Below are 115343 nucleotides of genomic sequence, written 5' to 3'. Positions count from 1 at the left end.
GGCCTCGACCAGGTAGAAGAAGTAGGCCGGGCCGGAGCCGGAGAGGGCGGTGCAGGCGTCCTGCTGGGACTCGGGGACGCGGAGGGTCTTGCCGACGGCGCCGAAGATCTCCTCGGCGTGGGCGAGGTGTTCGGCGGTGGCGTGGGTGCCGGCGGAGATGACGGACATGGCCTCGTCGACGAGGGCGGGGGTGTTCGTCATGACGCGGACGACCGGGGTGCCGGTGGCCAGGCGGTCTTCGAAGAAGGAGGTGGGGATGCCGGCGGCGCCGCTGATGACCAGGCGGTCGGCGGGAAGGTGCGGGGCGAGTTCGTCGAGGAGGGTGCCCATGTCCTGCGGCTTGACCGTGAGGATCAGGGTGTCCGCGGCCTTGGCCGCCTCGGGGTTGGTGACCGGGGTGACTCCGTGGCGGGCGCGGAGTTCTTCGGCGCGTTCGGGGCGGCGGGCGGTGACGAGGAGGTCGGCGGGGGCCCAGCCGGCTCGGATCATTCCGCTGAGCAGGGCTTCGCCGATCTTGCCGGTGCCGAGGACTGCGACTTTCTGGCTCATGGTGCGGGTGCCCTCCGGGGGTTTGGCGTCGTCCTCGTTCATCCTCGCACCGGGGGGTGGTGGGCGGGGGCGTTGTCCGGTGGGCGGACGTTCGCCGTCGGCCGCGGTCCCGGGGTCGCCTACCGGGTGCGGCGGCGCAGGGTGGCCGCCCCCAGGCCGAGGACCAGCAGCGCACAGCCTGCCACGATCAGTACGTCCCGGACGAAGGTCGCTGTCATGTCCGGGTGGTGGAGGACCTGGTTCATGCCGTCCACCGCGTAGGACATGGGCAGGACGTCGGAGATGGCCGCGAGGGCGGGGTGCATGGTGGAGCGCGGGGCGAACAGGCCGCAGAGGAGGAGCTGGGGGAAGATCACCGCCGGCATGAACTGGACCGCCTGGAATTCGGAGGCGGCGAAGGCCGAGACGAAGAGGCCGAGGGCGGTGCCGAGCAGGGCGTCGAGGAGGGCGACCAGGAGCAGGAGCCAGGGGGAACCCGTCACGTCCAGGCCCAGGACCCATACCGACAGGCCGGTGGCCAGGGCCGACTGGATGATCGCGACGGTGCCGAAGGCGAGGGCGTAGCCGGCGATGAGGTCGGCTTTGCCGAGGGGCATGGCGAGGAGGCGTTCGAGGGTGCCCGAGGTGCGTTCGCGCAGGGTGGCGATGGAGGTGACCAGGAACATCGTGATCAGCGGGAAGATGCCGAGGAGGGAGGCGCCGATGTCGTCGAAGGTGTGCGGGCTGCCGTCGAAGACGTAGCGCAGCAGGACCAGCATCACGCAGGGGACCAGGAGCATCAGGGCGATGGTGCGCGGGTCGTGGCGGAGCTGGCGCAGGACGCGGGCCGCGGTGGCGGTGGTGCGGGAGGCGTCGAGGGCGCCGGCCCGGGGTGCGGTGGGGGTCGTGGCGGTCATCGGGCTGTCTCCTTGGTGCGGGCCGCGGCGGTCGCCTCGTCGACCAGGTGCAGGAAGGCGGCCTCGACGGTCGGGGAGCCGGTGCGGGTGCGCAGGGCGTCTGGGGTGTCGTCGGCGAGGATCCGGCCGTCGCGCATGAGGAGGAGGCGGTGGCAGCGTTCGGCCTCGTCCATGACGTGGGAGGAGACGAGGAGAGTGGCGCCCCGGGTGGCGGCGATGTCGTGGAAGAGGTGCCACAGGTCTCGGCGCAGTACCGGGTCGAGGCCGACGGTCGGCTCGTCGAGGACCAGGAGTTCGGGGGTGCCGAGGAGGGCGACGGCGAGGGAGACGCGGTTGCGCTGACCGCCGGAGAGGTTGCCGGCGAGGCTGTCGGCGTGGCTGGTGAGGTCGACGTCGGCGATGGCCTGGGTGACGGCTGCCCGGCGGCGGTCGGCTGCGGCGCGGCCCGGGTCGAGGACGGCGGCGAAGTAGTCGAGGTTCTGGCGGACGGTCAGGTCGTCGTAGACGGAGGGGGCCTGGGTGACGTAGCCGATGCGGCTGCGGAGGGTTGCGTCGCCGGCGGGGTGTCCGAGGACGTCCAGGGTGCCGGTGACCCTGGCCTGGGTGCCGACGACGGCACGCATCAGGGTCGACTTGCCGCATCCGGAGGGGCCGAGCAGTCCGGTGATCCGGCCACGCGGGACGCTGAAGTCGAGGCCTTTGAGAACGGTGCGGGGGCCGCGTACGACGGTGAGTCCGGTGGCCTGTACGGCGGGTTCGTCGGGCGCGTCGGACATGTCGGGTGCGCCCGGCCCGGTCGGCCCCGCGGGCGCGGGCGAGGGCCCGGAAGAGTAATTCATCACATGATGAATAATGCTCCGGGGGCCTGGGCCCGTCAAGTGAGGGCGCCCATGGGACCTGCCGGTGGGTTCAGTTGTGGAGCGCGACGAGCAGCAGGACGTCGTAGGTCTCCTCCACGATGCCGTCGGGGAAGACCTTCAGCAGGTGGGCGCGTTCGGCGTCCAGGAAGGAGGTCGCCTCCGCCTCGGGGAGGACGAGGAAGGCCGAGCGGCTGCCGATGTTGGCCAGGTGGGTGTCGAGCGGGACGCGGCGGCTCCAGCGGACCGTACGGCGGGTGAAGGCGAGGCGGCCGGAGGGGTCGGCGCGGTCCGTGCGCTCCTTGGCGTCACGTCTGTCGGCGGCGGGACCGCCCCCGAGGAAGCGGCCACTGCGGTCGGCGGCCTCGGCGATCCACTCGATGTCGAGGGCGCTGGTGTTCCACCACAGGGCCAGCGCGCCGCCCGGGCGCAGCACGCGCAGCGCCTCCGGCACCGACCGCGCCGGCTCGGTCCAGTGCCAGGCCTGGGCGTAGGTGAGGAAGTCGGCGGAGGCGGTGGCGAGCGGGAGGGCGTTGCCGTCGCCCCGGACGACCGGGATGCCGGGGAGGGTGCCGCGGAACTGGGCCGCCATGCCGTCGCCGGGTTCCACCGCGAGCACGTCGGCGCCGCGGGCGTGCAGCAGGGAGGTCGCGATGCCGGTGCCCGCGCCGACGTCGACGACCCTGGCGCCGGCGAGGGGGCGGGCTGCGAGTTCCTCGACGGTGTCGAACAGGGCGGGCGGGTAGGAGGGGCGGTTGGCGGCGTACTGGGCGGCGGCGGTGTTGAAGGAGTGGGCCCGGGAGGACGGCGAGGACGGCGAGGGGGTTGTGGTCATACGGTCATGCTGGCGGGCGTGTCGCCGCGGTGGCGACTTCTTTCCCTGACCGGTTCTAACGGCGGCGCTTCTTGGAGGGGTTGCCGGTGCGGCGGGTGGTGCGGCGTTCGTGTTCGGCGCGGGCGGTGTCGTACTCCTGGCGGTGGAGCCCCTCCCCCGGGGCCTCGGTGAGGGAGCGGACGAAGTAGGCGAGGAGCGAGCCGACGAAGCCGATGGCCAGCAGGCCGCGCAGGGAGGCCTGGCGGTCGGGGTCGGGGCGCTTGCCGAAGCCGTCCCAGGTGTTGCGGAAGGCGAGCGCGCTGCAGATCGCGAACATGGCGACGACCAGGACGGTCACGAAGGAGCCGGTGTTGGCGATCCTCAGGCCCTGGTAGGCGAAGCGCAGCACCAGGCATGAGGCGACGGCGGCGGCCAGGGAGCCGGCGCTGACGGCCGCACGACGGCCGGCGTAGCCGTTGTCGTGGTCCACCCAGGAGGTGCCGAAGAAACGGAGGGGCTCGGGGCGGGGGCCGCTCGGCCGGCCGCCGGTGGAGCCCGCGGGGGTGTCCGGGGTGCCGGGTTCGTCGCTCACGGGACGATTATGGCGCCGGGGTGACCGCGGGCTCCTGACGGGGTCAGCCGCAGCGGGCGGCGATGTAGCCGTCGCTGCCGGTGTGCACGTAGGCGTCGGAGACGTACTCGCCGTTGTCGATGTTGTCCCAGATGTTCGACGTGCCGTACGGGCCCGTCACCGTGGTACCGGGTGCCTGGCAGTAGATCGGCACCTTCGCGCCCTCCACCAGGACGCGGACGATGTTGTAGCCGGTGCCCGGGCCGCTGCGGACGTTGAGGCGGACGCCCGGGGCGACCGAGTAGTAGCGAACGGCCGTGGTGTCGGCCGTGACCGTCACCGCCTCGCCCCCGTCGGTGCCCTCGGCCTCCGCTACCTGTTCGACGGACATACAGGACTCCCCCCTCGGTATGGATCGAGCCACGGAACACCTGTGCGCGACTCGCACGCGAACGCTAGCAAGCCGCCTCCGTCTCGTACGAGTCATCGACTAGGCTCCGTGCGTCGCGCGCGCGGACGAACAGCACGGGGGTCATGCATGGCGCCACAGCGCAATACCGGAGCGGGCGCGGAAGCGGAACTTCCCGAGTACGCCGGCCACTACCGCCTGGAGTCCTGTCTGGGCTCGGGCGGGATGGGCATCGTCCATCTGGCCCGCAGCACTTCGGGGCTGAAGCTCGCGGTGAAGGTCGTGCACGCGGCGTTCGCGGAGGACGCCGAGTTCCGGGGCCGTTTCCGGCAGGAGGTGGCCGCCGCCCGGCGGGTGAGCGGTGCCTTCACGGCGCCCGTCGTGGACGCGGATCCGGAGGCCGAACGGCCCTGGATGGCCACCCTGTTCATTCCCGGGCCGACCCTTTCCGAGCACGTGAAGCGGAACGGGCCGATGGCGCCGGCGCAGTTGCGGCGGCTGATGGCCGGACTCGCGGAGGCGTTGCGCGACATCCACCGGGTCGGGGTCGTGCACCGCGATCTGAAGCCGAGCAACGTGCTGCTCGCCGAGGACGGTCCGAAGGTCATCGACTTCGGCATCTCCCGGCCGAAGGACAGCGAACTGCACACCGAGACCGGGAAGTTGATAGGAACGCCGCCGTTCATGGCACCGGAGCAGTTCCGGCGGCCGCGGGAGGTGGGGCCCGCCGCCGACATCTTCGCGCTCGGGTCGGTGCTGGTGCACGCGGCGACCGGGCGGGGGCCGTTCGACTCCGACAGCCCCTACGTGGTGGCGTACCAGGTCGTGCACGACGAGCCGGACCTGACCGGCGTACCGGAGAACCTCGCGCCGCTGGTGCTGCGCTGCCTGGCCAAGGAGCCGGAGGACCGGCCCACGCCGGACGAGTTGATGCGCGAGCTGCGGTCGGTGGCGGCCTCGTACGAGACGCAGGCGTTCATACCGGCACAGCGGGCGTGGGACGACGGGACGGAACCGGGGGCGGATTCGGAGGCCGGCGGGGGGACGGGTTCTGGGGCGGGCTCCGGGAAGGGCTCCGGGACGGCTTCGGAGGCCAATCCGGAGACCGGTCGGGAGTCTGTGCCGGTCGCCGGGGAGCCGGAGCCGCGGGCCGGGAGGCGGGCGGGCCGCAAGGTGGCCGTGGGGGCGGGGGCGCTGGCCGCCGTGCTTGCCGGGGCGCTGGCCGCGGTCCAGTTGTTGGGTGTCGGCGGGGACCCCGTTCCGGCGAAGCAGGGTTCCCGTACCCAGGCCGCCGCCTTCGGCCCGTGGGAGGCGGCGACCGCGCCCGGCGGCGCCGGGATGCCCCAATGCTCGTACGCCGAAGGGAAGTTGCTCTGCGCGCGCCCGGGGGTGGTCTACGCCCTCTCCCCCGCCGACGGCACGCTGGTGTGGCGGCACGCGGTCGCCGCTCGGTCGGCCGACCTGCCGCCGGTCGCCTCGGGCGGTCTGGTGCAGCCGTACACGAACGGTGGCTCACGCCTGGCGGCGCTCAGGCCCGACTCCGGCGACGAGGTCTGGAAGCGTGGCCTGCCGACGGACACGACGGTCCGGTACGCCGGGGACGTGGCCCTGCTGACCGCTGCCGACGGCACCGTGACCGGCGTGGACGGCGCGACGGGCCGGACGAAGTGGAGCCACCGGATCGGCGGCCAGGCCAGGCCGTTCTTCGCCGCCTTCGCCGGTGACCCGCTGGCGTACGCGACGAGCACGTCCGGCGACGGGTCGAGCACGCTGGTGACGGCCGTGGACCCGGGTACGGGTGCCGTGCGGTGGGAGGCCCGGCTGGCGGGAGTGCTGAAACCCCTGGACGCCGGGGGCGGCTCGGTCTGTTTCCTGTCCGTCGACAGGGTGTACGGGTACACGAACGCGGTCGTCCGGTACACCGCCGCGTCCCGGTCGACGCTGCGGGTGGCGCTGCCGGTGGGTCTCGACGGCGCCCAGGGTGTGGTGCGGGGCGACACCGCCTACCTGTTGGCCGCCGGCGGTCTGCTCCAGGCCGTCGACCTGGGGACGCGCAAGCCGCTGTGGCGTCTGGAGACCTCGGTGAGCCGTGGTTCGGCGCCGGTCACCGATGGCCGGTACGTGTACTTCACGGCGGGCGACGGAAGGCTCCTCGCCGTGGACGCGCACGACGGCACCCTCGTCGGGCAGACGCCCGCACGGCTGGGCACGCATGCGACGGGGGTCGTGGCCGCACCGCCCGAGCCCGTGCTCGCCGAGCACCGGGTCTACGCCACCGCCCCCGACGGCACGGTGTTCGCCGTCGACGCGCGCTCCCCGGGGACGTGGTGACGCCCGCGGTGGCGTACGAACGGGGCCGCCCTCGCGCGAAGGACGGCCCCGTTCGCCTTGTCGTGCGGGTCAGGCCAGCTTGCTGACGTCCCGGACGGCGCCCTTGTCGGCGCTGGTCGCCATCGCCGCGTAGGCGCGCAGCGCCGCCGACACCTTGCGCTCGCGGCCCTGCGGGGCGTAGACGCCGTCCAGGGCCTGCTCGCGGCGGGCCAGCTCCTCGTCGGAGACCAGCAGTTCGATGGTGCGGTTCGGGATGTCGATGCGGATGCGGTCGCCGTCCTCGACGAGGGCGATCGTGCCGCCCGAGGCCGCCTCCGGGGAGGCATGGCCGATGGACAGGCCCGACGTGCCGCCGGAGAAACGGCCGTCGGTGATCAGCGCGCAGGTCTTGCCCAGGCCCCGGCCCTTGAGGAAGGACGTGGGGTAGAGCATCTCCTGCATGCCCGGGCCGCCCTTGGGACCCTCGTAGCGGATGACGACGACGTCGCCGTGGGTGATCCGCTTGTTGAGGATCTTCTCGACGGCCTCCTCCTGCGACTCGCAGACCACCGCGGGACCCTCGAACGTCCAGATCGACTCGTCCACGCCGGCCGTCTTGACCACGCAGCCGTCGACCGCGAGGTTGCCCCGGAGCACCGCCAGGCCGCCGTCCTTGGAGTACGCGTGCTCGGCGGAGCGGATGCAGCCGTCGGCCGCGTCCTCGTCCAGCGCCTCCCAGCGCTCGGACTGGGAGAAGGCCTCGGCCGAGCGGACACAGCCGGGCGCCGCGTGCCACAGCTCCACCGCCTGGGCGGAGGGCGAGCCGCCGCGCACGTCCCAGGTCTTCAGCCAGTCCGCCAGGGACGGGCTGTGGACCGCGTGCACGTCCTCGTTGAGCAGGCCCGCGCGGTGCAGCTCGCCGAGGAGGGCGGGGATGCCGCCGGCGCGGTGCACGTCCTCCATGTAGTACGTGCGGCTCTTCGCGACGTTCGGGGCGACCTTCGCCAGGCAGGGGACGCGGCGCGAGACCGCGTCGATCTCCTCCAGGCCGAACGGGACGCCCGCCTCCTGGGCGGCGGCCAGCAGGTGCAGGATCGTGTTCGTGGAGCCGCCCATCGCGATGTCCAGGGCCATCGCGTTCTCGAACGCCGCGAAGGTGGCGATGCTGCGGGGCAGGACCGTGTCGTCGTCCTGCTCGTAGTAGCGGCGGGTGACGTCCATGACCGTGCGCGCCGCGTCGACGTACAGCTGCTTGCGGGCCGTGTGGGTGGCCAGGACCGAGCCGTTGCCGGGCAGGGAGAGACCGATGGCCTCGGTCAGGCAGTTCATCGAGTTGGCGGTGAACATGCCGGAACAGGAACCGCAGGTCGGACAGGCGTTCTCCTCGATACGGAGGATGTCCTCGTCCGAGATCTTGTCGTTCACGGCGTCGGAGATCGCGTCGACCAGGTCGAGGGTGCGGACGGTGCCGTCGACGAGCGTGGCACGGCCGGCCTCCATCGGGCCGCCGGAGACGAAGACCGTCGGGATGTTCAGGCGCAGGGCGGCCATCAGCATGCCCGGGGTGATCTTGTCGCAGTTGGAGATGCAGACCAGGGCGTCGGCGCAGTGCGCCTCGACCATGTACTCCACGCTGTCCGCGATCAGGTCGCGGGAGGGCAGGGAGTAGAGCATGCCGCCGTGGCCCATCGCGATGCCGTCGTCGACGGCGATCGTGTTGAACTCGCGCGGGATGCCGCCGGCCTCCCGGACGGCCTCGCTGACGATCCGGCCGACCGGCTGCAGGTGCGTGTGACCGGGCACGAACTCGGTGAAGCTGTTCGCCACCGCGATGATCGGCTTCCGGCCGATGTCCGCACCGGGTACACCGGAGGCGCGCATAAGGGCGCGGGCGCCCGCCATGTTGCGGCCGTGGGTGACTGTGCGGGACCTCAGCTCGGGCATCGTCGCTCGCTCCTTCAGACAGTTGTGGCTGCTGTCGAGCGTACGCCGGTCATCCAGGAAGCGGGACAGGCTGTCCGGAATACGGGACTGCATGTCTCGTACTCAGGGGCCGGTCAGATGCCCCTGCACCACCGGGGCGACCCGAGCCACGATCTGCTCCAGGTCCGCCGAGGCCAGCGGCTCCAGCTTGATCACGTACCGCATCATCGCGCACCCGACCAGCTGCGCGGCCGCCAGCTCGACGCGCAGCTCGCGGTCGGGCGCGTCCAGCTGCTCGGCGACGCGGCGCAGCAGCTGGGAGGCGACCAGGCGGCGGAAGACGCCGGCGGCGGTCTCGTTGTTCACCGCGGAACGCAGGATGGCCAGCAGCGGGGCCCGGGTCACCGGGTTCTCCCAGACTCCGAGGACGAAGCGGGCGAGGCGTTCGCCCACGCCGTCCAGGGGGCCCTCGGCGACGGCTTCGGGCGCGTTGAGCGCGGGCCCGAAGGCGACCTCCACGGCCGCGGCGAAGACCTGCTCCTTGGTGCCGAAGTAGTGGTGGACCAGCGCGGAGTCGACCCCGGCGGTCTTTGCGATACCGCGCACGGAGGTCTTGTCGTACCCACGCTCGGAGAACTCCTCGCGGGCCGCGGCCAGAATCCGGTCACGCGTGTCGGCGGACTCGCCCCGCGGCGGGCGGCCTCGACGGCGGGAGGAGCTGGCGGGGGCCGGGGCCGGGGCGGGGTTCCGGGGGGAGCGGGCGGTCATCGGCGGGGGACCCTCAGCGCCGTGTCCAGGTGCAGGCGGGTGAAGGCCAGGGCCTCGGCGAGGTCGGCCTCGCGTTCGGCGCCGGACATGGCGCGCCGCGTGTTGACCTCGATGACGACGTGGCCGTCGAAGCCGGTGCGGGTGAGGCGCTCCAGCAGTTCGGCGCAGGGCTGGCTGCCCCGGCCGGGGACCAGGTGCTCGTCCTTGGCCGACCCCTTGCCGTCGGCGAGGTGGACGTGGCCGAGGCGGTCGCCCATGCGGTCGATCATCTGGAGGGCGTCCGTGCGGGCCGTCGCCGTATGGCTGAGGTCGATCGTGAAGTGCCGGTAGTCGTCCTTGGTGACGTCCCAGTCCGGGGCGTACGCCAGCATCTCCCGGTCGCGGTAGCGCCAGGGGTACATGTTCTCGACGGCGAACCGCACGTCCGTCTCGTTCGCCATCCGCCAGATCCCCGTGACGAAGTCCCGGGCGTACTGCCGCTGCCAGCGGAAGGGCGGGTGGACGACCACCGTGGAGGCGCCGAGCTTCTCGGCCGCGGCGCGGGCGCGCTGGAGCTTGACCCAGGGGTCGGTGGACCACACCCGCTGGGTGATCAGCAGACAGGGCGCGTGCACGGCCAGTATCGGGATCTGGTGGTAGTCGCTGAGTCTGCGCAGGGCGTCGATGTCCTGGCTGACGGGGTCGGTCCACACCATGACCTCGACGCCGTCGTATCCGAGGCGCGCCGCGATCTCGAAGGCCGTCGCCGTCGACTCGGGGTAGACGGAGGCCGTAGACAGCGCGACGGTCGTGTCCCTTGGTTCAGCCACGTCCGTCACCTTACGGGGTTGAGTGGTGAGGGTGTTGGGTGCCTGTTCGCCGTTGTGATGTTCGCCATTCGCCCATCGGGGTGCGTCCAGGGGCCCATCAGGACCCCATGTGGTCCAGCCGCCGCAGGATGACGCCTTCCCGCAGGGCCCAGGGGCAGACCTCCAGGTTCTCCACGCCGAACAGGTCCATCGCTCCCTCGGCCACCAGCGCGCCGGCCAGGAGCTGGGCCGCCCGGCCGTCCGAGACTCCGGGAAGTTCGGCGCGCTGGGCCGCCGTCATCCCGGCCAGGCGGGGGACCCAGGCCTCCAGGGACTCGCGCTTGAGTTCGCGCTGGGTGTAGAGGCCGTCGGCGCTGCGGGCGGCGCCGGCGATGCGGGCCAGCTGCTTGAAGGTCTTGGAGGTGGCGACCACGCGCTCGGGGGCGCCGAAGCGGCTGAATTCGCCGACCGTGCGGGCGATCTCGGTACGGACATGGCGGCGCAGGGCCCGTATGTCGTCGGGGGCGGGCGGGTCGCCGGGGAGCCAGCCGGCGGTGAGGCGGCCGGCGCCGAGCGGCAGCGAGACGGCCATGTCCGGCTCCTCGTCCATGCCGTGGGCTATCTCCAGGGAGCCGCCGCCGATGTCCAGGACCAGCAGCTTCCCGGCGGACCAGCCGAACCAGCGGCGGACGGCGAGGAAGGTGAGCCGGGCCTCCTCCGCGCCGGTGAGGACCTGCAGTTCGACACCGGTCTCGGCCTGCACGCGCGCGAGGACGTCGTCGGCGTTGCTGGCCTCGCGCACGGCCGAGGTCGCGAAGGGCAGCAGGTCCTCGACGCCCTTGTCCTCGGCGGCCTGGAGGGCGTCCTGGATGACACCGGTCAGTTTGCCGATCCCCTCGGGGCCGATCGCGCCGTCCCCGTCGAGGAGTTCGGCCAGCCGCAGTTCCGCCTTGTGCGAGTGCGCGGGCAGCGGGCGCGCGCCCGGGTGTGCGTCCACCACCAGCAGATGCACCGTGTTCGATCCCACGTCGAGGACACCGAGTCTCATGTACGGAACGCTACTGCCAGCGGGGCCGCGGACAGTCCCCGGAGCGGCTTGTGGCGTCTTACCCTGGACGAGTGCCAAAGACGAAAAAGACGAAGGACCACAAGGACGCCAAATCCTCCGGCGGTTCTTCGCAGGTGAATCCACCCGAGCCGGCGGTGATGTCCAAGAAGGCCCTGGCAGCGGACGAGAAGGGGCTCGACTTCGCGCGCGCGTGGGTGGAATTCCCTGATCCGGCGGACGACGAGCAGGTCTTCCGGTGTGATCTGACATGGCTGACCTCTCGTTGGAACTGCGTCTTCGGCAGCGGCTGCCAGGGCATCCAGGCGGGCCGCGCGGACGACGGGTGCTGCTCGCTGGGCGCGCACTTCTCCGACGAGGACGACGAGAAGCGGGTCGCCGGGCACGTGGCGAGGCTCACGCCGGACATCTGGCAGCACCATGACGTGGGCATGAAGACGGGCTGGGTGTCGGAGGACGAGGAGGGTTCCCGGCAGACCCGCCCGTACCAGGGCTCCTGCATCTTCCAGAACCGTCCCGGCTTCCCGGGCGGAGCGGGCTGTTCGCTGCACATCCTGGCCCTGAAGGAGGGCCGCGAGCCGCTGGAGACCAAGCCGGACGTGTGCTGGCAGCTGCCCGTGCGGCGGACGTTCGACTGGATCGACCGGCCCGACGACACGCGGGTGCTCCAGGTGTCGATCGGTGAGTACGACCGCCGGGGCTGGGGTCCGGGCGGGCACGACCTGCACTGGTGGTGCACGTCGGCGACCTCGGCGCACGGCGCGGGCGACCCGGTGTACGTCTCGTACCGGGCGGAGCTGATCGAGCTGATGGGCAAGGCAGGCTACGACCGCCTGGTGGAGCTGTGCGAGGAGCGCCTGGCGTCCCGGCTGCCGCTGCTGGCACCGCATCCGGCGGATCCGACGCGTCCGGCCCACTGAGGCGGCCGGGGCCGCGCTAGTGCCGTGAACGGAAAGGTTCACCGGCTCGCGACGCCCGGCACGGCACTCCCCCAGCCTTCGGCCGGGGGTACCCCCACGCCGCGTTGTCGCATCACCCGAGTACATCCGGTACGCGGGCGACGCTCCGCCTTGCCATGCTCCCCCACTGCCTGAACGGCGTGGGAGGTGCCCCCAGCACCGGACGCCGCGAGCTTCTCGGCAAACCTTTCCGGCCACAGCACTAACTGTTCGACGGGCTCGGGCTGCCGTCATCGCCGGGGGGCGGGGGCGGGCCGCCGGGGTCGGAGGGGCTCGGGGCGGTCGGGGTGGGAGTCGGCGTGGGGGTCGGGTCGGTGGGTGAGGGCGGCTCGGTGGACGGGGGGTCGCTGGGGGCGGAGGGCGTGGGCGTCGGGTCCGGGGTGCCGGTCGGGGCCGGGGCGGAGGGCGGGGCCGAGGGAGGGCTCGGGGCGGTGCCGTAGCCGTCGATGGAGACGACGGTGCCGGCCGGGGAGATCGCCACCCGTGCGCTCCAGGGGCCGGACGGCTCGCGCAGATGGTCGACGTACACCTTGATCGTGAACGTCTCGCCGGGGCGCAGGGTTCCCGAGGACCGGCTGAGGTAGAGCCAGGGCGCCGAGGTGGCAGCCGACCAGCGCACCGGTGCCGGGCCGGCGGCGGTGAGGGTGACGAGGGTGGTGTCGCCGCTGTTGTGCGCGGACACCGCGAGCTGCCCCGGGCCCCGGGTCCCGGCGCCGGTGACGCTGATGACCTCCACGGAGACGTCCGGTCTGCCGTCCGCGGAGGGGCCGCCGGTGCCGACGCCGGCGTGGACCGCGTCCTCGTAGCCGCCGGCCGGGGCGCCGCCGAGGCCGTCGGGTCCGTGCGCCTCGGGCGCGGTGGCCGCGCGGCTGTCCTCCCCGACGGCCGGCCCGCCCCGGTAGGCGGCCCACAGTGCGAGCACGGGAGCGGCGACGACGGTGGCGACGACGGTCGTGGTGAGCGCGCGCGTGCGGATCCGGTCGCGGCGGGCCGCGCGGTCCTTGGGGTCCATCGGGAAGCCGCGCCGGTCGAAACGGGGTACGGCGAGGCCCCGCGCGCGGGGCGGGTGCGTCAGGAAGGTGTGCAGGGCCGGGCGGGGAGCTTCCAGCACGGGCAGCTCGGCGGGCGTGACCATGGTGCCGGGCCAACGGCCGGGGGCCACGCGCTCGGCCGTACGGCGGCAGCGCGGGCAGTCGTCGACGTGCCGGACCAGTTCGCGGCGCAGGGCGGGGCTCAGTACCAGCCGGCTGTCCCCGGTGAGGTGGGACACGCTCGGGCAGCCGCCGGTCTCCACCACGGCGAGCGCCGCGCGCGTGCGCTCGACCTCGCAGGCGGCGGAGGCCAGCAGCTCGCGGGCGGCGGCGAGGTCCAGGCCGAGGACGGCGGCGACCTCGTGGGCGGCCAGATGGTGACGGACGGCGAGTTCCAGCGCCTCGCGCTGTTCCGGGGTGGTGCCGGCCGCCTCCGGCCAGGCGAGCAGGGCCAGTTCGTGCTGCCGCCGCTCCTCGACGTCGGGGGCGACGGGCCGAGCGGGCACCTGCCGGTCGCCGCCGGAGCGGCCCGCCGCGTGGGTGGCCTGACGTTTCTGCTTGGCCTCGGCCAGCCCGCGCAGACACGCCCAGCGGGCCAGCGCGTACAGCCAGGCCCTGCGGTCGCCGGCCGCCTGCGGGACCCGCTGGCCGCGCCGCTCGGCCAGGGCGAGGACCTCCCCGAGGGCGGCGGTGGCCGCGTCGTGGTCGCACAGGACCGACAGGCAGTAGGTGAACAGGCCGTCCAGATACGGCTCGTAGCGCGCCGGGAGCCGCTGGGCGAGCGTGTGCGCGGCGGCTCGGTCGCGCGCCTCCCGGTAGGCCCGGTGGCCGGCCGTGCTGCGGGTCGAGGTGTCCGGACTGCTGCTCATCACCCGTGCGACCGTAGGCGGCGGCGGATGCACCCATCTCTCCCGTTGAGCACTTTTAATCCATACGGGTGAAACGATCCCTCATAAGGGGACAGGAGCACCGGTTTTCCGGAACTCGGCCCCGCCGAGGCGGGGCCGGTACCGGGCCGCCGCAGGTGGTCCGCGAGGGCGCTGTCAGTGGCGGGGGCTACGGTTTCCGCATGGCTGCCCGTACCAAGACCACCAAGGACCGCCCGTCCTACCGCTGCACGGAGTGCGGCTGGCAGACGGCCAAGTGGCTCGGCCGGTGCCCCGAGTGCCAGGCGTGGGGGACCGTCGAGGAGTACGGCGCGCCCGCGGTGCGGACGACCGCGCCGGGCCGCGTCACCTCCTCCGCGGTGCCCATCGGGCAGGTCGACGGGCGGCAGGCCACCGCCCGCACGACCGGCGTGCCGGAGCTGGACCGGGTGCTCGGCGGCGGTCTGGTGCCCGGCGCGGTCGTGCTGCTCGCGGGCGAGCCCGGTGTGGGCAAGTCCACCCTGCTGCTGGACGTGGCGGCCAAGTCGGCGAGCGACGAGCACCGCACTTTGTACGTGACGGGCGAGGAGTCGGCGAGCCAGGTCCGGCTGCGCGCCGACCGCATCAAGGCCCTCGACGATCACCTGTACCTGGCGGCGGAGACCGACCTGGCCGCCGTCCTCGGCCATCTGGACGCGGTCAAGCCGTCCCTGCTGATCCTGGACTCGGTGCAGACGGTGGCCTCCCCGGAGATCGACGGGGCGCCCGGCGGCATGGCCCAGGTCCGGGAGGTCGCCGGGGCGCTGATCCGCGCCTCCAAGGAGCGCGGCATGTCCACGCTGCTGGTGGGCCATGTCACCAAGGACGGCGCGATCGCGGGCCCGCGCCTGCTGGAGCACCTGGTGGACGTCGTCCTGCACTTCGAGGGCGACCGGCACGCGCGCCTGCGCCTGGTCCGCGGCGTCAAGAACCGGTACGGCGCGACGGACGAGGTCGGCTGCTTCGAGCTGCACGACGAGGGCATCACGGGCCTTGCCGACCCGAGCGGGCTCTTCCTGACCCGGCGCGCGGAACCGGTCCCGGGCACCTGTCTGACGGTCACCCTGGAGGGCCGCCGCCCGCTGGTGGCCGAGGTGCAGGCGCTCACCGTCGACTCGCAGATCCCCTCCCCGCGCCGGACCACCTCCGGCCTGGAGACCTCCCGGGTGTCGATGATGCTCGCGGTGCTGGAGCAGCGCGGGCGGATCAGCGCCCTCGGCAAGCGGGACATCTACTCCGCGACGGTCGGCGGTGTGAAGCTGTCGGAGCCGGCCGCCGACCTCGCCGTGGCGCTCGCGCTGGCCTCGGCGGCCAGTGACACCCCCCTGCCGAAGAACCTCGTCGCGATCGGCGAGGTCGGTCTCGCGGGCGAGGTCAGACGGGTCACGGGCGTGCAGCGCAGGCTGTCGGAGGCGCACCGGCTGGGCTTCACGCACGCCCTCGTACCGGGCGATCCGGGCAAGGTCCCGCCGGGGATGAAGGTCGTGGAAGTCGCCGACATAGGGGACGCGCTCCGGGTCCTTCCGCGCTCCCGTCGCCGAGAGGCCCCACGGGACGCGGAGGAGCGCCGGTAGACTTTGCCCTGGTCTCGCCCGTCCGTACGAACCGAGTGCGGGAAACGGCAGCGCCCACAACCTGCGACCGGAGGAGTGCAGTGGCAGCCAACGACCGGGCAGGAGCTCCCGGAAAGTCCGGTGGGAGTGCCGGTGCCGATGGCCTCATGCGCGCCTCCCTGAGCGCCGTGGCTCCCGGTACGGCGATGCGTGACGGCCTGGAGCGGGTGCTGCGCGGCAACACCGGCGGGCTCATCGTGCTCGGCTCCGACAAGACGGTCGAGACCATGTGCACGGGTGGATTCGTCCTGGATGTCGAGTTCACCGCCACGCGTCTGCGGGAGCTGTGCAAGCTGGACGGCGGCATCGTGCTCTCCTCCGATTTGTCGAAGATCCTCCGCGCCGGCGTGCAGTTGGTGCCGGACCCGACGATCCCGACGGAGGAGACGGGCACCCGCCACCGCACGGCGGACCGCGTCTCCAAGCAGGTCGGCTTCCCGGTGGTCTCGGTCTCCCAGTCCATGCGGCTGATCGCCCTGTACGTGGACGGGCAGCGCCGGGTCCTGGAGGACTCGGCCGCGATCCTCTCCCGCGCCAACCAGGCGCTGGCCACCCTGGAGCGGTACAAGCTGCGGCTGGACGAGGTCGCGGGCACGCTGTCGGCGCTGGAGATCGAGGACCTGGTGACGGTGCGGGACGTCTCCGCCGTCTCCCAGCGTCTGGAGATGGTCCGCCGTATCGCCACCGAGATCGCCGAGTACGTGGTCGAACTGGGCACCGACGGGCGGCTGCTGGCGCTCCAGCTGGACGAGTTGATCGCCGGTGTCGAGCCGGAACGGGAGCTGGTCGTGCGGGACTACGTGCCCGAGCCGACCGCCAAGCGTTCCCGCACGGTGGAGGAGGCGCTGTCCGAGCTGGACGCGCTCAGCCACGCGGAACTGCTCGAACTGTCCACGGTGGCACGGGCCATGGGGTACACGGGCTCGCCCGAGACCCTCGACTCCGCGGTCTCGCCGCGGGGCTTCCGTCTGCTGGCCAAGGTCCCCCGGCTGCCCGGCGCGATCATCGACCGGCTGGTGGACCACTTCGGCGGTCTGCAGAAGCTCCTCGCCGCGAGCGTGGACGACCTGCAGACGGTGGACGGCGTGGGCGAGGCCCGGGCCCGCAGCGTCCGCGAGGGCCTGTCGAGGCTCGCGGAGTCGTCGATCCTGGAGCGGTACGTCTGACCCGCCGGCCGGCGGCCCGCCGACCGGCCTCGCGGCCCGGACGCCCCAGGGGCGGGGCCTAGTCCGCCGACAGCACGAACGAGGCCTGGGCCTGGGCGAAACCGGGTGTCCTGGCCTGCAGCAGATACGTGCCCGCCGCGGCCGAGCCCGCCGGAGGCGTCGCGCACTGGGGGGCGCTCGGCTTGCGGTCCCACTTCACGGTGTAGGTGATGGCCTGGCCGGCGGGCACCCGGTACACCAGGTTCCCGGCCCCCTTGGGGCAGTCGGCGGAGGACCAGTAGGCGTGGCTGCTGTCCGCCGTCGTGATGGTCAACACCGCGTTCTTCGGGCCGAGATCGACCTTGCAGTCGGTGGACGAGGAGTTCTTCGCGGTGAGCTGGAAGGCCGGCGTCTGGTCCGGCGAGTAGGAGTTGCGCTCGCTGCGCAGGCTCAACGTGACCGCCGAGGCCGTGCAGTCGGGCAGCGAGGAGGAGGCCGGCAGCGCGTCGCCCGAACCGACGACCGTACCGCCGGAAGCGGAACCGGAGCCGCCGCCCGCCCCCGAGGAGCCGCCGTCGCCCGACCCGCCGGAACCGTCCGAGCCGCCGGACCCGCCCGAGCCGCTCGTGTCGCCGCCCCCGGAGCCGCCGCCGGAGCCGCCCCCGCCGCTCGACTCGTCGCGTCCGCCCGGGTGTTGGCTGATCGCGGGCCCGCTGGAGGACGGCCCGGGGGTGATCGTGGACACGGGGTTCTTTCCGTTGGACCCGTCGGCGCCCTTCTTGCCGCCCCCGCCGCCCGAGGTGGCGAGCCAGGTGATCACCAGCGCCAACAGGGCGAGAACGGACAGCATGACGGCCCTCCGACGCCAGTAGATGGAGGAGGGAAGCGGCCCGACCGGATTGCGCAGAGATCCCACGGCGCAAACTGTACGAGAGAACGCACCGCTCGCTCGCCCCACCCGCCGCCCGTGCATCAACTTTTCCGGATCATCATCCCGGTAACTGCCACCGCCGTAGCCGATCTTCATCCGCCGCACACGTTCCGGCGCCGCGATCACGGGGCCTGCCCCACGCGTCGGCGCGACCGCCGCCCCGCCCACCCGTGGGAGGATCGGCAGAGCCATGACTGAGAAGCTCCACGCCCCCGTGATCGCCTGGTTCGACGCCCACGCCCGTGACCTGCCCTGGCGCCGCCCGGAGGCGGGGCCGTGGGGCGTGATGGTCAGCGAGTTCATGCTCCAGCAGACTCCGGTCAGCCGGGTACGGCCCGTCTACGAGCAGTGGCTGGCCCGCTGGCCACGCCCCGCCGACCTCGCCCAGGAGCCCCCCGGTGAGGCGGTGCGCGCCTGGGGCCGGCTCGGCTACCCGCGTCGCGCCCTGCGCCTGCACGCGGCCGCGGCCGCCATAACGGAACGGCACGGCGGCGACGTACCGACCGAGCACGCCCAGTTGCTGGCGCTGCCCGGCATCGGGGAGTACACGGCCGCCGCGGTGGCCTCCTTCGCGTACGGGCAGCGGCACCCGGTCCTGGACACCAACGTCCGCCGCGTCCTCGCCCGGGCCGTCACCGGCGTGCGGTACCCGCCGAACGCCACCACCGCCGCCGAGCGCAGGTTGGCCCGTGAGTTGCTGCCCGAGGACGAGCGGACGGCCGCCCGCTGGGCCGCCGCCTCGATGGAGCTGGGCGCGCTGGTGTGCACGGCGAAGAACGAGGGCTGTGCGCGGTGCCCGATCGCCGCGCAGTGCGCCTGGCGGCTGGCCGGCAAGCCGGAGCACGAGGGGCCGCCGCGCCGGGGCCAGACCTACGCCGGTACCGACCGCCAGGTCCGGGGCAAGCTGCTCGCCGTCCTGCGCGAGGCGCACGCCCCCGTGCCGCAGGCCGTTCTGGACGGGGTGTGGCACGAGCCGGTGCAGCGCGCCCGGGCCCTGGACGGGCTCGTCACCGACGGTCTGGTGGAGCCGCTCGCGGGCGGTCTGTACCGGCTCCCGCTGAGCTGACGCACAGACACATCACAGAGGTCGGGCCTCGGTTACGGTTCACCTACCGTGCCAAATCACCCCATACCGGGGTTATTTGCCGCGGTTGTTTACCCAGATCTCACGACCGTTACACAACCGACGGACAGCCGAGTGCTAGCCGCAGGCTGGCTCGGACAACGCCGTGACAACACCTCCGTAGCTTCATATCCGGCACGAGAGAGCCGGATGGACAAACGGGGAACGGAAGGGTTGATCATGGCGCAGGGAGAGGTGCTCGAGTTCGAGGAGTACGTCCGCACCCGGCAGGACGCGCTGCTGCGCAGCGCCCGCCGGCTGGTCCCGGACCCGGTCGACGCCCAGGACCTGCTGCAGACGGCGCTGGTTCGGACGTACGGCCGCTGGGAGGGCATCGCGGACAAGCGGCTCGCGGACGCCTACCTGCGCCGAGTCATGATCAACACGCGCACCGAGTGGTGGCGTGCCCGCAAGCTGGAGGAGGTCCCGACCGAGCAGCTGCCGGACGCGTGCGTGGACGACGCCACCGAGCAGCACGCCGACCGGGCCCTGCTGATGGACATCATGAAGGTGCTGGCACCGAAGCAGCGCAGTGTCGTGGTGCTGCGACACTGGGAGCAGATGTCCACGGAGGAGACGGCCGCCGCCCTCGGCATGTCGACGGGAACGGTCAAGAGCACGCTGCACCGGGCGCTCGCCCGGCTCCGCGAGGAGCTGGAGGCCCGCGATCTGGACGCACGCGCGCTGGAGCGTGAGGAGCGGGAGCGTTGCGCGGCCTGACCGGCACGGAGCCCACACGGGTTCAGGTCACCTTGCAGGCGGCGATCACGGCGGCGGTCGTGTTCGTCGCCCTGGGGCTTTTGGTGTCCGCCTGCGCCACCGGCGGCACCGGTGCCCGCGACGAGGGCCCCGCGCACTCCGACGCGGTGGCCGGGTCCGCCGCCACTCCGGCGGCCGCCCCCTCCGACACCTACCGGCGGGTGGACGCCGTGGCCCTGGTGAAGAACGACCCGAAGGTGTCCGCCACGGTCAAGCGCGATCTCAAGCCGTGCTCCGGCGACGACTACCCGGTGGACGTGTCCTACGGCAACCTGACCGACGGCTCCCGGGAGGACGTCGTCGTCAACGTGCTGACCTGCGGCGACGCCGTCGGGGTCGGCTCGTACGTGTACCGGAGCGCCAGCGGCTCCTACGAGGACGTGTTCAAGAACGAGGAGTCGCCGGTCTACGCGGAGATCGACCGGGGCGACCTGATGGTGACCAAGCAGGTGTACGAGAAGGGCGACCCGGTGTCGAGCCCCTCGGGTGAGAACGTGATCACCTACAACTGGAGCGCCGGACGGTTCGTCCAGGAGGACTTCCACCACACCGACTACAGCAACGCCGTCGGCGGCGCGAGTCACGCGCCGGGAAACTGACCCTACGCACCGCATTCACGAGGACTGAGAGCACCGGGATGGCAGAGCAGACCCACGTCCTGTTCGTCGAGGACGACGACGTCATCCGCGAGGCCACCCAACTCGCCCTGGAACGGGACGGCTTCGCGGTCACCGCCATGCCCGACGGGCTGTCCGGCCTGGAGGCGTTCCGGGCGAACCGCCCCGACATCGCGCTGCTGGACGTCATGGTGCCGGGTCTGGACGGGGTGAGCCTGTGCCGGCGCATCCGCGACGAGTCGACCGTGCCCGTGATCATGCTGTCGGCGCGGGCCGACTCCATCGACGTCGTGCTGGGCCTGGAGGCGGGCGCCGACGACTATGTGACCAAGCCGTTCGACGGCGCCGTGCTGGTGGCCCGGATCCGGGCGGTGCTGCGCCGCTTCGGGCACGCCGGCGGGGCCGCGCAGCCGGAGGAGTCCGACGCGGCGGTGGCCGGCGGCATGCTGACCTTCGGCGAGCTGGAGATCGACACCGAGGGCATGGAGGTACGCAGGGCCGGGCAGCCGGTGGCGCTGACCCCGACCGAGATGCGGCTGCTGCTGGAGTTCTCCTCCGCGCCGGGCACCGTGCTCTCCCGCGACAAGCTGCTGGAGCGCGTGTGGGACTACGGCTGGGGCGGGGACACCCGGGTCGTCGACGTCCATGTGCAGCGGCTGCGTACGAAGATCGGCCAGGACCGGATCGAGACGGTCCGCGGCTTCGGCTACAAGCTGAAGGCCTGAGCGGGGCCGGCATGCGGGGGATCATTCGGCGCCCGGTCAGACGGGTGGAGGCGGCGGGCCTGCGCACGGGCCTCCGGTGGAAGCTCAGCGCGGCGATCGCCATGGTCGGCGCGCTGGTGGCGATCGCGCTGAGCCTGGTGGTGCACAACGCCGCCCGGGTCTCGATGCTGGACAACGCGCGGGAACTGGCCCTCGAACGGCTCCAGATCCCGCAGCGCAACTACATCCTGACCCGTCGGGTGAACTTCTCCGGCGCCCGTATCGACGACCCGAACCTGCCGACGGCGCTGCGGGAGAAGACCGAGCACGGCCGCCGGGCGACGTTCGTCACCCAGCGGAGCGGGAAGGCGCCGGACATCTGGGCGGCCGTGCCGATGAAGGACGGGCATGTGCTGTCCCTGCACACCCACTTCACCGGCCGCAGCTCGGACGTGATGAAGGACCTCGACCAGGCCCTGGTCATCGGCTCGATCGCGGTCGTGCTCGGTGGCAGCGCGCTGGGCGTGCTCATCGGCGGCCAGCTGTCGCGGCGGCTGCGCAAGGCGGCGGTCGCGGCGAACCGGGTCGCCAGGGGCGAGACCGAGGTGCGGGTGCGGGAGGCCATCGGCGGGGTCGTACGGGACGAGACCGACGATCTCGCGCGGGCTGTGGACGCCATGGCGGACGCGCTCCAGCAGCGCCTGGAGGCCGAGCGGCGGGTCACCGCCGACATCGCGCACGAGCTGCGCACGCCGGTGACGGGCCTGCTGACGGCCGCCGAACTGCTGCCGCCCGGCCGCCCCACCGAGCTGGTCCTGGACCGGGCCAAGGCGATGCGCACGCTGGTCGAGGACGTCCTGGAGGTGGCCCGGCTGGACGGCGCCTCGGAGCGGGCGGAACTGCAGGACATCATGCTGGGCGAGTTCGTCGCCCGGCGGGTGGCCGCCAAGGATCCCGAGATCACCGTGCGGGTGGTGCACGAGTCGGAGGTGACCACCGACCCGCGCCGGCTGGAGCGGGTGCTGTTCAACCTGCTCGCCAACGCCGCCCGGCACGGTCGGCCGCCGATCGAGGTCACCGTCGAGGGCCGGGTCATCCGGGTCCGCGACCACGGCCCCGGCTTCCCCGAGAAGCTGCTGGCGGAGGGCCCGAGCCGGTTCCGCACCGGCAGCGAGGACCGGGCGGGCCAGGGCCACGGACTGGGCCTGACCATCGCGGCCGGCCAGGCCCGGGTGCTGGGCGCCCGGCTGACCTTCCGCAACGTACGGCCCGTGGGCGTGCCGGAACACGTCCCCGGGGAGGGCGCGGTGGCGGTCCTGTGGCTCCCGGAACACGCCCCGACCACGACGGGCAGCTATCCGATGCTGCCGTAGGGGAGCTTCGCCCCGTCGCGCGGGGCGGCCTTCGACCGGCTGTCAGGAGGCCCTTGGGACGGTGAAGGCCGTCGGGGACGGTGAAGGGCCCCCGGGGACGGTGAAGGCCGTCGGGGACAGTAAAGGGCCCCCGGGGACGGTGAAGGCCCCCGGGGACGGTGAAGGCCCCCGGGGACGGTGAAGGCCGTCGGGGACGGTGAAGGGCCTGGGACGGTGAGGGACCTGGGACGGTGAGGGACCTGGGACGGTGAAGGCCCCCGGGGCGGACACCCGCCGGGGGCCTTCGGTTCGGGTCGGGGCGGACTCCGCCGTCCCGGTCCGCGGTGGACCTACACCGCCTCGATCACCGGCGGCGGCGTCCCGTCACCGTCCTGCGAGGGCTTCTGCGGGCCGCCCCGGAGCGGGACCTCCTTCACGAACACCGCCGCCGCCAGCACGATCACCGCGACGACCGTGCCCAGCAGGAAGGCCGAGTGCGTACCGGAGGACACCGCGTGCTGGTACGCCTCCCGGGCCGCCTGCGGCAGCTTGGCCAGGCTGGCCGCGTCCAGCTGGGCGGACTTCTCGGTCACCTTGGAGCCCAGCGCGCCGGCCCGCTCGGACATGACGTGCTGGACCTGGTGGTTGAACAGGGCGCCCATGATGGCGACGCCGAACGAGGAGCCGAGCGTACGGAACAGGGTGGTGGACGAGGACGCGACGCCCATGTCCTTCATCTCCACGCTGTTCTGCGCGACCAGCATGGTGATCTGCATCAGGCAGCCCATGCCGAGGCCCAGCACCGCCATGTACACACCGGAAGTGAACCGGGAGGTCCCGGTGTCCATCAGCGACAGCAGGTACAGACCGACGATCATCAGCGCGCCGCCGACGATCGGGAAGGCCTTGTACCGCCCGGTGCTGGTGGTGACCCGCCCGGAGATCATCGAGGTCACCAGCATCGCGCCGAGCATCGGCAGGAGCAGCAGCCCGGAGTTGGTGGCGGAGGCGCCCTGCACGGACTGCTGGTACAGCGGCAGGAAGAGCGTGGCGCCGAACATCACGAAGCCGGTGACGAAGCCGATGACCGACATCAGCGTGAAGTTGCGGCTGCGGAAGATGTGCAGCGGCAGGACCGGCTCGGCGGCCCTGGTCTGCCAGAAGACGAACCCGACCAGCGCGGCGACGCCGATGCCGATCAGCTCCATGATCCGCGCGGACGTCCACGAGTACTGGGTGCCGCCCCAGGTGGTGACCAGCACGATCGAGGTGATGCCGACGGTCAGCAGCACGACGCCGAGGTAGTCGATACCGACCTTGGACCGCTTCTTCGGCAGGTGCAGCACCGCGCTGACCAGCGCGAGCGCGACGGCGCCCAGCGGCAGGTTGATGTAGAAGGACCAGCGCCAGCCCCAGTTGTCGGTGATGGTGCCGCCGACCAGCGGGCCGCCGATCATCGCGAGCGCCATGACGCCGGCCATCATGCCCGTGTACTTGCCGCGCTCGCGCGGCGGTATGAGGTCGCCGATGATCGCCATGACACCGACCATCAGACCGCCGGCACCGAGCCCCTGAACGGCCCGGAACCCGATCAGCTGCCCCATGTTCTGGGCCATGCCGCTCAGCGCGGAGCCGACCAGGAAGATCACGATCGAGCTGAGGAAGGCGCCCTTGCGCCCGTACATGTCACCGAGCTTGCCCCAGATCGGGGTGGCCGCGGCGGTCGCGAGCGTGTACCCGGTGACCACCCAGGACAGGTGCTCCAGGCCCCCCAGGTCGCCGACGATCGTCGGCATGGCCGTACCCACGATCATGTTGTCGAGCATCGCGAGCATCATCGCGATCATGAGCGCGAGCAGGACGACTCGTACGCTCCTCGGTTTCTTCTCCGCCTGGTCCTCTTGGGCCCGGCCCGGTACGGCCGCCGCCTTGGTGTCCGCCATTGCTCCCACTCCCCCTGGCGGCTCCTACTTACTTGCCGCCCGGCTAGTTCAGTACACTCGGGAAGGTAGCGATGTCACTAGCCGGTCGTCAAGTAAGTTTCTTCGGCGGCGCGAGGAGTACGAGGATGGGCGTCACCATGGACGGCACCAAGCAGCAGCGCCGCGGCAACACCCGCCAGCGCATCCAGGACGTCGCGCTCGAACTCTTCGCCGAGCAGGGCTACGAGAAGACGTCCCTGAGAGAGATCGCCGAGCGGCTCGACGTCACCAAGGCGGCGCTCTACTACCACTTCAAGACCAAGGAAGAGATCATCGTCAGCCTCTTCGAGGATCTGACGCAGCCGATCCAGGACCTGATCGAGTGGGGCAGGGACCAGCCGCACACCCTGGAGATCAAGCAGGAGATCGTACGGCGCTACAGCCTGGCCCTGGCCGGCGCGGAACCCCTCTTCCGGTTCATGCAGGAGAACCAGGCGACGGTACGGGAGCTGCGCATCGGCGACACCTTCAAGGACCGGATGCGCGACCTCAGGAGCATCTTCATCGACCCCGAGGCGCCCCTCGTCGACCAGGTCCGCTGTGTCAGCGCCATGTTCACGCTGCACGCGGGGATGTTCGTGATGCAGGACCTGGAAGGCGACGCCCAGAAGAAACGCGAGGCCGTTCTGGAGGTCGCCGTCGACCTGGTCACCCAGGCCCACCGCGGCACCCGCACGAGCTGAGAGGCCCCCGGAGGGCGCGGGAGACGGACGCCGGGACGCCACCGGCGCTACGCTGACCCGCGTTCGCGACTACGGGGGGTGGGCGGGGATGGACCCGTCGGTGCTCGGCACCAAGCTCGCGTCGAGCCTGGTCGGCCCGGCCGTGCGGAAGCTGTTCGTACGGGAGGGACCTGGCGCGGCGCTGGTCGACAAGCCGGTGCGGCTGTCGGCCCTGGTGTCCTTCCGGGGCGAGAAGCGGACGCTGACCGACCAGGACGTACGGCGCCTCGCGGCGCGGCTGGTCCGCCAGGCCCTGGCGTCACCGGGCGAGCGGCCCTTCCCGGCGGACGAGGAGGAACCGGTCGGACACGCCCTCGCGGACCGGCTGACCGCCCTGGGCGACCTCGACATGGACGACGTACAGGCGGTCCGGCTGGGTCACGGGGAACTGGCCCGGGCCCTGTCACGACGGGCACCTGCCCCGGGCCTGTCCGCCGATGCCGCCCTCTTCCTCGACTCGATCACCGCGTGGGCCTGCCTGCACATCGTCGACTTCTTCACCCGACGGTCCTCCTTCGTCGCCCGTACGCTCGTCGAGCAGACCCGGGGCCAGGCGGAACTGCTCGCCAAGGTGGACGAGTTGATCGCCCGCACCCCACCGCCCGACGGAACCGACACCGCCTTCGAGCGGCGCTACCTCGCCCATGTCGCCACCCGGCACGGCAGGCTCACCATCTACGGCATCGACCTGGTCAACTCCCCCGACCGCTGGCCCCTGGACGCCGCCTACCTCAGCCTTCAGGCCCTCGGGCCGGCCGAGGACGCCGAGGTGGGCGGTCCGGCCGGGCTGCCGGCCTCCGCCGCCCCCGCCCGGCCCGCCGACCAGGCCCTCGACGAGCACGACCGGGTACTGCTGCGCGGCATCGCCGGCTCCGGCAAGACCACGCTCGTACAGTGGCTCGCGGTGACCGCGGCCCGGGGCGAGCACGGCGACCGCGTCCCCTTCGTCCTGCCCCTGCGCACCCTGGTCCGCCGCCCCGACGGCCTGCCCGCCCCCGACGCCTTCCTGTCCGCCGCCCGCGTCCCCTTCCACGCCGGCCAGCCCGACGGCTGGGCCGACCGGGTCCTGGCCGCCGGACGCGGGCTGCTGCTGGTCGACGGCGTCGACGAGATACCCGAGCGCGAGCGCGAACGCACCCGCCGCTGGCTGCGCGACCTGCTGGACGCGTACCCGGGCAACGCCTGGCTGGTGACCTCCCGCCCCTCCGCCGTACGCGAGGACTGGCTCACCGCCGACGGCTTCACCGAGCTGGCCCTCACCCCCATGAGCCGCGACGACGTGGCCGCCTTCGTCACCCGCTGGCACGCCGCCGCCCGCGCGGACGCCCCGGAGCCGGAACGCGAGCGCCTCGACGGCTACCTGCAGACCCTCCTCGACGCCGTCGAGACCAAGCCCGACCTGGCCCGCCTCGCCACCAACCCGCTGATGTGCGGGCTGATCTGCGCCCTGCACCGTGACCGGCGCGGCTATCTGCCGCACGGTCGACAGGAGTTGTACGACGCCGCCCTGTCGATGCTGCTGGTGCGCCGGGACGTGGAACGGGACATGTTCGAGGGCGACGACGGCATACGCCTCGGCGAACTCCCGCAGATCCAGCTGCTCCAGCGACTCGCCTACTGGCTGATCCGCAACAACGAGTCCGAGCTGGACCGGGACCGGGCGCTGCGGATCATCGCCGACGTCCTGCCCTCCCTGCCGGCCGCCGCCGGCCAGGGGGACGCCGGAGGGATCCTGGACCATCTGCTCCTGCGCAGCGGTCTGCTGCGCGAACCGGCCGCCGGGACCGTCGAGTTCGTCCACCGCACCTTCCAGGACTACCTGGGCGCCAGGGCGGCGGTGGAGGACGGCGACTTCGGACTGCTGGTGCGGGGCGCGGCGGACGAGCAGTGGGCGGACGTGGTGCGGATGGCGGTGGCGCACGCCCGGCCGCGTGAACGGGCCGAGCTGCTGGGCGCCCTGACCGAGTCCGCGAACCGGCTGTCCGAGCCCGCGAGCGTGCGCGTACGGCTGCTCGCCCTGGCCTGTCTGGAACACGCCACGCAGCTCGACCCGGCGGTGCGGGGCACCGTCGAGGAGAACGCCGCCGCGCTCATCCCGCCCCGCACCACGGAGGAGGCCCGCGCCCTGGCCTCCGCCGGTCCGCTCGCGCTGGAACTGCTGCCGGGACCGGAGGGGCTCTCCGACGCCGAGGCGCGGGCGGTCGTCGTCACCGCGTCGCTCATCGGGACGGAGGCGTCGGTGCCGGTGCTGGCACGGTTCCGGGACCATCCGGCGATCATGGTGCGGTCCCAGCTGTCGTGGACCTGGCACCGCTTCCCGGCCCGGCGGTACGCCGAGGACGTCGTCGCCCATCTGCGGGCCGACGGGCTCTTCTTCTGCGCGCACTCCGCCGAGCAGCTGCGCCTGCTGCGGGAGCTCGGCGGACGCCCGGCCGTCCAGGTCGTCGGTGACGTCACCGGGCCGGAGCTGGGTGCCGCTCTGGTGCCGGACGCGGTCACCGCCCTCCACCTGAACGGCAACCTGGCGCTGCGGGACCTGTCCTGCCTGGCGTCCCTGCGCCGGCTCACCTCCCTGGACCTCAACGCCTGCCCGCTCGTGGACAGCCTCGCCCCGGTGGCCGGTCTGCCGCTGGGCTGGCTGTCCGTGACCTCCGTCCACGCGCTGGCCCGCGAAGGCGCCCTGGCACCACTGGACGGCCATCCGACCCTGCACGCGCTCGACCTCGCCACGGCCCTGGACGCGGACTCCCTCGACGAGGCCCTTCCACGGGACGTGTCCCTGCGCTATCTGCGGCTCGCCAAGGGCTCGGTGGCGCACACCGGGCTGCGCGGGCTGCACCGGCTGCGCTCTCTGAGGCAGCTGAGCCTGGCGATCCGCCCCGCCCTGCTGCGCCCGGAGGACTTCGAGGAGATCGTCCGGCTGCCGGAACTCGACGAGCTGCACATCAACTGGCAGAACGTCGGCTGGAGCGGGCCGCCGCTGCCGCGCGTCACCCGGCTGCGGCTCAACCGCTTCAAGGGGGACGAGGACGTCTCCCACATCCTCCGTACGTTCCCGGGCCTGCGCACCGTGGAGATCGTCACCGCGAGTCCGGCCACCAAGATCCCGCCCGAGGTCCTCGCGGCATTCCCAACAGCCCCTGCGGTCAGGCGAGTTCACAGCTCGGTGTGATGTACATCTCTGTACGCCTACCCTCCGGTAACCCTACGGTTCTCCTCGCGTCACCCTCACCACAGAACATGCACCTGACACCTGATCCACACCAGGCACCGCAGGCACCGTACGGATGCGTACGGACGTGAGAGGACCCCCACGATGACCAGACGCCCCTGGGCGCGCCGCGTATCCGTCACCGCCGTCTCGGTGGCCGCGCTCGCCGCGATGGCCGCCCCGGCCCACGCCGCGACCACGACCACGAGCACCGCGGCCGCCGCCGCCAAGGTCGACTACGCCACCTGGCAGAAGGACTGCCAGGCGGTCATGGACCAGGCGCTGCCGTACCTGAAGGACCGTATCGCCGCCGGGAAGCCGGGCGAGAAGCAGGCGATCGTGTTCGACATCGACAACACCACGCTGGAGACCGACTTCGGCTTCAGCTTCCCGCAGCCGGCCAACAAGCCGGTCCTGAACGTCGCCCAGTACGCGCAGCAGCACGGCGTCTCGCTCTTCTTCGTCACCGCCCGTCCGGGCATCATCGAAGAGCCCACCGAGTGGAACCTCCAGCAGGACGGCTACGACGTCTCCGGGCTCTACGTCCGCGGCTTCCTCGACCTGTTCAAGGACGTCGCCGCGTACAAGACCGCCCAGCGCGTCGACATCGAGAACAAGGGCTACACGATCATCGCGAACATCGGCAACACCGCCAGTGACCTGTCGGGCGGCCACGCCGAGAAGACCTTCAAGCTGCCGGACTACAACGGGCAGCTGTCCTGACGGAGCGCGACGCGAAGGGGCCGGTGCCCAAGGCACCGGCCCCTTCTCACGCGCGTCCCCGGAGGGCTACGCGTCCTTGCTCAGGTTCGGCCCGGCACCGCCGGCCGCCTGCTCGATCGGCGGGACGTCGGGGAGCGCCGACTTCTCCTCACCCCGGAAGGTGAAGGTCTTGGCGTCGCCCTCGCCCTCGGTGTCCACGACCACGATGTGGCCGGGACGCAGCTCGCCGAAGAGGATCTTCTCGGAGAGCGAGTCCTCGATCTCGCGCTGGATCGTACGACGCAGCGGCCGGGCACCCAGCACGGGGTCGTAACCCTTCTTGGACAGCAGCTCCTTGGCGCCCTGGGACAGCTCGATGCCCATGTCCCGGTCCTTGAGGCGCTCGTCCACCTTGCCGATCATCAGGTCGACGATCCGCAGGATGTCCTCCTGCGTCAGCTGCGGGAAGACGACCACGTCGTCGACACGGTTGAGGAACTCGGGCCGGAAGTGCTGCTTCAGCTCGTCCGAGACCTTGTTCTTCATGCGCTCGTAGTTGGTCTTCGTGTCACCCGAGGCCGCGAAGCCCAGGTTGAAGCCCTTGGAGATGTCCCGGGTGCCGAGGTTGGTCGTCATGATGATGACCGTGTTCTTGAAGTCCACGACCCGGCCCTGGGAGTCGGTCAGGCGACCGTCCTCCAGGATCTGCAGCAGCGAGTTGAAGATGTCCGGGTGGGCCTTCTCCACCTCGTCGAAGAGGACGACGGAGAACGGCTTGCGACGGACCTTCTCGGTCAGCTGGCCGCCCTCTTCGTAGCCCACGTATCCGGGGGGCGAACCGAAGAGCCGCGACACCGTGTGCTTCTCGCTGAACTCCGACATGTCGAGGGAGATCAGCGCGTCCTCGTCACCGAAGAGGAACTCGGCGAGCGCCTTGGACAGCTCGGTCTTACCGACACCGGACGGGCCGGCGAAGATGAACGAACCACCCGGACGCTTCGGGTCCTTCAGACCGGCACGCGTACGGCGGATCGCCTTCGACAGCGCCTTGACGGCGTCGACCTGGCCGATGACCCGCTTGTGGAGCTCGTCCTCCATGCGGAGCAGGCGGCTGGACTCCTCCTCGGTCAGCTTGAAGACCGGGATGCCGGTGGCGGTCGCGAGGACCTCGGCGATCAGCTCGCCGTCGACCTCGGCGACGACGTCCATGTCGCCGGCCTTCCATTCCTTCTCGCGCTTGGCCTTCGCGGCCAGGAGCTGCTTCTCCTTGTCGCGCAGGGAGGCGGCCTTCTCGAAGTCCTGCGAGTCGATCGCGGACTCCTTGTCCCGGCGGACGGCGGCGATCTTCTCGTCGAACTCGCGGAGGTCCGGCGGCGCGGTCATCCGGCGGATGCGCATCCGGGAACCGGCCTCGTCGATCAGGTCGATCGCCTTGTCCGGCAGGAAGCGGTCCGAGATGTACCGGTCGGCCAGGGTGGCGGCCTGGACCAGGGCCTCGTCCGTGATGGAGACGCGGTGGTGGGCCTCGTACCGGTCGCGCAGACCCTTGAGGATCTCGATCGTGTGCGGCAGGGACGGCTCGGCGACCTGGATGGGCTGGAAGCGGCGCTCCAGGGCCGCGTCCTTCTCCAGGTGCTTGCGGTACTCGTCCAGCGTGGTCGCACCGATGGTCTGCAGCTCACCGCGGGCCAGCATCGGCTTCAGGATGGAGGCCGCGTCGATGGCACCCTCGGCGGCACCCGCGCCCACCAGCGTGTGGAGCTCGTCGATGAACAGGATGATGTCGCCGCGGGTGCGGATCTCCTTGAGCACCTTCTTCAGGCGCTCCTCGAAGTCACCGCGGTAGCGGGAGCCGGCGACCAGGGCACCGAGGTCGAGGGTGTAGAGGTGCTTGTCCTTGAGGGTCTCGGGCACCTCGCCCTTGACGATGGCCTGGGCGAGGCCCTCGACGACGGCGGTCTTGCCGACGCCGGGCTCACCGATCAGCACCGGGTTGTTCTTGGTACGGCGGGACAGCACCTGCATGACCCGCTCGATCTCCTTCTCGCGCCCGATGACCGGGTCGAGCTTGGACTCACGAGCGGCCTGGGTGAGGTTCCGGCCGAACTGGTCGAGGACCAGGGACGTCGAGGGGGTGCCCTCGGCAGGGCCGCCGGCGGTGGCGGTCTCCTTGCCCTGGTAACCGGAGAGCAGCTGGATGACCTGCTGCCGCACCCGGTTGAGATCAGCGCCCAGCTTGACCAGGACCTGGGCGGCGACGCCCTCGCCCTCACGGATCAGGCCGAGCAGGATGTGCTCCGTGCCGATGTAGTTGTGGCCCAGCTGAAGGGCCTCGCGGAGCGACAGCTCCAGGACCTTCTTGGCACGGGGGGTGAAGGGGATGTGCCCGGACGGGGCCTGCTGCCCCTGCCCGATGATCTCCTCCACCTGCTGGCGGACCGCCTCGAGCGAAATCCCGAGGCTCTCAAGGGCCTTGGCGGCGACACCCTCACCCTCGTGGATCAGGCCCAGGAGGATGTGCTCGGTGCCGATGTAGTTGTGGTTGAGCATCCGGGCTTCTTCCTGAGCCAGGACGACAACCCGCCGCGCGCGGTCGGTGAACCTCTCGAACATCGTTAATCGCTCCTCAGAGCGGTCAGGCAGTGGGGGGAACTTCCCCTCCCTGTCCTTCCGCAGCTTAGTCCCGCAAGCGGGGACCGCTCATTCCAACTGCCGACACCGTCGATGGCCTCCTGACCCCGAACGCCGACATCTGCTCCAACCCGATGGTGCGAGACGATGTTCCCGCAGGCCAGACAGTTACCCCTCTCGCCAGTACGCCGATGGCGAACGTGAGACGGCCCGTCCTGCGTGTCGCCCCCTCCCACTAGGGATGTCTTACCCGCAGCCACGGACGGTCCATGCCGCGTGCACGGGTTCCCTCCGCTATGGGCGAACAACCTTGCGCCCCTCCGTGCCCCCGCACACCCCTCCGTCGGGCACTGTGTGCGATCAGTCGGGCACACAACGTAACCCGGGGGCCGTCTCGGCGGTTGCTCCTGGCATGGTCGGCACTCTTCCCACCATCTCCACCGTCCCCCTTCCTCGTCGCCCACCGGATCCGCTCCGTCCGGGCGTCCGTCCGGAGGTCCGCGCCCGGCACTGGTACGAGAACGACCTGGGGTGGGAAACCGTGCCCGGCGCGCCGCTCCGATTGGTGACGGGTGTGCGCTTCGACGTCCTGGACGTACCGGCCGAGGCCGGTGCGGCGGGGCTGAGGCGGCTGACTGCGGGCTCTCCGGTGGCGCTCCAGGGCGACCGCATGCGGCTGCTGGTGGCCGCGGGCAGCGCCGAGGAGCTGCCGGGGCTGCTGGAGTGGCTGGAATGGGGCGCGCTGGCGCCGGACCTGCTGGCCCTGGGCGAGGGCGGTCACATGGACGCTCCGGTTCCGCCCGAGCCGGTCTTCGCCGGCGGACGTCCGCCCCGCGGCCGCGCCGCCGTGCCCCTCGTGGGTCCCGTGCAGGGGGCCGCCGTGTGGCTGCGGCCCCCCGAGCCGGGGCGCGAGGTCGAGGCCTCGCTGCCGACCCTGTCGGCCTTGGGGGGCGCGCAGGACGCCCCCGATCTCGTACGACTGGTGGAGACGGTGGCGACACACTGCCACCGCGTCCGGCTGCGGCGCCCCCACGCCCAGCCGGCCGTCCGCCACCAGACTCAGCCGTTGGCCTTCTCGTAAGCCTCGCGAATGGACGCGGGAACTCGGCCGCGGTCATTGACCTCGTAACCGTTCTCCTTCGCCCAGGCGCGGATCTGCGCGGTGTCCTGGCTGCCGCCGGAAGCGGCACGGGTCTTTCCACGCCCACCCGAAGCACGGCCTCCGGTGCGACGGCCGCCCTTCACATACGGGTCGAGAAGGCCGCGCAGCTTGTCCGCATTGGTGGTCGTGAGATCGATCTCGTACGTCTTGCCGTCGAGCGCGAACGTCACGGTCTCGTCTGCCTCGCCGCCGTCGAGGTCATCGACAAGAAGGACCTGAACCTTCTGTGCCACCGGATTTCCTTTCATCGAAAACGTGAGGGCCGGGGGTCTGCGGCGTCCGCCGTTTCGCCGCCCCCTGTTATATGCAGTACTGCAGTACGTCGGAAAGCAAACCGCTTTTGCCGGAAAAACACAAACCCCTGGGGAAGACTCAGGGGGCGGCCCCAGTCCGGAAACATGCGCGTTTCGGACATAGGGCACCGGGGCAATGACGATCACAGATGCAGAAGCATCCGGCTGTTGCCCAGGGTGTTCGGTTTCACTCGTTCGAGACCGAGGAACTCCGCGACGCCCTCGTCATAGGAACGCAACAGCTCGGCGTAGACATCGGTGTCGACGGGCGTCTCGCCGATCTCCACGAAGCCGTGCTTCCCGAAGAAGTCGACTTCGAAGGTCAGACAGAAAACCCGGCGAACGCCGAGCCAGCGGGCGGTCTCCAGCAACTTCTCCAGCAACCGGTGACCGACGCCGGCGCCCTTCAGGCCCGGCTTCACCGCGAGAGTGCGGACTTCCGCGAGGTCCTCCCACATGACGTGCAGCGCGCCGCAGCCGACCACCTCGGCGTTGTCGTCCCGTTCGGCGACCCAGAACTCCTGGATGTCCTCGTAAAGGGTGACGGTGGCTTTGTCGAGCAGGATGCGACCGCGGACGTAGGCGTCGAGGAGGTGGCGCACGGCCGGGACATCGCTGGTCCGGGCCCGCCGTACGGTGATGGCTTTTGCGGTGACTGCGGGGCGCTCTGCTGACATGAGCGGACGCTATCGCCCGCCGCCGTCCCGGGCGGAGCCGGGGTTCTGGTTCTCCTCTTCCCGGGTTTCCGGTCCCTGGACGATGCGCACGGCGTCCCTGAGGGCCTGGCGCTGTTCGTCGCTCATCATCCCGAAGAACGCGACGAGAGCGGCGGCGGGGTTGTCGCTCTGCGACCAGGCGTCGTTCATCAGGGCGGCGGCGTACGCGGCGCGCGTGGAGACGGCCTCATATCGATAGGCCCGGCCTTCCGCCTCACGGCGCACCCAGCCCTTCTGATGGAGATTGTCCAAAACGGTCATCACCGTCGTGTAGGCGATGGACCGTTCCTGCTGAAGATCTTCCAGGACTTCTCGAACGGTGACGGGGCGGTTCCACTTCCACACCCGCGTCATGACCGCGTCTTCGAGTTCTCCCAATGGGCGAGGCACAGCTCAGAACAATAGTGGGAGATCCCGGCAATGGCCCGCCGGACGTGCGCATTCAGTCACAAATGGGCACAAAAAGGGGCGTACGACTCGAAAACGCGGGTGGGTGGAGTCGTACGCCGGGGAGGTGCGGAGCCGGGTGCCGGGGCCGGGCCGTTCAGGCGTCGCCGGCGGAGGAGGCCTGGCGGGCGCTCTCCGCGCGCGCGAGCGCGGCATCCACGGCGGCGTCCTCCTTGGCCTTGGCGGCCCCGCCCTGGGTCTTCACGATCACCCGGACCAGACCGATGAAGAACGCGGCCATCACGACCGGGGGCACGAGCGCGGAGACGTAGTCCATGCCTCCAAGAGTAGCCATGGCGGACCGGGCGAAAGGGGCGGGGTGGGCGAACCGCCGCACAGGAGTCAGCCGACGGCGAGCCGGCGGGACGGGTTCGCCGGGGGCGGGGTCGGCCTGCGGCGGGGGAAGACCTCGCCGGGGGTCGGGATGGGGCGCTTGGGGGCCTCCGGGTCTTCTCCGGGGCGTTCGGCGGGCCTCTCGGGGGGCCTGGGGCGGTGCGCGGGCTTCTCGGCGGGCGGCTTGCGCACGGGGCCGGGGGCGGGCTTGCCCTGGCCCTCGTCACGAGCCTCGGCCGCCGCGCCGCCGGGGAGCGCGAGCAGCCGGGTCCGTGCGGCGGGCACGCGCGTGACGCGTGCCCGCGCGTCCGGCCCGGCGAGCGCCTCACAGCGGTCCAGGAGGGCCGCGGCGAGGGGGTTGCCGCGCAGGGCCCGCAGCGCGGCCAGATCGTCCCCTGTCGGCCGGTACCCGGCGCCCAGCACCTCTTCCAGCAGCGTGAGGTATCCGGAGGCGGTACCTGGCAGCGCGGCCCGGTACCGGGCGAGGTCGGCCACCAGGAAGGCGCGCAGCCGGGCGCCCTCGCGCACCGCCTCGTCGAGCGACTCGGCGAGCCGGAAACAGTCCTGGACGTCCCCGGCGGAAGCGGGACCGGAGTGGAGGGCGAGAGCGAGGGCGCGGCGGAGCACACGCAGCTCCTCCACACCGAACGCCATGCCGCCGCGGGATCCATAGGGCGTGGGCATATGCCGACAATACGCGCTAATCAGACAAACAAGGCACAGGGTCGAGGTGTGGCGCGGGTCTTTCACCCACGGGACGGGCGGGGCGACCGCAGGCCGCAGGCCGCAGGAGCGTGGGCCACCGGGCCACCGGGCCACCGGGCCACCGGGCCACCGGGCCACCGGGCCACCGGGCCACCGGGCCACCGGGCGCAACGTCCCAACGGGGCCGCAGGGCCTCGCAGCCGCGAGGCCGCCGGACCGCAGGAGCCCAGATCCCAGGGCCCGTGGAGCAACGGTCCCGCAGGGTCACCGGGCTACCGGCCGCTGGGCCCAACGGCCGCAAGGCCGCAGCCCATTGGGACGGCAGCATCACCCGGTGACCGGGCCACCCGGCCGCAGAGCCGCCGGCCCACCGGCCCCGCAGACCCCCGCACCGGGCGCCAAGCGTCCGGGGTGCCGCGAGGGCGGGACGGAACCCGCTTCCTCACCCTCGACCCCGCCCGCTCCGGCGACTGCCAAAGAACTCACATGCGTGCGACGTTCCGCTCGTACACCAGACGTAGTCCGATCAGCGTCAGCCACGGTTCGTGTTCGTCGATCACGGAGGACTCGCCGAGCACCATCGGGGCCAGTCCGCCCGTGGCGATCACGGTCACCTCCTCCGGGTCGTCGGCCAGCTCGCGGGCCATCCGGCTCACCACGCCGTCCACCTGCCCGGCGAACCCGAAGACGATCCCCGCCTGCATGGCCTCGACCGTGTTCTTGCCGATCACACTGCGCGGCCGGGCCACCTCGATCTTCCGCAGCTGGGCGCCCTTGACCCCCAGCGCCTCCACGGAGATCTCGATGCCGGGCGCGATGACGCCGCCGACGTACTCCCCGCGCGCGGACACCGCGTCGAACGTCGTCGCCGTACCGAAGTCCACGACGATCGCGGGCCCCCCGTACAGCTCGACGGCCGCCACCGCGTTGATGATCCGGTCCGCGCCGACCTCCTTGGGGTTGTCGGTGAGGATCGGCACGCCCGTCTTCACGCCCGGCTCCACCAGCACGGCCGGCACGTCGCCGTAGTACCGCCGGGTCACCTCGCGCAGCTCGTGCAGCACGGAGGGCACGGTCGCGCAGATCGCGATCCCGTCGATGCCGTCGCCCAGCTCCTCCCCGAGCAGCGGGTGCATCCCCATCAGCCCCTGGAGCAGCACCGCCAGCTCGTCCGCCGTGCGGCGCGCGTCCGTGGAGATGCGCCAGTGCTCGACGATCTCCTCGCCGTCGAACAAGCCCAGAACGGTGTGCGTGTTACCCACGTCGATCGTGAGGAGCATGGCCGTTACTCCGCCTCGCGCAGGTCCAGGCCGATGTCGAGGATCGGCGAGGAGTGGGTCAGGGCACCGACGGCCAGGTAGTCGACTCCGGTCTCCGCGTACGCCCGCGCGTTGTCCAGGGTCAGCCGGCCGGAGGCCTCCAGCAGCGCGCGCCCGCCGACGACGGCGACGGCCTCCTCGCACTCGATCGGCGTGAAGTTGTCCAGCAGGATCAGGTCCGCGCCCGCGTCGACGACCTCGCGCAGCTGGTGCAGCGTGTCGACCTCGACCTCGATCGCCAGCTCCGGGAAGGCCTCCCGTACGGCCTTGAAGGCCTGCGCCACGCCGCCGGCGGCCACCACGTGGTTGTCCTTGACCAGCGCCGCGTCGGACAGCGACATACGGTGGTTGACGCCTCCGCCGCAGCGCACCGCGTACTTCTCCAGCGACCGCAGCCCCGGCGTGGTCTTGCGGGTGTCGCGGACCTTCGCCCCGGTGCCCTCCAGGACGTCCGCCCACGCGCGCGTGGCCGTCGCGACGCCGGAGAGGCGGCACAGGATGTTCAGCGCGCTGCGCTCGGCGGTCAGCAGGTCACGCGTACGGGTGGTGACCGACAGCAGCTTCTGCCCGGCCGCCACCCGGTCGCCGTCCTCCACGTGCCGCTCGACCTCGAACTCGTCCGTGCACACCACCGACAGCACGGCCTCGGCGACCCTGAGGCCCGCCGCCACGCCCGCCTCGCGCGCGGTGAAGTCGCCGGTGGCCACCGCGTCCTCGGGGATGGTCGCGACGGTGGTCACGTCCACGCCGCCGTCCAGGTCCTCCTGGATGGCGACGTTGGCGATGTCCTCGATCTCCACCGGATCGAGTCCGGCGTCGGCCAGGAGCTGGGCGAGCGCGGGGTCGAGCCCGCACTCCGCGTACTCTGCGTACCCCTCGTCGTCCGCGCCACAGGCACAGCCGTCGCCGCAGCCACCGGTCGGGGCGAGGGGAAGGTCGTCGGTGCTCACTTCTGTCACTGCTCCTGGGGACGCTGGTGTTGCCGGGTAGGGGGGAAGTCTGCGGTGTCCGTGGTGCGTACGGCCAGCGTCCGGTCCGGATTCAGCCGTACGACGATGTGCCGCCGCCAGTGGGCGTCGTCGCGGTCGGCGCGGTCCTCGCGCCAGTGGCAGCCGCGGGTCTCCTCGCGCAGCAGCGCGGCGGCCACCAGGACGCGGGCCACGCACAGGAGGTTGGTGGCCTCCCAGGTGTCGACGCCGGGCTCGGCGGTCTTGCCGTTCTCGTCGAGGGCGTCGCGGGCCTCGCTGTGCAGCCGCTGCAGCTGGTCGGCGGCCTTCCCGAGGGACTCCGCGGAGCGCAGCACACCGGCGCCCTCGGTCATGGTCCGCTGGATGGCGAACCGCGCCTCGGCGGCGAGCAGCGGGTGCGCGGGCCGGCCGGGCTGCGGGACCGGCTCGGGCACGCGCGCGTGGAGGCCGTCGGCCGCCCGGCTCGCGGCGATGTCGGCGGCGATCCGCTCGGCGTAGACCAGGCCCTCCAGGAGGGAGTTGGAGGCGAGCCGGTTGGCGCCGTGCACGCCGGTGCAGGCGACCTCGCCGCACGCGTACAGGCCCGGGACGGTCGTACGGCCCCGGGCGTCGGTGCGGACGCCTCCGGAGGCGTAGTGGGCGGCCGGGGCGACCGGGACGGGCTCGGTGACCGGGTCGATGCCGTTGGCCCGGCAGGCGGCCAGGATCGTCGGGAAACGGTGCTCCCACATGGCGGCGCCGAAGTGCCGGGCGTCGAGGAACATGTGTTCGGCGTCCTGCTCCTGCATGCGCCGCATGATCCCCTTGGCGACGATGTCGCGCGGCGCCAGCTCGGCCAGCTCGTGCTGTCCCACCATGAAGCGCACGCCGTCACCGTCGACCAGGTGGGCGCCCTCGCCGCGCACCGCCTCGGAGACCAGCGGCTGCTGGCCCTCCGCGTCGGCGCCGAGGAACAGCACGGTCGGGTGGAACTGCACGAACTCCAGATCGGAGACCTCCGCGCCGGCCCGCAGCGCGAGGGCCACGCCGTCGCCCGTGGAGACGGACGGGTTGGTGGTCGCGGAGAACACCTGGCCCATGCCGCCGGTGGCGAGGACCACGGCGGGTGCGTGCACGGCCCCCACGCCGTCGTGCTGGCCCTCGCCCATCACGTGCAGGGTGACGCCCGCCGTACGGCCGTCGGCGTCGGTGAGCAGGTCCAGCACCAGGGCGTTCTCGATCATGCGCACCCCGCGCGCGCGTGCGGCCTCCACGAGGGCCCGGGAGATCTCCGCGCCGGTGGCGTCCCCGCCCGCGTGGGCGATCCGGCGGCGGTGGTGGCCGCCCTCGCGGGTGAGCTGGATGTCGCCCTCGTCGTCGGTGTCGAAGTGCGCGCCGGTGGAGATCAGCCGCCGTACGGCGTCGGGTCCCTCGGTGACGAGGATCCGTACGGCCTCCTCGTCGCACAGGCCCGCGCCCGCCACCAGGGTGTCGTCCAGGTGCTGTTCGGGGGTGTCGCCCTCGCCCAGGGCGGCGGCGATGCCGCCCTGGGCCCACCGGGTGGAGCCGTCGTCGAGGCGGGCCTTGGTGACGACCACGGTCGCCAGGCCGGCGGCCTCGCAGCGCAGGGCGGCGGTCAGACCGGCCACCCCGGAACCGACGACGATCACGTCCGCGGTGATGGACCACCCGGGGGCGGGCGCGTGCAGACGTATGCCTGTGCTGGTCACGAGGCGGCTCCGAGGGATCCGAAGGTCAGGGGGAGGTTGTCGATCAACCGGGTCGTCCCGACCCGGGCGGCGACGGCGAGGACGGCCTCGCCGGTGAAGTCGTCGTCGATCTCGGTGAAGTCGGCGGGGTCGACGAGGGCGAGGTAGTCCAGTTCGAGCGGCGGGTCGAGGCGGCCGGCCTCGTCCAGTACCAGCCGGGCGGCGGCGCGGACGGCCGTCGGGGCACCGGGCGCGACCTTGGCCACGGCGTGCGCGTCGGCCGCCGCGCGGGACTCCCCTATGGCGCTGAGCGCCTCGGCACGCGCGTGCGTGGAGGGCACTTCAAGCGCCCGCGCGCGCAGCGCCTCCTGCGCGGCGTGCCGGTCGCGGCCGGCGAACAGCGCCCGGGACAGGGCGAGGGCGGTGCGCCGCTCGTCGGACGAGAGGTAGCGGTTGCGGCTGGACAGCGCCAGGCCGTCCTCCTCGCGCACGGTCGGTACGGCGAGGATCTCGACGCCGAAGTTCAGGTCCCGCGCCATGCGGCGGATCAGGGCCAGCTGCTGGGCGTCCTTCTGGCCGTACAGGGCCACGTCGGGGCGGGTGAGGTGGAGCAGCTTGGCGACGACGGTGAGCATGCCGTCGAAGTGCCCGGGCCGCGAGGCGCCTTCCAGGCGCTCGCCCATGGGGCCCGCGGAGATGCGCACCTGGGGCTGTCCGCCGGGGTAGACCTCGTCGGCCGAGGGGGCGAACACGGCGTCCGCGCCGGACTGTTCGGCGATCTTCAGGTCGGCTTCCAGGGTGCGCGGGTAGCGGTCGAGGTCCTCGCCCGCGCCGAACTGGAGGGGGTTGACGAAGACGGTGACGACGACCTCGCCGTCCGGTCCGGCGATCCCGCGCGCGGCGCGGATCAGCGTGGCGTGGCCCTCGTGCAGGGCGCCCATGGTCATCACGACCGCGCGGCGGCCGTGCCGTACGCGCGCGTGCAGTTCGTCGGCGGTGCTCAGCAGGGTGGTGGTCATCAGGCGTTCCCCTCGGTCCCGTCGGTGCCGTTCGTGCCGTGGGTTCCGTTCGTGCCGCCCGCTCCGTCGGCCAGCACGCCGAGGAGGTCTTCGGCGAGTTCCGGCTTGAGCAGTCCGTGGGCCAGCGCCCGGTCGGCGGTCGCGCGGGCCATCGCGAGGTAGCCCGCGACGGTCTGCGGGGCGTGCCGGCGCAGCTCGGTGACGTGCGCGGCGACCGTGCCGGCGTCCCCGCGCGCGACGGGCCCGGTCAGTGCCGCGTCCCCGGATCGCAGCGCGTTGTCCAGGGCGGCGCCGAGCAGCGGGCCGAGCATCCGGTCGGGGGCCGCGACGCCGGCGCCGCGCAGCAGCTCCATGGACTGGGCGACCAGGGTGACCAGATGGTTGGCGCCGAGGGCGAGGGCCGCGTGGTAGAGCGGGCGGTTCTCCTCGGAGATCCACTCGGGCTCGCCGCCCATCTCGATGACCAGGGCTTCGGCGGCCAGCCGCAGCTCCTCGGGCGCGGTGACCCCGAAGGAGCAGCCGGCCAGCCGCTGCACGTCCACCGGGGTGCCGGTGAAGGTCATCGCGGGGTGCAGGGCCAGCGGCAGCGCGCCCGCGCGCAGGGCGGGGTCCAGGACCCTCGCGCCGTACCGGCCGGAGGTGTGCACGAGCAGCTGCCCGGGGCGTACGGCGCCGGTCTCGGCGAGGCCGGCCACCAGGCCGGGCAGGGCGTCGTCGGGGACGGTGAGCAGCACCAGGTCGGCGCGCTCCAGGACCTCGGCGGGCGGGACGACGGGGACGTCGGGCAGCATCAGTTCGGCGCGCCGCCTGGAGGCGTCGGAGACCGCCGAGACGGCCACCGGGCGGTGCCCGGCGAGCTGGAGGGACGCGGCCAGGGCGGGGCCCACCCGGCCGGCGCCGACGACGCCTACGGTGAGCCGCGCGGGGCGGTCCTTGAGGTCTGGCTGGTGGACTGTACTCACGCGACGGTGGCCTTCCCGTTCCAGTCCGCTCTGGGTACCGGACGATTTCTCGTCATGTTAACGCTATCCGGTCCGGGGCCGATCCGTCGTCCACAGGCTGTGGGCGACGGAACACCCCCGCCGGACGGAACACCGGGCGGGACCGCGGGCTGAGCCCGGACGGAAATTCCGGCGACCGTCCGCCGTCCGCCACGGCATCATCCAGGGCATGAGCGACGAGGCGACGGCACACGACGACGAGCACGAGGGTCCCGCGGACGGGCCGGGGAAGCCGGACATGCGTGAGCGGCGCACGGCCGCACACCGCCGGGCCACGCGCCTCCTGGCGCGCGAGGGCCTGCACGGCACCCTCCGCGAGCGGCTCGCGTGGCTGCGGGACACGGCGTCCGAGGTGTACGACCTGGACGAGCGGGGCGACATCTACGGCAACGGGGTCGTCGCGGCCCTGGAGGAGCGGGTCGCCGCCCTGCTGGGCACGGAGGCCGCCGCGTTCTTCCCCACGGGCACGATGGCCCAGCAGGTCGCGCTGCGCTGCTGGGCGGCCCGCACCGGCGACCGTACGGTGGCACTGCACGCGCTCTCCCACCCGGTCCAGCACGAACGGGACGCGTTCAGCGAGGTCGCCGGACTGCGCCCGGTGCGCGTCACCAGCGAGCCCCGGCTGCCCACGGCCGAGGAGATACGCGACTTCCCGGAGCCCTTCGGGGCGCTGATGCTGGAACTCCCGCTGCGGGACGCCGGTTTCGTGCTGCCCTCCTGGGAAGAGCTGACGGAGGTCGTCGAGGCGGCCCGGGAGCGCGACGCGGTGGTGCACTTCGACGGTGCGCGCCTGTGGGAGTGCACCGTCCACCTCGGACGCCCGCTGCACGAGATCGCGGACCTGGCGGACAGCGTCTACGTCTCGTTCTACAAGTCCCTGGACGGCTTCGGCGGCGCCGCGCTGGCCGGTCCGAAGACGCTGGTCGAACAGGCGAAGACATGGCGGCACCGATACGGCGGCCTGGTCTTCCAGCAGTTCCCGACCGTCCTCGCGGCGCTCGGCGGCCTGGAGCGGGAGCTGCCGCGGCTGCCGGACTACGTGCGCCACGCGCGCGTGGTGGCCGCCGCGCTGCGCGAGGGGTTCGCGCGGGCCGGGGTGCCGTGGGCGCGCGTGCATCCCGAGGTCCCGCACACGCACGAGTTCCAGGTCTGGCTGCCGTACGGGTCCGACGTGCTGACGGAGGCGGCCGTACGCCAGGCCGAGGAGACCGGCACCTACCTGTTCCCAGCCTTCTGGGGTGCCAGGGGCCCGGGGCTGTCCTGCACCGAGGTGACCGTCTCCGCCGCCGGTCTGGAGTGGACGGCGGACGACGTGCGAGCGGCCGTCGCGGACTTCGTGACGCGCCTGCCGGGGGCGGGCGGGTGACGCGCCTGCCGGGGGCGGGCGGGTCAGCCGTGTGAGCCGCCCGCCCGTACCAGTCCCGTCTCGTAGGCCAGCACCACCACCTGCACCCGGTCCCTGAGGCCGAGCTTGGTCAGGATGCGGCCCACGTGGGTCTTGACCGTGGCCTCGGAGAGCACCAGCCGGGCCGCGATCTCGCCGTTGGACAGGCCCTGGGCGACCAGCACCATGACCTCCCGCTCCCGGTCGGTGAGCCGCTCCAGCTCCTTGTGCCGGGGCTCGCCGCCGGTGGCGGGCAGCATCGGCGCGAAGCGGTCCAGCAGGCGCCGGGTGGTGGACGGGGCGACCACGGCGTCGCCGCTGTGCACGGAACGGATCGCGGCCAGCAGTTCGCCGGGCGGCACGTCCTTGAGCATGAACCCGGAGGCGCCCGCCTTCAGCCCGGAGAACGCGTACTCGTCGAGGTCGAAGGTGGTCAGGATCAGCACCTTCGGCGGGTCGGGCTCCGAGCAGATGCGCCGGGTGGCCTCCACACCGTCCAGCTTCGGCATGCGCACGTCCATCAGGACGACGTCCACGGCGGTGCCGCGCAGCACCTGGAGGGCCTCGACGCCGTCGCCCGCCTCCGCGACGACCTCCATGTCCGGCTGGGCGGCGAGCACCATCCGGAATCCGGTGCGCAGCAGCACCTGGTCGTCGACGAGCATCACGCGGATCGTCATCGGGTCCTCTTCCATGGGTTGTGCCGGGGCGTGACAGGTGTCAACAGGGGGCGTGCGTCGGTGTCAGTGCGCGGGTTTGAGCGGGAGGAGCGCACTGATGCGGAATCCTCCGCCCGGACGGGGGCCCGCGTCGAGGGTGCCGCCGACCATGCCGACCCGCTCGCGCATCCCGATCAGCCCGTGGCCCTGGCCGTCGGCGCCGCCCTCCTCGTACAGCTCGTGCGGGGCGCCCTTGCCGTCGTCCTCGACGAGCAGGCCGAGGCCGTCGTCGAAGTAGACCAGCCGCACGCTCGCGCCCGCGTTCGGCCCACCGTGCTTGCGGGTGTTGGTCAGCGCCTCCTGCACGATGCGGTAGGCGGTCAGCTCGACGCCGCTGGGCAGCGGGCGCGGGGTGCCCTCGACCTTGAAGTCCACGGGCAGGCCCGAGGTGCGGCACTGCTCGACGAGGTCGTCGATCTGCTCCACGTCCGGCTGCGGCACGTACTCGCCGCTCTCCCGGTGCTCCCCGGTGCGCAGCACGCCCAGCAGGCGGCGCATCTCGGCGAGGGCCTGGCGGCCGGTGGAGGAGATCGTCTCCAGGGCCTTCTTCGCCTGGTCGGGCGCGGCGTCGAGGACGTAGGCGGCGCCGTCGGCCTGCACCACCATCACCGACACGTTGTGCGCGACCACGTCGTGCAGCTCGCGGGCGATCCGGGCGCGCTCGGCGGCGACCGCGACCTTCGACTGGGCCTCGCGCTCCTTCTCCAGGCGGGCGGCGCGCTCCTCCAGCTGCGCGAAGTAGGCGCGGCGGGTGCGCATGGAGTCGCCCAGCACCCAGGCCAGCGCGAACGGGACCGTCTGGAACACCACCACCGCGGCCTGCCCCAGCACGCTCGCATCGGTGGCCGGCCAGCGCAGCTGCGCCAGGGTCGCCGCGAACAGGCTGATGACCAGCGCGAACCGGGAGGCCCAGCGCGCGCCGACCGCGGCGACCGTGTAGGTGACCACCAGCATGGCGAAGTCGGAGACGCCGTACTCCACGTCCAGCACCAGCTGGGCCACGCCGGTCGCGGCGACCAGCAGCAGCATCGGCTCCGGGAAGCGGCGGCGCAGCGCCACGGCGACACACAGGACGGCGGAGACGGCGAGGCCGCCGGCGACCGATCCGTGGTGGTTCGGCGCCCCGCTCAGGTTGTTCACGCTCACGCCCGAGATCCCGAACAGGACGACGGCCCAGAAGGTGTCGACCCATGTCGGGTGCCGGCGGAGGAAATCGTAGAGGCGCTGCACGTAACCCAGCGTAGGGAAGCCGGATGCGTGCAGGGGTCAACCGGAGGTTCGATCCGTTCCAGGCGCGCGTACTCCGCAAGGTGGAGGACGTGATCACCTGTGCGCCTAGTCTGTCCGGGTGACGGATGGGAACACCGTGGAATGGCGGGGCTGGCGGGCGGCGGCGGGGGCGGCGCTGTACGGGCCCGGCGGCTTCTACCGGCGGCCCGAGGGCCCGGCCGGTCACTTCCGTACGTCCGTGCACGCCTCGCCGCTGTTCGCACGGGCCGTGGCCCGGCTGCTGTGCCGTCTCGACGAGACGCTGGGCCGCCCCGGCACGCTGGACTTCGTCGACCTGGGGGCCGGGCGGGGAGAGCTGGTCACGGGGGTGCTGGCCGCGCTGCCCGTCGAGGTGGCCGCCCGCGCGCGCGGGTACGCCGTCGAGCTGGCCGGCCGCCCCGAGGGCCTCGACGAGAGGATCACCTGGCTGAGCGAACCCCCGGCGGGGATCACCGGGCTGCTGTTCGCCAACGAGTGGCTGGACAACGTACCGGTGGACGTCGCGGAGGTGGACACGGCCGGCGTGGCGCGGCGGGTGCTCGTCCGCGACGACGGGCGCGAGCGGCTCGGGGAGCCGGTGTCGGGACCGGAGGCGGGGTGGCTGGCGCGGTGGTGGCCGCTGCCGGCCGAGGAGGGGCTGCGCGCGGAGATCGGCCTGCCCCGGGACGAGGCGTGGGCGGCGGCCGTATCCGGCGTGGAGCGGGGGCTCGCGGTGGCGGTGGACTACGCGCACACCCTGGACGCGCGTCCCCCGTTCGGGACACTCACCGGCTTCAGGGAGGGGCGCGAGACGGCGCCCGTGCCGGACGGGTCGTGCGACATCACGGCGCACGTGGCGCTGGACGCCTGCGCGGCGCTCGATGCCTGCGCAGCCCTTGGCACGGCGCGCACGCTCCCCGACGCACGCCTGGTGTCCCAGCGGGCCGCGCTGCGCGCCCTGGGCATCACCGGCGCGCGCCCCCCGCTCGCGCTCGCCTCGACGGACCCCCGGGCCTACGTGCGCGCCCTGGCGAGTGCCGGAGAGGCCGCCGAACTCACCGCGCCGGGCGGCCTCGGCGACTTCGGCTGGCTGCTGCAGCCGGTAGCCCTCCCGGACCCACCGGACCTGCCCGGCCTGCCCGGCCTATTTGTCGATGTCCCCGACCACGAAGAACATTGAGCCGAGGATCGCCACCATGTCCGCCACCAGCGTCCCCGGCAGCAGCTCGGTCAGCACCTGGATGTTGTTGAACGAGGCCGAGCGCAGCTTCAGCCGGTAGGGCGTCTTCTCGCCCTTGCTGACCAGGTAGTAGCCGTTGATGCCGAGCGGGTTCTCGGTCCAGGCGTAGGTGTGGCCCTCGGGTGCCTTCAGGACCTTCGGGAGCCGCTGGTTGATCGGCCCGGGCGGCAGCTCGGCGAGCCGGTCGAGGCAGGCGTCGGCCAGCTCCAGCGCGTTGTGCGTCTGCTCCAGCAGGCACTCGAACCGGGCCAGGCAGTCCCCCTCGGACCGGGTGACCACCCGCAGGGTGTCCCGCAGCTCGCCGTAGGCCAGATAGGGCTCGTCGCGGCGCAGGTCGAAGTCGACGCCCGAGGCGCGCGCGATGGGACCGCTCACGCCGTACGCGTGCACCGCCCGGGGCGTGAGCGCGCCCACGCCCCGCGTGCGCCCCCGGAAGATCTCGTTGCCGAGCACGAGGTCGTCGAAGACGTCCATCCGCGAGCGCACGGCGGCCACGGCGGCACGCGCGCGTGCCGTCCAGCCGGCCGGCACGTCCTCCTTGAGGCCGCCGACGCGGTTGAACATGTAGTGCATGCGCCCGCCGGAGACTTCCTCCATGACGTTCTGGAGCACCTCGCGCTCCCGGAACGCGTAGAAGACCGGCGTGATGCCGCCCAGCTCCAGCGGGTACGAGCCCAGGAACATCAGGTGGTTGAGGACCCGGTTCAGCTCGGCCAGCAGCGTGCGCGTCCACACCGCGCGCTCGGGGACCTCCATGCCGAGCATCCGCTCCACGGCGAGTACCACGCCCAGCTCGTTGGAGAACGCCGACAGCCAGTCGTGACGGTTGGCGAGCATGATGATCTGCCGGTAGTCGCGCGCCTCGAAGAGCTTCTCCGCGCCCCGGTGCATATAGCCGATCACCGGCTCGGCGCTCAGGATGCGCTCGCCGTCCAGCACGAGCTTGAGCCGCAGCACGCCGTGCGTGGACGGGTGCTGGGGGCCGATGTTGAGCACCATGTCGGTGCTCTCCGCGGCGCCGCCGATCCCGACCGTGGTCCGGGTCGCGGGGTGCGGAGGGGGCAGGGACGTCATGTCCCCAGTCTCCCCTACGTACGCTGGCCGCATGGAGACGGGGAGCCCGGCCGGCGCCGGGACTGAGGGGCGGGAACCGGAGTGGACAGGGCTGCCGCCCGGTCTGCTGCGGATGCGCCGCATGCTGCTGTCGGTCTGGCTGGGATCGGCCGCTCTCGCCGTGGGGCTGCCCCTCGGCCTGCTCGTGGGCCCCTGCTGGGCCGCCTTCGCGCTGCTGCCCGCGGCACTGGCCGCCTGGGGCTGGGTGCTGCTGGGCCGCAACTGGCGCTCCTGGCGGTACGCCGAACGCGCCGACGACCTGCTGATCAGCCGCGGTGTCCTGTGGCGCGAGGAGACCGTGGTGCCGTACGGGCGGATGCAGCTCGTGGAGGTGACCTCGGGGCCCGTCGAGCGGTACTTCGGGCTGGCCAGCGTGCAGCTGCACACCGCCGCCGCGGCCACCGACGCGACCATTCCCGGCCTGCACCCCGCCGAGGCGGAGCGGCTGCGCGACCGGCTCACCGAGCTGGGCGAGGCCCGATCGGCGGGGCTGTGACCACGCCGGCCGCCGCCGGGAGCGAACCGGCGCGGTCCGTCGTCGAGCGGCGGCTGCACCCGGTGACGCCGTTCCGGCGGGCGTGGGCGCCGGTCACCGTGGTCGCCGGGTGGGCGGCGCACGACCCGAACCAGGCCCAGGAACAGCTGACGAGGCTGACCACCACCATGCTCCTGGCCGGACTCGCCGTGCTCGTCCCGGCGGCCTGCCTGTACGGCTTCCTGTCCTGGTGGTTCACGCACTTCGCGGTCACCGAGACCGACCTGCGCATACGCACCGGACTGCTCTTCCGGCGCACCGCGCACATCAGGCTGGAGCGGATCCAGGCCGTCGACGTCACCCGGCCGCTCCTCGCGCGCGTGGCGGGCGTCGCCAAGCTGCGGATCGATGTCGTGGGAGCCGACAAGAAGGACGAACTGGCCTTCCTCGGCGAAGAGGAGGCGCGTGCGCTCCGCGCGGAGCTGCTCGCGCGCGCCGCGGGTTTCGCGCCCGAGACGGCGCACGAGGTCGGTGAGGCCCCGGCGCACGAGCTGCTGCACGTGCCCCCGCGCGAACTCGCGCTCTCCCTGCTGCTGACGGGCGCCAGCTGGGGCTCCCTGGCCGCCGCCGTCGTCGTACCGCCCGTGCTGTGGTTCGCCACGCACAGCGTGTGGACGGTCCTCGCCACCGGACTGCCGCTGCTCGGCGCGGCGGGCGCGCGCAGCGTGGGACGGTTCGTCACCGAGTACGACTGGTCGGTGGCCGAGTCCCCGGACGGGCTGCGCATCGACCACGGGCTGCTGGACCGGACCCATGAGACGGTGCCGCCGGGGCGGGTGCAGACCGTGCGGATCGTGGAGCCGCTGCTGTGGCGGCGGCGGGGCTGGGTGCGGGTGGAGCTGGACGTGGCCGGGTCCGCCAACTCCGTCCTGGTGCCGGTCGCCCCGCGCGCGGTCGCCGAGTCGGTCCTCGCGCGCGTGCTGCCCGGCGTGAGCGTGCCGGGAGCGCTGTCGCGCCCACCGCGCCGGGCCGGCTGGTGCGTGCCGCTGTGGTGGCGCGGCTACGGTCTCGCGGTCACCGACACCGTGTTCGCCGCCCGGCACGGACTGCTGCGCCGGCGCCTGGCCGTGGTCCCGCACGCCAAGGTCCAGAGCGTACGGCTCACCCAGGGCCCCTGGGAGCGGCTGTGGCGGCTCGCGACGGTCCACGTGGACACCGGCGCCGGGAAGACCGTCGCGGCCCGGCTGCGGGACGCCCACGAGGCCGCCGAACTGCTGCGCGCGCAGGCGGAGCGCTCCCGCACCGGCCGCCGGGACGCCCGCCCCGACCGCTGGATCACCTGAGCGGCAGCGGACGAGCGGGCGCGCCGGGGTCATCCGCGCGTTCCGCTCGTCCCGCTCGTCCGGCTCAGGAGGCGGCGCTGCGCAGCCCCTGCACGTCGATCTGCTCCGTCTCGTCGTGCGCCGTCAGGTCGATGACCTGGCCGATGCCGCGCGACTGCTCGTCCGCGGGCTTGAAGTCGGCCTCCGACTCGGCCTTGTGCAGGGCGAGCGCCTCCTGGCCGACCACGTCGGCCAGGTCCTCGTTCTGCACGGCGTCCAGCGCGGCGGGCGGCGCGCCCTTGTGCGTGCCGAAGAAGTCGAACCCGCCCTCGACGGACGGGCGCCGCACGGGCGCGGCCGGTACGACGGCGACCGCGGTCGGCACCGTGAAGTGCCCCTGTCCCACGGGCGCTGTGGCGGGCCGGCTCGATGCCGTCGTGGTGGCGGTGGAGGCGGTGGCGGTGGCGGTCGCGTGCTCGTGCTCGTCGACCGCCACGGGCTTCCCCTGCGCCTCGGCCTCCGCCTTCACGCCGTCGTCGACGCCGGCTCCCTTGGCTCCTTTGGCCCGAGCGGCTCCTTTGGCCTCAGCGGCTGCATCGGCCTCAGCGGCTGCTTCGGCCCCGGCGGCTCCGTCGGCGGCCTCGCCCTTGCCCCGGCCGGACTCCCCGTCGAACCGGGCCAGTGCCACCTTGGCCCGCAGGAACAGCTGGGAACCCGCGGGCGAGAACACCCCACCGGCCGACGGCTTCCCGGCGGCCTCCTGTGCGTCCTCGGTCCCCTCGACGGCGTCGGTCGCGTCCGTCGCCTCCGTCGCGTCCGTCACGCCGGTCGCGTCCGAGGCGTCCGGCGCGACCCTCGCGGGCGGCAGCTCGCGGGACGGCTCGGCCGCCTCGATCTCCAGCAGCCGGCGTCCCTCCAGGGCGCTCGCCCGCTCGGTCTCCGCCGTGGCGTAGCGGCGCAGCAGGGCCGCGTGCTCGTTGCGCAGGCCCGCCAGCTCGGACCGCTTGGCGCGCAGCCGCTTCTCCAGCTTGCTGCGCAGCTCCCGCGACTCCTCCAGGTCGGTCTCCAGTTCGGCGACCCGCTCCTCGTGCCGCCACTCGTCACTGGCACGCGCGCGTATGAGGTCGGCGACCTGCTTGCCCGCCTGCGTGTCCCAGTGGCGCATCACGACGGCGCCGACGACCGCCGTCGCCGCGGCGGCGGCCGCCAGGGAGCGGAGCACCATCGGTTCCGAGAACACCCAGGGACCCAGCGCGCAGACGAGGGAGACACCGGCGATCGCCGAAGGAGGCAACAGCCGGTGCAGAGGAGGGGAATGGCGGTGGCGTCCACGTGGCATGGCCAGAAACTTACCGCGCGTAGGCGAACCGTGGTGCCCTGCCCCGTAAAAACACGGCCACACCACGGCCCTCACGCGTCTCCGGGGTCGCGCGGTTCACCCCGCGGCCAGCCGTCCGCTCATCCACTGCATCAGCGCCGGGATCTCCCGTCGCCAGGTGTTGAAGTTGTGCCCGCCGCTGTTCAGGATGATCGACGAGATCCGGGTCACCTTCGTGGCCTGCACGGCGCTGATGAACTTGAGCGTGGACTTGTAGTTGTGCTCGCCGACCTTGCTGCTGGTGACCAGCAGCGAGGTGTCGGGCGCGGGATCGTGCTTGATGATCCACCAGAGGTCGGACCGATTCCGCAGCAGCTTGTCGCCGTGGAACAGATCGCCGGTCGTGGGGTCGACGGGCGCGTTGTAGTAGGGCGACAGGCCGGCCCCGGCCGCGTAGACGTCCGGGTGGCGCATGGCGAGCTTGAGCGCGCAGTAGCCGCCGGTCGAGTCGCCGACGATCCCCCAGCTGGCGGGCCGCTTACCCGCGCGGTAGTGGGCCAGCACGGCCTCGGGCAGGTCCTTGGCGAAGAACGATTCCGACTGCGGGCCGCCCGGGATGTCGACGCACTCCGTGTCGCGCGGCGGGGCCACCGTCGGCCGCAGCATCACCAGGATCATCGGCTGCATCTTCCCGCTCACGGCCAGCTGCTGCGCCGTCCGCGGGTAGTGCAGTTTGTCCACCAGCGCCTCCGCCGTTCCGGGGTAGCCGGTCAGGACGACGGCGGCCGGGAACGTACGCGTGCGGTACTGCGGCTGGAAGTACTCCGGCGGCAGGTACACGTACGCAGGGGTGGGGATGTGGGTGGTACGGCCCAGTATGTTGACCTTCTGGACCTCGCCGGTGATCTGCGGCCGGCCGCCGGTGACCCCCTGCAGTCTCTGGCTGGAGAGCACCTGGAGCGGACCGCCGGTGCCGCCGCCGGCCGCGTGGTCGATGACGACGCCCTGGTCCGTCTCCTGGCCGAACAGGTCCGACCAGCTGGCATAGAAGCCGAAGGCCTGGTTGACGGCTATGCCCAGGGAGGCGAACAGCGCCAGCTGGGTGGCGAGGAGGAGGCCGACCCGCCCGGCGACGGCCCGCCAGTTCTGCCGGGCAAGCCGTGGCCACAGCCACACCGTGCCGACGAACAGCAGTACGGCGAACATGATCGCCAGCAGCAGTACTTTGTTGCTCGTGAGACCCATGGGCTGTTACCTGCCTGCGCTTTCCGTCTGCTGCGACCTCGCTTTCAGCGAGGACTTGCCTCGGGCTTTCCTCGGCCTTTGAACCGGATTCCGGCGGGGAGTGAACCTCTCTCCCCCAGACACCGTCCTAGAGGGCGCAATGTCGCCGGATGCCCGATGGGGCCCGGATTCAAGGTCTCTCGCAGAACTACGGGATGCGATGTCTGTCAGGATAGATGGGGAAATGTCAGGCGAGGTTCCGAGCCGATCGAGCCGGGCGCGGCGCATAGTCCGCGGTCCACGTCCCGAGGTCGTTCCCACCCTGGTCTCCAGGGCCGCCGCCCTCGTGGGCGTCCTGGACATTGCCGCGGGTGTGTTCCCGCGCTTCCGTCACAGCCGTATGCACGCCATCGCGGAGGTGCTGCCCGGCGCGCTCGGCCCGTTCGCCGCGGCGCTCGCGCTCAGCACCGGTGTGCTGTTGCTGCTGCTCGCGCACGGGCTCAAGCGGCGCAAGCGCAGGGCGTGGCGCGCGGCGGTCGCGCTGCTGCCGGCGGGCGCCGTGGGGCAGTTCATCTACCGGCACTCGATCGTCGGCGTGCTGATCTCGGTCGCGCTGCTCGTGCCGCTGATGATCCACCGCGACGAGTTCAAGGCGCTGCCCGACCCGCGCAGCCGGTGGCGGGCGCTCACCAACTTCGTCCTGATGGGTGCCGGATCCCTCGCGCTCGGGCTGGTCATCGTCAGCGTCCACCCGCACCGCACCATCGGCGACCCGAGCGTGGCCGACCGCCTCACCCACGTCCTGTACGGCCTCTTCGGCTTCGAGGGTCCCGTCTACTACCAGGGCAACACCTCCTGGACGGTCGGCTTCTCGCTCGGCGCACTCGGTCTGCTCACCGCGATCACCACCGTCTACCTGGCGTTCCGCCCCGAGCACCCGGCCGCACGGCTGACCGAGGACGACGAGAGCCGGCTGCGGGCACTGCTGGACAAGCACGGCCGTCGCGACTCCCTCGGCCACTTCGCGCTCCGCCGCGACAAGGCGGTCGTCTTCTCGCCCAGCGGCAAGGCGGCGGTCACCTACCGCGTCGTCTCCGGCGTGATGCTCGCCAGCGGCGACCCCATCGGTGACGTCGAGGCCTGGCCGGGCGCCATCGAGCGCTTCATGGACGAGGCCAAGGCCCACTCCTGGACCCCCGCCGTCGTGGGCTGCTCGGAGACCGGCGGCGAGGTGTGGACCCGGGAGACGGGCCTGGACGCCCTGGAACTGGGCGACGAGGCGGTGGTGGACGTCGCGGATTTCTCACTCGCCGGACGCGCGATGCGCAACGTGCGACAGATGGTCAAGCGCATCGAGCGGGCCGGCTACGAAACCCGGGTACGGCGTGTCCGTGACCTCGGTGACACCGAGCTGGAGCGGATCCGGCGGGCCGCCGAGGACTGGCGCGGCACCGACACCGAGCGCGGTTTCTCCATGGCGCTGGGCCGCGTCGGCGACACCGCCGACGGGGACTGCCTGATCGCCACCGCCCACAAGGCGGACGACCAGCCTGGTGAGTACGGCGACCTGAAGGCGATCCTGCACTTCGTGCCCTGGGGCACCGACGGCGCCTCCCTGGACCTGATGCGGCGCGACCGCTCGGCCGACCCGGGCATGAACGAACTGCTCATCGTCGCGGCCCTGCAGGCCGCCCCGAAGTTCGGCATCACCCGCATGTCACTGAACTTCGCGATGTTCCGCTCGGCCCTCGCGCGCGGGGAGAAGATCGGCGCCGGCCCGGTGCTGCGCGCCTGGCGCGGACTGCTGGTCTTCCTCTCCCGCTGGTTCCAGATCGAGTCCCTGTACAAGTTCAACGCGAAGTTCCAGCCCCGCTGGGAGCCGCGCTTCATGGTCTACCGCGCCTCCGCCGACCTGCCGCGCATCGGCTTCGCCGTGATGCAGGCGGAGGGCTTCGTCAACTTCGCCCTGCCGCTGCCGCGCTTCCTGCGCCGCCGTGGCCCCGCCTCGCGCCCCTGCTCCCACGCGGTGGCCGAAAGGGACGTCAGAGCCGCGTGAACGTCGGCCCGGGGGGGCTTCCCCCCCCGGGCCACGAACCTGGCGCCTTCCACCGGGGCCTAGGCTGAACGTATGAAGAACCAGAGCGGGCGCGGCACGGTGGCGGGCCTTCCGGCATGGGACCGCTGCGCGGTCATGGGCGTCGTGAACGTCACCCCCGACTCCTTCTCCGACGGCGGCCGCTTCTTCGACACCACGGCCGCCGTCAAGCACGGCCTCGACCTGGTCGCGGAGGGCGCCGACCTGGTCGACGTCGGCGGTGAGTCCACCCGCCCTGGCGCCACCCGGGTCGACGAGGCCGAGGAACTCAGGCGGGTCGTCCCCGTGGTCCGCGGCCTCGCCTCCGAAGGCGCCGTCGTCTCCGTCGACACCATGCGCGCGCGCGTCGCCGAAGAGGCCCTCGCGGCCGGCGCCGCCCTGGTCAACGACGTCAGCGGCGGCCTCGCCGATCCGGCCATGATCCCCGTCGTCGCGGAGGCGGGCGCCCCCTTCGTCGTCATGCACTGGCGCGGCCTCCTGGAGGGCGCCAACGTCCAGGGCGTCTACGACGACGTCGTCCGGGAAGTCGTCGACGAACTGCACGCGCGCGTGGAAGCCGTCCTGGCCGGCGGTGTCGCCCCCGACCGCGTCGTCGTCGACCCCGGCCTCGGCTTCTCCAAGGGCGCCGAACACGACCTCACCCTCCTCGCCCACCTCGGCCGTCTGCACGCCCTGGGACACCCCCTCCTCGTCGCCGCCTCCCGCAAGCGGTTCCTCGGCCGCGTCCTGGCCGGCCCGCAGGGCGCGCCCCCGCCGGCCCGCGAGCGCGACGCCGCCACCGCCGCCGTCTCCGCGCTCGCGGCGCACGCCGGCGCGTGGGCGGTGCGCGTGCACGAGGTGCGCGCCACCGCGGACGCGGTACGGGTGGCACGGGCCGTGGAAGGAGCCCGGTGAGCGCGCCCCACACCGACGTCGAACAGGTGGAAGCGGCCAACACCGCCTTCTACGAGGCTCTGGAGACGGGCGACTTCGAGGAACTGGCCGCTCTCTGGCTCACCCCCGCCGACCTGGGCGTCGACGAGGAGTACCACGACCCGGCGGACACCGGTGTGGTCTCCTGCGTGCACCCCGGCTGGCCGGTGCTCACCGGCCGGGGCGAGGTCCTCAGGTCGTACGCGCTGATCATGGCGAACACCGACTACATCCAGTTCATCCTCACCGACGTGCATGTCTCCGTGACCGGCGACACCGCGCTGGTGACCTGCACCGAGAACATCCTCAGCGGCGGCCCGGCGCCTGAGGGCGGCGAGGAGCTGGGACCCCTCGTCGGACAGCTCGTCGTCGCCACCAACGTGTTCCGGCGCACGCCCCTCGGCTGGAAGCTCTGGTCGCACCACGCCTCACCCGTGCTGGCCGAGAGCGACGAGGACGACACGGACGAGCGGCACGCGGACGACGACACGGACGACGACACCCCCTCCTGAGTGGGCGGCCGGGGCGCACGGAGCAAGAAGTGGTTGGAATCACCTACCTCGGGGTAGGTGCGGCTACCAGCCCATGAGCCGCCGGGTTCCCCAGGGGAAACACGCGATGAACCCTCCTGGTCCCGGCCTGGGCCCACGCCTTCGTGGCCCGGCTGTGTCAGTGTCCGCAGGTAGATTCGTCACTGGCCGGTGCGCCGCCCGCACGCGGTGCGCCCCGGCCGTCACCGACGATTGCAGGAGTGATTCGCGTGGATCGTGTCGCGCTGCGCGGCCTGAAGGCCCGCGGGCACCACGGGGTGTTCCCCAAGGAACGCGAGGAGGGCCAGACCTTCGTCGTGGACCTCGTCCTCGGCCTCGACACCCGGCCCGCCGCGGCCGACGACGACCTGGCGAAGACCGTCCACTACGGCGTCGTGGCCGAGGAGGTCGTGGCCGTGGTCGAGGGCCGGCCGGTGAACCTCATCGAGACGCTCGCCGAGCGGATCGCCCAGTCCTGCCTGAAGCACGAAGGGGTCCAGGAGGTGGAGGTCCGTGTCCACAAACCGGACGCCCCCATCACGGTCCCCTTCGACGACGTGACCGTCACCATCACCCGGAGCCGAGTATGACCGCATCCTTCACGCACGGTCCCGACCCGACCGTCCAGCCGGTGCCCGCCTCCGTCGTCGAGAAGGTGGACGCCGCCGACACCACCCTGCACAACCCGCAGTGGGCGGTGATCTCCCTCGGCTCCAACCTCGGCAACCGCCTGGAGACCCTCCAGGGGGCCGTCGACGCGCTGGAGGACACCCCGGGCGTCCGCGTCAAGGGCGTCTCCCCGGTGTACGAGACGGAGCCCTGGGGCGTGGAGCCGGGCAGCCAGCCGGCGTACTACAACGCGGTCGTCGTCCTGAAGACCACCCTGCCCCCGTCCTCCCTGCTGGAGCGGGCGCACGCCGTCGAGGAGGCCTTCAACCGGGTCCGTGACGAGCGCTGGGGTCCGCGCACCCTCGACGTCGACATCGTCGCCTACGCCGACGTCGTCTCCGACGACCCGCAGCTCACCCTCCCCCACCCACGCGCCCACCAGCGGGCCTTCGTCCTCGCCCCCTGGCACGACGTGGACCCGCAGGCCCAGCTGCCCGGCGTGGGCACGGTGGCCGACCTGCTGTCCGCCGTCACCCGCGACGGTGTCGCCGCCCGGACGGACCTGGAACTCCGACTGCCCGAGTAGTCGTTAAGGTCAGGACGACCAAGAAACGGGCAGGGGTACGGGCACACCGGGTGCGCCGACGACGACCGCGGTCCGGGGGAACTGAAAGGACACCGTGAGAGAGCTGCGCATCAGGGTGCTGGCCGGCGTGTTCGTCGTCGCCGGCATCCTGTCCTGGGCGGGCGCCCGCCTCTGGAACTCGGTCGGGACCCTCCCCAGCGTCCCGCTGGCCGCCCCCGTCGTCCTCGCCCTGATCGCCGTGGTGCTCTTCGCCACGGCGATCTCGCTGCGCGCCCGCCTCCGGGCCCAGCGGGAGCGCCGCCCCGGGGCCAAGGGCGTGGACCCGCTGATGGCCGCCCGCGCGGTGGTCTTCGGCCAGGCCAGCGCCCTGGTGGCCGCCCTGGTCTCCGGCATGTACGGCGGCACGGGCGTCTTCCTGCTGGAACTCCTCGACATCCCGGCCCGTCGCGACCAGGCCCTCTACGCGGGATTCTCGGTGCTGGCCGGCATCGCCGTCATAGTGGCCGCCCTCTTCCTGGAGCGCGTGTGCAAGCTTCCGGAGGACGACGACGAGAACCGCACCGGAGCGGAACCGGTGGCGTAGCCGACGCGTTCAGAGGCCCGTTCAGCGGGCCATGATGAGGCTCATCGCCTCGTTGCGCGTGGCCGCGTCCCGCAGCTGGCCGCGCACCGCCGACGTGATGGTCTTGGCCCCGGGCTTGCGGATCCCCCGCATCGACATGCACATGTGCTCGCACTCGATGACCACGATCACGCCCCGGGGCTCCAGGATCTCCATCAGGGAGTCCGCGATCTGGGTAGTGAGACGTTCCTGCACCTGGGGCCGGCGGGCGTAGACGTCCACCAGCCGGGCCAGCTTCGACAGTCCCGTGATCTTGCCCGTGACGGACGGGATGTAGCCGACGTGGGCGACCCCCCTGAACGGCACCAGATGGTGTTCACAGGTCGAGTACACCTCGATGTCCTTCACCAGCACCATCTCGTCGTGGCCCAGGTCGAACGTGGTCGTCAGCACGTCCGCGGGCTGCTGCCACAACCCCGCGAAGATCTCCCGGTAGGCCCGGGCCACCCGCGCCGGCGTCTCCTTCAGCCCTTCGCGCTCCGGGTCCTCGCCGACCGCGATCAGGAGTTCACGTACGGCGTTCTCGGCGCGCTTCTCGTCGAAGTCACCGATGGGCCCTTCGCTGTCCAACGTCACGGGGTCGGTCATGTGAAGCCTCGTTCCTGTGCGGGTCACGCGTGTGGGCCACGCGCCTCAGCTGCGGTCATACCGAAATGCCGCGCCCCCCAGGCTAGAACCCTGGGGGGCGCGGCATCCATTCCGGGCCATGGGGCCGCCGGTCAGCTCTCGGGGCGGTCCTCCGGGGCCGTCTCGGTCGCCGGGGCGGACTCCGCCGCCGTGGACTTGACCGTACTGATCGACGGCGTCGAGCCGTTGGCCCCGTTGGTCAGTGCCAGCTCCCTGGGGGAGAGCACCGGCGGGCGGGTGGACGGCGTACGGCGCGAGGATCCGGTCCAGGCCGGCCGCGGCGGGCGCTTGACGATGGTGGCGAAGACCTCGGCGATCTCCTCCTTGCCCAGCGTCTCCTTCTCCAGCAGCTGCAGGACGAGGTTGTCGAGGACGTCGCGGTTCTCGACCAGGATTTCCCAGGCTTCGTTGTGCGCGTTCTCGATGAGCTTCTTGACTTCCTCGTCCACCAGGGCGGCGACCTCTTCCGAGTAGTCGCGCTGGTGAGCCATCTCACGTCCGAGGAACGGCTCGGTGTTGTCGCCGCCGAACTTGATGGCACCCAGGCGCTCGGTCATGCCGTACTGGGTGACCATCGCGCGGGCGGTGGCAGTGGCCTTCTCGATGTCGTTCGCGGCGCCCGTGGTCGGGTCGTGGAAGACCAGCTCCTCGGCCGCGCGGCCGCCCAGCATGTAGGCCAGCTGGTCGAGCATCTCGTTGCGCGTGGTCGAGTACTTGTCCTCGTCCGGCAGCACCATCGTGTAACCGAGGGCACGGCCGCGGGACAGGATCGTGATCTTGTGGACCGGGTCGGAGTTGGGAGAGGCCGCCGCGACCAGGGCGTGACCGCCCTCGTGGTACGCGGTGATCTTCTTCTCCTTGTCCGACATGATCCGGGTCCGCTTCTGCGGGCCCGCCACCACACGGTCGATCGCCTCGTCCAGCATGGAGTTGTCGATCAGCTTCTTGTCGCTGCGGGCCGTGAGCAGCGCCGCCTCGTTCAGCACGTTCGACAGGTCCGCGCCGGTGAAGCCCGGGGTGCGGCGGGCGACCGCCGCCAGGTCGACGTCGGGCGCGACCGGCTTGCCCTTCTGGTGGACCTTGAGGATCTCCAGACGGCCCTGCAGGTCCGGCGGGTCGACCGCGATCTGCCGGTCGAAGCGGCCGGGGCGCAGCAGCGCCGGGTCGAGGATGTCCGGGCGGTTCGTGGCGGCGATGAGGATCACACCGCCCTTCACGTCGAAGCCGTCCATCTCGACGAGCAGCTGGTTCAGCGTCTGCTCGCGCTCGTCGTGACCACCGCCGAGGCCGGCGCCGCGGTGGCGGCCGACCGCGTCGATCTCGTCGACGAAGACGATCGCCGGGGCGTTCGCCTTGGCCTGCTCGAACAGGTCACGGACCCGGGAGGCACCGACACCGACGAACATCTCGACGAAGTCGGAACCGGAGATCGAGTAGAAGGGGACGCCCGCCTCGCCGGCGACGGCACGCGCGAGCAGCGTCTTGCCGGTGCCGGGACGGCCGTAGAGGAGCACGCCCTTGGGGATCTTGGCGCCGACGGCCTGGAACTTGGCCGGCTCCTGCAGGAACTCCTTGATCTCGTGGAGTTCCTCGACGGCCTCGTCGCAACCGGCGACGTCGGAGAAGGTCGTCTTCGGGGTGTCCTTGGTGATGAGCTTCGCCTTGGACTTCCCGAAGTTCATGACCCGGGAGCCGCCGCCCTGCATCTGATTCATCAGGAACAGGAAGACGACCACGATGAGGACAAACGGCAGCAGGGAGAGCAGCACACCGAGGAACGGGTTCTGCTTCGACGGCGAGACGGTGTAGCCGTCCGGGATCTGCTTGTCCTGGTACTTGGTCTGCAGGATGCCGGCGATGGTCACGCCCTGGTCGCCGATGTAGCTCGCCTGGATCTTCGAGCTGCCGTCGACCTTCACGCCGTCCTTGAGCGTGACCTTGAGGGTCTGCTCGTCGCCGGTGGTCAGCTTGGCCGACTGGGCCCTGTTCTCATTGATCGCCGCCACGACCTGGCCGGTGTCCACCGTCTTGTAGCCGCCGGACGAGCCGACGACCTGCATCAACACGACCACGGCAAGGACGGCCAGCACGATCCACATGACCGGCCCACGGAAGTATCGCTTCACGTCCATCCATACGGAGCGGTGTCGCCCCGTCCCTCCTGCCATAGTGAGTTTGATAAGACAGTTCTTCTGACGGTACCCCAGCATTGTGGCCCGAAGCCGCACGATGCCGCTCGGACGGCTGGCAATCCCGTCTCTGCATGCTCCAACGGCTCGAAACCGGCTGGGGTTCCCGATCGTCTTACGAATTTGGGCCCTTCGGGGCTCAGCCGCCGTAGACGTGGGGCGCGAGCGTACCGACGAACGGGAGGTTGCGGTACTTCTCGGCGTAGTCGAGGCCGTAGCCCACGACGAACTCGTTGGGGATGTCGAAGCCGACCCACTCCACGTCGATGGCCACCTTGGCCGCGTCCGGCTTGCGCAGCAGCGTGCACACCTTGAGCGACTCGGGCTCGCGGGAGCCGAGGTTCGACAGCAGCCAGGACAGGGTCAGCCCGGAGTCGATGATGTCCTCGACGATCAGGACGTGCTTGCCCTTGATGTCGGTGTCGAGGTCCTTGAGGATCCGGACGACACCGGAGGACTGGGTGCCCGCGCCGTACGACGACACGGCCATCCAGTCCATGGTGACGGGGGTGGACAGCGCCCGGGCGAGGTCGGCCATGACCATCACCGCGCCCTTGAGGACGCCGACGATGAGCAGGTCCTTGCCCATGTACTCAGCGTCGATCTTCGCGGCCAGCTCGGCCAGCTTCGCGTCGATCTCTTCCTTGGTGATGAGTACCTGCTTGAGGTCGGCACCCATGTCTTTCGCGTCCACCCGCATCACTTTCGGTTGTCCCACCGGCCGCTCGCTCCCCTGGGGATCCCCGAGGGAGGTGAGATTCAGCCTTGCCGAATCACCAGTCTGCCACCCTGGCGCTGGGCGACGACTTTGCCGGGGAGGTTGATGGCTCCCTGGCCGCGCCAGCCGGTGATCAGCCGGTCGACTTCCTCGATGTGGCGGGCGAACAGCGAACCGGCCGGGGCGCCCGCCTCGATGGCGGCGCGGCGCAGGATCCGACGGCGCACGGCGGGCGGCAGGGCGTAGAGCTTGGCGCACTCCAGGAGGCCGGCGGCGTCGCGTACGGAGTCCTCGGCCTGGCGGGCCCAGGCGTCGAGGGCGTCGGCGTCGTCCCGGGAGAGCTGGGCGGTGCGCGCGAGGGCCTCCACGACGCCTTTGCCGAGCGCCTTCTCCAGGGCGGGCAGACCTTCGTGGCGGAGCCGGGAGCGGGTGTAGGCCGGGTCCGTGTTGTGCGGGTCGTCCCAGACCGGGAGCGCCTGGACCATGCAGGCCTTGCGGGCGGTCTGCCGGTCGATCTGCAGGAAGGGACGGCGGTAACGGCCGCCGGCCCCCGAGACCGCGGCCATTCCGGACAGCGAGCGGATGCCGGAGCCGCGGGCGAGGCCGAGCAGGACGGTTTCGGCCTGGTCGTCGCGGGTGTGGCCGAGCAGGATCGCCGTGGCGCCGTGCCGTGCGGCGGCCGCGTCCAGGGCGGCGTAGCGTGCGTCCCGGGCGGCTGCCTCGGGGCCGCCGTCGCGGCCGACGGTCACGGCGGTGGACTCGACGGGGTCGAGGCCGAGCTCGCGCAGCCGCAGGACGACCTCGTCGGCGCGCAGGTCGGAGCCCGACTGGAGGCCGTGGTCGACGGTGATGCCGCCGGCGCGGATCCCGAGTCTGGGGGCTTCGAAGGCGAGGGCCGAGGCGAGGGCCATGGAGTCGGCGCCGCCGGAGCATGCCACGAGGACGAGCGGGGAGGGGGGCCGCTCGCCGGGGCTCTGTTCGGGAATCGCGTCGGGGATCGCCTGGTGGAGCGTCTGGGGGATCGCCTGGGGGACGGTGTGGGAGATGGCGTGCGGGATTGCGCGGGGGGTGCGGTTGTGGTCGGTGAGGACGTCGTGGAGGACGCGGCGGACCGCCAGGCGTATCGCCGCGACCGCAGGATGGGGACCCATGTCCGGCTCCCTTCATGAAGTTTTCGGGGGGTGAACCCGATGCCGGTCACGCAGAGTGTGTAGATGGTGACAGAAACGGGCCGTACCCCGAGCATCGCACGCCTATCCAGGGCTCACGGTCCCTCGGACGGGTGATTGGAGGGGCGTTCGCCTGCCGTCGGCCGGATTCGTTTCACACCTCGGGTACGCCGTTCACGACTCGGGCTTGCGATGCACCCGCGCGACCCAGTCCGCCGGTTTGGCGATCTCCGCCTTGGTGGGCAGCGTGTTCGGGGAGGTCCACACACGGTTGAAGCCGTCCATGCCGACCTGGTTGACGACCGCGCTCACGAAGCGTTCGCCGTCCCGGTACTGCCTGAGTTTGGCATCCAGGCCCAGCAGCTTGCGCAGGGCGGCGTCCAGCCGGGAGGCGCCCTTGGCGCGACGCTGCTGGAACTTCTCACGGATCTCGGCGACGCTCGGTACGACGTCCGGACCCACCCCGTCCATGACGAAGTCGGCATGGCCCTCCAGGAGCGACATGACCGCGGTGAGGCGGCCGAGGATCTCGCGCTGCGCGGGGGTCTGCACCAGCTCCACGAAGGAGCGTCCGCCGTCGTCGTCCTCGCCCTCGGGACGGCCTCCGGCGAGGGACTGGGCGGCTTCCCGGACGCGCTCCAGGACGGTCATCGGGTCGACCTCGGTGTGCGCCAAGAACGACTGGATCTCGCCCTCCAGGTGGTCGCGGAGCCAGGGCACCGCGGTGAACTGCGTGCGGTGGGTCTCCTCGTGCAGGCACACCCACAGCCGGAAGTCGTGCGGCTCCACGTCGAGTTCGCGCTCCACGTGGACGATGTTCGGCGCGACCAGGAGCAGCCGGCCGCCGCCGTCGCGGCCCGTCGGCAGGTCGCGGGTGGCGGGGGCGAAGGTCTCGTACTGGCCGAGGACGCGGGAGGCGAGGAAGGACAGCAGCATGCCGAGTTCGACGCCGGTGACCTTGCCGCCGACGGTGCCGAGGACCGCGCCGGCCGGGTTGGAGCCACGGCGTTCCTGCATCTTGTCGAGCAGCGGCTTGAGCAGTTCCCGGAAGCCGGCGACGTTGGCCTTGACCCAGCCGGGGCGGTCGACGACCAGGACGGGGGTGTCGTGGGCGTCCTCGGTGTCCATACGAGTGAAGCCCCGGACGTGTTCCTCCGAGGCTTTGGCGTGCCGGCGCAGTTCCGCGACGATGGCCCGGGCCTCGTCGCGGCTCACCTCGGGGCCCGGTCGCACGAGCCGTGTCGCGGTCGCCACCGCGAGGTTCCAGTCGACCATCCCAGAAGAAGCAGCGCCACCGATGCTCGTCATGCGTCAACCGTACGTGAGCGTTCCCGCCTGGGGCAGGCCGTGGGGGCGGCCCGGCACGGCGGCGGGGGCTGCCGCGGGGGCTACGGGATTTGTCGCCGGGGCTCCTCCGGAGGGCCGAGGGGAGCGCTGGGCGCCTGCCCGAAGTCCGGCTGTGCGGCTGTGCGGCTGTGCGGCTGTGCGGCTAGTCGCATCCGCAGCCCGCCAGCGCCGTCGCCGTCTTGTCCAGGGCCGCCTGGGCGGCCGGCGCGTTGTCGGTGCCGGACGCCAGGAAGGCGAAGGCCAGCAGGCGGCCGTCCCGGTCGACGACCGTGCCCGCCAGGGTGTTCACGCCGGTCAGGGTGCCGGTCTTGGCGCGTACGAGGCCTGCCGCGCCGCCCGCGTAGCGGCCGGCCAGGGTTCCCGTGAAGCCGGCCACCGGGAGGCCGGTGAGGATCGGGCGGAGGCCGGGATGGGCGGGGTCGCCGGCCTTGACCAGGAGGGCGGTGAGCAGGTTCGCGGTGAGCCGGTCGTCGCGGTCGAGGCCGCTGCCGTCGTGGAAGGCGGCGCCCGCGAGGGGCAGGTTCAGCTTCCCCAGCTGGGTGGCGATCGCGCGCGCGCCGCCGTCGAAGCTCGGGCGCTGCCCGGTGACCAGGGCGGTCTGGCGGGCCAGCGCCTCGGCGATGTCGTTGTCGCTGTTGGTCAGCATGCGTTCGACCAGGGCGGACAGCGGGGGCGAGGAGACGGCGGCGAGGGTCTGCGCGCGCGTGGTGGCCTTGGAGGGGCCGGGGGACGTGGTCCTGATCCCGGATTTCCCGAGGAAGCCGGCGAACTTGCGGGCGGCGTCCGCCGCCGGGTCGCTCACCCGGGTCACCGGGCCGCTCATGGAGCCGTTGGTGCGCCCCTCGTCGGCCGTCAGGGCGCTGACCGGGGCGAGGTTCTCGTTGACGCCGATGGAGTGCAGCTCGGGACCCGCGTACAGGGTGGTGTCGTAGGAGAGCGTGATCTCGTGGATGCCGCGCTTGCCCAGGGCCGCCGCCGTGCCGTCGGCCAGCGTGCGCAGGCTCGCCCAGCCGGCGGCCTGGTCATGGGCGGTGAGCGTCGGGTCGCCGCCGCCGACCAGCACCAGTTCCCTGGTGTCCGGTTCGAGCACGGCTCGGGTGGTGAGGCGGCGGTCGGGGCCCAGGGCGGACAGCGCGGCGGCCGCGGTGGCGATCTTGGTGGTGGAGGCGGGGGCGAGGGCCCTGCCCGCGTCGGTGGCGTACAGGGACCGGCCCGAGGCCAGGTCGACGACCGCGGCGGTGTGGGTGCCGCCGAGCGCGGGGGCGCCCAGGAGCGGCCCCAGGACGTCCCCGAGGGCCTTGGGCACCGGGGCGGCCTTCTTGGTGTCCACGGCGCTGGATGCGCCGCCCAGGGCCGTCAGGACGGACGCGGCGCTGGGCGCCGGGCGGGGCGTTCCGGCCGAGGTGTCGGTCTCGGCCCCTTCGTGATCTGCGCCACCTGATCGGCCCAGGGCCGCGGCCCGGTCCCGCTCGGCCGTACGCTGACCGTTGCCGTCCCACGGACCGGCCGCGGTCGCCGCCACGGCGGCCAGTGCCAGTCCGGCGGTGGCGGCGACCGCGGTGTACTGCCAGGTCCTGACGGTCTGCGGCCCAGGGAGCTGCGCGAACCGCGCGAGCTGTGGTTTCACGGCCCGTGTGAGCCGCGCGACCTGCGGTTTCACGGTCGTCGCGGCATGCGCCAGACGCGGTCGTACGGCGTTCGCGACCCGCACCACATGCGGTCTCGCGGCACGCCAAGGCCCCAGCTCTGGCACGACCACCAGCCCCTTTCGCGATCACACACCTGCGTGAGGGACACTTAACCACCAGAACTATGTGCTGATCATGGAGGAGCCACCGGTGGAGTTCGACGTCACGATCGAGATCCCGAAGGGTTCGCGGAACAAGTACGAGGTGGACCACGAGACCGGTCGGATCCGCCTGGACCGTCGCCTCTTCACCTCGACCGCCTACCCGACCGACTACGGCTTCGTCGAGAACACCCTCGGCGAGGACGGCGACCCGCTGGACGCGCTGGTCATCCTGGACGAGCCGACCTTCCCGGGCTGCCTGATCAAGTGCCGCGCGATCGGCATGTTCCGGATGACCGACGAGGCCGGCGGCGACGACAAGCTGCTGTGCGTGCCGGCCACCGACCCGCGCGTGGAGCACCTGCGCGACATCCACCACGTGTCGGAGTTCGACCGCCTGGAGATCCAGCACTTCTTCGAGGTCTACAAGGACCTGGAGCCCGGCAAGTCGGTCGAGGGTGCCAACTGGGTGGGCCGTACGGACGCCGAGGCCGAGATCGAGCGGTCGTACAAGCGCTTCGAGGAGCACGGCGGTCACTGAGGACTCCCGCCGGACCGGGCCGTACGCGCACGCGTGCGGCCCGTCCGCGTTTCCGACGTGCATCCATGCGCATACTGAGGCATACGGAAGGTGTCGTTCAGGGAGCGTTGCGGAGTGACGGAGGCGCAGGAGCGCAAGCCTCGGTCGTACGAGGCGAGCACCTCGTACGACCGCTCGTACGATCCGGAGATCACCTCCGAGTTCGCCCTCCCGAAGGGGCTCGCGGTCCCGAGGACCGGCGGTGAGCCGGAGACCACCTCCGAGTTCGCGTTGCCGAAGGGGCTGGACGCGCCGCAGCCGCCGAGCGCGGAGCCGGAGGGGTCGGCGTTCAGCGTGCCGCGCACCTACAGCGCCCGGGACGCCCCGCCCACGTTCACGCCGGCCACCGGGATACCGGCCGTCAGCCTGGTCAAGGACGCGCCCTGGCAGGACCGGATGCGCGCGATGCTGCGCATGCCGGTGGCCGACCGGCCGGCGCCGGAGCCGGTGCAGAAGGCGGAGGAGGAGGGTCCGGCCGTCCCGCGCGTGCTCGACCTGACCCTGCGAATCGGCGAACTGCTGCTCGCGGGCGGCGAGAACGCCGAGGACGTGGAGGCCGCCATGTTCGCGGTGTGCCGGTCCTACGGGCTGGACCGCTGCGAGCCGAACGTCACCTTCACGCTGCTGTCGATCTCGCACCAGCCGTCCCTGGTGGACGACCCGGTGACGGCGTCCCGGACGGTACGGCGCCGGGGCACCGACTACACCCGTCTGGCGGCCGTCTTCCGGCTCGTGGACGACCTGAGCGATCCCGAGACCCACGTCTCCCTGGAGGAGGCCTACCGGCGCCTGGCGGAGATCCGGCGCAACCGGCACCCCTACCCCGGCTGGGCACTCACCGGGGCGGCGGGCCTGCTGGCCGGCGCGGCCTCGGTGCTCGTCGGCGGTGACGTGATCGTGTTCGTCGCGGCCATGCTGGGCGCGATGCTCGGCGACCGGCTGGCGTGGCTGTGCGCGGGGCGCGGGCTGCCGGAGTTCTACCAGTTCACGGTGGCCGCGATGCCGCCCGCGGCGATCGGGGTGGCGTTCTCACTGGCGCACCTGGACGTGAAGGCGTCCGCCGTGGTCACCGGTGGGCTCTTCGCGCTGCTGCCCGGGCGGGCGCTGGTGGCGGGCGTGCAGGACGGTCTGACGGGCTTCTACATCACCGCCTCCGCGCGTCTGCTGGAGGTCATGTACTTCTTCGTCGGCATCGTCGCCGGCGTGCTGGTCGTCCTGTACTTCGGCGTGAAGCTGGGCGGCAAGCTGAACCCGGACGCCGCCTTCGGGATCTCCGCGCGGCCGCTGCTGCAGATCGCGGCCTCCATGCTGCTGTCCCTGACCTTCGCGGTGCTGCTGCAGCAGGAACGGTCCACCGTGCTGTGGGTGACCCTCAACGGGGGTGTCGCCTGGTCGGTGTACGGCGCGATGCACTATGCGGGAAAGATCTCACCGGTGGCCTCCACGGCGGTGGCGGCCGGGCTGGTGGGGCTGTTCGGACAGCTGCTGTCGCGGTACCGGTTCGCCTCCGCACTGCCCTACACGACGGCGGCGATCGGTCCCCTGCTGCCCGGCTCCGCCACCTACTTCGGGCTGCTGAACATGGCGCAGAACGAGGTGGACAAGGGGCTGGTGTCGCTGGCCAACGCGGCCTCCCTGGCCATGGCCATCGCCATCGGGGTCAACCTGGGCGCGGAGATCTCCCGGCTGACCCTGCGCGTCGGCTCCGCCGGCAAGCGCCGGGCCGCGAAGCGGACCAGGGGGTTCTGAGCCGCCTCGCGGTGCTAGCGGTAGTCGTAGGGGGGCTGCTGCCCGCCGTACTGCTGCTGCGGGTACTGCTGCGGGTACTGCTGGTCGTCGTACGGCTGCTGCTGGGGCTGCTGCGGGTACTGCTGCTGCGGGTACTGCTGCTGGGGGTACTGCTGCTGGGGGTACTGCTGCTGCCCGTAGTACTGGCCCTGGTCCCAGCCGTACGGCTGGGACTGCTGCTGCGGCTGCGGCTGCTGCTGCTCGTAGGCCGGCTCCGGCTCGATGCGGCGCAGCCGGGTCGTGGCGTCGTCCATGACCGGGGGCTGCTGGAACGCGGGGCGCTCGGCTTCCCGCTGCGGCTCCGTGCCCGCCTTACCGCTCTTGCGGCGGGCCCGCAGGAACTCGATGGCGATCGGGACGACGGAGACGAGGACGATCAGGATGAGGATCGCCTCGATGTTGTTCTTGACGAAGCCGATCTTGCCGAGCCAGGAGCCGAGCAGGGTGACCCCCGCGCCCCACAGGACACCGCCGATGACGTTGAAGATCACGAACGAGCGGTACTTCATGCCGCTGACACCGGCGATGATCGGCGTGAACGTGCGCACGATGGGCACGAAGCGGGCCAGCACCAGGGACTTGGGACCGTACTTCTCGAAGAACTCGTGCGCCTTGGTGACGTTCTCCTGCTTGAACAGTCGGGAGTCCGGCCGGTTGAACAGGGAGGGGCCGACCTTCTTGCCGAACATGTAACCCGCCTGGTCGCCGAGGACGGCGGCCAGGCAGATGAGGGCGATCGCCCCCCACAGGGGGAAGTGCATCTGGTTCGAGGTGATCAGCAGGCCGCAGGTGAACAGCAGCGAGTCACCCGGCAGGAAGAACCCGATGAGCAGCCCCGACTCGGCGAAGACGACGAGAAGCAGACCCCAGATGCTGTAGGTGTTGAGCAGATAGTTGGGATCCAGCCAGCTCGGGCCTAGGGCGAGAGTCATCACGGGTCCGGGCTCCTGAGGGTGAAGGCGATGGGGCGTCCTGGTGCGGGCGCCCAAAGTTATCAACGCCAGGTGTCCGCCCCGGGTTCCACCGGTGTCCCAGGGACGCTCTACCGGGCCGCGTTCGCGGTGATCGCCTCCTTGAGGTGCTCGGCCAGGCCCGGGTGCATGGAGTCGTAGAACGCCTTGAAGCGCTCGTCGCCGACGTACATCCCGGCGAGGCCCTGGTGTATGTCGTACGAGCATTCGTAGAACCACCTGCTGATGTGCTGCCGGTGCTCCTCGGCGAGGTCCATGGCCGCCTCGCCGGACGGCGGCTCGCCGGCGGCCACCAGGGCGGTGTAGCGGGCGCTCCAGTCGTCGACCTCGGCCTGCAGCCGCTTCCAGTCCTCCTTGGTGTAGCGGGCGGCCCGCCGCTGCGACTCGGCGTACGGCTCGGTGCCGCCCCAGCGCCGCTCGGCCTCCTCGGCGTACTGGCCGGGGTCCTTGTCCCCGAAGACCTCGAAGCGTTCCTCGGGTGTCAGGTTGATGCCCATCCTGCGTGCCTCCATGGCGTGCTCCACGGCCGCGGCCATCTCCCGCAGTTGCTCGATCCGGGCGGTCAGCAGTTCGTGCCGGCGGCGCAGGTGCGCGCGCGGGTCCGCCTCCGGGTCGTCGAGCAGGGCCGCGACCTCGTCGAGCGGGAAGCCGAGTTCCCGGTAGAACAGGATCTGCTGGAGCCGGTCGAGGTCGGCGTCGTCGTAGCGCCGGTGGCCGGCGCGGGTGCGCCCGCCGGGCACGAGCAGGCCGATCTCGTCGTAGTGGTGCAGCGTGCGCACCGTGACCCCGGCGAACCCCGCGACCTGTCCTACGGAGTAGCTCACTTCCGCTCCTTGTGTTCGGTACGCGTTCCACGGTGCGTCCTGACGCCACGTGAGGTGCAAGTCCGATCTCCCTGCTTATGGTGAGCCCGTGGCCCAGCACACCGCGCCGCAGGCGCGTACGACCGCCCCCGCGGCCCCGGCCCGCGCGCTGCTGCCGTTGATCCTGCCCGCCGTCGTCGTGGGCGTGGTCGCGAGTCTGGTCTTCGTCGCGATCAGCGTGGCCGGCGACGAGCTCCAGGGTCTGCTGTGGGGGCCGCTGCCGGACGCCCTCGGAGTGGGCCGCTACTCGGTCCTGTGGATGTTCGTGATGCTCGTCGCGACCGGTGTGGCGGTCGGGCTGGTGGTGTGGAAGGCGCCCGGGCACGCCGGCCCGGACCCGGCCACGGCCGGGCTCGACGCCCCGGTCATGCCGCCGCTGGTGCTGCCCGGGCTGGTGCTGGCGACCGGCCTGATGCTTGCGGGCGGACCGAGTCTGGGCCCGGAGAACCCGGTCATCGCCGTGAACGTGGGCCTCGCGGCCTGGCTGGGCGGGCGCATGCGGCCCCGGCTGCCCGGCGGCCTGTGGCCGATGCTGGCCGAGGCGGCGACGATCGGCGCCCTGTTCGGCACGCCCGTGGCGGCGGCGCTGGTCATCTCCGAGGCGCTGACCGGACGCCCGGTGCGGGGGCTGCTGTGGGACAACCTGTTCGCGCCCCTGACCGCGGCCGCCTGCGGTGCCCTCACCACCACCCTGGTGGCCCAACCGACCTTCGACCTGCATCTGCCGGCCTTCGGCACGCCCGGCTGGGGCGACCTGCTGGCGGCACTGGTGACCGCCACGGCCGCCGCGCTGCTCGGGCTGTGCGCCGTCTACGCCTTCCCGTCCGTCCACGCGGCCTTCCGGCGGCTGCGGCACCCGATGCTGGCCCTCCCGGCCGGCGGGGTCGTCCTGGCCGCCCTGGGAGCGCTGGGCGGTCCTCTGACACTCTTCAAGGGGCTGGACCAGATCGGGGAACTGGCCCGGCACCCCGAGGGCTGGTCGGCGGGGCAGTTCGCCACGATGGCGGTGGTGAAGCTGGCCGCGCTGCTCGTCGCCGCGTCCTGCGGCTTCCGGGGCGGCCGTATCTTCCCGGCCGTGTTCGTCGGCACCGCCCTCGGCCTCTGCGCGCACGCCCTGGTCCCGGCCGTCCATCCGGCGGTCGGGGTGTCGGCGGCCGTCCTGGGCGTGCTCCTGGCCGTCACCCGGCAGGGCTGGGTGAGCCTGCTCACGGCCGCGGTACTCGTCGCCTCGCCGGGCATCCTCGCCCTGCTCTGCATGGCCTCCCTGCCGGCCTGGCTGCTGGTGACCGGGCGGCCGCAGATGCGGCTGCGGGCCGACGGCCGCCCGGTCCACTGACCCCCGCACCACCCTCACCACTTCGGAGGCACACCCGTGGCACTGCACAAAGGGCCCGAGAACCACGACGAACGGCCGCTGTCCGTCAACCCCTTCTTCGGCGAGGCGAACCCGGTCGGCGGCATGACCGAGGCCCCGCCCAAGCACCGACTGCCGGACGCGCCGCTGCCGCCGTCGACGGCGTACCAGGTGGTCCACGACGAGCTGATGCTGGACGGCAACGCACGGCTGAACCTGGCCACCTTCGTCACCACCTGGATGGAGCCGCAGGCCGGGGTGCTGATGAGCGAGTGCCGCGACAAGAACATGATCGACAAGGACGAGTACCCGCGCACGGCCGAGCTGGAGCGGCGCTGCGTGGCCATGCTCGCCGACCTGTGGAACGCGCCGGACCCGTCGGCCGTCGTGGGCTGTTCGACGACCGGCTCCAGCGAGGCCTGCATGCTGGCCGGAATGGCGCTGAAACGGCGCTGGGCGCGGCGCAACGCCGACCGCTACCCCTCCCCGGACGCCCGCCCGAACCTGGTCATGGGCGTCAACGTCCAGGTGTGCTGGGAGAAGTTCTGCAACTTCTGGGAGGTGGAGGCCCGCCAGGTCCCCATGGACGGCGACCGCTACCACCTGGATCCGCAGGCGGCCGCCGACCTGTGCGACGAGAACACGATCGGGGTCGTCGGCATCCTCGGCTCGACCTTCGACGGCTCCTACGAGCCGATCGCGGACCTGTGCGCGGCCCTGGACGCCCTCCAGGAGCGGACCGGGCTGGACGTCCCGGTGCACGTGGACGGCGCGTCCGGCGCCATGGTGGCGCCCTTCCTCGACGAGGACCTGGTGTGGGACTTCCGCCTCCCGCGCGTGGCCTCCATCAACACCTCGGGGCACAAGTACGGGCTGGTCTACCCGGGTGTCGGCTGGGCGCTGTGGCGCGACAAGGAGGCCCTCCCGGAGGAGCTGGTCTTCCGCGTCAACTACCTCGGCGGCGACATGCCGACCTTCGCGCTCAACTTCTCCCGGCCGGGCGCCCAGGTGGTCGCGCAGTACTACACGTTCCTGCGGCTGGGCCGCGAGGGCTACCGGGCCGTGCAGCAGTCCACCCGTGACGTGGCCCGCCGGCTCGCCGGACGCATCGAGGCGCTCGAGGACTTCCGGCTGCTCACGCGCGGGGACGAGCTGCCCGTGTTCGCGTTCACGACCGCCGACGACGTGACGTCGTACGACGTCTTCGACGTCTCCCGGCGGCTGCGCGAGAGCGGCTGGCTGGTGCCGGCGTACACCTTCCCGCCGAACCGCGAGGACCTCTCGGTGCTCCGGGTGGTCTGCCGCAACGGCTTCTCCGTCGACCTCGCCGACCTCTTCGTCGACGACCTGACCCGCCTGCTGCCGGAGCTGCGCCGGCAGCCGCGTCCGCTGACCCGGGACAAGGAGGCCGCCACCGGGTTCCACCACTAGGACGCACGGCTCGCCGCCCAGGGGGGTGGCGAGTCATCCGTACGGGTTTCGCTGCCCGTCCGCGAGGACGCCGACGAACGGTTCTCCTTCGCCGGCGAAGGTGTAGGCGCCCTCGCGGATGCGCCGGATGAGGCCGCGGGTCCACTCGGCGCCGGAGTCGGCCGAGTGGACCCAGAAGTTCATGATCTCCCCGATGTGACCGAGGCCGCCCGGGCCGCCCGCCGGGGTGTAGTACTCGGTGACGGACCTGCGCCACTCCTCGATCCCGCGCACCCTCGACTCCAGCAGTTCGAGCGCCTCCGCGCGGTCGAGGTCGACCATGAAGCCGAGCGCGGCGGTGAGCACGTCCGGCTTCTGGTCGTAGGCGGTCAGCGACTCCCGCAGCAGGCTGAAGTACTCCTCGGTGCCCCGCGCGGTGACCTCGTACTCGGTCCGGGGCGGGCCGCCGGCCGTGGACGGCGCGACCTCGTGCGCGTGCAGCAGTCCCTGCTTCGCCATCTGCTTCAGGGCGTGGTAGACCGAGCCCGGCTTGGCGTTGGACCACTCGTGTGCGCCCCAGTACTCCAGGTCGCCCCTGACCTGGTAGCCGTGGGCCCGCCCGTGGTGGCGCACCGCGCCGAGGACGAGGAGACGGATCGTCGACATGCGGCCCAGATTATGACCTCAGCCTTCGGCGGAGGCGTTCGCTTCGGGGGCGTTCGCGGCGGCGAGGGCCACCAGTTCGAACGCCGTCTTCCCGTCCAGCGACTCCCGGACGATGTCGGCGTGCCCGGCGTGCCGGGCGGTCTCCCGGATGAGGTGCAGACACAGCCAGCGCAGCGAGACGGACTCGTCCGGCGGGAACCAGGGCTCGTTCGGCAGCGGGAAGGTGTCGTCCAGGCTCGGGGCGGAGCGTACGAAGGCCTCCGTCTCGGCCGCGACCTGCTCCCAGTAGGCCAGCTGGGAAGCGAGGGTCTCGTCCCCGACGAGCTGGAACGTCTCGTGCCAGTTCGACTGGTCGCGCTTGACGGCCGGCGGCTCGCCCTTGGCGCGCGCGATCCAGATCTGCTCGACCTCGGCGACGTGCTTGACCAGCCCGGCCAGGGACAGCTCACTGGCGCTGGGCCTGGTGGAGGCCTGCTCGTCCGTCAGCCCGAGGACCGCCCGCCGGATACCGCCGCGCTGCTCGGCGAGGAAGGAGAGCAGCGCTCCCCGCTCGTCGCCCCGGGCCTCCGCGCGTACGTGAGTGACCATGACCGGCCGCCTTTCATCGGTGCAACGCTGTCCTGTCCTGCTGACACCGATGACGCTACGGACCCTTGCGGTCAGCTTCTGTCCGCAACCCGCGGCAGAGCTCCTCACATCAGGAGTACTCACATCAGAAGGGGAACCTGCTCCGTCCGTGCTGCACCGAGATCCACTTCAACGTGGTGAAGGCGTCCAGCGTGGTCTCGCCGTTCAGCCGGCCGATCCCGGAGTGCTTCTCGCCGCCGAAGGGGACCAGCGGTTCGTCGTGGACGGTGCCGTCGTTCACGTGGAACATGCCGGTGTCGACCCGCTTGGCGAAGGACACGCCCCGTTCGATGTCGGCCGTGTGCACGGCCCCGCTGAGGCCGTAGGGGGTGTCGTTGACGATCCGGACCGCCTCGTCCTCGCCGTCGAACGGGACGAGCAGGGCGACCGGGCCGAAGATCTCCTTGTGCAGGAGGGAGGAGTCGACCGGGACGTCCGTCAGGACGGAGGGCTCCACCAGGTTGTCGGTGGCCGAGCCGCGCACCAGGACCGTGGCGCCCTCGGCGACGGCCTGTTCGATCGCGGCGGAGATGGCGTTGGCCTGGAGGGAGTTGATGACCGGCCCGATCACCGTCTGCGGGTCGCTGGGGTCGCCCGTCTTCAGCGTGCGGACCTTGGCGACGAACTTCTCGGTGAACTCCTCGGCCACCGAGCGGTCCACCAGGACCCGGTTGGCGGCCATGCAGACCTGGCCCTGGTCGACGTACCGGCTGAAGACGGCCGCGTCGACGGCGTAGTCGATGTCGGCGTCGTCGAGGACCACCAAAGCGCTGTTGCCGCCCAGTTCCAGGACGGTGCGCTTGAGCTGGGCGGCGCACACGGTGGCGATGTGCCGGCCGACCTTGTCGGAGCCGGTGAAGGAGATGACCTTCGGCACCGGGTGCTCGATGAACGCGTCGCCTATCTCGGCTATGTCGGTCAGTACGACGTTCAGCAGGCCGGGCGGCAGGCCGGCGTCATCGAAGAGCTTGGCGATCAGGGTGCCGCCGGTGACCGGGGTCTCCTGGTGCGGCTTGAGGACGACCGCGTTGCCGAGGGCGAGCGCCGAGGCGACCGGCTTGATGGACAGCAGAAAGGGGAAGTTGAAGGGGCTGATGACGCCGACAACACCCACCGGTACCCGGTAGAGGCGGTTCTCCTTGCCGTCGACCGGCGAGGGCAGCAGCCGGCCCTCGCAGCGCAGCGCCAGCTGGGCCGCCTCGCGCAGGAACTCCTTGGCCAGGCTGATCTCGAACCGGGCCTTCACGTGCGTGCCGCCCAGCTCGGCGATGATCAGGTCGGTGATCTCCCGCTCCCGCTCCTCGACGAGGCGCAGGGCTCTCTCGAAGAAGACCCGGCGGGTGTACGGGTTGGTCTCGGCCCATTCCTTCTGGGCGCGGGCGGCCGCCCGGTAGGCGTCGTCGACCTCGTCGATGGTGGCTATGGTGATCGAGGCCAGCTTCTCGCCGTCGTACGGGTTGAAGTCGATGATGTCCCAGGAGCCGGTACCCGGGCGCCACTCACCGTCGATGTACTGCTGTGCCAGGTCGGTGAAGCAGGACGACATGTGATCCCTCGATCCCCTTGCTGCCGCGAGCAGCCGACAGACTCCCGATCAGTTTCACGCTCTGATCGCACGTCATCGTACTTGTGATTGCGGTGAGTTGGGGTGTCACCTGGGGATACGAAGTGTGCGGAAGTCAAGGGCGGCCCGGGGACGGTGGCCGGAACGAGACCCGTCGGAATCAGGACAACTGAAGGAGCCCGCGCAGCAGGTCTCGGCTCTCGTCCGGACCGGGGCTGTCCTGCTGCAGTTCCTTGAGCGCCTGCTCGTACTGGGCCACGTCCTCGCGCTTGTCGAGGTAGAGGGCGCTGGTGAGCTGCTCCAGGTAGACCACGTCCGACAGGTCGGACTCGGGGAAGCTGAGGATGGTGAAGGCGCCGCTCTCCCCCGAGTGCCCGCCCAGGCTGAACGGCATGATCTGCAGCCGTACGTTGGGCCGCTCGGAGATCTCGATCAGGTGCTGGAGCTGGCCGCGCATCACCTCGCGGTCGCCGTAGGGGCGGCGCAGGGCGGCCTCGTCGAGGACGATGTGGACGTCCGGGGCGTTCTCGGCCACCAGGTACTTCTGCCGCTCCAGGCGCAGCGCGACCCGGCGCTCCACGTCGGCGGTCCCGGCACCCTTCATGCCGCGCCGCACGACGGCCCGGGCGTACTCCTCGGTCTGCAGCAGGCCGTGCACGAACTGCACCTCGTAGGCCCGGATCAGGGAGGCCGCGCCCTCCAGTCCCACGTAGGTGGGGAACCAGCTCGGCAGTACATCGGAGTAACTGTGCCACCAGCCCGCGACGTTGGCCTCCCGGGCGAGGGAGAGCAGCGACTCGCGCTCCGCCTCGTCGGTGATGCCGTACAGCGTCAGCAGGTCTTCGACGTCCCTTGTCTTGAAGCTCACCCGGCCCAACTCCATCCGGCTGATCTTCGACTCGGAGGCGCGGATCGAGTAACCCGCCGCCTCGCGCGTGATCCCCCGCGCTTCACGCAGTCGCCTGAGTTGTGATCCGAGCAGCATGCGCCGCACCACCGATCCCGGCTCTCCCGCGCTCACGTTCGCCAGCCTCCCCAACCGTCTTCAGGGGCCGCAGTCTGCCACTAAAACACTTCGAGCAGTACTCGTCCGGTTACGGAAACGGAAAGAGACCAAAGTTTCCGCACAGGAAGGCGCGGGTCGGGCGCGGGTGGGCAGCACCACCGGGGCTGGAAGATGGCGGAAAAAATGACCAAGAAGCGGTACGGTGCGGCTCAATTCGGTCGCGTGCACGTGCATCTGCCCTTGCATCTGCTGTGCGCATCCGAAACCATGGTCCCGCGCCACCGCTGCATCGCAACGACCGCGAATTCCCGGGAGTGCCTCGCATGGGGACGAATGGATCGACCATGCTCAAGCCGTTACGGCAGGGCCTTCCGCCGCTGGATCCCGCGGCCGTGTCCAACGCCGCCTCCTGCGCCCTGCCCGCCCGGTACGAAGCGGTGCGCGAGGCCCGGCTGTTCACGAGACAGACGCTCGACCAGTGGGAGGTCGGCGACCGCTTCGACGACATCTGCCTGGTCGTCTCCGAGCTGGTCACCAATGCCCTGCGGCACGCGCTGCCGGCCGACGCGGGGTGCGCGGCCGACCAGCACACCTCGGTACGGCTGCACCTGATGCGCTGGACCGAGCGGCTGGTGTGCGCGGTGCGCGACCCCAGCCACGCGACGCCCGTCGCCCGGGACACGGACGACTTCTCGGCCGAGTCGGGCCGCGGGCTGTTCCTCGTCGACTCCTTCAGCGACAGCTGGGGCTGGCACCCGCTCGCGGGCACCCTGCACGGCAAGGTCGTCTGGGCGCTGTTCCGGCTGCGGCCGGCCGAATGACGCAGGGCCCGCCATTCTTCACACGCCCTGTGTCTACGCGCGTTGAACGGGTCCGTCGAACCCTGGGGGCGAGCCTGCCCCGAACCGTCCGCGAGGAGGTTCGGCGTCAGCTCGCTATGAGGTGGTCGAACTCGCCGTCCTTGACGCCGAGGAGCATCGCCTCGATCTCCGCGCGCGTGTAGACGAGCGCGGGGCCGTCCGGGAAGCGCGAGTTGCGTACCGCCACGTCGCCGCCCGGCAGCCGGGCGAACTCCACGCAGGAGCCCTGCGAGTTGCTGTGCCTGCTCTTCTGCCAGGCCACTCCGTCCAGCTGCGTGGCAGCCATGCCGTTGTACACGTCGTACCCCCCGTACACGCCGTCAACGTCGCGGTCCACAGGTCGCTCCCCGGTGGTGCACTTGGCTGATGTGGCCATGGATGTTGTGGTCAACTGACCCGGATCATAACCCTGTTCATGTGCAGTTGCATGAGCAGATGCACGTGCACGCGGGGTGTTCCTCCGGTTACAGCTTTGACGTCCGCTTTACCGAAGGTGTTCCAGCGTGTGCCCCCGACTTCGCGGGGCATGCGCACGCCGGCCCGCACTAGGAACAGACGCTCAGCGGGCCCTTGGTGTTCCACCTGGAGTGAAGGTCCGGACCGGGGAATGGGCCGTGTCGCCGTCCGCCCACCGGACGGACGGCGTCCGCTCACGGCGGTGACGTATCCCCTGCTTTCGTGCCGGCTGCCTGTTCCGGGTGAAGGCGAGGCAGCGGGTTCACAACGGATTCCTGCCGGGCGTACGCAAATCCTCCTGGTAGGGCCTGGTAGCTTGCTGCGGTCCTTGCGGCCACGGGCGGCCGACCGGCTACAGCTTGGGAGCTTCCAGTGACATCGGCGACTGCAAAGATGCGGAGCGCGGCGGTGGCCGCGGGGCTGGTGGGCGCGCTCGCGCTGACCGGGTGCGGCGGTGGCGGCGGCTCCAAGGCCGGCTCCTCCGCGAGTCCCGCCGCGTCCGCCGGCTCCACCGCCAGTTCGGGTGGTTCCGCCAGCGGTGGAGTGACGTCCTCCTCCGACAAGCTCCAGGGCAGCTGGATCACCACGAGCAAGGGCAAGATCGTCGCGCTGATCGTCACCGGCAAGCGGGCCGGGGTCTTCGTGACCGGCGGGACCGTGTGCAGCGGGACCGCGGGCAAGGAGGCCGGGATGGAGATGATCCATCTGACCTGCACGGACGGCAGCAAGGACCGGGCGACCGGCATGGTCGACTCGGCCGACAAGTCGACGCTGAAGGTGACCTGGTCGGGCAAGCTCGGCCAGGAGGCCTACAACAGGGCCGAGGGCGGCAAGCTCCCGTCCGGGCTGCCCAAGACCGTCAAGCGGTAGGACTGTCATACAGCGGGGGCGCGCGAAGGGGCCGCGCGCGCAGGCGTGATGATGCTGGGACATCGCCACGACCTCGACAGGGGACCCGCACATGCGCGCCATGCCGCTCACCGTCACCGCTCTCACCGCCGCCCTTCTGCTCACCGCCTGCAACGGCGGCGGAGGCGGTGGCGGAGGCGGAAGCAAGAGCAAGCAGGCCTCGGGCGGTTCGGACAGTTCGGCCTGCAAGGTCGGCGGCGTCTCCTTGCAGGTCGGCAGCGCCAGTGTGGCGCCGTCGGTCGGCGACACGGGTGAGGTGCCGGTCAGCATCACCAACCAGAGTGCCCCGTGCACCCTGGACGGCTTCGCCAATGTCGATCTGCGGCAGGACGGCGTCTCCGACCTCGTCGACCACCAGGCGGGCGCGAAGCCGCAGAAGCTGAAGCTGAACAAGGGCGACTCCGCCTCCTTCACCATCAGCTATGTGCGGGGCAAGACGGGTGACAAGCTCAGCCTCGACGCGCAGAAGATGCTGATCTCGCTGCCCGGCTCGACCGCCACCCAGACCTTCCCGTGGAAGTACGGCTCCATCGCCGGCAAGGGGCAGGCGGCGAACCTGAAGGCCGGGGTGAGCGCCTTCCAGCAGGTCGGCGACTGACGCCCGGCCGGCTCCCGCTCAGCCGACCGCCGGGCGGCCCCTGACCTCGGCCCGGTCCGCCGCCCGTGTGCCCTCCGTCCATCCCGCCGCGTCGCTCACCCCGCGCAGGCGGGTGGTGGTGGTCCGCGGGAACATGTGCTCCAGGCGGTCGGTGACGGCTGTCTCGCGGGTGGCCAGCACCGGAAGCAGATCCTGGGTGACCTGGGACTCGGCGGCCACCGCGAGACGGTCGCCGACGCGGTGGGCGTAGGCCGCGAGGAAGGACTGCCGGAAGGTCTTGGTCCGCTTTCGGCCGCCTGCCCTCTGGGCCGCTTCGGCGCCGGCCATCGCGTGGGTGGCCTGCACCAGCAGTGAGGTGTAGAGCAGTTCCACCACCTCCAGGTCCGCCTCGAAGCCGACGACCGTGGAGAAGGCGAGCGGTTCGTTCCACACGGCACGGCAGTGGTTGGCGGTGGCGACCGCGTCCAGCAGCACCGCCTTGGCCTGCTCGTACGGCGGCTCGACGCCGATCCGGCAGGCTCCGGGCGCGTCCGGCGCGGGCGCCTCGGCGGCGAGCAGCGCCTCGTCGACGCTGTGCCGGGCCATCAGCTCCTGAGCCTTGGCGCTCAGCGCCTCCGCCTCCTCCGGATACCCGGTCGCCTCGGCCTTGGCGAGCAGCGCGCGGATGCGGGTGAGCATGCGGGAGGCGGGCCGGTTTTGCCGGCGCGGCTCCTCCAGGGGCTCCAGGGTGGGCAGCCGCAGCAGCAGGCGGTACAGCTCCAGGGCGGTGGTGGCGTGCGAGAAGCGGTCGGTGCCGCGCGCGGGAGCGGACGGGAGGGCTTCGAGCTGGGCGGTCCAGCGGCGCCCGCGCGGGCGGTCCCGTCCCGCCTGCGCCCGGATCAGCCCGGCCGCCATGCCCACGTGGACGTCGTCCAGCTCGCGCCGCACCAGACGGACGACATCGGCGGGCTGCCAGCCGCGCCGCCAGGCCGCCGCGACGAACTCCTCGCCCCGCCGCGTCAGTTCGGCATCGGCCGCGGGATCGGCCGCGAGGAGGGACGCGCCCGTGTCGAGGCCGGAGTCGGTGTCGTCGTAGAGGGCGGTCTGAAAGGCTCGCTCGACGGTGCTGGCGCTGGTCACTCGTCGATCGTGCCATGCGGCACCGACAACCCGACGAGATTGTCCACAGGCTGTGGACAACGGGTGGGATGGGCGGCCGTACCGGTGGCAGGCGGGGGCGGCCGCGAGGCGCGGGCCGGCGCGAAGGGCCGGCCCGCAGGGTGGAGTCGCACTCCGCTGTCAACTGCGGGTTGACGATGAGCTCCTGTCAACCTACGGTTGACACATGACGACGAACCCCATCAAGGCATCCGTACGTCTCGACGACCTCATCGAGGCGATCAAGAAGGCCCACCACGAGCCCCTCGAACAGCTCCAGGACGCGGTGATCGCCGCCGATCACCTGGATGACGTGGCCGACCACCTCATCGGGCACTTCGTCGACCAGGCCCGGCGCTCCGGCGCGTCCTGGACCGAGATCGGCAAGAGCATGGGCGTCACCCGGCAGGCCGCGCAGAAGCGGTTCGTGCCGAAGGAGTCGGCCGACGTCGACGACAGCCAGGGCTTCGGCCGCTACACCCCGCGCGCCCGCAACGTGGTGATGGCCGCGCACAACGAGGCGGTGGCCGCCCGCTCCCCGGAGGGCCGCCCCGAACACCTGGTTCTCGGGCTCCTCTCCGAACCGGAGGCCCTGGCGGCCAAGGCGATCACCGAGCAGGGGGTCGTGCTCGACGTGGTACGCCAGGCGGCGACCGCCGCGCTGCCGCCCGCGGCCGAGGAGGTGCCGGAGCTGATCCCCTACGGCTCGGACGCCAAGAAGGTCCTGGAACTCACCTTCCGCGAGGCCCTCCGGCTCGGCCACAACTACATCGGCACCGAGCACATCCTGCTGGCCCTGCTGGAGTTCGAGCACGGCGAGGGTGTCCTCAGTGGCCTCGGCGTCGACAAGGCCACGACGGAGCGGCAGATCGCCCGGGCGCTGGCGGAACTGGTGCGCCAGGAGAAGTAAGGGTCGTAGGAGGGGGTGGAGCCGGGATCGGAGAGGGGTCACTGTCAGACCCCCCTGCGACACTCGCAGACATGACCGACCGGTGGGCGATCGCGCCGGCCGAGGGCGGCGGCGTGGAGCTGGCCCCCCTCGGCCCGGACGGGCTGCCCGCCGGGCCGGTGCGGCGGGAGTCCGATCTCGCCGAGGCGGTGCGGAGCCGCCCGGAGGTGACGCGCTGGGTGTGGCGGTCGACTCCCGAGGTCTATCCGCGTCTGCTCGCCACGGGGGTGCGAGTCGAGCGGTGCTACGACATCGAGGACGCCGAGACCCTGCTGCTGGGCCACGAGGGGCGGCACGGCGAGCCACGCTCGGCCGCCGCCGCCCTGGCCCGCCTCCGAGGCGGCCCCGTACCGCCCGATCCGCCCCATCGTTCGGCCGACCCGAGTGCGCAGTCCCCGCTGTTCGAGCCGGAGGCCGCCCGGCTGCCGCTCGACGACCTCCTCGCGGTCTACGCCGACCAGCAGCGGCGGCACGACCGGGCCGCGCACCCCGACCGGATGCGGCTGCTGACCGCCGCCGAGTCGGCCGGGATGCTGGTGGCCGCCGAGATGAACCGCGCCGGCCTGCCCTGGAGCGCCCGGGTGCACCGCGAACTGCTGCACGACCTGCTCGGCGAGCGGTACACGGGCGGCGGCGAACCGCGCCGCCTGGCCGAGCTGGCGGACGAGGTGTCGGCGGCGTTCGGCCGCCGGGTCCGGCCCGATCTGCCCGCCGACGTGGCCAAGGCCTTCGCCCAGGCCGGGATCAGGGTGAAGTCCACCCGCCGCTGGGAGATCGCCTCCCTCGACCATCCGGCCGTCGAGCCTCTGCTGGAATACAAGAAGCTGTACCGGATCTGGGTGGCGCACGGCTGGTCCTGGCTGCAGGACTGGGTGCGCGAGGGGCGGTTCAGGCCGGAGTTCCTGGCCGGCGGGACGGTCACCGGGCGCTGGGTGACCAACGGCGGGGGCGCGCTGCAGATCCCCAAGGTGATCCGGCGGGCCGTGGTCGCCGACCCCGGCTGGCGGCTGGTGGTGGCCGACGCCGACCAGATGGAGCCGCGCGTGCTGGCCGCGATCTCCCGCGACCCCGGGCTGATGGAGGTGGCCGGCCGGGAGAGCGACCTGTACCAGGCCGTCTCCGACCGCGCCTTCTCCGGCGACCGCGACCAGGCCAAGATCGCCGTGCTCGGCGCCGTCTACGGGCAGACCTCGGGCGACGGCCTGAAGAACCTCGCCGCGCTACGGCGCCGATTCCCCCAGGCGGTGGCGTACGTCGACGAGGCGGCCCGGGCCGGCGAGGAGGGGCGGCTCGTGCGGACCTGGCTGGGGCGCACCTGCCCACCGGCGGCGGGGGCCGGCGACGGTGCGGCCGAGGAGGCGGGCCTCCCGCAGGACGATCCGGACCAGCCGCCCGCCGAGGGCTGGGTGCCGGGGTACGCGTCGACCAACTCCCGCGCGCGGGGCCGCTTCGCCCGCAACTTCGTGGTCCAGGGCAGCGCCGCCGACTGGGCGCTGCTGCTGCTCGCCGCGCTGCGCCGAGCCTGCGCGGAGCTGGCGGCCGAGTTGGTCTTCTTCCAGCACGACGAGGTGATCGTGCACTGTCCGCAGGAGGAGGCCGACACGGTCGTACGGGCCATCCGGGAGGCGTCCGAGCTGGCCGGACGGCTGACGTTCGGGCGGACGCCGGTACGGTTCCCGTTCACCACGGCGGTGGTGGAGTGCTATGCCGACGCGAAGTGACCGCAGGCCGGCGCGTCAGCGGGCGCGCGCGAGCAGTCCCCGCAGTTCCTCCAGGACCGCCCTCTCGTCGGTGCCGTCCAGCGCGGCGAGGGCCGCGCGCCAGGCGTCCCGCGCCTCCGTCCGGTGGCCCTGCTCGCGCAGCAGGAGCCCGTGCTGGTAGCGGGCGAGACCGCCGATGTAGCGGTCCGCCCGGGCGTCGGCGCGGCGCAGCAGCTCCGCGCACTCGCGGCCGGCCCGCCCGGTCTCGCCCAGCTGCCGCAGGGCGCGCACCAGACCGAGCCGGGTCTGGGACTCGCCGTGCCAGTCGCCGTGGCTGCCGAGGATGCGCAGACTCTCCTCGAAGTGCGTCGCGGCGGCGGCCGGTTCGCCGAGGGTGAGGTGGGCGTAACCGATGTTGCAGTGCGCCGAGTGCTGCACGATGACGGCGCCGATCGCGTCGCCGATCGCCAGGGAGCGCCGGTGCTGTTCGATGGCGGCCCGGGGGTCGGTGTGCTCGTAGAGGTTGCCGAGGTGGCTGTGGGTGATGGCCTCGCCGTAGGGGTCGTTCAGCTGCCGTGAGTACTCCAGGCTCTGCCGCAGCGCCTCACCGGACTCGTCGTGCCGTCCCAGGCCGCCCAGCAGCAGGCCGCGGTTGTTCAGACAGCGGCGGATCCAGGAGACGGTGCCCAGGCGCCGCCAGATGGCGAGGGCGCGGTCGGTGAGGGCGAGGGCGTCGTTCTGGCGGCCGGTCAGGAAGTGCAGGCCGGCCAGGTCGCCGAGGGCGTACGCCTCGGCCGCCTCGTCGCCGAGCCGCCGCGCGGTGCCGAGCGCGGCCCGGCCGAGCACCTCCATCTCCGCGACCCGCCCCCGGCGCTGGACAAAGGGGAAGAACAGCCGCACGAGGACGGAGAGGTGCGCGGCCCGGCGGTCGTCGGACGTGTCGGCGTTGCGCTCCACCAGGGTGACGATGTTCTCCAACTCCATGTCTCCCCAGGCGAAGGCGTGCGCGGAGTGGTCGAAGGCGGGCAACTCGGCCACGTCCACCGCGTGCCCGGGCGGCTGGGCGGCGGTGGGCCGACGGCGGTCGTCCTGGTCGAGTCCGGGTTCGACGATGGCGGCGAGGACACGCTCGGCGGCGGCCGCGTACCAGCGCAGGGCGGTGAGATCGGGATCGGGATCGGAGGGGTGAGCGGTGGGTTGGGGGGCGCCGTCGGTGACGGGCTCGGAGGGGTGAGCGAGGGCACGCCACTCCTGCGGGGGCCCCGTGGGCCGGGGGGCCTCGTCGGCGTCGGGCGCCGAGGTCCGGCCGACGGCGGGTCGGGAGGCGGGGCCGATGTCCGGGCCGGAAGCGCGGCCGGCGGCAGACTCCGGGGGGCGACCGGTGCCAGGTGCTGTCAGGTGGGCGGAGGTGGCGAGTTCACGGGCGAAGTCCCGGACCAGGTCGTGGGGGGCGTAGCGGCCGTACGCCGTCTCCTCCAGGAGGGCGACGTCGACCAGGCGGTCCAGGGCGGCCTCGGCGCGCCGCTCGTCGGTACCGGTGAGGCGGGCGAGCAGGAGGGCGCCGTAGGTCGGGAGGTCGAGTTCGCCGAGGTGGCGCAGGGCGAGCGCAGCGTCCCGGTCGGCCTCGCGGTCGGAGGCGGCGAGCGCGTCGTGGGCGACGGCCAGGGAGCGGCGGACGCTCAGGTCGTCGTACTCAAGATGGTGCAAGCGGCCCTCCGTGGCGGCCAGTTGTCCGGCCAGTACGTCCGCCGTGAGGGCGCGGCGGGCGGCGAGCCGGGCGGCGACCACGCGCAGGGCCAGCGGAAGCCGGCCGGTCAGCTCGACCAGCGGGTGGGCGGCGTCGAGGCCCTCGCGTCCGCTCACCGCGCGCAGCAGCGCCGCGCTGTCCTCCCCGGTCAGCGGCCCGAGCGGGAAGCGGCGGGCCCCGTCGAGGGCGGTCAGCGGGGAACGGCTGGTGACGATCACCGCGCAGCCGGGGCCGGCCGGGAGCAGGGGTCGTACCTGGGCCGCGTTCGCCGCGTCGTCGAGCACCATCAGCGTGCGGGTGGGGGCGAGCACCGAGCGGAGCAGCGCGGCGGCCGCATCCGGGTGTTCGGGGATGTGCCGGGGCTCGGTGCCGACGTCCCGGAGCAGCCCGGCGAGGGCCTGGGCGGGGGCGAGGGGGGACATGCCCGGGGTGGCGCCGTGCAGGTTGACGTACAGCTGTCCGTCGGGAAAACGATCCCGCAGCTGGTGTGCCACGTGCAGGCCGAGGGCGCTCTTGCCGACGCCCGCCATACCGCTGATCACGGCGACGGCGGGGGTCGGCGTGTGCGGTGCCGGTTCCGTCAGCGCCTGGCGCAGGTCGTCGCATACGGCGGTACGGCCCGTGAAGTGGGCCGGCGGGGGCGGAAGTTGGGCCGGGCGTGGGGTCGCCGGGGCTGACTGTGGTGTGTCCTCGCGCGTAGATACGGGGTGGTCGGTGGAGGGCGCGGTCGCCTTGGAGGTGGGGCGCTCGTGGCCGAACCGCGGGCCTTCGGTGAGAAGGAACTGGTCGGCGTGCTGTGCGGCAAGCCGTCCGGCGTCCGGCTCCGCCCCCTTGTCCGTACTCCTGTTCGCCCCGGGAGGCTCGATGCTCCCGGCGGGCGGCTTCCCGCCGCTCCCCCGCAGCACCTCGACATGGGCCTCACGGACGGCCGGGCCGGGCTCGACGCCGAGTTCGTCGATCAGGCGGGCGCGCAGGTCGCGGTGGACGGCGAGGGCCTCGGCCTGGCGGCCGGTGCGGTGCAGGGCGAGCATCAGCTGCCGGTGGAAGGCCTCCCGCAGCGGATGCTCGGCGACGAGAGCCGCCAACTCCGGGACCAGGCCCGGCAGGCGCGCTCCGCCGAGGGCCAGTTCGGCGTCGTACCGCCACTCCAGCAACAGCAGCCGCGCCTCTTCCAGGCGCTGGACGAAGGCGTAGCCGCCGAGGTCGGCGGGGAGCCCGCTGAGGGGTGTGCCACGCCAGAGCGCGAGCGCCGCAGCGCAGGCGCGCAGCACCCCCGCCCAGTCCCGCCGGGCGTGTGCCACCCGCACCTCGGTGACCCGGGCGTCGAACAGGTGCACGTCCAACTCGCCGTGCTCGAGCCGCAGGAGATACCCGGGGGCAACGGCCCGCAGCCGCTCGGGGTCGTCGAGGAGCCGGCGCAGCCGGGTGACGTGGTTGTGCAGCGAGGCCCGCGCGGACACCGGCGGGGCGCCGCCCCACAGGGCGTCCTCCAGCGACTCGACCGAGACGACCCGGCCGGCCCCCAGCAGCAGCGCGGCGAGCAGCGTGCGCACCTTGGGGCTGCCGATCGCCCGGACGGCGCCCTCGCCGCTGCGGTCACCGGTGTCATGGACGCCCTCGGCGGCGTCGTAGAGGACGGTCTCGCCCTCGGCGGCGTCGTACGACATCCCGAACGGCAGTCGGTCGTAGAGGACCGGGGGTCCCAGCAGTCCGAACCGCAGCCCGTACCGCCGCATCACACCGCCCACTGCCTTTCCGCGCGGTCCTGTTCGACCGTGCTCCGGGGCGGGCGTGTGCCCGCCGTACCGTGTGGCGGAATTCCGCCCTCTCACGACGGTTTCCCGCCACCTGCCCCCTGCCGGTCCGGCCCGGAATCCGCTAGGGTTCCGGCCTCTGCCGCCGCTCGCAGGCAACTTCACGCCAACCGGTCCACGCGCTTCGCACGAACCGTTGGCCACATGTTAGCGATCCGTTGGTGCGTCCTGATCTGATCACTGCATCGGATCTGGCCCGACGGACGCGCGCGTCGGTCGCGCAACTCGGGGGAGTGTCGCCGTAGGCCGGATCCGGGGACGCAAGAGGGCCCCGGTCGGCGGAGGTGAACGACCGGGGTCCTTGTCCCGTATCCCGCGCGCCGGCTAGTAGGGCTTGGTCAGCTCCAGCAGGTCTACATATCCAGCCTTGAAATCGGGCGAGTTCATCTCGACGTTCATGTGCCCGGCGTCGACGGTCTCGACCTTCCAGAGCCTGCCCGCGATCTCGACGGTGCTGCCCTTGCGCACATCGTCGTAGAAGGCGAGCTGTCCCTGGCCCACGGCCGTCACGCTGATCGAGGCGCGGCCCGGACCGTCCTGGATGTCGGTCACCACGGCTCCCATGGCAGGGCCGTTGTCGGGCACGTGCCAGCGCAGCCGCCAGTGACCGTCCTGCGTCGTAGGCCACTTGGCCATGTGCGTCCCCTGGTTCTGGTTCGTGCCGCCGTGCTCCGGCATGACGAGCACCACGCGATAGGTACAGATCTGGGCGACCGTGACAGCGCGCCCCTTCAGCGTGACCCGGTGCCCCGCTGCCACGGTCTGCTTGACGCCGTCCACCGCCAGCACCGCGGTGCGATGCCGCCCGTCGGCGCCCGCCGCCGTGTACGCCACCCTTCCGCCGCCCGGCAGTACGGCCGTACCGCCCCGCAGGACGTGTGCTCCCCTGGCGTCCTTGCTGCCGTCGCACTCCGGCCCCTTGTCGGCGGCCGGCACGGGCCTCGGTGCCGAGGACGACGCCGAGGCCGACGTCGAGGGGGCGGCGGAGTGCGACGCCTCGGAACCGCCCTTCGCGCCGCAGGCGGCCAGCGACAGCGTCAGGCAGACGGCCCCGCCGAGTTTCCCGATTCTCATTTCGCCACCTGCAGTTCCTGTGGGCTGTTGAAGTATTTCTCGTACTGGTCGGGCATGGCCTCGACGTCCGGGGCGCCGCCGCCCCACGGGTTGCCGAGGACGACCTTCCCGTCAGGGGTGAACCCTTTGACGTAGAACACGTGCCGGCTCACGAAGCTGCTCTTCCACTCGTCCGGTACGTCCTTGGGGTCTACGGAGCCGGTCGCCACGATCACCGGGTGATGCGATTGGAAGGACTTCCTGATGGCGTCGAGGTTGTTGTCGATCGACTTGGAGTCATGACCGGTCACGTACGGCGGGGCCATGTTGGTCTGGTCCCATTCGGTGGCTCCGTAGTCGCCCTTCTCCGCCCGGTCGTAGAGCGGGTCCCCCTGGTGGTTGTCCGGTGTTCCGCCCTTGTCGCCGCCGTACATCAGGGCGAACGCCTTCTCGTAGTAGGCGGGCCAGGTCTCACCGGCTCCGTGCGCCGACACCAGGTTCCCGTTCTGGTCCATCGGAAGGTCGGGGGTGACGGTGACCCAGTGCTGGTTGCCGTCCTGGTCCCAGATCCGCACGTTCACCGTGCCGTTGGGGTTCTGCCTGATCCCTTCGGCGATGAACTGCGGGTTCGCCTGGGCCGTCGCGGTGAGGGACGCGATGTACCAGCAGTCCGCGAACTGGCCCTGCGAGATGCTCGACGCGTCGACCTTGCCCGGCGTGGCGAACAGCGGGTCGGCGGGAGTGCCGTAGTGCATCCCCTGCACGCCCTGGTTCAGCTGCGAGTTGTACCCCTGGAGCCAGGCGTCCGTCGTGTCGAATCCCGGCTGGATCCCCGGGAACGCCGCCTCCAGCGTGGCCCAGTGCGAGGGCCCGGCCTTCTGCAGCAGCCGGCTGAGGTGGTCGCGGAACTCGCCGTCGGGTATGCCGTCGTGGGACTCCCACCACCACATGCCGCTGTCGTCGGTCTTCTTCGCCAGGTCGCCGTAGCGGCGCAGGTCGTCGGCCGGGACCTTGGCCAGGAAGGCGTCGAGTTCGGCGGGGGTCAGGGCGTCGAGCTGGTCCTTGACCTTGTCCAGATCGTCGCGGTTGCCGTCGTCGCCGAAGTCCTTGCCGTCCAGCGCGGCGATGGCCGCCAGCGCGCCGGTGATCTTCTTCTCGTCGGGGGCCGTCTCGTCGGCGAAGGCGAGCGCGGGGTCGATGGCGTACCCCTTGGCGAGCAGTTCGTTGCACTTCTCCAGCTGGTCGCAGCGGCGCGTGATCGAGTCGGACATGTCGCGCAGCTCGCCCCCGAGCGACCCCGGCAGGCTGCCGCCGCCGAAAGGCCAGAAGGGGAAGGGGTTGGCGATCAGCGGTTCGAGGGCCGGGCTGGTGGTGGCGGGCTTGCCACCGAGCAGGCTCTGGGCCTGTATCAGCACCGAGGAGATGTCACTGTGCAGCTTGCCCGCGTTGTCGCCCAGCGTCTTCAGATCGCGCCCGAGGCCGCGGATCCTCGGGATGTCGAACCCGGCGAACGGCATCAGTTCATCCTCCGGGCTTGTTGGTCTTGGCCTGGGCGGCTTGCTCGTCGAGGTTGCGCGCCTCGGTCTCCCAGCGCCGGGCGTCAGCCATCAGATCACCGGCCATCGAGGCCAGTGAGCCCTTGCGGGCGCCGAGCGTCGCGGTGGACGCCTCGGCGAACGGCCCCTGCCAGATGGCGGGCGTCGCCTGCCGCACCGCGTTGTCGAGATAGGGCCCGAGCGACCCGGCGAGGGCCCGTGCCCTGCGGGCGCACTCACGCAGGTCTTCCGCCCGCTTCTGCAACTGCGCGGGCGTCTCGCCCCGCTCGTCGTCCGGTCTCCCCATGTCATCCCCGTAGTCGAACGGCCGCAAGGCACTGATCGCTGATGCTAACAAACGCCAACAGGAGCCATGGCCAACGCAATCGGGCGGGGACCTGGGAGGTGCTCGCTCCGCAGAAGCCGGCCCCGGACTTCCCGCTGCTCGGTCGCCGCGACGTTCCGAGCCAAGGGACCGCCCCACGTCCCGGTGAGGGAGTGGGAGTGACGCGGGGTGCCGCTTCACGGGATGAACTTCACCTCCGGGAAGGCCGGACACGGGCCGTCCAGCAGGTGCCCCTGCCCCCGGTGCCGCAGGTGCAGGTCGAAGAACGCGAGCGGGTACGCCTGCTGGATCCGTACGGCCCGGGCCGGGTCGAGGGTGCCGATCCAGTCCTGGATCTGCTGGTCGGTCATCCCGAGGATCCTGCCCGCCTGCGGGATCAGCGTCGCGTTGTCGCCGTATGAGTTGTGGATGGCCCCGTCGGCCTGGATGTCGAGCCGCCAGCCGCGAAGACGCGTCCAGAACTCGGCGACGTCCGGCATGGCGGCCCGGGTGAACACGGCGGTCATCATCATGAACGGCCGGTCCAGGTCGGCGGTGATGGTCGGCTGCATCGGGCCGTCGATGCCGAGCCCGGCGCGGACGCGCCGGTCGGCGAGCATGGTGAGCGCGGTGGCGGTGCCGCCCTTCGACCAGCCGAACGCGCCGATGCGCCGCGGGTCGAGGGCGCCGAGCAAGCCCTGGGGCAGTGGCTTGCCGTCGACGTCGGGGTTGCGCCCGGCGGCGAGCCCCTCCACGCAGTCGAGCAGGAACCGGAGGTCCGCGGCGAAGTCCCTCGGGAACATCGGGACGTCGCCCGGGGTGACCACCCGCCCGTCGGGGAACTCGGTGAACGTGTCGTGGGTGTGGTCGACGGTGAGCACGGCGTAGCCGTGGCTGGCGAGTTCCTGGACCATGATGGTGTGGTCGCCGCGGTGGCTGCCCGAGCCGTGCGAGTACACGATGACGGGCAGGCGGTGGCCCGTACGGCGTACGGGCGCGCCCACGTGCCCGGCGGTGAGCGGGCCGAGGGCGGGGTCGAGGGCGAAGCCGGCGTCCGCCAGGAACGCCCGCAACGCGCCCTCGGTCATCCAGGGGGCGCGCGGCAGGTCCTCGACCTCGCGTGCGGGGTACCAGACGCCGGCCATCAACTCGCGGTGACGCCCGGGGCCGACAACTCGATCCGGACGCGAAGCGTCGACGAGGTGCAGGGGTACCGTGCCCACCGGGTACGGTCCGGTGGGCACGGGCAGGGTGAGCTGCACCGGGCCCGGGGCGGTCGAAGCAGCCCACGCCCGGTGTGCGGCGCCTATCGGCGCGGCGGCCCCGACTGCCAGCGCGGCTCCGAGCATCCTGCGGCGCGTCATTCCTTCTCGGTTCATGAACGGCGTGATGGTCACGGACCCTCCCTGGGGTTGTGGGCAGCACTGGGTTTCCGGGCAGCACTGGGTTTCCGGGCAGCACGGGGCTGCGCCCGGCGCTTGGGCCGCGCCCGGTCGGCGGCGTTTCGGTATTGATCAGCTCAGTGGCTCGGGGGAATGCGGCCGTCCACCGGCGCGGACATGAGGTAGGCGAGCACGGCCAGCACCCGACGGTTGTCGTCGTCGGAGGGAGCGAGGTCCAGCTTGGTGAAGATGCCGGTGCTGTGCTTGGAGACGGCTTTGTCGCTGATGAAGAGCCGGTTCGCGATGGCGCTGTTGGAGCGTCCCTCGGCCATGAGCTCAAGCACTTGGCGTTCCCGCTCGGTAAGCCTGGAGAGGGTTTCGCGTTCGCCACGGCTGCGGCGGCCGAGCAGTTTGGTGACCACTTCGGGGTCCATGACCGTGCCGCCCGCCGCGACCGTACGGATCACGTCGACGAACTGGTCGTCGCTGAACACCCGGTCCTTGAGCAGGTAACCGACCCCTCCGGCCTGGTCGGCGAGCAACTCCTGGGCGTAGATCTGCTCGACGTACTGCGAGAGCAGCAGGATCGGCAGCCCGGGTATCCGTTCCCGGGCGGACAGCGCCGCACGCAGCCCGTCGTCGGTGTGGGTGGGCGGCAGCCTGATGTCCACGATCGCAAGGTCAGGCCGGAACTCCAGCAGCGCGCCGAGCAGACCCGGCGCACTGTCGGTGGCCGCCACGATCTCGAACCCGCGTGCCTTGAGAAGCCTGACCAGGCCCTCCCGGAGCAGGAAGAGATCTTCCGCGACGACTACGCGCACGGCACCTCCATGACCACCATCGTCGGCCCCCCGGGCGGGCTGCTGACCGCCAGGATGCCGTCAAAGGCCGCCAGCCGTCGCTCCACCCCGGCCAGCCCGGTGCCACGGGCGGGATCCGCGCCGCCCACCCCGTCGTCGACCACCTCGATGCGCAGCAGCCCGGCCGTCCGGGCCATGCGGATCTGGAGGCCGTGCGCCGAGGCATGCCGGACGGCGTTGGTGACCACCTCGGCGACGGCGAAGTAGCACGCGGACTCCAGCGGGGCGTCGAGCCGCCCCGGCAGATCGATCTCGGTCTCACACGGCAGGGGCAGGTCCAGTGCGAGCGCCCGGACCGCCTCCCCCAGGCCCCGGTCGGCCAGCATCGGCGGGTGCATCCCCCTGATCAGGCCACGCAGTTCCTCCAGCGCCGCCGCCGAGGCGACGCGGGCCTCCACGACCAGTGCGGCGGCCCCGCGGGGATCGCTATGGATCATCTCCTCCGCGACCCGGAGGTTCATCCCGATGGTGACCAGCCGCCCCTGCGCGCCGTCGTGCAGGTCCCGCTCGATCCTGCGCAGCTCCGCCGCCGCGGAGCTGACCGCGTCGGCCCGCGTCTCCGTCAGCTCCCGCACCCGCCGGGTCAGCGCCGGATCCGGCCCCCTCCCCAACAACCGCCCCGCATCCGGCAACACGGTCAGTGGCAGCAACCAGAGCCCGAGAGCCAGCAGCACTGCCCCCTGGATCCCGCCGAGGACCGACGCATGGTGAGCCGTCTCCATGGGGAGCAACGGCGCCGGCCCCCGCGGGGAGCCGAACTTCTGCACCGTCACCAGGGATTGCCCGAACCCGCTCTGGGCGACGTCGTACACCCCGATCCCCACCAGGCCCAGGGCCGCCAGGTCCGCGGCCGCCCTCGGCCACCGCACCAGCCCGGCCACGACGGCCACCAGCAGCGCCAGCCCGACCAGGTAGCTCATCACTGCCGGCCCGATCCCAGTGCCCGGCGACGCGGACTGCCACAGATCGAGGCCGAGCAGGTCACCGGTCATCACCACGACGGCGGGCAGCAGCAGGGCCCAGCGCGCGGACCTCGGTGCGTCGGCTGCGGCCAAACGCGCCAGCCTGCTGCTCGCCAGCCGGCGCGAAGCCGCACCGGCGAAGGCGGCGAGCACCGGGACGCTCACACAGCCCACCAGGACGTTCAGCGATGTCGGCCCATAGCCGGCAGAGGAATGCGTGAGCCAGTACGTCCATTCCAGCAGTTCCCCGGTCACCGCCGCCACCACGGGCAGCACCCACCGCCTGGGGGCGCGCGCCGAGGAGAGCAGTACGGTGGCCAGCAGGCCGGCCATCAGCAGTGCCGCCGGGAGCAGCCCGCCGGGTTCCAGTTCCGGCACGGTGACTACGTAGCCGGCCCCTCCGGTGGAGTTGTGCAGGGCGAACAGCAGAGCAGGCACACTGCCGTACGCGGCCGTACCCACCAGCCCTGCCACGACGGGCCAGCCGATCCGCCCAGCCGGTCGCACGACACGCCCCGAGCGGTCCCGCGCCTGCTCAGCCCTGAAGGCCAGCACAGCGCAGACCGCGGTCAACGTCACCAGCACGCCCGCCGGCCAAGGCGCCGCCCCGTGCACCGGAAACGGCCACATATCCGCCCCCCGTCTCGTCATCCAGGCCACGCGCTGTGGCCCGGAGATCATGCTGCTGCGCGGGACCGGCGAGCACCAGGGGCCGAAACCCACTTCTGAGGTGGGCAAACACCTACCCCGGCCAGACTGGGGAGCGCAACGGAGGCCGCCATCGCCCTTGGCATCAACCTGCGCCTCAGCGCCGAGGCGACCGCGAAGCTTTTGCCGCTTCGGCGGAAGGCGGAGGCGGAGAAGGCGGCCCGCAAGGCCGCCAAAAGGACCAAGAAGTAGGCTGCCGGCCCCTCCGCTCCCGCATCGCTCACGCAAGCCGTTCTCAGGGCGTTCCCATCAGATGTCCCGCGATGCCCGAGCAACAGAAAACCCCAGTTCACGGGCTATGTGACCTGGGGTTTCTCGGAGCCGCTTTCGGGATTCGAACCCGAGACCTACGCATTACGAGTGCGTTGCTCTGGCCATCTGAGCTAAAGCGGCGCGCTGCCCGCACCATGGTGCGATCGGCAACGTCGGTAAGTCTACACAGTTTCCCGGGGTGCTCCGTACGCCCCCCGCAGCGGGGCTACAAGCAGCGCTTTCCCCTGGTGGGCGGGGTTCCGTGCAGGAGGTAGGTGTCGATCGCCGTGTCGATGCAGGTGCTGCCGCGGCCGTAGGCGGTGTGACCGTCGCCGACGTAGGTGAGCAGGCGGGCCGAGGAGACCTGGCGGGACAGGGAGCGGGCCCAGGGGTAGGGGGTCGCCGGGTCGCGGGTGGTGCCGACGACGATGATCGGGGCCGCGCCCCTCGCTTCGATGCGGTGCGGCTCGCCGGTGGCTTTCGCCGGCCAGTACGCGCAGTTCAGGGAGGCCCAGGCCAAGCCCTCACCGAAGACCGGAGAGGCCTTCTCGAATTCGGGCAGGGCCGCCTTGACCTGGTCGGGGGTGGAGAAGGCGGGCGGGAGGTCCAGGCAGTTCACGGCGGCGTTGGCGGACATCAGGTTGCTGTAGCGGCCGTTCGCGTCGCGCTCGTAGTAGCTGTCCGACAGGGCGAGCAGTCCGGCGCCGTCGTTCTCCTTCATCGCAGAGGTCAGCGCCTCGCGCAGCTGCTCCCAGGCCGCCTCGTCGTACATCGCGGCGATCACCCCGGTGGTGGCCAGCGCCTCGCCGAGCTTGCGGCCGTCCGCGTCGCCGGCCGGGATGGGGTGGGCGTCCAGCTTGCCGAAGAAGGCCTTGAGGTGGTCGCCGACCTGGGCGGCCGAGGTGCCCTTGCCGCCCAGCGGGCAGTCGGGGTGCCGCACGCAGTCCTTGGAGAACGCCTGGAACGCCGTCTCGAAGCCCGCCGTCTGGTCCAGGTTCATCCTGCGCGCGGGCAGTGAGGGGTCCATCGCCCCGTCCAGGACCAGGCGGCCCACCCGGTTCGGGAACAGGCCGGCGTACGTCGCCCCGAGGAAGGTGCCGTACGACGCCCCCACGTAGTTCAGCTTCGGGTCGCCCAGCACCGACCGCAGGATGTCCATGTCCCGGGCGGCCTCGACGGTCGACACATGGCGCAGGAGGCCCGCGGGACGGGTTCCGCAGCTCTCCGCGAAGCTCTTGTACTCGGCGACCAGCTCGTCCGTCTCCTTCTGGTCGTCGGGTGTGATGTCCGTCTGCGTGTAGGCGTCCATCCGGCGGCCGTCGAGGCATGTGACGGGCTCGCTGCGGGCCACGCCCCTCGGGTCCACGGCGACCATGTCGTAGTGGGCGCGGATCTCGGCCGGGTAGCCGACGGCGGCGTACTGCTGCAGGTAGCCGACCGCCGAGCCGCCGGGGCCGCCCGGGTTGACCAGCAGCGAACCGAGCGGCTTGCCCTTGCCCGTGGCCTTCTTGCGGGCCACGGCGAGCCGGACGTCACCCGCGCCGGGCTTGGCGTAGTCCAGGGGCGCCTTCATGGTGGCGCACTCGAAGCCGGGAACACCGCAGCCGCGCCAGCTCAGCCGCTGCGCGTAGTACGGCGCCAGCGCGGACGGCGTCGACCTCGGCAGCGCGGCCAGCACCACCTGCGGGGAACCGCCGCCTGCCGTCGTCGGGCTCCCGGAGGAGCAGGCGGACACGAGCAGCGCGCCGGCCGCGAGCAGGGTGGCCGTGAGGCGGGCGGTGGCCCGGATCCGGCGGGGGGTTCGCCTGGTCTGCATCGAACGATCGTAACGCTGTGCGATCGATCGGGTGCGGTGTGTGTGGATTGTGGCTCGTACGGGTGACAGCCCGCGTCAACCGGACGGGGAGGCCTCACAGAGGTCGCAGAGGTCGCAGAGGTCGCGCCGGGCCGTCAGCCCGCTCTCAGTGCCATCGTCATCGCCTCCACCGCGAGCAGCGGCGCCACGTTCCGGTCGAGGGCCTCGCGGCAGGCGGCGACGGCCTCGATGCGGCGGAGGGTGGACTCGGGGGAGCCGGCCCGGGCCAGCCGCTCCAGGGCGTCCTCGGCGTCCCCGTTGGCGATCGCCACCCGGGAACCGAGCTGGAGGGCGAGGACGTCGCGGTAGAAGGCGGTGAGGTCGCCGAGGGCGACGTCGAGGCTGTCGCGCTGGGTGCGGGTCCGGCGGCGCTTCTGCATGTCCTCGAGGTCCTTCATCACGCCCGCCGTACCGCGCGGCAGCCGGCCGCCCTGGGCCGCGCCGAGCGCCGCCTTCAGTTCCTCCGTCTCCTTGCCGTCCGTCTCCTCGGCGAGTTGCCTGGCGTCCTCGGCTGCCGCATCGACCAGCTCCTGGGCCGCCCTGAGGCAGGCGCCCACCTCGTCGCGCAGCGGCAGCTTCAGGACCGCGGCGCGGCGCTCACGGGCCGCCGGATCGGTGGCGAGACGGCGAGCCCGGTCGACATGGCCCTGGGTCGCGCGGGCCGCCGCGGCGGCGACGTCGGGTTCGATGCCCTCACGGCGTACGAGCATGTCGGCGACGGCGTCGACCGAGGGCGTGCGCAGGTTCAGGTGCCTGCAGCGGGAGCGGATGGTGGGCAGGACGTCCTCGATCGAGGGGGAGCACAGCAGCCAGACCGTGCGCGGGGCGGGCTCCTCGACCGCCTTGAGGACGGCGTTGGCCGACTTCTCGTTCAGCCGCTCGGCGTCCTCGACGAGGATGATCTGCCAGCGGCCGGTCGCCGGTGAGGTGTACGACTTGCGGACGGTGTCCCGCATGTCCTTCACCAGGATCTCGGCGCCCACGGCGGCCACCGTGCTGACATCCGCGTGCGTGCCGACCAGTGTCGTGTGACAGCCGTCGCAGAAGCCGCAGCCGGGGACCCCGCCGAGCGCGCGGTCGGGGCTCACGCACTGCAGGGCTGCCGCGAAGGCCCGCGCCGCCTGGTTCCGGCCCGCCCCGGGCGGGCCGGTGAACAGCCAGGCGTGCGTCATCTTCGAGGCCTCCGGCGGCGGGCTGTCGGCCGCGACGGCGGTGACCAGGGCGTCGGCGTCCCGGGCAGCGGCGGCGAGCACCTCGCTCACCTTCTCCTGCCCGACCAGGTCGTCCCACACGGTCATGGGTCACGCCGCCCTTCCCTCACGCTGCGCCTTCCGCCCTCCATTGTGGGGGCGGGCACTGACAACGGAGGTCCACCGAGTTCTACCGTGCCGCCGGCCTCAGCCCCGACGCCCGCGCCTTCGCCGCCCCTGGTCCTGCTGGTCCTGGCCCGGCTGCTGGTCGTGATCCCGGCCATGGTCCCGGTCGTCGTACGAACCCAGCAGCTCGTCCGCCAGGCTCGGCAGGTCGTCCAGCGGGGTCTCCTCGGCCCAGTCGGACCGCGGGCGCCGCCGAGCCGTACCGTCCGCGTCGACCTGGGGCATCTCGCGGGTGCGGTCCTCGGAACCGTCGGGGCCCGCGGCGGGCGGCTCGTCGCGGAAGAAGCCGGGCGGAACCCGGTCCGTCGGCGCCTCACCCCGTACGGGCGCACCCTCACCGCGAACGGGAGGCAGCACGGCCGTCTCGTCGGCCGCACCCGGCACCACCGGCGGCAGTACGGCCGTCTCGTCCACCGCCCCGGACGGCACCGGCGGCAGTACCGCCGTCTCGTCCGCCGCACCCGGCGGCACGGGCGGCTGCGGCAGCTTGGCCGTCACCTCGGACGCCGACTCGCGCACGGATTCACGCACGGACTCGCCCGCCGACCCGGATTCCCGGGCGGAGTCCTCTCGCACCGGGCGCAGCACCGTCGTATCGTTCGCGGCCCTGCCCGGCGTACCCGGCGTCCCCGCCCCACGCGCCGCGTCCGAAGCCGTGTCCGGCGACACGGCCGGCGTCGGCACGGTCACCGCCTCCGGGGCCGCACCGGGGGCCGGCGGGCGGGGTGTCGTGGGCTGCCGGGCCGCCACGTCCGCGGCTGCCGCCGCCTGTGCGGCCTGGCGCCGGGCCTCCTCGGCCCGCAGCAGTGCCTCCTCGGCCTTGCGCTGCTTCTCCAGGCGCCGCGCCTCGGCCTCGGCACGCAGCCGGGCCTCCTCCTCGGCCTGCTGGCGCCGCCGCTCCTCCTCGGCCTTGCGGCGGGCCTCCTCCTCGGCCCGGGCCTTCTCCTCGGCCAGCAGCCGCGCCCGCTCCTCCTCGGCGCGCCTGCGCGCCTCCTCGGCCCGCTGCCGGGCCTCCTCCGCCTGCCGTTCGGCCTCCCGCCGCTGTGCCTCCTCCAGCTCGCGCCGCTTGCGCTCCTCCTCCTCGGCGCGCAGCTTGGCGAGCTGCTCCTGGCGCTCGCGCTCCAGCCGCTCCTCCTCGGCCTTGCGGGCGGCCTCTTCCTCGGCCTTGCGGCGGGCCTCCTCCTCGGCCTTCCTCCGCGCCTCCTCCTGGGCCTTGATCTCGGCCTCGGACAGCGGCAGCACGGTGTCGAGCCGGTGCCGGATCACGGTCGTGACGGCCTCGGGTTCCTGGCCCGCGTCGACGACCAGGTAGCGGCCGGGGTCGGAGGCGGCCAGGGTCAGGAAACCGGCCCGTACGCGCGCGTGGAACTCGGCGGGCTCCGACTCCAGCCGGTCGGGCGCCTCGGTGAACCGCTCCCGGGCGGTCTCCGGGGAGACGTCGAGCAGGACGGTCAGATGCGGCACCAGTCCGTCGGTGGCCCACCGGTTGATGCGGGCGATCTCCGTCGGGGACAGGTCGCGGCCCGCGCCCTGGTAGGCGACCGAGGAGTCGGTGTACCGGTCGGAGATGACGACGGCCCCGCGCTCCAGGGCGGGCCGTACGACCGTGTCGACGTGCTCGGCCCGGTCGGCGGCGTACAGCAGCGCCTCCGCGCGGTGGGACAGTCCCGCCGAGGACACGTCCAGCAGGATCGAGCGCAGCCGCTTGCCGACCGGGGTGGCCCCCGGCTCGCGGGTGAGGACGACCTCGTGGCCCTTGGCGCGGATCCATTCGGCGAGCGCCTCGGACTGGGTGGACTTCCCGGCGCCGTCGCCGCCCTCCAGGGCGATGAAGAAACCGTTCGTGGCGGGCGCCTGGTCCGGGTCGTCGCCGCCGAGCAGCGCGTCGCGCAGGTCGTGCCGCAGCGGCACTCCGGAGCGGTCGTCGACCTTGGCCAGCACCAGTGCGGCCACGGGCAGCAGCAGGGCGCCGATCAGCATCAGCGTGAAGGCGGCGCCGCCGTGCGCGAACACGAACTTGCCGTTCTCCAGGCGGTGCGGGCCGATGAGTCCCGCCACCAGGGGCGCGATCAGGGCGCCGAGCGCCACCGAGACCCGGACCACCGCGTGCAGGTGTTCGGTGGTACGGGCCCGCCGGTAGTCCTCCGCCTCCAGGTCGAGCAGCGCGTGGCCGGTGTTGGCGGCCACGCCCGCGCCGGCACCGGCCAGCGCGACGATCAGCAGCACGGTGGTGACGTCCGGGACCAGTCCGGCGGCCAGCAGGGCGACACCGGTGAAGGCGATCGCCAGGGCCAGCAGCCGGCGCCGGGAGAGGGCCGGCAGCACCGAGGGGGCCGTACGGATGCCGAGGGCGACGGCGCCGGTCAGCGCGAGCACCAGCAGGCCGTAGAGCACCGGGCCGCCGCCCAGGTCCTTGGCGTGCAGCACGAACACGGCGGCGGCGGCGGAGACCGCCCCGGCCACGGCGGCGCAGGCCGGCACGAGCAGCGGAATGGCTCCCGTGCGGCCCTTGTCGACGCCGGTGCCGGTCCGGGGCCGGCGCAGGCCCTCCAGCGGGGACCGCGCGCGGGGGGTGCGGGTGCCGGGCAGCTCCAGGAAGGTCAGCACGGACAGGGACGCGGCGAACAGACCGGCCGCCACGTACGACCCGAGGGCGGCCTGGTGCTGGTCGAACCAGGCGATGCCGGTACCCAGCAGGTTGTTGACCAGGCTCGCGGCGACGAGCGTGGCGCCCGCGAGGGGGATCGCCACGAAGTTGGTGCGCAGCGAGAGCCGGCGCAGGGCGTCCATGTGGTCCGGCAGCGGTCGTACCGTCGCGCCTTCCGGGGGCGGGCCGGGCAGCAGCGCGGGTGCCGCGCTCTCCCGGCAGACCGTCCACAGACGCTCGGCGACGCCGGTGACGAAGGCCGTCACCAGAAGGGCGGCCAGTGCGTTGGCCGGTGTCCAGTCGATCCACAGGGGCGCGACGATGAGCAGCGCGGCGCGCAGCCCGTCGGCGCCGACCATGGTCCAGCGGCGGTCCAGGGGGCCGTCCTGGGAGGTCAGTGAGGTGAGCGGGCCGAGGAGTACGGCGCCGAAGAGCAGCGTCGCCAGCACACGTACCGCGAAGACGGTCGCCACTGCGAACGCCACGCCCCGGTAGCCGCCGCCGAAGGAGCCCTCGGCGATCGCCGCCTGGAGGGCGAGGACGATCAGCACCAACAGCGCGAGGGCGTCACCGACACCGCTCACCAGGTGCGCGCTCCACAGCCGCCTCAGCTGTGGTCGGCGCAGCAGGGAGCGGACGGCGCGCTCGCGTGAGTCCGCGACCAGGGCGTCGTCCGGGGCGGTGTGGGGGGCCGTTGGCTGCTCGGCTCGCGTCATGCTTTCAGCCTATCTGGACGGACTGACAGCACGTGGCGCCCGTCCGAACGTGCGCGCGCCCCGACACCAAAGCGATACCGGGGCGTTCTTTTCGCGAACGGGATGTGCGGGATGTGAAGGACCGGACCCTCGACGGGCCCGGTCCCGAAATCCCTCACTCCTCCACGGAGTTGGCGGCCGTGGCGGCCGTGGCCTTCGTCGCGGTGGTCTTCTTGGCGGTCGTCTTCTTCGCGGCGGTGGTCGTCTTCGCCGCCGTCTTCTTGGCGGCGGTCTTCTTGGCCGGTGCGGCCTTCTTGGCGGTCGCCTTCTTCGCCGGTGCCTTCTTCGCGGCCTTCTTGGCCGGTGCCTTCGCCCGCTTCTCGGCGAGCAGTTCGAAGCCGCGCTCGGGGGTGATGGTCTCGACGCTGTCGCCGGAGCGCAGGGTCGCGTTGGTCTCCCCGTCGGTGACGTACGGCCCGAAGCGGCCGTCCTTGACCACGACCGGCTTGGCGGAGACCGGGTCCTCGCCCAGCTCCTTCAGCGGCGGCTTGGCTGCGGCCCGGCCACGCTGCTTGGGCTGGGCGTAGATCGCCTGCGCCTCCTCCAGCGTGATCGTGAAGAGCTGCTCCTCGGTCTGCAGGGACCGCGAGTCCGTGCCCTTCTTCAGGTACGGGCCGTAGCGGCCGTTCTGCGCGGTGATCTCCACGCCGTCCGCGTCCGTGCCGACGACGCGCGGCAGGGACATCAGCTTCAAGGCGTCCTCGAGGGTCACCGTGTCCAGCGACATCGACTTGAACAGCGAGGCCGTACGCGGCTTGACGGCGTTCTTGCCGGTCTTCGGGGTGCCCTCGGGGAGCACCTCGGTGACGTAGGGACCGTAGCGGCCGTCCTTGGCGACGATCTGGTGACCGGTCTCCGGGTCGGCGCCCAGCTCGAAGTCGCCGCTCGGCTTGGCGAGCAGCTCCTCCGCCAGCTCGACGGACAGCTCGTCCGGGGCGAGGTCCTCGGGGATGTCCGCGCGCTGGTGGCCCTCGGCGTCCTTCTCGCCGCGCTCGATGTAGGGGCCGTAGCGGCCGACGCGCAGCACGATGTCGTTGCCGACGGGGAAGGAGGAGACCTCGCGCGCGTCGATCGCGCCCAGGTCGGTCACCAGTTCCTTGAGGCCGCCGAGGTGGTCCCCGTCGCCGTTGCCGGCGTCGGCCGCGGCGCCCGCGACCCCCGCGGCGAAGCCGCTGTCGGGCACCGTCTCGCCGAAGTAGAACCGCTTCAGCCACGGCACGGCCTGCGCCTCGCCGCGGGCGATGCGGTCGAGGTCGTCCTCCATCCGGGCGGTGAAGTCGTAGTCGACGAGCCGCCCGAAATGCTTCTCCAGAAGGTTGACCACGGCGAAGGAGAGGAAGGACGGGACGAGTGCCGTGCCCTTCTTGAAGACGTAGCCGCGGTCGAGGATCGTGCCGATGATCGAGGCGTACGTCGACGGGCGGCCGATCTCGCGCTCTTCCAGCTCCTTGACCAGCGAGGCCTCGGTGTAGCGGGCCGGGGCCTTGGTGGCGTGCCCGTCGACCGTGATCTCCTCGGCGCCGAGCGCGTCGCCCTCCGCGACCTGCGGCAGACGGCGCTCCCGGTCGTCCAGCTCGGCGTTCGGGTCGTCGGCGCCCTCCACGTAGGCCTTCAGGAAGCCGTGGAAGGTGATCGTCTTGCCGGAGGCGCTGAACTCGACGTCCCGGCCGTCGGCGGCGGTGCCACCGATCTTGACCGTCACGCTGTTGCCGGTCGCGTCCTTCATCTGGGAGGCGACGGTCCGCTTCCAGATCAGCTCGTAGAGCTTGAACTGGTCGCCGGTCAGGCCGGTCTCCGCCGGGGTGCGGAAACGATCACCCGAGGGACGGATCGCCTCGTGCGCCTCCTGGGCGTTCTTGACCTTCCCGGCGTAGGTGCGCGGCTGCGGGGGCAGGTAGTCGGCGCCGTACAGCTGCGTGACCTGGGCGCGGGCGGCCGTGACGGCGGTGTCGCTCAGGGTGGTGGAGTCCGTACGCATGTACGTGATGTAGCCGTTTTCGTACAGCTTCTGGGCGACCTGCATGGTCGCCTTCGCGCCGAAGCCGAGCTTGCGGCTGGCCTCCTGCTGCAGCGTCGTCGTACGGAACGGGGCGTACGGCGAGCGGCGGTACGGCTTCGACTCGACGGACCGGACGGAGAAGCGGGTGTTCTCCAGGGCGGCGGCGAGGGCGCGGGCGTTCGCCTCGTCGAGGTGGAGGGTGTTCGCGCTCTTGAGCTGTCCCAGGGAGTCGAAGTCGCGGCCCTGCGCGACCCGCCTGCCGTCGACCGTCTGCAGGCGCGCGAGGAGCGACGACGGGTCCGAGGCGTCCCCCGCGCGGCCGGTCGCGAAGGTGCCCGTCAGGTCCCAGTACTCAGCGGAACGAAACGCGATGCGCTCGCGTTCCCGCTCGACGACGAGCCGGGTGGCGACGGACTGGACACGCCCGGCGGACAGCCGCGGCATGACCTTCTTCCACAGGACCGGGGAGACCTCGTAGCCGTAGAGGCGGTCGAGGATGCGGCGGGTCTCCTGGGCGTCGACCATGCGCTGGTTGAGGTCGCGCGGGTTGGCGACGGCCTCGCGGATCGCGTCCTTGGTGATCTCGTGGAAGACCATCCGCTTGACGGGAACCTTGGGCTTGAGGACCTCCATGAGGTGCCACGCGATGGCCTCGCCCTCGCGGTCCTCATCGGTGGCGAGGAAGAGTTCGTCGGAGTCCTTCAGCAGGTCCTTGAGCTTCTTGACCTGTGCCTTCTTGTCGGCGTTGACGACATAGATCGGCTCGAAGTCGTGTTCGACGTCCACGCCGAGGCGACGGACCTCGCCGGTGTACTTCTCCGGCACCTCCGCGGCGCCGTTGGGGAGGTCGCGGATGTGCCCGACGCTCGCTTCGACTACGTAGCCGGGGCCCAGGTAGCCCTTGATCGTCTTCGCCTTGGCAGGCGACTCGACGATGACGAGTCGGCGGCCGCCCTGTGCGGTCTCGCTGGTCGGGGACAACTTCGCTCTTCTCTCCGGTCGACGCTGGGACCTCCCCAGGTGTTCCCGGGGTGAGGTACTGGTGACGCTGCGGAGTGTGACGGTACATCCCGCCCCCGTGTCAAACGGGAAAAGCCCGCAACGGCCACTCGAACGGTAACCCGACTCCCGCCATTCCTGCCGCCCGGCATCAGTGGCAGGGCCTTCGGCCATGTCCGGAGCGTGACGCTCCCCTTACGGGTACGGCACCACTGGCAGCCGCCTCACAGACGGGTCAGGCAGTACGTTCCCAGGGCCAGGGCCATGATCGCGACAACGCCCGCGACGGTGGCCGATGCGACCGGGTTCACACCATGGGCGACGGGTGCCCGGCGGCGGACCCGGACGCCGGTCCACACCAGCAATGCGCCTCCGAACAGGGCGAACACCACTCCCGCGAAGATCGCCGGCCCGCTCTCCATGTCCCCTCGCACCCCGTTGTCCGCCGGCCGCGCCTGACCGGCCCCGGGAGACTGGCACGCACGGACGGCGGCCGAACAAAATCAAGGTGAACAGCGGCCGTCCGGGGCGACGGGCGCGCGCCGCGATTTCCCTGAGGCCGGCCGGGGCGCCCCGTATTTTTCCAGCCTTTTTCTTGTCAGCGGCGCGTCCGGGGCGTTTCCGGGTGTTGCCAGGGTCATTTTCCGGGGCCGGAGGGCACGGGGAGGCGTGGGAGGACATGCCGGCGCGTGGATGGGCTGCCGACGCGGGGCAGGGCATGCCGGGGCGTGGCAGGGCATGCCGGGGCGGGGAGGGGAGCCGTGGGTCCGCCGCTTCGACGGACCCACGGCTCGCCGGGCTCAGCCCGCCGGCTCCAGGAACCCCTGCTCCACCAGCAGCCGGATCTGGGCCGGGGTGCGGTCGCGGAGCAGTACGGGGTCCTCTCCGACCAGCTGGGCGATGGCGTCCAGGATGCGGCCCGCGCTCAGGGAGCCGTCGCAGACGCCCGCGAAGCCGGCGCCCACCGTGTCCACCTTGGTGGCGCGGCGCATCCCGCGGTGCTGGCGCAGCACCACGTGCTCCGGGTCCTCGGCGCCGGGCAGTCCGACCTGCTCCTGGACCACCTCGGAGGCGAGCCTGAAGTGGCCCTCCAGCAGAGCCGCGTCGTCGTGCTCGCGCAGGTAGTCGACGCGGGCGAAGTGTGCCCGCACCGCGTCCCCGAGCGGCTGTTCGACCGGATGCGGCCACTCCTCCACGGTGACCGAGGGCACCTCGGCCCCGGTCCTGCGCAGCGTGATCCAGCCGAAGCCGACCGCCCTGACCTTGCGCGCCTCGAACTCGTCGAGCCAGGCGTCGTACCGCGCCTGGTACTCCGCCGGGTCCCCGCGGTGGTCACCGGCGTCCCTCAGCCACAGCTCGGCGTACTGCGTGATGTCCTGCACCTCGCGCTGCACGATCCAGGCATCGCACCCGCGTGGCACCCATGATCCGACCCTGTCCTGCCAGTCCTCCCCTGCCACGTGCTGCCAGTTGGCGAGGAACTGCGCGAACCCGCCCTCGTTCAGCCGCTCCCCGGCCTGTTGAACGAGCGAGCGGCACAGATCGTCCCCGCCCATCCCGCCGTCGCGGTAGGTCAGCCGCGCACCCGGCGAGATCACGAAGGGCGGGTTCGAGACGATCAGGTCGTACGTCTCGTCGTCGCGGACCGGGGTGAAGAGGGAGCCCTCGCGCAGGTCGGCGGCCGGCGCGCCGGAGAGCGCCAGCGTGAGCGCGGTGATGTGCAGCGCGCGCGGGTTGAGGTCGGTCGCCGTCACGCGCGTGGCGTGCTGGACGGCGTGCAGCGCCTGGATCCCGGAGCCGGCGCCGAGGTCGAGCGCGGCGCCGACCGGGGTGCGGACGGTGATGCCGGCCAGCGTCGTGGAGGCGCCGCCGACGCCCAGCACGACACCCTCCTCGTGGCTGCCGATGCCGCCCGCGCCGCCGACCGCGCAGCCGAGGTCCGAGACGATGAACCAGTCCTCGCCGCCGGGCCCGCCGTAGGGCCGTACGTCGACGGTGGCGGTCACCTCGTCGGATCCGGCGCGCGTGAGCCACCCGGTCTCCAGGCACTCCGGCACCGGCAGGACGTCGGCCACGCGCGCGTGCGGCGCGGGCTGCTGCAGCAGGAACAGGCGTACGAGCGTCTCCAGCGGCGTGTCTCCGCGTGTCGCCCGGAGGGCGGGCACCGTCTCGCTGCGGGCGAGGGCCGCGTAGGCGGGCGCGCCGAGCAGTTCGAGCAGTCCGTCGGCGGTGAAGGAGGCGGCGAGCAGGGCATCCCGCAGCCGGGCGGCGACGTCGGTGCGGTCGGCGGCGGGCAGGGGGGCGAGGCCTGAGTCAGTCACGCCCCCCATTGTGGCCCGCGGCCCGGCCCGAGGGCGGCCTCAGCCGGTGGTCGCCGAGGTCGAGGCGGCCACCTTCTTGCAGCTCGGCTGTTTGGCGATGGCGTCCTTGACGTCGCCCTGCTCCAGGTTGCGCAGCGCCTCGGTGCCGCTCTTGTTCTGGTTCTCCAGCGCCGCCATCTGGGAGGCGACGTCGTGCAGACCGGTGGCGAACTTGCCCTGGTCCTTGGTGTCGAGGGCGTCGACCTTCTTCTTCAGGTCGGCGTAGGACGCGGCGAGGCTGTCGAGGTTCTTGACGACGTCCTGCTGCCGCTTGGCGCCGTCGCCGACGCCGGGGGGCGCCCCGGCGCCGTTGATGGCGGCGGCGATCGCCTTGTAGCCGTCGGACATGTCCTGGAAGGCCTGGGAGTCCGTCTTCTGCAGGACGTCGGGCGCGGTGTTGTTGTCACCGGCCTTGCTGATCGACGCGTTGGCCGCCTTGATCTTGGCGTCCTGCGCGGGCACCGCGTCGCACACCGTCTTGGCCCAGGCGTCCAGCTTGGGGTTGCCCTTGCTGGCGCTGCCACTGCATCCCGACAGCGCCACCACCAGTACCGCACCGCCGGACAGTGCGGCCGTGAGCTTCTTGTTCACCGGATTGGTCCCTTCCATGGCTCTCGGCCCACGGACCCTACACGGCGGACGCACACCATCCATGGGCCGAACAACCATTAAGGACCCTTTTCCTACCATTCGCCCCGGGCGAGAGAAGGCTCACGGCGGGGGCGTGCTCGCAGGGGCCGGGCGGGCGGCACACGGAAGGGGCGGGCGGCACATGGAAGGGGCGGGCGGCACGTCAACACGCGCCGCCCGCCCGTCGTTTGCACCCGCCTGCCTCACACCGTCGTGAGCAGGCCCCCTTAAGACGGCCTACGAAACCACCGCGGGATCCGCCGAGTTCGCGACCCGCTCGGCCCCCTCGTCGTCACCCACGGCGATACCGCGCCGCTTGGAGACGTAGACCGCGCCGACGATGACGCACAGGGCGAGGATCGCGATCGCGATCCGCACACCGAGGTTCTTGTCGTCACCGTAGGAGAACTTGATCACCGCGGGCGCGATGAGCAGCGACACCAGGTTCATGACCTTGAGCAGCGGGTTGATCGCGGGACCGGCGGTGTCCTTGAAGGGGTCGCCGACCGTGTCGCCGATCACCGTGGCCGCGTGGGCGTCGCTGCCCTTGCCGCCGTGGTGGCCGTCCTCCACGAGCTTCTTGGCGTTGTCCCAGGCGCCACCGGAGTTGGCCAGGAACACCGCCATCAGCGTGCCCGCGCCGATCGCGCCCGCCAGGTAGGAGCCGAGGGACCCCACACCGAGGGTGAAACCGACGAAGATCGGCGCCATCACGGCGAGCAGACCCGGCGTGGCCAGTTCCCGCAGGGCGTCCTTGGTGCAGATGTCGACGACCTTGCCGTACTCCGGGGTCTCGGTGTAGTCCATGATCCCGGGGTGCTCGCGGAACTGCCGCCGCACCTCGAAGACCACCGAGCCCGCCGACCGCGACACCGCGTTGATCGCCAGCCCCGAGAAGAGGAAGACGACCGCCGCGCCCGCGATGAGGCCGACGAGGTTGTTCGGCTGCGAGATGTCCATGGACAGACTCAGCGGGGCGCCCGTACCGGTGAGTTTCGCGCCCACGTCGTGCACGTTGGTGGTGATCGCGTCGCGGTACGACCCGAAGAGCGCCGAGGCCGCGAGGACGGCGGTGGCGATGGCGATGCCCTTGGTGATCGCCTTGGTGGTGTTGCCGACCGCGTCCAGGTTGGTGAGCACCTGCGCGCCCGCGCCCTGGACGTCGCCGGACATCTCGGCGATGCCCTGGGCGTTGTCGGAGACCGGCCCGAAGGTGTCCATGGCGACGATCACGCCGACCGTGGTGAGCAGGCCGGTGCCGGCCAGGGCGACCGCGAACAGGGCGAGCATGATCGACGTACCGCCGAGCAGGAACGCCCCGTACACGGCGAGGCCGATCAGCAGGGCGGTGTAGACGGCCGATTCGAGGCCCACCGAGATACCGGCGAGGACGACGGTGGCCGGGCCCGTGAGCGAGGTCTTGCCGATGTCCCGGACCGGGCGGCGGTTGGTCTCGGTGAAGTAGCCGGTGAGCTGCTGGATGACGGCGGCGAGCAGGATGCCGATGGCCACCGCGACGAGCGCGAAGAGCCTGGGATCGCCGCCCTTGGCCTTGATCGCCGCGTCGGTGACCCCGGCCAGGTCGGAGTACTTCGCCGGCAGGTAGACGAAGACCGCTACGGCGACCAGCGCGAGCGAGATCACCGCGGAGATGAAGAAGCCGCGATTGATCGCGGTCATACCGCTGCGGTCGGCGCGGCGCGGGGCGACCGCGAAGATGCCGATCATGGCCGTGAGCACGCCGATGGCCGGCACGAGCAGCGGGAAGGCGAGTCCCGAGTCGCCGAAGGCGGCCTTGCCGAGGATCAGCGCGGCGACCAGGGTCACCGCGTACGACTCGAAGAGGTCGGCCGCCATGCCCGCACAGTCGCCGACGTTGTCGCCCACGTTGTCGGCGATGGTCGCGGCATTGCGCGGGTCGTCCTCCGGAATGCCCTGTTCGACCTTGCCGACCAGGTCGGCGCCGACGTCGGCGGCCTTGGTGAAGATGCCGCCGCCGACTCGCATGAACATGGCGATGAGGGCGGCGCCGAGGCCGAAGCCCTCCAGCACCTTCGGCGCGTCGGCCGCGTACACCAGCACCACACAGGAGGCGCCGAGCAGGCCGAGCCCCACCGTGAACATGCCGACGACGCCACCCGTGCGAAAAGCGATCTTCATTGCTTTGTGCGCGACCGCGGTGAGATCTTTTTCCGGTTCGCCTTCCGCCGGGGTGGCCTCACGGGCCGCCGCGGCGACGCGCACATTGCTGCGCACGGCGAGCCACATGCCGATATAGCCGGTGGCCGCCGAGAACGCCGCTCCGATCAGGAAGAACACCGATCGTCCGGCGCGCTGATTCCAGTCGTCCGCGGGCAGCAGCAAGAGCAGGAAGAACACGACGACGGCGAATACGCCGAGGGTGCGCAACTGCCTGGCCAGATAGGCGTTGGCGCCTTCCTGGACCGCCGCCGCGATCTTCTTCATACTGTCGGTTCCCTCGCCCGCCGCGAGCACCTGGCGCACCAGGATCCCGGCGACCACGAGCGCGGCCAGCGCGACGACCGCGATCACCGCCACCAGGATCCGGTTGTGGGCGGTCAGAACTGCGGCTGCGAAGGTTGTGGGCTGATCCAGCTGATGAGGGGTAGAAAGCCCCGCCATTCGTCCTCCTTGACGCTTGGGCTGAGCTCAAGATGTGGACGGATTGTAGGTACCCGGCCCTGATCAAAACAGGGGACGGTAAACGGAATTGGCCTTCACATGCTTCTCAGCAAATGATCGAGGTCACGCAGCGGGACCCGAAAGCGGTAATGCCTCAAAAGCATTGACGAGCACATTGCCGCTTGATCGAATTATCGGGCTAATGATCGTGAATTCATTCACGAATTCCGGGAGCCGGGTCGCCGCTCACCCGGGAACAACACGAAGGGCCCTGCTCAGCAGGGCCCTGACTGTATGGCGGGGTGGGACGGCGGATGGTCGGCTCGGCGGTTCAGACGAGGGCGACGGCCGGGGGTGCGGTCGGCCACGTCATACGGATCAGTCCGCCGTTCTCGCCGGTGGTGACCTCCACGTCGTCAACGAGGCCACTGATGACCGCGAGGCCCATCTCGTCCTCCTCGGCCTCCACATCCGCGTCCGGATCGGCTCCACCGACCGCGTGCGTGCCCGGGGCCGCGTGCGGCGCCTCGTCGCCGACCTCGATGGAGAACTGTTTCTCCTCTTCGATCAGCGCCACCTTCACCGGCGCCGTGACGCCACTGCTCTGGTGCAGTCCGACGGCACGCGAGCACGCCTCACCCACGGCGAGCCGCACCTCGTCGAGGACGGCCTCGTCCACTCCGGCCCTGCGCGCCACCGCGGCCGCCACCAGCCGGGCGGTCCGGACGTGCTCGGGCAGCGCGCTGAAGCGGAGCTCAACGGTGGCCATGCATCCCCCTCGGAACTACGGGCGTGCGGTCGGGGCCCGGGCTGCCGACAGCCCGGGCTCCCTGATGAACTTCGATGCCCCGGACCGAACCGGCCCAGGGCGGGGCCGACCGGCAACGGGCCGATCGGCGGCCCGATGCCAGTCACTGACTCATGGTCAGTCGGTGGCCGCCACCGCTTCCTCGACCGAGGTGTGAATCGGGAACACCTTGGTCAGGCCGGTGATACGGAAGATCTTCAGAATGCGCTCCTGGTTGCACACCAGGCGCAGCGAGCCCTCATGGGCACGCACCCGCTTCAGGCCGCCGACCAGCACGCCGAGCCCGGTGGAGTCGAGGAAGTCCACGCCCTCCATGTCAACGACGAGGTGGAAATTCCCGTCGTTCACCAGCTCGACCAGCTGCTCGCGCAACTTTGGCGCGGTATATACGTCGATTTCGCCACCGACCTCGACGACCGTACGATCGCCGACGGTACGGGTCGACAGGGACAGGTCCACGGATCCTCCAGCACCTTGCTATCGAGCGGTCGCCCCTCGGGCACCTCGGCTTGAAGCCCCCGGGACGGTTCGCCAGCCGCGATGGCATTCAATCACTTACCGGCAGGCGTGCACGACGCCTTGGCCCCATTGTCCGTCACGCCAGTGACACACTCGGTGCCGATGGCCAAGAATCACCGATCCGATCGACCCCTGGCAGACCCGGCGCCCCGGTTCTCGCCGGGCATGGTCCTGGACCGGCTCGCCTCCGGGCCGAGCCGGGCTTCGCGCATCACTCATACGGAGCACTTGCCCCCACGTGCGGGTCGCCATGCCGTCTGGCCCGACCGGATCCGCGCCGAAGTGATCTCGGCCGTCCGCGCCTGCGGCATCGAGCATCCCTGGGCCCACCAGGCGCTGGCCGCCGAGCACGCCCTGGACGGCGACTCGGTGGTGGTGGCCACCGGCACCGCCTCCGGCAAGTCCCTGGCCTACCTCGTACCCGTCCTGTCCACCCTCCTGGACGGCGCCGAGGCCCCGAACGGCCGCGGCGCCACCGCCCTCTACCTGGCCCCCACGAAGGCCCTCGCGGCGGACCAGTGCCGCTCGGTGAAGGAACTTTCACATCCCCTGGGGAACGCCGTTCGCCCAGCCGTGTACGACGGCGACACCCCGTTCGAGGAACGCGAATGGGTCCGGCAGTACGCGAACTACGTCCTCACCAACCCCGACATGCTGCACCGCGGCATACTGCCCTCCCACCCCCGCTGGTCCTCCTTCCTGAAGTCCCTCAAGTACGTCGTCATCGACGAGTGCCACACCTACCGCGGCGTCTTCGGCTCGCACGTCGCCCAGGTGCTGCGCCGCCTGCGCCGCCTGTGCGCCCGCTACGGCTCCTCACCCGTCTTCCTGCTGGCCTCCGCCACCGCCGCCGAGCCCTCGGTCGCCGCCCGCCGGCTGACCGGGCTGCCGGTGGTGGAGGTCGCCGACGACGCCTCCCCGCGCGGGGAGCTGGTCTTCGCCCTCTGGGAGCCCCCGCTCACCGAACTGCACGGCGAGAGGGGCGCACCCGTCCGGCGTACCGCCACGGCCGAGACGGCCGACCTGCTGACCGACCTCACCGTCCAGGGCGTGCGCTCCGTCGCCTTCGTACGCTCCCGGCGCGGCGCCGAGCTGATCTCGGTGATCGCCCAGGAGCGCCTCGCCGAGGTGGACCGCTCCCTGGCCCGGCGTGTCGCGGCCTACCGCGGTGGCTACCTCCCCGAGGAGCGGCGCGCCCTGGAACGCGCCCTGCACTCCGGGGAACTCCTCGGCCTGGCCGCGACGACGGCCCTGGAGCTCGGTGTGGACGTCTCGGGCCTGGACGCGGTGGTGATCGCCGGATATCCGGGCACGCGGGCGTCCCTGTGGCAGCAGGCGGGCCGCGCGGGCCGCTCCGGGCAGGGCGCCCTGGCGGTGCTGGTGGCCCGCGACGACCCGCTGGACACCTTCCTGGTCCACCACCCCGAGGCCCTGTTCGACCAGCCCGTCGAGTCCACGGTCCTCGACCCCGACAACCCCTACGTCCTGGCCCCGCACCTGTGCGCGGCCGCCGCGGAAATCCCCCTGACGGACGACGACCTTGAGCTGTTCGGCCCCGCCTGCGCGGAGCTGCTTGGGCAGCTGGAGACCGCGAAGCTGCTGCGCCGCCGCACCCGGGCCTGGCACTGGACCCGCCGGGAGCGGGCCGCCGACCTCGCCGACATCCGTGGCGAGGGCGGCCGGCCGGTCCAGGTGGTCGAGGCCGGCACCGGACGTCTGCTGGGCACGGTGGACGCGGGCGCGGCGCACTCCACGGTGCACGAGGGCGCCGTACACCTGCACCAGGGCCGTACGTACCTGGTGCGCTCCCTGGACCTGGAGGACTCGGTCGCCCTGGTCACCCAGGCCGACCCGCCGTATTCGACGGTCGCCCGCGACACCACGTCGATCTCCGTCCTGGAGACGGACATCGAGGTCCCGTGGGGCGACGGCCGCCTGTGCTACGGCTCCGTCGAGGTCACCAACCAAGTGGTCTCCTTCCTGCGCCGGCGCCTGATCACCGGCGAAGTCCTGGGCGAGACGAAGCTCGACCTGCCTCCTCGTACGCTGCGCACCCGCGCGGTGTGGTGGACGGTCACCGAGGACCAGCTGGACGAGGCCCGGATCAACCCGGAGATCCTCGGCGGCGCCCTGCACGCGGCCGAGCACGCCTCGATCGGCATGCTGCCGCTCTTCGCGACCTGCGACCGCTGGGACATCGGCGGTGTCTCCGTACCGCTCCACCCCGACACCCTCCTGCCGACGGTCTTCGTCTACGACGGCCACCCCGGCGGCGCGGGCTTCGCGGAACGCGCCTTCCACACCGCCCGCACCTGGCTCACCGCCACCCGCCAGGCCATCGCCTCCTGCGAGTGCGAGGCCGGCTGCCCGTCCTGCATCCAGTCCCCCAAGTGCGGCAACGGCAACGATCCACTGCACAAGAGGGGGGCGGTCCGGCTGCTCACGGTGCTGTTGCGGGGGGCACCGGCCCCGCCGGACCCGCTCTCGCCCTGACCTCCGCGGCGAACGGCCCCCGTCCCGACGCCGCCGTCACGTCGGAGGTGTCCCCCACGATCGCGCACCGCACCAGCCGCGTCCCCTGGGCCAGCGCCACCCGGCCCGCCCGCGAGCAGGCCGCCGTGGTGCCCTCGGCCCAGTGGTCCGCCGCCGCGAGCGCCGCCAGATCGGCGCCGCCGGCCGCGCGGTGCCGGACCACGACCGCGTGCCCCAGACCGAGGACGACCCCGAACACCACGCACAGCACGGCGATCGCCCCCACACTCCAGACGGTGGCGGACCCCCGGTCGGCGTCCCGGCACCTCATGGCCCCGCAGCCTCCTTCCCGGCCCCCACGGTGTCCTCCGCCGAGGCCACCGCCTCCTCCCGCACCTCGAACGGCAACCCGCCCAGCACCGGCGGTCTCGCCACGACGGTCACCCGCACCTGGTCTCCCTCACGTCCGACCGTGACCTTCGCGCCGCGCGGTGCGGCCTCGCGGGCCACCGCCACGACCGAGTCGGCCGGGTCCTGCCGGGCCGCCGCGCGGGCGCCGGTACGGGCCGCGTCCAAGCACTGGATCCGGGCCGCCACCACCAGCAGCGCCCAGACCAGTGCCAGCGTGAACGCCACCAGCACCGGAAGCACCACGGCCGCCTCCGCGGTCACGAACCCGGCGTCCCGGCCCTCGCGCCCCTCACATCCGCGCACTGAGGGCTCGTTTCACGATGGCCTGCAGCTCCGCCCTGACCTGCCCGCTGGTCACGACCTCGTAGAGCAGCAACGCGAAACCGACTGCCGCGACGATCCCCATCGCGTACTCGGAGGTGACCATCCCGGCGTCACGACACCGCGCCACCCGGCACCACATCAGCGCCTTCCTGACCTTCTCGACCCGCTTGACCTGTTTGACCTTCTCGAACATCTCAACTCCCCTGTCTCCGGAACGGTGTTCACAACCGCACTCACCCACTCACCGCTCACCCGCTCACCCGCCACCACCTCCTCCCACCACTCCCCCCGCGAGCCCGATCACCACGGGCAGGACGCCGACCGCGATGAAGGCGGGCAGGAAGCACAGCCCCACCGGCGCGGAGACCAGCACGGCCGCCCGGCGAGCCCGTGCGGTGGCGGCGCGCGTCCACTCCGCGCGGGCGTCCGAGGCGAGCCTGGCGACGGGCCCGGCCGCCGGCAGCCCGGACTCGTCCGCCCGCTCCAGGAGCCGCGCCAGCGCCCCCGCACCGGGCAGCGCGGCCAGCCGCCGCCAGGCGTCGGCCGGTTCGCCGCCCAGCCGTACCTCCGCGGCACCGCGCGCCAGCCCTTCCCCGACGGGTCCTCCGAGGGCCTCGCCGACGGCCTGGGCGGCGATCACCGGCCCCGCCCCGGCCGCGATGCAGGCGGCCAGCAGGTCGGCGGCGAGCGGGAGTTGGCGGGCGGCCCGGGCCCTGTCGATCTCCTGCGCCCGGTCCGCCTCCCCCTCGCGGCGGCGCCACCGCCACAGCGCCACGGCGACACCCGCGCCCACCAAGGCGCCGACGACTCCGCCGATCAGCGCCCAGCCGCCGCACACCACTCCGGCCACCGGCAGCCACCGCCGTACGGCACCGCGCACCTCGAAGTAGCGCTCCGCAGGTGGCACTTCGACGGCCAGCAGGCGGGTGAGCCTGCGCCGCGTCCGGCGCTCGTCCCGGGCCGTTTCCAGCCGACGTGCCAGCCAGCCCACGGCCGGCACCGCGGCCACGACCATCCCCAGCCTGTGGACGACTTCCCCGCTCACGCCGCCTCCGCTTCCCGCACGATCCGGGTCACCCACCACATCCCGACAGCCTCGAACACCGCGCCGACGACCAGGCAGCCCAGTCCGGCCCCGGTGTGCAGCAGCACGTGCAACGGGTGGGCGCCCATGGCCGAGCCGAGCAGGAGCCCCAGGACCGGAAGGGCCGCGAGCAGCACGGCCGTCGCCCGAGCCCCGGACAACTGGGCGCGCAGATCGGCGCGTTGGTCCCGTTCGGCGCGCAGGGCCCCGTCGAGCCGGTCGAGGCCGGCCGCGAGTCCGGCTCCCTGGTCCACGGCCACCCGCCAACAGGCCGCGAGCCCCGACAGCCCCTCGGCGCCGGGCGACCGGGCGGCCACCGTGAGCGCGCCCGGCACGTCGCCGCCGAACCGAGCCGCCGCCACCACGGCCGCCTGCGCGTCCCCGAGGCCGCCGCAGTCCCGCGCGGCACGCAGCAGCGCCTCCCCCGGCTGGCGCCCCGCGCGCACCTCCCCGGCGAGCGCCCCGCACAGCCCGATCACCGCGTCCACCCGCCCCTCCCGTGCCGTCCGGTCCTCCCGGGCCCGCCGCAGCCGCCGCAGCAGCGGCACCCCGGCCGCCCCCGCGACGACCGGAATCACCGAGGCACCGAGCAGCGCGAGCACCAGTCCGGCCGCCAGCGACCACCACTCGGCCCGCAACCGGCCGCCGAGCCGGCGCAGTCGGCCGAGCGCCTCCTCCCAGGGCGGCGGCCCGGTCGCCACCACCCCGCCACCGGCGAGCAGCAGCCGCGCCCGTCGCGCCCCGCCCTGCCGCCCGCCCAGCAGCCACACGGCCGCCCCGACACACGCCACGACGGCACTCACGGACATCTCATCCGGCAACCCCACCGACCCCATCGACCCGATTGACACCATTGGCCCGACTGATCCCATCGCCCCTGTCGCTCCCCTCGAATTCGTCACTCGGTCGGCTCATGGCACGCCGCTCGCCGCCGCGTGCCTCCTCGCGCTCACCGTCACCGCGAAGCAGCATCCGCAGCCGCTCCCAGCCGCGCTCGCGCACGAACTCCCGGGCACCCCAGCGCAGCGCCGGTACGGTCCGCACCAGGCCCGAGGCATCCCGTTCCAGCACATGCACCTCCGCGATGCGCCGCCGCCCGGTGCGGTCCCGTACGAGGTGCAGCACGATCGCGAGGGCCGCCGCCAGCTGGCTGTGCAGCGCGGCCCGGTCGAGCCCCGCGGCCGTACCCAGCGCCTCCAGACGGGCCGGCACGTCGGCTGCCGCGTTGGCGTGCACGGTGCCGCAGCCGCCCTCGTGCCCGGTGTTCAGCGCGGCGAGCAGATGCACCACCTCGGGGCCGCGCACCTCGCCCACGACCAGCCGGTCGGGGCGCATCCGCAGTGCCTGCCGCACCAGGTCCTCCAGGGTGACCAGGCCCGCGCCCTCCTGGTTGGCGGGCCGGGTCTCCAGCCGCACGACGTGCGGGTGGTCCGGTCTCAGCTCCGACGAGTCCTCGGCCAGCACGATCCGCTCGCCCGGCCCGACCAGGCCCAGCAGGGCGCTCAGCAGGGTTGTCTTCCCGCTGCCGGTGCCCCCGCTGACGAGGAAGGACAACCGGGCTGCCAGCAGCGCCCGCAGGATCCGGTCGCCGCCGGGCGGTACCGTGCCCGCGCCGACCAGTTCGTCGAGCGTGAACGCCCGGGGCCGTACGACCCGCAGGGACAGGCAGGTGCAGCCGACCGCCACCGGCGGCAGCACCGCGTGCAGCCGGGTCCCGTCGGGCAACCGGGCGTCGGCCCAGGGCCGTGCGTCGTCGAGCCGCCGTCCGGCCACGGCGGCCAGACGCTGGGCGAGACGTCGTACGGCCGCCGCGTCCGGGAAGGCCACCGGTGTCAGTTCCAGACCGCCGCCCCGGTCCACCCACACCCGGTCTGGCGCGGAGACCAGCACGTCGGTGACGGTCGGGTCGGCGAGCAGGGGCTCCAGGGGCCCGCTGCCGACGAGTTCCGACCTCAGGTGTTCGGCCGCGCCGAGGACTTCGGCGTCGCCGAGCACCCGCCCCTGTTCGCGCAGCGCCTGCGCCACGCGCGCGGGTGTCGGTTCGGCGCCGCTCTCGGCCAGCCACCGGCGCACGCCGTCGAGCAGCGCGGGTCCGTCCACCCCGGCCGACGGTCGGCCGGGTCCGGGAGGTGTCCTCATGCGGCACCCGCCTCGACCAGC

At 72.1% G+C, this 115343-nt stretch carries 100 protein-coding genes and 1 tRNA gene (2 of these 101 cut by a window edge); 33 read left to right on the top strand and 68 right to left on the bottom strand.

Annotation, left to right across the window (positions count from 1 at the left end; translation table 11 throughout):
* The 6 genes from proC to ACFYMM_RS12370 all read right to left on the bottom strand — a co-directional run.
* A protein-coding gene (gene proC, locus ACFYMM_RS12395; RefSeq protein ID WP_388385805.1) for a pyrroline-5-carboxylate reductase crosses the window boundary here: on the bottom strand, window positions 1-549 show its 5' portion. Its footprint begins 264 nt before the window's first position; 549 of the gene's 813 nt are visible here — the first part of the coding sequence; it begins with the start codon at window positions 547-549; its stop codon lies beyond the left edge, outside the window.
* 119 nt (window positions 550-668) lie between these two features.
* On the bottom strand, window positions 669-1445 hold the full coding sequence (locus tag ACFYMM_RS12390) for an ABC transporter permease (protein ID WP_388385776.1): 777 nt from the start codon (window positions 1443-1445) through the stop codon (window positions 669-671).
* The gene (locus tag ACFYMM_RS12385) at window positions 1442-2287 is read right to left on the bottom strand and encodes an ABC transporter ATP-binding protein (RefSeq protein ID WP_388385775.1); all 846 of its coding nucleotides are present in this window, start codon (window positions 2285-2287) and stop codon (window positions 1442-1444) included. Before ACFYMM_RS12385 ends, ACFYMM_RS12390 begins: the two co-directional genes overlap by 4 nt.
* 67 nt (window positions 2288-2354) lie before the next feature.
* Window positions 2355-3137: a class I SAM-dependent methyltransferase gene (locus ACFYMM_RS12380; protein ID WP_388385774.1), complete on the bottom strand. Its 783-nt coding sequence runs from the start codon at window positions 3135-3137 to the stop codon at window positions 2355-2357.
* Window positions 3138-3192: 55 nt separating this feature from the next.
* Entirely contained in the window at window positions 3193-3708 is a 516-nt protein-coding gene (locus tag ACFYMM_RS12375) for an EamA/RhaT family transporter (protein ID WP_388385773.1), read from the bottom strand.
* 43 nt (window positions 3709-3751) lie between these two features.
* Complete coding sequence (locus ACFYMM_RS12370) at window positions 3752-4078, bottom strand: SH3 domain-containing protein (protein WP_388385772.1); 327 nt, start codon at window positions 4076-4078, stop codon at window positions 3752-3754.
* A gap of 147 nt (window positions 4079-4225) precedes the next feature.
* Between ACFYMM_RS12370 and ACFYMM_RS12365 the strand changes: the two genes are divergently transcribed.
* Complete coding sequence (locus ACFYMM_RS12365; RefSeq protein WP_388385771.1) at window positions 4226-6427, top strand: PQQ-binding-like beta-propeller repeat protein; 2202 nt, start codon at window positions 4226-4228, stop codon at window positions 6425-6427.
* Window positions 6428-6496: 69 nt separating this feature from the next.
* On the opposite strand, the gene ilvD is transcribed toward ACFYMM_RS12365, so the two are convergent.
* From ilvD to ACFYMM_RS12345, 4 genes are all read right to left on the bottom strand, one after another.
* Entirely contained in the window at window positions 6497-8350 is a 1854-nt protein-coding gene (gene ilvD / locus ACFYMM_RS12360; protein WP_388385804.1) for a dihydroxy-acid dehydratase, read from the bottom strand.
* A gap of 102 nt (window positions 8351-8452) precedes the next feature.
* Window positions 8453-9097: a TetR family transcriptional regulator gene (locus ACFYMM_RS12355; protein ID WP_388385770.1), complete on the bottom strand. Its 645-nt coding sequence runs from the start codon at window positions 9095-9097 to the stop codon at window positions 8453-8455.
* Window positions 9094-9906, bottom strand: coding sequence for a sugar phosphate isomerase/epimerase family protein (locus tag ACFYMM_RS12350; RefSeq protein ID WP_388385769.1), 813 nt, complete (start codon window positions 9904-9906; stop codon window positions 9094-9096). Before ACFYMM_RS12350 ends, ACFYMM_RS12355 begins: the two co-directional genes overlap by 4 nt.
* Before the next feature lie 97 nt (window positions 9907-10003).
* Window positions 10004-10933: a Ppx/GppA family phosphatase gene (locus ACFYMM_RS12345; protein ID WP_388385768.1), complete on the bottom strand. Its 930-nt coding sequence runs from the start codon at window positions 10931-10933 to the stop codon at window positions 10004-10006.
* A gap of 71 nt (window positions 10934-11004) precedes the next feature.
* Here ACFYMM_RS12345 and ACFYMM_RS12340 point away from each other — a divergent pair, with 71 nt between their 5' ends.
* Window positions 11005-11871, top strand: a complete 867-nt coding sequence (locus ACFYMM_RS12340; RefSeq protein WP_388385767.1) for a hypothetical protein — start codon at window positions 11005-11007, stop codon at window positions 11869-11871.
* A gap of 241 nt (window positions 11872-12112) precedes the next feature.
* Here ACFYMM_RS12340 and ACFYMM_RS12335 read toward each other — a convergent pair whose 3' ends face one another.
* A complete protein-coding gene (locus tag ACFYMM_RS12335) occupies window positions 12113-13813 on the bottom strand; it encodes a hypothetical protein (protein ID WP_388385766.1) in 1701 nt (566 codons plus the stop codon).
* Between the two features lie 197 nt (window positions 13814-14010).
* Between ACFYMM_RS12335 and radA the strand changes: the two genes are divergently transcribed.
* Both radA and disA read left to right on the top strand, forming a co-directional pair.
* Window positions 14011-15420 carry a DNA repair protein RadA gene (gene radA, locus ACFYMM_RS12330; RefSeq protein WP_388385765.1) on the top strand — a complete coding sequence of 470 codons (1410 nt, stop codon included), beginning with the start codon at window positions 14011-14013 and terminating at the stop codon, window positions 15418-15420.
* Window positions 15421-15500: 80 nt separating this feature from the next.
* Window positions 15501-16625, top strand: coding sequence for a DNA integrity scanning diadenylate cyclase DisA (disA, locus tag ACFYMM_RS12325; protein ID WP_388385764.1), 1125 nt, complete (start codon window positions 15501-15503; stop codon window positions 16623-16625).
* Window positions 16626-16683: 58 nt separating this feature from the next.
* On the opposite strand, the gene ACFYMM_RS12320 is transcribed toward disA, so the two are convergent.
* Entirely contained in the window at window positions 16684-17520 is an 837-nt protein-coding gene (locus ACFYMM_RS12320) for a hypothetical protein (RefSeq protein WP_388385763.1), read from the bottom strand.
* Window positions 17521-17725: 205 nt separating this feature from the next.
* On the opposite strand from ACFYMM_RS12320, the gene ACFYMM_RS12315 reads away from it, so the two are divergent.
* The 5 genes from ACFYMM_RS12315 (at window position 17726) to cseC (ending at window position 22111) form a co-directional block, all read left to right on the top strand.
* Complete coding sequence (locus ACFYMM_RS12315) at window positions 17726-18601, top strand: A/G-specific adenine glycosylase (protein WP_388385762.1); 876 nt, start codon at window positions 17726-17728, stop codon at window positions 18599-18601.
* A gap of 237 nt (window positions 18602-18838) precedes the next feature.
* Window positions 18839-19378 carry a SigE family RNA polymerase sigma factor gene (locus ACFYMM_RS12310; RefSeq protein WP_388385761.1) on the top strand — a complete coding sequence of 180 codons (540 nt, stop codon included), beginning with the start codon at window positions 18839-18841 and terminating at the stop codon, window positions 19376-19378.
* Entirely contained in the window at window positions 19366-20016 is a 651-nt protein-coding gene (locus ACFYMM_RS12305; protein ID WP_388385760.1) for a hypothetical protein, read from the top strand. The genes ACFYMM_RS12310 and ACFYMM_RS12305 overlap by 13 nt, the downstream gene beginning before the upstream one ends.
* 38 nt (window positions 20017-20054) lie before the next feature.
* Window positions 20055-20759 carry a two-component system response regulator CseB gene (cseB, locus tag ACFYMM_RS12300; protein WP_388385759.1) on the top strand — a complete coding sequence of 235 codons (705 nt, stop codon included), beginning with the start codon at window positions 20055-20057 and terminating at the stop codon, window positions 20757-20759.
* A gap of 11 nt (window positions 20760-20770) precedes the next feature.
* Window positions 20771-22111 carry a two-component system sensor histidine kinase CseC gene (cseC, locus tag ACFYMM_RS12295; protein WP_388385758.1) on the top strand — a complete coding sequence of 447 codons (1341 nt, stop codon included), beginning with the start codon at window positions 20771-20773 and terminating at the stop codon, window positions 22109-22111.
* A 329-nt stretch (window positions 22112-22440) separates the two neighbouring features.
* Here the strand turns inward: cseC and ACFYMM_RS12290 are convergent, their stop codons facing one another.
* Entirely contained in the window at window positions 22441-24033 is a 1593-nt protein-coding gene (locus tag ACFYMM_RS12290) for an MDR family MFS transporter (RefSeq protein ID WP_388385757.1), read from the bottom strand.
* A 125-nt stretch (window positions 24034-24158) separates the two neighbouring features.
* On the opposite strand from ACFYMM_RS12290, the gene ACFYMM_RS12285 reads away from it, so the two are divergent.
* The 3 genes from ACFYMM_RS12285 (at window position 24159) to ACFYMM_RS12275 (ending at window position 28728) form a co-directional block, all read left to right on the top strand.
* Window positions 24159-24755 carry a TetR/AcrR family transcriptional regulator gene (locus tag ACFYMM_RS12285; RefSeq protein ID WP_388385756.1) on the top strand — a complete coding sequence of 199 codons (597 nt, stop codon included), beginning with the start codon at window positions 24159-24161 and terminating at the stop codon, window positions 24753-24755.
* An 88-nt stretch (window positions 24756-24843) separates the two neighbouring features.
* A complete protein-coding gene (locus ACFYMM_RS12280; RefSeq protein ID WP_388385755.1) occupies window positions 24844-27966 on the top strand; it encodes an NACHT domain-containing protein in 3123 nt (1040 codons plus the stop codon).
* A gap of 144 nt (window positions 27967-28110) precedes the next feature.
* Window positions 28111-28728 (top strand): HAD family acid phosphatase, encoded by a 618-nt coding sequence (locus ACFYMM_RS12275; RefSeq protein WP_388385754.1) that lies wholly within the window; start codon window positions 28111-28113, stop codon window positions 28726-28728.
* Window positions 28729-28794: 66 nt separating this feature from the next.
* On the opposite strand, the gene ACFYMM_RS12270 is transcribed toward ACFYMM_RS12275, so the two are convergent.
* A complete protein-coding gene (locus ACFYMM_RS12270; RefSeq protein WP_388385753.1) occupies window positions 28795-31320 on the bottom strand; it encodes an ATP-dependent Clp protease ATP-binding subunit in 2526 nt (841 codons plus the stop codon).
* Between the two features lie 430 nt (window positions 31321-31750).
* Between ACFYMM_RS12270 and ACFYMM_RS12265 the strand changes: the two genes are divergently transcribed.
* Complete coding sequence (locus ACFYMM_RS12265; protein WP_388385752.1) at window positions 31751-32419, top strand: SCO3374 family protein; 669 nt, start codon at window positions 31751-31753, stop codon at window positions 32417-32419.
* On the opposite strand, the gene ACFYMM_RS12260 is transcribed toward ACFYMM_RS12265, so the two are convergent.
* The 10 genes from ACFYMM_RS12260 to ACFYMM_RS12215 all read right to left on the bottom strand — a co-directional run bounded on the left by ACFYMM_RS12260 (window position 32398) and on the right by ACFYMM_RS12215 (window position 40950).
* The gene (locus ACFYMM_RS12260) at window positions 32398-32733 is read right to left on the bottom strand and encodes an Lsr2 family protein (protein WP_388385751.1); all 336 of its coding nucleotides are present in this window, start codon (window positions 32731-32733) and stop codon (window positions 32398-32400) included. The genes ACFYMM_RS12265 and ACFYMM_RS12260 overlap by 22 nt on opposite strands.
* 203 nt (window positions 32734-32936) lie before the next feature.
* Window positions 32937-33470, bottom strand: coding sequence for an amino-acid N-acetyltransferase (locus ACFYMM_RS12255; protein ID WP_388385750.1), 534 nt, complete (start codon window positions 33468-33470; stop codon window positions 32937-32939).
* Window positions 33471-33479: 9 nt separating this feature from the next.
* Entirely contained in the window at window positions 33480-33863 is a 384-nt protein-coding gene (locus ACFYMM_RS12250; protein ID WP_388385749.1) for a BlaI/MecI/CopY family transcriptional regulator, read from the bottom strand.
* 190 nt (window positions 33864-34053) lie between these two features.
* Window positions 34054-34233 carry a hypothetical protein gene (locus tag ACFYMM_RS12245; RefSeq protein WP_388385748.1) on the bottom strand — a complete coding sequence of 60 codons (180 nt, stop codon included), beginning with the start codon at window positions 34231-34233 and terminating at the stop codon, window positions 34054-34056.
* A gap of 65 nt (window positions 34234-34298) precedes the next feature.
* On the bottom strand, window positions 34299-34943 hold the full coding sequence (locus ACFYMM_RS12240; protein ID WP_388385803.1) for a hypothetical protein: 645 nt from the start codon (window positions 34941-34943) through the stop codon (window positions 34299-34301).
* 533 nt (window positions 34944-35476) lie between these two features.
* Window positions 35477-36274, bottom strand: coding sequence for a type III pantothenate kinase (locus ACFYMM_RS12235; protein ID WP_388385747.1), 798 nt, complete (start codon window positions 36272-36274; stop codon window positions 35477-35479).
* Between the two features lie 5 nt (window positions 36275-36279).
* A complete protein-coding gene (nadC, locus tag ACFYMM_RS12230) occupies window positions 36280-37263 on the bottom strand; it encodes a carboxylating nicotinate-nucleotide diphosphorylase (protein ID WP_388385746.1) in 984 nt (327 codons plus the stop codon).
* 5 nt (window positions 37264-37268) lie between these two features.
* Window positions 37269-38990 (bottom strand): L-aspartate oxidase, encoded by a 1722-nt coding sequence (locus tag ACFYMM_RS12225; protein WP_388385745.1) that lies wholly within the window; start codon window positions 38988-38990, stop codon window positions 37269-37271.
* Window positions 38987-39988, bottom strand: a complete 1002-nt coding sequence (gene panC, locus ACFYMM_RS12220; protein WP_388385744.1) for a pantoate--beta-alanine ligase — start codon at window positions 39986-39988, stop codon at window positions 38987-38989. Before panC ends, ACFYMM_RS12225 begins: the two co-directional genes overlap by 4 nt.
* Window positions 39988-40950, bottom strand: coding sequence for a Rossmann-like and DUF2520 domain-containing protein (locus ACFYMM_RS12215; RefSeq protein WP_388385743.1), 963 nt, complete (start codon window positions 40948-40950; stop codon window positions 39988-39990). The genes panC and ACFYMM_RS12215 overlap by 1 nt, the downstream gene beginning before the upstream one ends.
* 208 nt (window positions 40951-41158) lie before the next feature.
* Here ACFYMM_RS12215 and ACFYMM_RS12210 point away from each other — a divergent pair, with 208 nt between their 5' ends.
* Window positions 41159-42355, top strand: a complete 1197-nt coding sequence (locus ACFYMM_RS12210; RefSeq protein ID WP_388385742.1) for a threonine aldolase family protein — start codon at window positions 41159-41161, stop codon at window positions 42353-42355.
* A 23-nt stretch (window positions 42356-42378) separates the two neighbouring features.
* Here ACFYMM_RS12210 and ACFYMM_RS12205 read toward each other — a convergent pair whose 3' ends face one another.
* Both ACFYMM_RS12205 and ACFYMM_RS12200 read right to left on the bottom strand, forming a co-directional pair.
* On the bottom strand, window positions 42379-43053 hold the full coding sequence (locus tag ACFYMM_RS12205; RefSeq protein WP_388385741.1) for a response regulator: 675 nt from the start codon (window positions 43051-43053) through the stop codon (window positions 42379-42381).
* A gap of 63 nt (window positions 43054-43116) precedes the next feature.
* Complete coding sequence (locus ACFYMM_RS12200; RefSeq protein ID WP_388385740.1) at window positions 43117-44322, bottom strand: sensor histidine kinase; 1206 nt, start codon at window positions 44320-44322, stop codon at window positions 43117-43119.
* 118 nt (window positions 44323-44440) lie between these two features.
* Here ACFYMM_RS12200 and ACFYMM_RS12195 point away from each other — a divergent pair, with 118 nt between their 5' ends.
* On the top strand, window positions 44441-45520 hold the full coding sequence (locus ACFYMM_RS12195; RefSeq protein ID WP_388385739.1) for an SAM-dependent methyltransferase: 1080 nt from the start codon (window positions 44441-44443) through the stop codon (window positions 45518-45520).
* On the opposite strand, the gene ACFYMM_RS12190 is transcribed toward ACFYMM_RS12195, so the two are convergent.
* On the bottom strand, window positions 45485-46654 hold the full coding sequence (locus tag ACFYMM_RS12190; RefSeq protein ID WP_388385738.1) for an NADH-quinone oxidoreductase subunit D: 1170 nt from the start codon (window positions 46652-46654) through the stop codon (window positions 45485-45487). The two genes, ACFYMM_RS12195 and ACFYMM_RS12190, sit on opposite strands and share 36 nt — an antisense overlap.
* 31 nt (window positions 46655-46685) lie before the next feature.
* Here ACFYMM_RS12190 and ACFYMM_RS12185 point away from each other — a divergent pair, with 31 nt between their 5' ends.
* Both ACFYMM_RS12185 and ACFYMM_RS12180 read left to right on the top strand, forming a co-directional pair.
* Window positions 46686-47189 (top strand): PH domain-containing protein, encoded by a 504-nt coding sequence (locus ACFYMM_RS12185; RefSeq protein ID WP_388385737.1) that lies wholly within the window; start codon window positions 46686-46688, stop codon window positions 47187-47189.
* A complete protein-coding gene (locus ACFYMM_RS12180; RefSeq protein WP_388385736.1) occupies window positions 47186-48511 on the top strand; it encodes a PH domain-containing protein in 1326 nt (441 codons plus the stop codon). Before ACFYMM_RS12185 ends, ACFYMM_RS12180 begins: the two co-directional genes overlap by 4 nt.
* Before the next feature lie 64 nt (window positions 48512-48575).
* Here ACFYMM_RS12180 and ACFYMM_RS12175 read toward each other — a convergent pair whose 3' ends face one another.
* Window positions 48576-49829 carry a hypothetical protein gene (locus ACFYMM_RS12175; protein ID WP_388385735.1) on the bottom strand — a complete coding sequence of 418 codons (1254 nt, stop codon included), beginning with the start codon at window positions 49827-49829 and terminating at the stop codon, window positions 48576-48578.
* Window positions 49830-49925: 96 nt separating this feature from the next.
* A complete protein-coding gene (locus ACFYMM_RS12170; RefSeq protein WP_388385734.1) occupies window positions 49926-51053 on the bottom strand; it encodes an alpha/beta hydrolase in 1128 nt (375 codons plus the stop codon).
* A gap of 223 nt (window positions 51054-51276) precedes the next feature.
* On the opposite strand from ACFYMM_RS12170, the gene ACFYMM_RS12165 reads away from it, so the two are divergent.
* The 6 genes from ACFYMM_RS12165 to ACFYMM_RS12140 all read left to right on the top strand — a co-directional run bounded on the left by ACFYMM_RS12165 (window position 51277) and on the right by ACFYMM_RS12140 (window position 56347).
* Entirely contained in the window at window positions 51277-53088 is a 1812-nt protein-coding gene (locus ACFYMM_RS12165) for a phosphatidylglycerol lysyltransferase domain-containing protein (RefSeq protein WP_388385733.1), read from the top strand.
* A 72-nt stretch (window positions 53089-53160) separates the two neighbouring features.
* On the top strand, window positions 53161-54021 hold the full coding sequence (gene folP / locus ACFYMM_RS12160; protein ID WP_388385732.1) for a dihydropteroate synthase: 861 nt from the start codon (window positions 53161-53163) through the stop codon (window positions 54019-54021).
* Entirely contained in the window at window positions 54018-54551 is a 534-nt protein-coding gene (locus ACFYMM_RS12155; protein WP_388385731.1) for a nuclear transport factor 2 family protein, read from the top strand. Before folP ends, ACFYMM_RS12155 begins: the two co-directional genes overlap by 4 nt.
* 248 nt (window positions 54552-54799) lie before the next feature.
* Complete coding sequence (folB, locus tag ACFYMM_RS12150) at window positions 54800-55159, top strand: dihydroneopterin aldolase (protein WP_388385730.1); 360 nt, start codon at window positions 54800-54802, stop codon at window positions 55157-55159.
* Window positions 55156-55764: a 2-amino-4-hydroxy-6-hydroxymethyldihydropteridine diphosphokinase gene (folK, locus tag ACFYMM_RS12145; protein ID WP_388385729.1), complete on the top strand. Its 609-nt coding sequence runs from the start codon at window positions 55156-55158 to the stop codon at window positions 55762-55764. The genes folB and folK overlap by 4 nt, the downstream gene beginning before the upstream one ends.
* A gap of 94 nt (window positions 55765-55858) precedes the next feature.
* A complete protein-coding gene (locus ACFYMM_RS12140; RefSeq protein WP_388385728.1) occupies window positions 55859-56347 on the top strand; it encodes a DUF3180 domain-containing protein in 489 nt (162 codons plus the stop codon).
* A 21-nt stretch (window positions 56348-56368) separates the two neighbouring features.
* Here ACFYMM_RS12140 and folE read toward each other — a convergent pair whose 3' ends face one another.
* The 6 genes from folE to dacB all read right to left on the bottom strand — a co-directional run bounded on the left by folE (window position 56369) and on the right by dacB (window position 64195).
* Window positions 56369-56974, bottom strand: coding sequence for a GTP cyclohydrolase I FolE (gene folE / locus ACFYMM_RS12135; RefSeq protein WP_388385727.1), 606 nt, complete (start codon window positions 56972-56974; stop codon window positions 56369-56371).
* Window positions 56975-57105: 131 nt separating this feature from the next.
* Window positions 57106-59145 carry an ATP-dependent zinc metalloprotease FtsH gene (gene ftsH, locus ACFYMM_RS12130; RefSeq protein ID WP_388385726.1) on the bottom strand — a complete coding sequence of 680 codons (2040 nt, stop codon included), beginning with the start codon at window positions 59143-59145 and terminating at the stop codon, window positions 57106-57108.
* Between the two features lie 196 nt (window positions 59146-59341).
* On the bottom strand, window positions 59342-59902 hold the full coding sequence (hpt, locus tag ACFYMM_RS12125) for a hypoxanthine phosphoribosyltransferase (protein WP_388385802.1): 561 nt from the start codon (window positions 59900-59902) through the stop codon (window positions 59342-59344).
* Between the two features lie 59 nt (window positions 59903-59961).
* A complete protein-coding gene (tilS, locus tag ACFYMM_RS12120) occupies window positions 59962-61071 on the bottom strand; it encodes a tRNA lysidine(34) synthetase TilS (protein ID WP_388385725.1) in 1110 nt (369 codons plus the stop codon).
* Between the two features lie 192 nt (window positions 61072-61263).
* Window positions 61264-62397, bottom strand: coding sequence for a zinc-dependent metalloprotease (locus tag ACFYMM_RS12115; protein ID WP_388385724.1), 1134 nt, complete (start codon window positions 62395-62397; stop codon window positions 61264-61266).
* A 181-nt stretch (window positions 62398-62578) separates the two neighbouring features.
* Window positions 62579-64195 carry a D-alanyl-D-alanine carboxypeptidase/D-alanyl-D-alanine-endopeptidase gene (gene dacB, locus ACFYMM_RS12110; RefSeq protein ID WP_388385723.1) on the bottom strand — a complete coding sequence of 539 codons (1617 nt, stop codon included), beginning with the start codon at window positions 64193-64195 and terminating at the stop codon, window positions 62579-62581.
* Window positions 64196-64274: 79 nt separating this feature from the next.
* Between dacB and ACFYMM_RS12105 the strand changes: the two genes are divergently transcribed.
* Together ACFYMM_RS12105 and ACFYMM_RS12100 are read left to right on the top strand one after the other, a co-directional pair.
* A complete protein-coding gene (locus ACFYMM_RS12105; protein ID WP_100830653.1) occupies window positions 64275-64766 on the top strand; it encodes an inorganic diphosphatase in 492 nt (163 codons plus the stop codon).
* Window positions 64767-64880: 114 nt separating this feature from the next.
* Window positions 64881-66554, top strand: coding sequence for a threonine/serine exporter ThrE family protein (locus tag ACFYMM_RS12100; RefSeq protein ID WP_388385722.1), 1674 nt, complete (start codon window positions 64881-64883; stop codon window positions 66552-66554).
* A 14-nt stretch (window positions 66555-66568) separates the two neighbouring features.
* On the opposite strand, the gene ACFYMM_RS12095 is transcribed toward ACFYMM_RS12100, so the two are convergent.
* Window positions 66569-67528 (bottom strand): DedA family protein, encoded by a 960-nt coding sequence (locus tag ACFYMM_RS12095; protein ID WP_388385721.1) that lies wholly within the window; start codon window positions 67526-67528, stop codon window positions 66569-66571.
* A 107-nt stretch (window positions 67529-67635) separates the two neighbouring features.
* Entirely contained in the window at window positions 67636-68388 is a 753-nt protein-coding gene (locus ACFYMM_RS12090; protein WP_388385720.1) for a MerR family transcriptional regulator, read from the bottom strand.
* A gap of 88 nt (window positions 68389-68476) precedes the next feature.
* Here ACFYMM_RS12090 and ACFYMM_RS12085 point away from each other — a divergent pair, with 88 nt between their 5' ends.
* Both ACFYMM_RS12085 and ACFYMM_RS12080 read left to right on the top strand, forming a co-directional pair.
* Window positions 68477-69763 (top strand): ion channel protein, encoded by a 1287-nt coding sequence (locus ACFYMM_RS12085; protein WP_388385719.1) that lies wholly within the window; start codon window positions 68477-68479, stop codon window positions 69761-69763.
* A gap of 36 nt (window positions 69764-69799) precedes the next feature.
* Complete coding sequence (locus ACFYMM_RS12080) at window positions 69800-71212, top strand: glutamate decarboxylase (protein ID WP_388385718.1); 1413 nt, start codon at window positions 69800-69802, stop codon at window positions 71210-71212.
* A 33-nt stretch (window positions 71213-71245) separates the two neighbouring features.
* Here ACFYMM_RS12080 and ACFYMM_RS12075 read toward each other — a convergent pair whose 3' ends face one another.
* From ACFYMM_RS12075 to ACFYMM_RS12060, 4 genes are all read right to left on the bottom strand, one after another.
* Window positions 71246-71857: a PadR family transcriptional regulator gene (locus tag ACFYMM_RS12075; RefSeq protein WP_388385717.1), complete on the bottom strand. Its 612-nt coding sequence runs from the start codon at window positions 71855-71857 to the stop codon at window positions 71246-71248.
* Between the two features lie 18 nt (window positions 71858-71875).
* The gene (locus ACFYMM_RS12070) at window positions 71876-72445 is read right to left on the bottom strand and encodes a DinB family protein (RefSeq protein ID WP_388385716.1); all 570 of its coding nucleotides are present in this window, start codon (window positions 72443-72445) and stop codon (window positions 71876-71878) included.
* Window positions 72446-72569: 124 nt separating this feature from the next.
* Window positions 72570-74030 (bottom strand): aldehyde dehydrogenase family protein, encoded by a 1461-nt coding sequence (locus ACFYMM_RS12065; protein WP_388385715.1) that lies wholly within the window; start codon window positions 74028-74030, stop codon window positions 72570-72572.
* A gap of 178 nt (window positions 74031-74208) precedes the next feature.
* Window positions 74209-75033: a helix-turn-helix domain-containing protein gene (locus ACFYMM_RS12060; protein ID WP_388385801.1), complete on the bottom strand. Its 825-nt coding sequence runs from the start codon at window positions 75031-75033 to the stop codon at window positions 74209-74211.
* Window positions 75034-75377: 344 nt separating this feature from the next.
* Between ACFYMM_RS12060 and ACFYMM_RS12055 the strand changes: the two genes are divergently transcribed.
* Window positions 75378-75875 carry an ATP-binding protein gene (locus ACFYMM_RS12055; protein ID WP_388385714.1) on the top strand — a complete coding sequence of 166 codons (498 nt, stop codon included), beginning with the start codon at window positions 75378-75380 and terminating at the stop codon, window positions 75873-75875.
* A 106-nt stretch (window positions 75876-75981) separates the two neighbouring features.
* Here the strand turns inward: ACFYMM_RS12055 and ACFYMM_RS12050 are convergent, their stop codons facing one another.
* A complete protein-coding gene (locus ACFYMM_RS12050) occupies window positions 75982-76251 on the bottom strand; it encodes a DUF397 domain-containing protein (RefSeq protein WP_030781778.1) in 270 nt (89 codons plus the stop codon).
* Window positions 76252-76763: 512 nt separating this feature from the next.
* Between ACFYMM_RS12050 and ACFYMM_RS12045 the strand changes: the two genes are divergently transcribed.
* Both ACFYMM_RS12045 and ACFYMM_RS12040 read left to right on the top strand, forming a co-directional pair.
* Window positions 76764-77240, top strand: a complete 477-nt coding sequence (locus ACFYMM_RS12045; RefSeq protein WP_388385800.1) for a hypothetical protein — start codon at window positions 76764-76766, stop codon at window positions 77238-77240.
* Window positions 77241-77331: 91 nt separating this feature from the next.
* The gene (locus ACFYMM_RS12040) at window positions 77332-77877 is read left to right on the top strand and encodes a DUF4232 domain-containing protein (protein WP_388385713.1); all 546 of its coding nucleotides are present in this window, start codon (window positions 77332-77334) and stop codon (window positions 77875-77877) included.
* Window positions 77878-77895: 18 nt separating this feature from the next.
* On the opposite strand, the gene ACFYMM_RS12035 is transcribed toward ACFYMM_RS12040, so the two are convergent.
* Window positions 77896-78996, bottom strand: coding sequence for a DUF2786 domain-containing protein (locus ACFYMM_RS12035; RefSeq protein WP_388385712.1), 1101 nt, complete (start codon window positions 78994-78996; stop codon window positions 77896-77898).
* A gap of 205 nt (window positions 78997-79201) precedes the next feature.
* Between ACFYMM_RS12035 and ACFYMM_RS12030 the strand changes: the two genes are divergently transcribed.
* The gene (locus ACFYMM_RS12030) at window positions 79202-79924 is read left to right on the top strand and encodes a Clp protease N-terminal domain-containing protein (protein ID WP_388385711.1); all 723 of its coding nucleotides are present in this window, start codon (window positions 79202-79204) and stop codon (window positions 79922-79924) included.
* A gap of 71 nt (window positions 79925-79995) precedes the next feature.
* Window positions 79996-81684, top strand: coding sequence for a bifunctional 3'-5' exonuclease/DNA polymerase (locus tag ACFYMM_RS12025; RefSeq protein WP_388385710.1), 1689 nt, complete (start codon window positions 79996-79998; stop codon window positions 81682-81684).
* 15 nt (window positions 81685-81699) lie between these two features.
* Here the strand turns inward: ACFYMM_RS12025 and ACFYMM_RS12020 are convergent, their stop codons facing one another.
* The 18 genes from ACFYMM_RS12020 to bldG form a co-directional block, all read right to left on the bottom strand.
* Window positions 81700-85146 carry a BTAD domain-containing putative transcriptional regulator gene (locus ACFYMM_RS12020; protein ID WP_388385799.1) on the bottom strand — a complete coding sequence of 1149 codons (3447 nt, stop codon included), beginning with the start codon at window positions 85144-85146 and terminating at the stop codon, window positions 81700-81702.
* A gap of 402 nt (window positions 85147-85548) precedes the next feature.
* The gene (locus ACFYMM_RS12015) at window positions 85549-86298 is read right to left on the bottom strand and encodes a hypothetical protein (protein WP_388385709.1); all 750 of its coding nucleotides are present in this window, start codon (window positions 86296-86298) and stop codon (window positions 85549-85551) included.
* Window positions 86295-87794, bottom strand: coding sequence for a C2 family cysteine protease (locus ACFYMM_RS12010; RefSeq protein ID WP_388385708.1), 1500 nt, complete (start codon window positions 87792-87794; stop codon window positions 86295-86297). The genes ACFYMM_RS12015 and ACFYMM_RS12010 overlap by 4 nt, the downstream gene beginning before the upstream one ends.
* Before the next feature lie 4 nt (window positions 87795-87798).
* Window positions 87799-88119: a hypothetical protein gene (locus ACFYMM_RS12005; protein WP_388385707.1), complete on the bottom strand. Its 321-nt coding sequence runs from the start codon at window positions 88117-88119 to the stop codon at window positions 87799-87801.
* A gap of 215 nt (window positions 88120-88334) precedes the next feature.
* Entirely contained in the window at window positions 88335-89534 is a 1200-nt protein-coding gene (locus ACFYMM_RS12000) for an alpha/beta hydrolase family protein (RefSeq protein WP_388385706.1), read from the bottom strand.
* A gap of 122 nt (window positions 89535-89656) precedes the next feature.
* Window positions 89657-90340: a LuxR C-terminal-related transcriptional regulator gene (locus ACFYMM_RS11995; RefSeq protein ID WP_388385705.1), complete on the bottom strand. Its 684-nt coding sequence runs from the start codon at window positions 90338-90340 to the stop codon at window positions 89657-89659.
* Window positions 90331-91815, bottom strand: coding sequence for a sensor histidine kinase (locus ACFYMM_RS11990; protein ID WP_388385704.1), 1485 nt, complete (start codon window positions 91813-91815; stop codon window positions 90331-90333). Before ACFYMM_RS11990 ends, ACFYMM_RS11995 begins: the two co-directional genes overlap by 10 nt.
* 553 nt (window positions 91816-92368) lie before the next feature.
* Window positions 92369-92442, bottom strand: a tRNA-Thr gene (locus tag ACFYMM_RS11985).
* A gap of 85 nt (window positions 92443-92527) precedes the next feature.
* On the bottom strand, window positions 92528-94117 hold the full coding sequence (locus ACFYMM_RS11980) for an alpha/beta hydrolase (protein WP_388385703.1): 1590 nt from the start codon (window positions 94115-94117) through the stop codon (window positions 92528-92530).
* A 134-nt stretch (window positions 94118-94251) separates the two neighbouring features.
* Window positions 94252-95454 (bottom strand): DNA polymerase III subunit delta', encoded by a 1203-nt coding sequence (locus tag ACFYMM_RS11975; protein WP_388385702.1) that lies wholly within the window; start codon window positions 95452-95454, stop codon window positions 94252-94254.
* Between the two features lie 99 nt (window positions 95455-95553).
* Complete coding sequence (gene tmk / locus ACFYMM_RS11970; protein ID WP_388385701.1) at window positions 95554-98895, bottom strand: dTMP kinase; 3342 nt, start codon at window positions 98893-98895, stop codon at window positions 95554-95556.
* A gap of 154 nt (window positions 98896-99049) precedes the next feature.
* On the bottom strand, window positions 99050-101914 hold the full coding sequence (gene topA, locus ACFYMM_RS11965; protein WP_388385700.1) for a type I DNA topoisomerase: 2865 nt from the start codon (window positions 101912-101914) through the stop codon (window positions 99050-99052).
* Between the two features lie 242 nt (window positions 101915-102156).
* Window positions 102157-102354 carry a hypothetical protein gene (locus ACFYMM_RS11960; protein ID WP_388385699.1) on the bottom strand — a complete coding sequence of 66 codons (198 nt, stop codon included), beginning with the start codon at window positions 102352-102354 and terminating at the stop codon, window positions 102157-102159.
* 378 nt (window positions 102355-102732) lie between these two features.
* On the bottom strand, window positions 102733-104262 hold the full coding sequence (locus tag ACFYMM_RS11955) for a methyltransferase (RefSeq protein ID WP_388385698.1): 1530 nt from the start codon (window positions 104260-104262) through the stop codon (window positions 102733-102735).
* Between the two features lie 30 nt (window positions 104263-104292).
* The gene (locus tag ACFYMM_RS11950) at window positions 104293-104901 is read right to left on the bottom strand and encodes a small secreted protein (protein WP_388385697.1); all 609 of its coding nucleotides are present in this window, start codon (window positions 104899-104901) and stop codon (window positions 104293-104295) included.
* 258 nt (window positions 104902-105159) lie between these two features.
* Complete coding sequence (locus ACFYMM_RS11945; RefSeq protein ID WP_388385696.1) at window positions 105160-107565, bottom strand: sodium-translocating pyrophosphatase; 2406 nt, start codon at window positions 107563-107565, stop codon at window positions 105160-105162.
* Between the two features lie 331 nt (window positions 107566-107896).
* Complete coding sequence (locus ACFYMM_RS11940; RefSeq protein WP_388385695.1) at window positions 107897-108334, bottom strand: ATP-binding protein; 438 nt, start codon at window positions 108332-108334, stop codon at window positions 107897-107899.
* A gap of 156 nt (window positions 108335-108490) precedes the next feature.
* Complete coding sequence (bldG, locus tag ACFYMM_RS11935) at window positions 108491-108832, bottom strand: anti-sigma factor antagonist BldG (protein WP_010986038.1); 342 nt, start codon at window positions 108830-108832, stop codon at window positions 108491-108493.
* An 81-nt stretch (window positions 108833-108913) separates the two neighbouring features.
* Here bldG and ACFYMM_RS11930 point away from each other — a divergent pair, with 81 nt between their 5' ends.
* Window positions 108914-111385, top strand: coding sequence for a DEAD/DEAH box helicase (locus ACFYMM_RS11930; RefSeq protein ID WP_388385694.1), 2472 nt, complete (start codon window positions 108914-108916; stop codon window positions 111383-111385).
* Here ACFYMM_RS11930 and ACFYMM_RS11925 read toward each other — a convergent pair.
* The 7 genes from ACFYMM_RS11925 to ssd form a co-directional block, all read right to left on the bottom strand.
* A complete protein-coding gene (locus tag ACFYMM_RS11925; protein WP_388385693.1) occupies window positions 111333-111695 on the bottom strand; it encodes an Rv3654c family TadE-like protein in 363 nt (120 codons plus the stop codon). The two genes, ACFYMM_RS11930 and ACFYMM_RS11925, sit on opposite strands and share 53 nt — an antisense overlap.
* Window positions 111692-112036: a TadE family type IV pilus minor pilin gene (locus ACFYMM_RS11920; protein ID WP_388385798.1), complete on the bottom strand. Its 345-nt coding sequence runs from the start codon at window positions 112034-112036 to the stop codon at window positions 111692-111694. Before ACFYMM_RS11920 ends, ACFYMM_RS11925 begins: the two co-directional genes overlap by 4 nt.
* 28 nt (window positions 112037-112064) lie before the next feature.
* Window positions 112065-112238, bottom strand: coding sequence for a DUF4244 domain-containing protein (locus ACFYMM_RS11915; protein ID WP_388385797.1), 174 nt, complete (start codon window positions 112236-112238; stop codon window positions 112065-112067).
* A 117-nt stretch (window positions 112239-112355) separates the two neighbouring features.
* Entirely contained in the window at window positions 112356-113144 is a 789-nt protein-coding gene (locus tag ACFYMM_RS11910) for a type II secretion system F family protein (protein WP_388385692.1), read from the bottom strand.
* Window positions 113141-113992, bottom strand: coding sequence for a type II secretion system F family protein (locus ACFYMM_RS11905; RefSeq protein WP_388385691.1), 852 nt, complete (start codon window positions 113990-113992; stop codon window positions 113141-113143). Before ACFYMM_RS11905 ends, ACFYMM_RS11910 begins: the two co-directional genes overlap by 4 nt.
* 1 nt (window position 113993) lies before the next feature.
* A complete protein-coding gene (locus tag ACFYMM_RS11900) occupies window positions 113994-115322 on the bottom strand; it encodes a TadA family conjugal transfer-associated ATPase (RefSeq protein WP_388385690.1) in 1329 nt (442 codons plus the stop codon).
* A protein-coding gene (gene ssd / locus ACFYMM_RS11895) for a septum site-determining protein Ssd (RefSeq protein WP_388385689.1) crosses the window boundary here: on the bottom strand, window positions 115319-115343 show its end. 1076 nt of this gene lie beyond the right edge of the window; the window shows 25 of its 1101 coding nt (coding positions 1077-1101); the start codon falls outside the window, past its right edge — the gene reads right to left on this strand; it ends in the stop codon at window positions 115319-115321. Before ssd ends, ACFYMM_RS11900 begins: the two co-directional genes overlap by 4 nt.

Origin of the sequence: Streptomyces sp. NPDC006739, assembly GCF_042869815.1 — a bacterium.
Taxonomy (GTDB): Bacteria; Actinomycetota; Actinomycetes; order Streptomycetales; family Streptomycetaceae; genus Streptomyces.
Note: the sequence above shows the minus strand (reverse complement) of the source record. Positions and strands in the feature narration are given on the sequence as shown.

Coding starts and splice junctions, on each gene's coding strand:
- ACFYMM_RS12365 (WP_388385771.1), top strand. CDS start 4,226: ATGGCGCCACAGCGCAATACCGGAGCGGGCGCGGAAGCGGAACTTCCC.
- ACFYMM_RS12170 (WP_388385734.1), bottom strand. CDS start 51,053: ATGGGTCTCACGAGCAACAAAGTACTGCTGCTGGCGATCATGTTCGCC.
- ACFYMM_RS12390 (WP_388385776.1), bottom strand. CDS start 1,445: ATGACCGCCACGACCCCCACCGCACCCCGGGCCGGCGCCCTCGACGCC.
- ACFYMM_RS12190 (WP_388385738.1), bottom strand. CDS start 46,654: ATGACGTCCCTGCCCCCTCCGCACCCCGCGACCCGGACCACGGTCGGG.
- panC (WP_388385744.1), bottom strand. CDS start 39,988: ATGACCACCACCCTGCTGAGCACCGCCGACGAACTGCACGCGCGCGTA.
- ACFYMM_RS12010 (WP_388385708.1), bottom strand. CDS start 87,794: ATGCCGTTCGCCGGGTTCGACATCCCGAGGATCCGCGGCCTCGGGCGC.
- ACFYMM_RS12290 (WP_388385757.1), bottom strand. CDS start 24,033: ATGGCGGACACCAAGGCGGCGGCCGTACCGGGCCGGGCCCAAGAGGAC.
- ACFYMM_RS12015 (WP_388385709.1), bottom strand. CDS start 86,298: ATGAGAATCGGGAAACTCGGCGGGGCCGTCTGCCTGACGCTGTCGCTG.
- ACFYMM_RS12075 (WP_388385717.1), bottom strand. CDS start 71,857: ATGTCGACGATCCGTCTCCTCGTCCTCGGCGCGGTGCGCCACCACGGG.
- ACFYMM_RS12030 (WP_388385711.1), top strand. CDS start 79,202: ATGACGACGAACCCCATCAAGGCATCCGTACGTCTCGACGACCTCATC.
- ACFYMM_RS11945 (WP_388385696.1), bottom strand. CDS start 107,565: ATGGCGGGGCTTTCTACCCCTCATCAGCTGGATCAGCCCACAACCTTC.
- ACFYMM_RS11915 (WP_388385797.1), bottom strand. CDS start 112,238: ATGTGGTGCCGGGTGGCGCGGTGTCGTGACGCCGGGATGGTCACCTCC.
- ACFYMM_RS12265 (WP_388385752.1), top strand. CDS start 31,751: ATGGTCGGCACTCTTCCCACCATCTCCACCGTCCCCCTTCCTCGTCGC.
- ACFYMM_RS12345 (WP_388385768.1), bottom strand. CDS start 10,933: ATGAGACTCGGTGTCCTCGACGTGGGATCGAACACGGTGCATCTGCTG.
- ACFYMM_RS12250 (WP_388385749.1), bottom strand. CDS start 33,863: ATGACGCGGGTGTGGAAGTGGAACCGCCCCGTCACCGTTCGAGAAGTC.
- ACFYMM_RS12255 (WP_388385750.1), bottom strand. CDS start 33,470: ATGTCAGCAGAGCGCCCCGCAGTCACCGCAAAAGCCATCACCGTACGG.
- ACFYMM_RS11940 (WP_388385695.1), bottom strand. CDS start 108,334: ATGGCCACCGTTGAGCTCCGCTTCAGCGCGCTGCCCGAGCACGTCCGG.
- ACFYMM_RS11955 (WP_388385698.1), bottom strand. CDS start 104,262: ATGGGGGGCGTGACTGACTCAGGCCTCGCCCCCCTGCCCGCCGCCGAC.
- ACFYMM_RS12245 (WP_388385748.1), bottom strand. CDS start 34,233: ATGGACTACGTCTCCGCGCTCGTGCCCCCGGTCGTGATGGCCGCGTTC.
- folE (WP_388385727.1), bottom strand. CDS start 56,974: ATGACCGACCCCGTGACGTTGGACAGCGAAGGGCCCATCGGTGACTTC.
- ACFYMM_RS11900 (WP_388385690.1), bottom strand. CDS start 115,322: ATGAGGACACCTCCCGGACCCGGCCGACCGTCGGCCGGGGTGGACGGA.
- ACFYMM_RS12315 (WP_388385762.1), top strand. CDS start 17,726: ATGACTGAGAAGCTCCACGCCCCCGTGATCGCCTGGTTCGACGCCCAC.
- ACFYMM_RS12370 (WP_388385772.1), bottom strand. CDS start 4,078: ATGTCCGTCGAACAGGTAGCGGAGGCCGAGGGCACCGACGGGGGCGAG.
- hpt (WP_388385802.1), bottom strand. CDS start 59,902: ATGCGGGTGGACGCGAAAGACATGGGTGCCGACCTCAAGCAGGTACTC.
- ACFYMM_RS12275 (WP_388385754.1), top strand. CDS start 28,111: ATGACCAGACGCCCCTGGGCGCGCCGCGTATCCGTCACCGCCGTCTCG.
- ACFYMM_RS12040 (WP_388385713.1), top strand. CDS start 77,332: ATGCGCGCCATGCCGCTCACCGTCACCGCTCTCACCGCCGCCCTTCTG.
- ACFYMM_RS11950 (WP_388385697.1), bottom strand. CDS start 104,901: ATGGAAGGGACCAATCCGGTGAACAAGAAGCTCACGGCCGCACTGTCC.
- ACFYMM_RS11975 (WP_388385702.1), bottom strand. CDS start 95,454: ATGACCGTGTGGGACGACCTGGTCGGGCAGGAGAAGGTGAGCGAGGTG.
- ACFYMM_RS12210 (WP_388385742.1), top strand. CDS start 41,159: ATGAGCGACGAGGCGACGGCACACGACGACGAGCACGAGGGTCCCGCG.
- ACFYMM_RS12055 (WP_388385714.1), top strand. CDS start 75,378: ATGGGGACGAATGGATCGACCATGCTCAAGCCGTTACGGCAGGGCCTT.
- ACFYMM_RS12005 (WP_388385707.1), bottom strand. CDS start 88,119: ATGGGGAGACCGGACGACGAGCGGGGCGAGACGCCCGCGCAGTTGCAG.
- ACFYMM_RS12060 (WP_388385801.1), bottom strand. CDS start 75,033: ATGCTGCTCGGATCACAACTCAGGCGACTGCGTGAAGCGCGGGGGATC.
- ACFYMM_RS12045 (WP_388385800.1), top strand. CDS start 76,764: ATGCGGAGCGCGGCGGTGGCCGCGGGGCTGGTGGGCGCGCTCGCGCTG.
- ACFYMM_RS12270 (WP_388385753.1), bottom strand. CDS start 31,320: ATGTTCGAGAGGTTCACCGACCGCGCGCGGCGGGTTGTCGTCCTGGCT.
- ACFYMM_RS12280 (WP_388385755.1), top strand. CDS start 24,844: ATGGACCCGTCGGTGCTCGGCACCAAGCTCGCGTCGAGCCTGGTCGGC.
- ACFYMM_RS12380 (WP_388385774.1), bottom strand. CDS start 3,137: ATGACCACAACCCCCTCGCCGTCCTCGCCGTCCTCCCGGGCCCACTCC.
- ACFYMM_RS12355 (WP_388385770.1), bottom strand. CDS start 9,097: ATGACCGCCCGCTCCCCCCGGAACCCCGCCCCGGCCCCGGCCCCCGCC.
- folK (WP_388385729.1), top strand. CDS start 55,156: ATGACCGCATCCTTCACGCACGGTCCCGACCCGACCGTCCAGCCGGTG.
- cseC (WP_388385758.1), top strand. CDS start 20,771: ATGCGGGGGATCATTCGGCGCCCGGTCAGACGGGTGGAGGCGGCGGGC.
- ACFYMM_RS12185 (WP_388385737.1), top strand. CDS start 46,686: ATGGAGACGGGGAGCCCGGCCGGCGCCGGGACTGAGGGGCGGGAACCG.
- ACFYMM_RS11960 (WP_388385699.1), bottom strand. CDS start 102,354: ATGGAGAGCGGGCCGGCGATCTTCGCGGGAGTGGTGTTCGCCCTGTTC.
- ilvD (WP_388385804.1), bottom strand. CDS start 8,350: ATGCCCGAGCTGAGGTCCCGCACAGTCACCCACGGCCGCAACATGGCG.
- cseB (WP_388385759.1), top strand. CDS start 20,055: ATGGCAGAGCAGACCCACGTCCTGTTCGTCGAGGACGACGACGTCATC.
- ACFYMM_RS11980 (WP_388385703.1), bottom strand. CDS start 94,117: ATGCAGACCAGGCGAACCCCCCGCCGGATCCGGGCCACCGCCCGCCTC.
- ACFYMM_RS11925 (WP_388385693.1), bottom strand. CDS start 111,695: ATGAGGTGCCGGGACGCCGACCGGGGGTCCGCCACCGTCTGGAGTGTG.
- ACFYMM_RS12235 (WP_388385747.1), bottom strand. CDS start 36,274: ATGCTCCTCACGATCGACGTGGGTAACACGCACACCGTTCTGGGCTTG.
- ACFYMM_RS12310 (WP_388385761.1), top strand. CDS start 18,839: ATGGCGCAGGGAGAGGTGCTCGAGTTCGAGGAGTACGTCCGCACCCGG.
- radA (WP_388385765.1), top strand. CDS start 14,011: ATGGCTGCCCGTACCAAGACCACCAAGGACCGCCCGTCCTACCGCTGC.
- ACFYMM_RS12070 (WP_388385716.1), bottom strand. CDS start 72,445: ATGGTCACTCACGTACGCGCGGAGGCCCGGGGCGACGAGCGGGGAGCG.
- tmk (WP_388385701.1), bottom strand. CDS start 98,895: ATGACGCGAGCCGAGCAGCCAACGGCCCCCCACACCGCCCCGGACGAC.
- ACFYMM_RS12240 (WP_388385803.1), bottom strand. CDS start 34,943: ATGGCGTTCGGTGTGGAGGAGCTGCGTGTGCTCCGCCGCGCCCTCGCT.
- ftsH (WP_388385726.1), bottom strand. CDS start 59,145: ATGGACGTGAAGCGATACTTCCGTGGGCCGGTCATGTGGATCGTGCTG.
- ACFYMM_RS11930 (WP_388385694.1), top strand. CDS start 108,914: ATGGCATTCAATCACTTACCGGCAGGCGTGCACGACGCCTTGGCCCCA.
- ACFYMM_RS12285 (WP_388385756.1), top strand. CDS start 24,159: ATGGGCGTCACCATGGACGGCACCAAGCAGCAGCGCCGCGGCAACACC.
- ACFYMM_RS12025 (WP_388385710.1), top strand. CDS start 79,996: ATGACCGACCGGTGGGCGATCGCGCCGGCCGAGGGCGGCGGCGTGGAG.
- ACFYMM_RS12020 (WP_388385799.1), bottom strand. CDS start 85,146: ATGCGGCGGTACGGGCTGCGGTTCGGACTGCTGGGACCCCCGGTCCTC.
- ACFYMM_RS12115 (WP_388385724.1), bottom strand. CDS start 62,397: ATGACGAGCATCGGTGGCGCTGCTTCTTCTGGGATGGTCGACTGGAAC.
- ACFYMM_RS12065 (WP_388385715.1), bottom strand. CDS start 74,030: ATGTCGTCCTGCTTCACCGACCTGGCACAGCAGTACATCGACGGTGAG.
- ACFYMM_RS12175 (WP_388385735.1), bottom strand. CDS start 49,829: ATGCCACGTGGACGCCACCGCCATTCCCCTCCTCTGCACCGGCTGTTG.
- folP (WP_388385732.1), top strand. CDS start 53,161: ATGAAGAACCAGAGCGGGCGCGGCACGGTGGCGGGCCTTCCGGCATGG.
- ACFYMM_RS12205 (WP_388385741.1), bottom strand. CDS start 43,053: ATGACGATCCGCGTGATGCTCGTCGACGACCAGGTGCTGCTGCGCACC.
- ACFYMM_RS11905 (WP_388385691.1), bottom strand. CDS start 113,992: ATGTCCGTGAGTGCCGTCGTGGCGTGTGTCGGGGCGGCCGTGTGGCTG.
- tilS (WP_388385725.1), bottom strand. CDS start 61,071: ATGGGTCCCCATCCTGCGGTCGCGGCGATACGCCTGGCGGTCCGCCGC.
- ACFYMM_RS12165 (WP_388385733.1), top strand. CDS start 51,277: ATGTCAGGCGAGGTTCCGAGCCGATCGAGCCGGGCGCGGCGCATAGTC.